This is a genomic window from Kocuria cellulosilytica, from assembly GCF_040981245.1.
GTDB classification, from domain to species: domain Bacteria; phylum Actinomycetota; class Actinomycetes; order Actinomycetales; family Micrococcaceae; genus Kocuria; species Kocuria cellulosilytica.
This window is the reverse complement of record NZ_JAVFWZ010000006.1, coordinates 1-113,867: the sequence shown is the minus strand read 5'-3', so window position 1 is coordinate 113,867 and position 113,867 is coordinate 1. Positions and strand designations below refer to the sequence as shown.

95 protein-coding genes, 2 tRNA genes and 2 riboswitches (1 of these 99 running past the window's edge) are annotated in these 113,867 nt (G+C 73.5%); of the genes, 39 read left to right on the top strand and 58 right to left on the bottom strand.

The features are described from left to right. The 3 genes from purH to RCG67_RS10775 all read right to left on the bottom strand — a co-directional run. Positions 1-821: the 5' portion of a bifunctional phosphoribosylaminoimidazolecarboxamide formyltransferase/IMP cyclohydrolase gene (gene purH / locus RCG67_RS10785; protein ID WP_368826160.1), read on the bottom strand. Its footprint begins 790 nt before the window's first position; 821 of the gene's 1,611 nt are visible here — the first part of the coding sequence; the start codon lies at positions 819-821; the stop codon falls past the left edge of the window. 77 nt (positions 822-898) lie between these two features. Next, the gene (purN, locus tag RCG67_RS10780) at positions 899-1,480 is read right to left on the bottom strand and encodes a phosphoribosylglycinamide formyltransferase (protein ID WP_368826158.1); all 582 of its coding nucleotides are present in this window, start codon (positions 1,478-1,480) and stop codon (positions 899-901) included. A gap of 455 nt (positions 1,481-1,935) precedes the next feature. Next, a complete protein-coding gene (locus RCG67_RS10775) occupies positions 1,936-3,549 on the bottom strand; it encodes a cell division protein PerM (RefSeq protein WP_368826157.1) in 1,614 nt (537 codons plus the stop codon). A gap of 115 nt (positions 3,550-3,664) precedes the next feature. On the opposite strand from RCG67_RS10775, the gene RCG67_RS10770 reads away from it, so the two are divergent. Continuing rightward, positions 3,665-4,834: a glycosyltransferase family 4 protein gene (locus RCG67_RS10770; protein ID WP_368826156.1), complete on the top strand. Its 1,170-nt coding sequence runs from the start codon at positions 3,665-3,667 to the stop codon at positions 4,832-4,834. 38 nt (positions 4,835-4,872) lie between these two features. Here RCG67_RS10770 and RCG67_RS10765 read toward each other — a convergent pair whose 3' ends face one another. Both RCG67_RS10765 and RCG67_RS10760 read right to left on the bottom strand, forming a co-directional pair. Then, positions 4,873-5,268: a PIN domain-containing protein gene (locus tag RCG67_RS10765; protein ID WP_368826155.1), complete on the bottom strand. Its 396-nt coding sequence runs from the start codon at positions 5,266-5,268 to the stop codon at positions 4,873-4,875. Between the two features lie 11 nt (positions 5,269-5,279). Continuing rightward, positions 5,280-5,513: a hypothetical protein gene (locus tag RCG67_RS10760; protein ID WP_368826153.1), complete on the bottom strand. Its 234-nt coding sequence runs from the start codon at positions 5,511-5,513 to the stop codon at positions 5,280-5,282. A gap of 13 nt (positions 5,514-5,526) precedes the next feature. Then, positions 5,527-5,652, bottom strand: a riboswitch (SAM riboswitch). Between the two features lie 404 nt (positions 5,653-6,056). Between RCG67_RS10760 and RCG67_RS10755 the strand changes: the two genes are divergently transcribed. Further along, on the top strand, positions 6,057-6,353 hold the full coding sequence (locus tag RCG67_RS10755; protein WP_058874336.1) for a hypothetical protein: 297 nt from the start codon (positions 6,057-6,059) through the stop codon (positions 6,351-6,353). Between the two features lie 109 nt (positions 6,354-6,462). Here the strand turns inward: RCG67_RS10755 and RCG67_RS10750 are convergent, their stop codons facing one another. From RCG67_RS10750 to RCG67_RS10730, 5 genes are all read right to left on the bottom strand, one after another. Beyond that, the gene (locus RCG67_RS10750; protein WP_368826152.1) at positions 6,463-6,651 is read right to left on the bottom strand and encodes a hypothetical protein; all 189 of its coding nucleotides are present in this window, start codon (positions 6,649-6,651) and stop codon (positions 6,463-6,465) included. Between the two features lie 306 nt (positions 6,652-6,957). Next, on the bottom strand, positions 6,958-7,164 hold the full coding sequence (gene cspE / locus RCG67_RS10745) for a transcription antiterminator/RNA stability regulator CspE (RefSeq protein WP_017832155.1): 207 nt from the start codon (positions 7,162-7,164) through the stop codon (positions 6,958-6,960). A 226-nt stretch (positions 7,165-7,390) separates the two neighbouring features. Beyond that, a complete protein-coding gene (locus RCG67_RS10740; RefSeq protein ID WP_368826150.1) occupies positions 7,391-7,714 on the bottom strand; it encodes a DMT family transporter in 324 nt (107 codons plus the stop codon). Next, a complete protein-coding gene (locus tag RCG67_RS10735; RefSeq protein ID WP_368826149.1) occupies positions 7,714-8,061 on the bottom strand; it encodes a DMT family transporter in 348 nt (115 codons plus the stop codon). The genes RCG67_RS10740 and RCG67_RS10735 overlap by 1 nt, the downstream gene beginning before the upstream one ends. 3 nt (positions 8,062-8,064) lie before the next feature. Beyond that, positions 8,065-8,595, bottom strand: a complete 531-nt coding sequence (locus tag RCG67_RS10730; protein WP_368826148.1) for a TetR family transcriptional regulator — start codon at positions 8,593-8,595, stop codon at positions 8,065-8,067. Positions 8,596-8,770: 175 nt separating this feature from the next. On the opposite strand from RCG67_RS10730, the gene betT reads away from it, so the two are divergent. From betT to RCG67_RS10715, 3 genes are all read left to right on the top strand, one after another. Further along, positions 8,771-10,915: a choline BCCT transporter BetT gene (gene betT, locus RCG67_RS10725; protein WP_368826147.1), complete on the top strand. Its 2,145-nt coding sequence runs from the start codon at positions 8,771-8,773 to the stop codon at positions 10,913-10,915. Then, a complete protein-coding gene (locus RCG67_RS10720; RefSeq protein ID WP_368826146.1) occupies positions 10,912-12,405 on the top strand; it encodes an aldehyde dehydrogenase family protein in 1,494 nt (497 codons plus the stop codon). Before betT ends, RCG67_RS10720 begins: the two co-directional genes overlap by 4 nt. 101 nt (positions 12,406-12,506) lie before the next feature. Further along, positions 12,507-14,126, top strand: coding sequence for a GMC family oxidoreductase (locus RCG67_RS10715; protein ID WP_368826144.1), 1,620 nt, complete (start codon positions 12,507-12,509; stop codon positions 14,124-14,126). 82 nt (positions 14,127-14,208) lie between these two features. Here the strand turns inward: RCG67_RS10715 and RCG67_RS10710 are convergent, their stop codons facing one another. Beyond that, positions 14,209-17,334, bottom strand: coding sequence for a hypothetical protein (locus RCG67_RS10710; protein ID WP_368826143.1), 3,126 nt, complete (start codon positions 17,332-17,334; stop codon positions 14,209-14,211). 128 nt (positions 17,335-17,462) lie between these two features. Here RCG67_RS10710 and RCG67_RS10705 point away from each other — a divergent pair, with 128 nt between their 5' ends. From RCG67_RS10705 to purU, 5 genes are all read left to right on the top strand, one after another. Next, positions 17,463-20,807 carry a DEAD/DEAH box helicase gene (locus tag RCG67_RS10705; RefSeq protein WP_368826141.1) on the top strand — a complete coding sequence of 1,115 codons (3,345 nt, stop codon included), beginning with the start codon at positions 17,463-17,465 and terminating at the stop codon, positions 20,805-20,807. 185 nt (positions 20,808-20,992) lie between these two features. Further along, a complete protein-coding gene (locus RCG67_RS10700) occupies positions 20,993-22,405 on the top strand; it encodes a TY-Chap domain-containing protein (RefSeq protein ID WP_368826140.1) in 1,413 nt (470 codons plus the stop codon). A 133-nt stretch (positions 22,406-22,538) separates the two neighbouring features. After that, a complete protein-coding gene (locus RCG67_RS10695) occupies positions 22,539-23,777 on the top strand; it encodes a benzoate/H(+) symporter BenE family transporter (RefSeq protein ID WP_368826138.1) in 1,239 nt (412 codons plus the stop codon). A gap of 243 nt (positions 23,778-24,020) precedes the next feature. After that, complete coding sequence (locus RCG67_RS10690; RefSeq protein ID WP_368826137.1) at positions 24,021-25,166, top strand: VIT1/CCC1 transporter family protein; 1,146 nt, start codon at positions 24,021-24,023, stop codon at positions 25,164-25,166. Between the two features lie 609 nt (positions 25,167-25,775). Further along, complete coding sequence (purU, locus tag RCG67_RS10685; protein ID WP_368826135.1) at positions 25,776-26,642, top strand: formyltetrahydrofolate deformylase; 867 nt, start codon at positions 25,776-25,778, stop codon at positions 26,640-26,642. Positions 26,643-26,691: 49 nt separating this feature from the next. Here the strand turns inward: purU and RCG67_RS10680 are convergent, their stop codons facing one another. Continuing rightward, entirely contained in the window at positions 26,692-27,747 is a 1,056-nt protein-coding gene (locus tag RCG67_RS10680) for a Gfo/Idh/MocA family protein (RefSeq protein WP_368826133.1), read from the bottom strand. A 173-nt stretch (positions 27,748-27,920) separates the two neighbouring features. On the opposite strand from RCG67_RS10680, the gene RCG67_RS10675 reads away from it, so the two are divergent. From RCG67_RS10675 to RCG67_RS10665, 3 genes are all read left to right on the top strand, one after another. Continuing rightward, positions 27,921-28,661 (top strand): GntR family transcriptional regulator, encoded by a 741-nt coding sequence (locus RCG67_RS10675; RefSeq protein WP_368826131.1) that lies wholly within the window; start codon positions 27,921-27,923, stop codon positions 28,659-28,661. 60 nt (positions 28,662-28,721) lie between these two features. Further along, a complete protein-coding gene (iolB, locus tag RCG67_RS10670) occupies positions 28,722-29,639 on the top strand; it encodes a 5-deoxy-glucuronate isomerase (RefSeq protein ID WP_368826129.1) in 918 nt (305 codons plus the stop codon). A 164-nt stretch (positions 29,640-29,803) separates the two neighbouring features. Continuing rightward, complete coding sequence (locus tag RCG67_RS10665; protein WP_058874319.1) at positions 29,804-30,196, top strand: tautomerase family protein; 393 nt, start codon at positions 29,804-29,806, stop codon at positions 30,194-30,196. A gap of 130 nt (positions 30,197-30,326) precedes the next feature. On the opposite strand, the gene RCG67_RS10660 is transcribed toward RCG67_RS10665, so the two are convergent. Both RCG67_RS10660 and RCG67_RS10655 read right to left on the bottom strand, forming a co-directional pair. Then, positions 30,327-31,334 (bottom strand): sugar phosphate isomerase/epimerase family protein, encoded by a 1,008-nt coding sequence (locus tag RCG67_RS10660; RefSeq protein WP_368826127.1) that lies wholly within the window; start codon positions 31,332-31,334, stop codon positions 30,327-30,329. Further along, on the bottom strand, positions 31,331-32,509 hold the full coding sequence (locus RCG67_RS10655) for a Gfo/Idh/MocA family protein (RefSeq protein WP_368826125.1): 1,179 nt from the start codon (positions 32,507-32,509) through the stop codon (positions 31,331-31,333). Before RCG67_RS10655 ends, RCG67_RS10660 begins: the two co-directional genes overlap by 4 nt. 176 nt (positions 32,510-32,685) lie before the next feature. Between RCG67_RS10655 and RCG67_RS10650 the strand changes: the two genes are divergently transcribed. After that, positions 32,686-33,717: a LacI family DNA-binding transcriptional regulator gene (locus RCG67_RS10650; protein ID WP_438612659.1), complete on the top strand. Its 1,032-nt coding sequence runs from the start codon at positions 32,686-32,688 to the stop codon at positions 33,715-33,717. A gap of 105 nt (positions 33,718-33,822) precedes the next feature. Here RCG67_RS10650 and RCG67_RS10645 read toward each other — a convergent pair whose 3' ends face one another. The 9 genes from RCG67_RS10645 to sucC form a co-directional block, all read right to left on the bottom strand. Continuing rightward, entirely contained in the window at positions 33,823-34,836 is a 1,014-nt protein-coding gene (locus tag RCG67_RS10645) for a Gfo/Idh/MocA family protein (RefSeq protein WP_368826121.1), read from the bottom strand. Between the two features lie 100 nt (positions 34,837-34,936). Continuing rightward, positions 34,937-36,463: a CoA-acylating methylmalonate-semialdehyde dehydrogenase gene (locus RCG67_RS10640; RefSeq protein ID WP_368826119.1), complete on the bottom strand. Its 1,527-nt coding sequence runs from the start codon at positions 36,461-36,463 to the stop codon at positions 34,937-34,939. Beyond that, on the bottom strand, positions 36,460-38,430 hold the full coding sequence (iolD, locus tag RCG67_RS10635) for a 3D-(3,5/4)-trihydroxycyclohexane-1,2-dione acylhydrolase (decyclizing) (RefSeq protein ID WP_368826117.1): 1,971 nt from the start codon (positions 38,428-38,430) through the stop codon (positions 36,460-36,462). Before iolD ends, RCG67_RS10640 begins: the two co-directional genes overlap by 4 nt. Next, a complete protein-coding gene (locus tag RCG67_RS10630; protein WP_368826116.1) occupies positions 38,427-39,365 on the bottom strand; it encodes a Cgl0159 family (beta/alpha)8-fold protein in 939 nt (312 codons plus the stop codon). The genes iolD and RCG67_RS10630 overlap by 4 nt, the downstream gene beginning before the upstream one ends. After that, positions 39,362-40,348: a 5-dehydro-2-deoxygluconokinase gene (iolC, locus tag RCG67_RS10625; RefSeq protein WP_368826114.1), complete on the bottom strand. Its 987-nt coding sequence runs from the start codon at positions 40,346-40,348 to the stop codon at positions 39,362-39,364. The genes RCG67_RS10630 and iolC overlap by 4 nt, the downstream gene beginning before the upstream one ends. After that, on the bottom strand, positions 40,345-41,256 hold the full coding sequence (locus tag RCG67_RS10620) for a sugar phosphate isomerase/epimerase family protein (RefSeq protein ID WP_368826112.1): 912 nt from the start codon (positions 41,254-41,256) through the stop codon (positions 40,345-40,347). The genes iolC and RCG67_RS10620 overlap by 4 nt, the downstream gene beginning before the upstream one ends. A 34-nt stretch (positions 41,257-41,290) precedes the next feature. Beyond that, positions 41,291-42,250, bottom strand: coding sequence for a sugar phosphate isomerase/epimerase family protein (locus RCG67_RS10615; protein ID WP_368826110.1), 960 nt, complete (start codon positions 42,248-42,250; stop codon positions 41,291-41,293). A gap of 265 nt (positions 42,251-42,515) precedes the next feature. Then, the gene (gene sucD, locus RCG67_RS10610) at positions 42,516-43,433 is read right to left on the bottom strand and encodes a succinate--CoA ligase subunit alpha (protein WP_368826108.1); all 918 of its coding nucleotides are present in this window, start codon (positions 43,431-43,433) and stop codon (positions 42,516-42,518) included. Positions 43,434-43,473: 40 nt separating this feature from the next. Continuing rightward, positions 43,474-44,643, bottom strand: a complete 1,170-nt coding sequence (gene sucC / locus RCG67_RS10605; protein WP_368826106.1) for an ADP-forming succinate--CoA ligase subunit beta — start codon at positions 44,641-44,643, stop codon at positions 43,474-43,476. A gap of 261 nt (positions 44,644-44,904) precedes the next feature. Here sucC and RCG67_RS10600 point away from each other — a divergent pair, with 261 nt between their 5' ends. Further along, positions 44,905-45,654 carry a hypothetical protein gene (locus RCG67_RS10600; RefSeq protein ID WP_368826104.1) on the top strand — a complete coding sequence of 250 codons (750 nt, stop codon included), beginning with the start codon at positions 44,905-44,907 and terminating at the stop codon, positions 45,652-45,654. A 270-nt stretch (positions 45,655-45,924) separates the two neighbouring features. Beyond that, positions 45,925-47,373, top strand: a complete 1,449-nt coding sequence (locus tag RCG67_RS10595) for a sugar porter family MFS transporter (protein ID WP_368826102.1) — start codon at positions 45,925-45,927, stop codon at positions 47,371-47,373. A gap of 168 nt (positions 47,374-47,541) precedes the next feature. Here the strand turns inward: RCG67_RS10595 and pcrA are convergent, their stop codons facing one another. Both pcrA and RCG67_RS10585 read right to left on the bottom strand, forming a co-directional pair. Next, on the bottom strand, positions 47,542-50,013 hold the full coding sequence (pcrA, locus tag RCG67_RS10590) for a DNA helicase PcrA (RefSeq protein WP_368826100.1): 2,472 nt from the start codon (positions 50,011-50,013) through the stop codon (positions 47,542-47,544). A gap of 55 nt (positions 50,014-50,068) precedes the next feature. Beyond that, complete coding sequence (locus RCG67_RS10585; protein ID WP_368826098.1) at positions 50,069-50,797, bottom strand: NHL repeat-containing protein; 729 nt, start codon at positions 50,795-50,797, stop codon at positions 50,069-50,071. A gap of 150 nt (positions 50,798-50,947) precedes the next feature. Between RCG67_RS10585 and RCG67_RS10580 the strand changes: the two genes are divergently transcribed. Further along, a complete protein-coding gene (locus tag RCG67_RS10580; protein ID WP_368826096.1) occupies positions 50,948-51,628 on the top strand; it encodes a hypothetical protein in 681 nt (226 codons plus the stop codon). A gap of 150 nt (positions 51,629-51,778) precedes the next feature. Here RCG67_RS10580 and RCG67_RS10575 read toward each other — a convergent pair. Beyond that, a tRNA-Arg gene (locus RCG67_RS10575) sits at positions 51,779-51,851 on the bottom strand. Between the two features lie 256 nt (positions 51,852-52,107). On the opposite strand from RCG67_RS10575, the gene RCG67_RS10570 reads away from it, so the two are divergent. After that, on the top strand, positions 52,108-53,466 hold the full coding sequence (locus RCG67_RS10570; RefSeq protein WP_368826094.1) for a DUF4031 domain-containing protein: 1,359 nt from the start codon (positions 52,108-52,110) through the stop codon (positions 53,464-53,466). Here RCG67_RS10570 and RCG67_RS10565 read toward each other — a convergent pair. From RCG67_RS10565 to RCG67_RS10550, 4 genes are all read right to left on the bottom strand, one after another. Further along, the gene (locus RCG67_RS10565; protein ID WP_368826092.1) at positions 53,417-53,683 is read right to left on the bottom strand and encodes a hypothetical protein; all 267 of its coding nucleotides are present in this window, start codon (positions 53,681-53,683) and stop codon (positions 53,417-53,419) included. The genes RCG67_RS10570 and RCG67_RS10565 overlap by 50 nt on opposite strands. A 143-nt stretch (positions 53,684-53,826) precedes the next feature. After that, positions 53,827-54,732 carry a C40 family peptidase gene (locus RCG67_RS10560; RefSeq protein WP_368826090.1) on the bottom strand — a complete coding sequence of 302 codons (906 nt, stop codon included), beginning with the start codon at positions 54,730-54,732 and terminating at the stop codon, positions 53,827-53,829. A gap of 265 nt (positions 54,733-54,997) precedes the next feature. Beyond that, positions 54,998-55,681 (bottom strand): C40 family peptidase, encoded by a 684-nt coding sequence (locus RCG67_RS10555; RefSeq protein ID WP_368826088.1) that lies wholly within the window; start codon positions 55,679-55,681, stop codon positions 54,998-55,000. A gap of 5 nt (positions 55,682-55,686) precedes the next feature. Further along, positions 55,687-55,874: riboswitch (cyclic di-AMP (ydaO/yuaA leader) on the bottom strand. Positions 55,875-56,253: 379 nt separating this feature from the next. Then, entirely contained in the window at positions 56,254-56,940 is a 687-nt protein-coding gene (locus tag RCG67_RS10550; RefSeq protein WP_368826087.1) for a metal-dependent transcriptional regulator, read from the bottom strand. Between the two features lie 438 nt (positions 56,941-57,378). Between RCG67_RS10550 and serC the strand changes: the two genes are divergently transcribed. After that, the gene (gene serC / locus RCG67_RS10545) at positions 57,379-58,518 is read left to right on the top strand and encodes a phosphoserine transaminase (protein ID WP_368826085.1); all 1,140 of its coding nucleotides are present in this window, start codon (positions 57,379-57,381) and stop codon (positions 58,516-58,518) included. Here the strand turns inward: serC and RCG67_RS10540 are convergent. From RCG67_RS10540 to RCG67_RS10530, 3 genes are all read right to left on the bottom strand, one after another. Further along, on the bottom strand, positions 58,515-59,726 hold the full coding sequence (locus tag RCG67_RS10540; RefSeq protein WP_368826084.1) for an MFS transporter: 1,212 nt from the start codon (positions 59,724-59,726) through the stop codon (positions 58,515-58,517). The two genes, serC and RCG67_RS10540, sit on opposite strands and share 4 nt — an antisense overlap. Positions 59,727-59,779: 53 nt before the next feature. Then, positions 59,780-60,334: a DUF3027 domain-containing protein gene (locus RCG67_RS10535; RefSeq protein ID WP_368826082.1), complete on the bottom strand. Its 555-nt coding sequence runs from the start codon at positions 60,332-60,334 to the stop codon at positions 59,780-59,782. A gap of 91 nt (positions 60,335-60,425) precedes the next feature. Beyond that, a complete protein-coding gene (locus RCG67_RS10530; protein WP_058874294.1) occupies positions 60,426-60,809 on the bottom strand; it encodes a cold-shock protein in 384 nt (127 codons plus the stop codon). Positions 60,810-60,962: 153 nt separating this feature from the next. Between RCG67_RS10530 and RCG67_RS10525 the strand changes: the two genes are divergently transcribed. From RCG67_RS10525 to RCG67_RS10505, 5 genes are read left to right on the top strand one after another with little or no spacing between them, the layout of a single operon-like run. After that, a complete protein-coding gene (locus RCG67_RS10525) occupies positions 60,963-61,220 on the top strand; it encodes a hypothetical protein (protein ID WP_368826080.1) in 258 nt (85 codons plus the stop codon). 3 nt (positions 61,221-61,223) lie between these two features. Next, positions 61,224-63,341, top strand: coding sequence for a helicase-associated domain-containing protein (locus RCG67_RS10520; protein WP_368826078.1), 2,118 nt, complete (start codon positions 61,224-61,226; stop codon positions 63,339-63,341). Further along, positions 63,329-65,005: a DNA repair helicase XPB gene (locus RCG67_RS10515; RefSeq protein ID WP_058874291.1), complete on the top strand. Its 1,677-nt coding sequence runs from the start codon at positions 63,329-63,331 to the stop codon at positions 65,003-65,005. The genes RCG67_RS10520 and RCG67_RS10515 overlap by 13 nt, the downstream gene beginning before the upstream one ends. A gap of 36 nt (positions 65,006-65,041) precedes the next feature. Further along, on the top strand, positions 65,042-65,764 hold the full coding sequence (locus tag RCG67_RS10510; protein WP_058874290.1) for a response regulator transcription factor: 723 nt from the start codon (positions 65,042-65,044) through the stop codon (positions 65,762-65,764). A gap of 12 nt (positions 65,765-65,776) precedes the next feature. Next, positions 65,777-67,243, top strand: coding sequence for a sensor histidine kinase (locus RCG67_RS10505; RefSeq protein ID WP_368826076.1), 1,467 nt, complete (start codon positions 65,777-65,779; stop codon positions 67,241-67,243). A 9-nt stretch (positions 67,244-67,252) separates the two neighbouring features. On the opposite strand, the gene RCG67_RS10500 is transcribed toward RCG67_RS10505, so the two are convergent. The 7 genes from RCG67_RS10500 to RCG67_RS10470 all read right to left on the bottom strand — a co-directional run bounded on the left by RCG67_RS10500 (position 67,253) and on the right by RCG67_RS10470 (position 73,423). Further along, positions 67,253-68,239, bottom strand: a complete 987-nt coding sequence (locus tag RCG67_RS10500) for an RNase H family protein (RefSeq protein WP_368826074.1) — start codon at positions 68,237-68,239, stop codon at positions 67,253-67,255. 60 nt (positions 68,240-68,299) lie between these two features. Further along, entirely contained in the window at positions 68,300-69,007 is a 708-nt protein-coding gene (locus tag RCG67_RS10495; protein WP_368826072.1) for an MgtC/SapB family protein, read from the bottom strand. Positions 69,008-69,209: 202 nt separating this feature from the next. Then, positions 69,210-70,841 carry a chaperonin GroEL gene (gene groL, locus RCG67_RS10490; protein WP_368826070.1) on the bottom strand — a complete coding sequence of 544 codons (1,632 nt, stop codon included), beginning with the start codon at positions 70,839-70,841 and terminating at the stop codon, positions 69,210-69,212. A 250-nt stretch (positions 70,842-71,091) separates the two neighbouring features. Then, on the bottom strand, positions 71,092-71,691 hold the full coding sequence (locus tag RCG67_RS10485) for a GNAT family N-acetyltransferase (protein ID WP_368826068.1): 600 nt from the start codon (positions 71,689-71,691) through the stop codon (positions 71,092-71,094). Between the two features lie 237 nt (positions 71,692-71,928). Further along, positions 71,929-72,147 (bottom strand): hypothetical protein, encoded by a 219-nt coding sequence (locus RCG67_RS10480; protein ID WP_368826066.1) that lies wholly within the window; start codon positions 72,145-72,147, stop codon positions 71,929-71,931. Then, positions 72,144-72,611, bottom strand: a complete 468-nt coding sequence (locus tag RCG67_RS10475; RefSeq protein ID WP_368826064.1) for a DUF3263 domain-containing protein — start codon at positions 72,609-72,611, stop codon at positions 72,144-72,146. Before RCG67_RS10475 ends, RCG67_RS10480 begins: the two co-directional genes overlap by 4 nt. A gap of 104 nt (positions 72,612-72,715) precedes the next feature. Then, positions 72,716-73,423: an SDR family oxidoreductase gene (locus RCG67_RS10470; protein ID WP_058874283.1), complete on the bottom strand. Its 708-nt coding sequence runs from the start codon at positions 73,421-73,423 to the stop codon at positions 72,716-72,718. Between the two features lie 111 nt (positions 73,424-73,534). Between RCG67_RS10470 and RCG67_RS10465 the strand changes: the two genes are divergently transcribed. From RCG67_RS10465 to RCG67_RS10450, 4 genes are all read left to right on the top strand, one after another. Further along, complete coding sequence (locus RCG67_RS10465; RefSeq protein ID WP_368826062.1) at positions 73,535-74,740, top strand: YihY/virulence factor BrkB family protein; 1,206 nt, start codon at positions 73,535-73,537, stop codon at positions 74,738-74,740. Positions 74,741-74,855: 115 nt separating this feature from the next. Next, on the top strand, positions 74,856-75,533 hold the full coding sequence (locus tag RCG67_RS10460; RefSeq protein WP_368826060.1) for a uracil-DNA glycosylase: 678 nt from the start codon (positions 74,856-74,858) through the stop codon (positions 75,531-75,533). Between the two features lie 37 nt (positions 75,534-75,570). After that, positions 75,571-76,476 carry a siderophore-interacting protein gene (locus RCG67_RS10455; protein ID WP_368826058.1) on the top strand — a complete coding sequence of 302 codons (906 nt, stop codon included), beginning with the start codon at positions 75,571-75,573 and terminating at the stop codon, positions 76,474-76,476. 326 nt (positions 76,477-76,802) lie between these two features. Then, on the top strand, positions 76,803-78,734 hold the full coding sequence (locus RCG67_RS10450; protein WP_368826056.1) for an HNH endonuclease signature motif containing protein: 1,932 nt from the start codon (positions 76,803-76,805) through the stop codon (positions 78,732-78,734). Between the two features lie 102 nt (positions 78,735-78,836). Here RCG67_RS10450 and RCG67_RS10445 read toward each other — a convergent pair whose 3' ends face one another. Next, positions 78,837-80,789 (bottom strand): threonine/serine exporter family protein, encoded by a 1,953-nt coding sequence (locus RCG67_RS10445; RefSeq protein WP_368826054.1) that lies wholly within the window; start codon positions 80,787-80,789, stop codon positions 78,837-78,839. Between the two features lie 59 nt (positions 80,790-80,848). Beyond that, positions 80,849-81,931, bottom strand: a complete 1,083-nt coding sequence (locus RCG67_RS10440) for a lipid II:glycine glycyltransferase FemX (RefSeq protein WP_368826053.1) — start codon at positions 81,929-81,931, stop codon at positions 80,849-80,851. Positions 81,932-82,270: 339 nt separating this feature from the next. Between RCG67_RS10440 and murJ the strand changes: the two genes are divergently transcribed. Next, positions 82,271-83,821 carry a murein biosynthesis integral membrane protein MurJ gene (gene murJ / locus RCG67_RS10435; RefSeq protein WP_368826052.1) on the top strand — a complete coding sequence of 517 codons (1,551 nt, stop codon included), beginning with the start codon at positions 82,271-82,273 and terminating at the stop codon, positions 83,819-83,821. Between the two features lie 214 nt (positions 83,822-84,035). On the opposite strand, the gene RCG67_RS10430 is transcribed toward murJ, so the two are convergent. From RCG67_RS10430 to RCG67_RS10405, 6 genes are all read right to left on the bottom strand, one after another. Then, positions 84,036-85,238, bottom strand: coding sequence for an ATP-grasp domain-containing protein (locus tag RCG67_RS10430; RefSeq protein ID WP_368826051.1), 1,203 nt, complete (start codon positions 85,236-85,238; stop codon positions 84,036-84,038). 240 nt (positions 85,239-85,478) lie between these two features. Then, entirely contained in the window at positions 85,479-85,757 is a 279-nt protein-coding gene (locus RCG67_RS10425; protein ID WP_368826050.1) for an HPr family phosphocarrier protein, read from the bottom strand. A gap of 80 nt (positions 85,758-85,837) precedes the next feature. After that, positions 85,838-87,538, bottom strand: a complete 1,701-nt coding sequence (gene ptsP / locus RCG67_RS10420; protein WP_368826049.1) for a phosphoenolpyruvate--protein phosphotransferase — start codon at positions 87,536-87,538, stop codon at positions 85,838-85,840. A gap of 68 nt (positions 87,539-87,606) precedes the next feature. Next, on the bottom strand, positions 87,607-89,739 hold the full coding sequence (locus tag RCG67_RS10415; RefSeq protein WP_368826048.1) for a PTS fructose transporter subunit IIABC: 2,133 nt from the start codon (positions 89,737-89,739) through the stop codon (positions 87,607-87,609). Between the two features lie 65 nt (positions 89,740-89,804). Beyond that, positions 89,805-90,779 carry a 1-phosphofructokinase family hexose kinase gene (locus tag RCG67_RS10410; RefSeq protein WP_368826047.1) on the bottom strand — a complete coding sequence of 325 codons (975 nt, stop codon included), beginning with the start codon at positions 90,777-90,779 and terminating at the stop codon, positions 89,805-89,807. Further along, positions 90,776-91,567 (bottom strand): DeoR/GlpR family DNA-binding transcription regulator, encoded by a 792-nt coding sequence (locus tag RCG67_RS10405; RefSeq protein WP_368826046.1) that lies wholly within the window; start codon positions 91,565-91,567, stop codon positions 90,776-90,778. The genes RCG67_RS10410 and RCG67_RS10405 overlap by 4 nt, the downstream gene beginning before the upstream one ends. A gap of 387 nt (positions 91,568-91,954) precedes the next feature. Between RCG67_RS10405 and RCG67_RS10400 the strand changes: the two genes are divergently transcribed. Continuing rightward, positions 91,955-92,410, top strand: coding sequence for a DUF3817 domain-containing protein (locus tag RCG67_RS10400; RefSeq protein ID WP_368826045.1), 456 nt, complete (start codon positions 91,955-91,957; stop codon positions 92,408-92,410). 252 nt (positions 92,411-92,662) lie between these two features. Beyond that, entirely contained in the window at positions 92,663-93,265 is a 603-nt protein-coding gene (locus RCG67_RS10395) for a TIGR03085 family metal-binding protein (RefSeq protein ID WP_368826044.1), read from the top strand. Between the two features lie 81 nt (positions 93,266-93,346). On the opposite strand, the gene RCG67_RS10390 is transcribed toward RCG67_RS10395, so the two are convergent. The 3 genes from RCG67_RS10390 to RCG67_RS10380 all read right to left on the bottom strand — a co-directional run bounded on the left by RCG67_RS10390 (position 93,347) and on the right by RCG67_RS10380 (position 97,443). Then, positions 93,347-95,575, bottom strand: a complete 2,229-nt coding sequence (locus RCG67_RS10390; RefSeq protein ID WP_368826043.1) for a L,D-transpeptidase family protein — start codon at positions 95,573-95,575, stop codon at positions 93,347-93,349. Between the two features lie 21 nt (positions 95,576-95,596). Beyond that, entirely contained in the window at positions 95,597-96,238 is a 642-nt protein-coding gene (locus tag RCG67_RS10385; RefSeq protein ID WP_368826042.1) for a hypothetical protein, read from the bottom strand. A 152-nt stretch (positions 96,239-96,390) separates the two neighbouring features. Then, positions 96,391-97,443: a glycoside hydrolase family 26 protein gene (locus RCG67_RS10380; protein ID WP_368826041.1), complete on the bottom strand. Its 1,053-nt coding sequence runs from the start codon at positions 97,441-97,443 to the stop codon at positions 96,391-96,393. A 141-nt stretch (positions 97,444-97,584) separates the two neighbouring features. On the opposite strand from RCG67_RS10380, the gene RCG67_RS10375 reads away from it, so the two are divergent. Then, positions 97,585-98,616, top strand: a complete 1,032-nt coding sequence (locus tag RCG67_RS10375) for an alpha/beta fold hydrolase (RefSeq protein WP_368826040.1) — start codon at positions 97,585-97,587, stop codon at positions 98,614-98,616. A gap of 124 nt (positions 98,617-98,740) precedes the next feature. On the opposite strand, the gene RCG67_RS10370 is transcribed toward RCG67_RS10375, so the two are convergent. The 3 genes from RCG67_RS10370 to RCG67_RS10360 all read right to left on the bottom strand — a co-directional run bounded on the left by RCG67_RS10370 (position 98,741) and on the right by RCG67_RS10360 (position 100,954). Then, on the bottom strand, positions 98,741-99,400 hold the full coding sequence (locus RCG67_RS10370) for a hypothetical protein (RefSeq protein WP_368826039.1): 660 nt from the start codon (positions 99,398-99,400) through the stop codon (positions 98,741-98,743). A 443-nt stretch (positions 99,401-99,843) separates the two neighbouring features. Then, a tRNA-Thr gene (locus RCG67_RS10365) sits at positions 99,844-99,920 on the bottom strand. 170 nt (positions 99,921-100,090) lie between these two features. After that, positions 100,091-100,954: a DsbA family protein gene (locus RCG67_RS10360; protein ID WP_368826038.1), complete on the bottom strand. Its 864-nt coding sequence runs from the start codon at positions 100,952-100,954 to the stop codon at positions 100,091-100,093. Positions 100,955-101,158: 204 nt separating this feature from the next. Here RCG67_RS10360 and RCG67_RS10355 point away from each other — a divergent pair, with 204 nt between their 5' ends. The 3 genes from RCG67_RS10355 to RCG67_RS10345 all read left to right on the top strand — a co-directional run bounded on the left by RCG67_RS10355 (position 101,159) and on the right by RCG67_RS10345 (position 104,718). Continuing rightward, a complete protein-coding gene (locus tag RCG67_RS10355) occupies positions 101,159-102,622 on the top strand; it encodes an alpha,alpha-trehalose-phosphate synthase (UDP-forming) (RefSeq protein WP_438612662.1) in 1,464 nt (487 codons plus the stop codon). Further along, positions 102,622-103,428, top strand: coding sequence for a trehalose-phosphatase (gene otsB / locus RCG67_RS10350; RefSeq protein WP_368826037.1), 807 nt, complete (start codon positions 102,622-102,624; stop codon positions 103,426-103,428). The genes RCG67_RS10355 and otsB overlap by 1 nt, the downstream gene beginning before the upstream one ends. A gap of 150 nt (positions 103,429-103,578) precedes the next feature. Next, positions 103,579-104,718, top strand: a complete 1,140-nt coding sequence (locus tag RCG67_RS10345) for an ABC transporter ATP-binding protein (protein ID WP_368826036.1) — start codon at positions 103,579-103,581, stop codon at positions 104,716-104,718. A 95-nt stretch (positions 104,719-104,813) separates the two neighbouring features. On the opposite strand, the gene RCG67_RS10340 is transcribed toward RCG67_RS10345, so the two are convergent. Next, positions 104,814-105,017, bottom strand: coding sequence for a hypothetical protein (locus RCG67_RS10340; RefSeq protein WP_058874261.1), 204 nt, complete (start codon positions 105,015-105,017; stop codon positions 104,814-104,816). A 144-nt stretch (positions 105,018-105,161) separates the two neighbouring features. Then, positions 105,162-105,983 (bottom strand): MurR/RpiR family transcriptional regulator, encoded by an 822-nt coding sequence (locus RCG67_RS10335; protein WP_368826035.1) that lies wholly within the window; start codon positions 105,981-105,983, stop codon positions 105,162-105,164. An 86-nt stretch (positions 105,984-106,069) separates the two neighbouring features. Between RCG67_RS10335 and RCG67_RS10330 the strand changes: the two genes are divergently transcribed. Further along, positions 106,070-107,347 carry a DUF4032 domain-containing protein gene (locus RCG67_RS10330; protein ID WP_368826034.1) on the top strand — a complete coding sequence of 426 codons (1,278 nt, stop codon included), beginning with the start codon at positions 106,070-106,072 and terminating at the stop codon, positions 107,345-107,347. Between the two features lie 22 nt (positions 107,348-107,369). Here the strand turns inward: RCG67_RS10330 and RCG67_RS10325 are convergent, their stop codons facing one another. Next, on the bottom strand, positions 107,370-107,945 hold the full coding sequence (locus RCG67_RS10325; RefSeq protein WP_368826033.1) for a TetR/AcrR family transcriptional regulator: 576 nt from the start codon (positions 107,943-107,945) through the stop codon (positions 107,370-107,372). 37 nt (positions 107,946-107,982) lie between these two features. After that, complete coding sequence (locus RCG67_RS10320; protein WP_368826032.1) at positions 107,983-110,241, bottom strand: HAD-IB family hydrolase; 2,259 nt, start codon at positions 110,239-110,241, stop codon at positions 107,983-107,985. Between the two features lie 148 nt (positions 110,242-110,389). Between RCG67_RS10320 and RCG67_RS10315 the strand changes: the two genes are divergently transcribed. From RCG67_RS10315 to RCG67_RS10305, 3 genes are read left to right on the top strand one after another with little or no spacing between them, the layout of a single operon-like run. Further along, positions 110,390-111,178, top strand: a complete 789-nt coding sequence (locus RCG67_RS10315; RefSeq protein WP_368826031.1) for an SDR family NAD(P)-dependent oxidoreductase — start codon at positions 110,390-110,392, stop codon at positions 111,176-111,178. After that, positions 111,175-111,966 (top strand): lysophospholipid acyltransferase family protein, encoded by a 792-nt coding sequence (locus tag RCG67_RS10310; protein WP_368826030.1) that lies wholly within the window; start codon positions 111,175-111,177, stop codon positions 111,964-111,966. Before RCG67_RS10315 ends, RCG67_RS10310 begins: the two co-directional genes overlap by 4 nt. Positions 111,967-112,001: 35 nt before the next feature. Then, positions 112,002-113,675 (top strand): FAD-binding oxidoreductase, encoded by a 1,674-nt coding sequence (locus RCG67_RS10305; RefSeq protein ID WP_368826029.1) that lies wholly within the window; start codon positions 112,002-112,004, stop codon positions 113,673-113,675. Positions 113,676-113,867: the final 192 nt, after the last annotated feature.

The following is a 113,867-nucleotide window of genomic DNA, read 5'->3' as shown; positions in this document are numbered from 1 at the left end:
TCGTAGGCGGCGCGCAGCGCGGCGTCGGCGTCCACGTAGTTGTTGTAGGACATCTCCTTGCCGTGCAGCTGGTCGGCCTGGGCGATGCCGGGCGCCGCGGCCTCGTCCACGTAGAGCGCCCCCTTCTGGTGGGGGTTCTCGCCGTAGCGCAGCGAGGTGGAGCGCTGCAGGGCCAGGCCGGCGTAGGGCGGCCAGAAGTTCGCGTCCTCGTCCTGCTCGAACTGCTGGGCCGTCCAGGTCGCCACCGCGGTGTCGTAGGCGGCGGTGTGCGCGAACGCCGCGGCGGCCAGCCGCCGCCGCGCCCGCAGGTCGAAGCCGCCCGAGGCCGCGGCCTCGACGACCGCGTCGTAGGAGGACGGGTCGACCACCACGGACACGGCCGCGTGGTTCTTGGCGGCGGCCCGGACCATGGAGGGGCCGCCGATGTCGATCTGCTCGACGACCTCGTCCTGGCCCGCGCCGGAGCGCACCGTGTCCGCGAACGGGTAGAGGTTCACGACCACGAGGTCGAACGGCTCGATCTCCAGCTCCGCGAGCTGGTCCATGTGGTCCTGCTTGCGGCGGTCCGCGAGGATGCCCGCGTGCACCCGCGGGTGCAGGGTCTTGACCCGGCCCTCCAGGCACTCCTGGAACCCGGTGACGTCCGCGACCTCCGTGACCGGTACGCCCAGTGCGGCGATCCGCCGTGCGGTCGAGCCGGTGGAGACGATCGCGACGCCGGCCCGGTGCAGGCCCGTGGCGAGGCCCTCCAGCCCGGTCTTGTCGTACACGGACACCAGCGCCCTCTTGATGGGCACACGGTCAAGCTGGGTGGGGCTCACAGGTTCTCCAAGCGTTCGAGGTCGTGGTTGCCGGCGGGATCCGCCGGGACCATTTTACGGACCCGTGCCGGACCCGCTCACCGGGCGTCGTGCAGGGCGCCCCGCCGGGCCGTCTCACCGAGCGTGCGCACCAGCAGCTCGCGCTCGGCGGCCTTGATCCGCTCGTGCAGCTGCGCCTCGGTGTCCCCGTCCGCCACGGGCACCGCCGCCTGCGCCAGGATCGGGCCGGCGTCGACGTCGTCGACGACCTCGTGGACGGTGACGCCGGTGACCTTCACGCCGTGCGCGAGGGCGTCCCGCACCGCGTGCGCGCCCGGGAAGGACGGCAGCAGGGACGGGTGGGTGTTGATGATCCGACCCGCGAACGCCTCGACGAACTCGGCGTCCACGATCCGCATGAACCCCGCGAAGAGGACCCGGTCCGGCTCCCGGGCGGCCACCGCCGCCTGCAGGGCACGGTTCCACCGCGTCCGGTCCGGGTGGTCGCCGGGCCGGACCAGGAAGGTCTCCACCCCGGCCTGCCGGGCCCGTTCCAGGCCGGTGCAGGGCCGGTCCGCGCCCACGGCGGCGATCTCGACGTCGATCCGGCCCTCCCGGACGGCGTCGAGGACCGCCTGCAGATTGGTGCCGGAGCCGGAGACCATGACCACGATGCGCATGCCGTCGAGTCTAGTGGCGCGGGCGGGGGCCGGTGCCCGGGGTGCCCTAGAGTGAAAGGCATGACCCCTCCCCGCCCGAGTCCCGAGGCAGCCCCTGCGGACGCACGACGCGCCACCGCGACCCGTACCGCAGGAGGTGCGCTCGTGTGCGCGGCGGTGGCCCTGGTGCTCGTCGGCTCCGGGCTGTGGCCGACCGTGGCGGGGGTCGTGCTCGCGGCCGCCGGGATCGGGCTGGGCATCGCGGCCCTCGTGCGCTCCCGCGGGGCGGACCGGCGCCGGCTGCTGGTGGTGAGCGCGGTCGCCGCGATCGTGCTGGGCTCGCTGAGCCTGCTCACCGGCGGGGCGCGCCTGGCGCTGTGGCCCGTGGCCGAGGCCTACCAGGAGTGCGTCGCCGGCACCCTCACCCTCTCCGGGGAGGCGCAGTGCCAGCAGGAGCTCGAGGACGGGATCTGGAGCTATCTCTCCGGCGACCCGGGCGCGCCGGCGTCGGACGACGCGGCGGGCGCCTCGACCGCGTCCACGTCGACCGCGTCGACGTCGAACGCCTCCGCGGGACCGGACCCCGCCCCGGCCCGCCCCTGAGCCGCCCACGGGCCCGTGCCGGCGCGCTCCGCCCCGTCCCGGTCGGCCCCCGGCGCGGTCCGCGGGCCCCGCCGGCCCGCCGAGCGCATCGCGCGCCGGGCCGCGGCCTCCTCCCGGTGCCGCCGCCGCGCCTCGCGCCGGCCGGCGGGCGTGCGGTCCTCCCCGTCCTCCTCGTCGCGGGGCGGGGCGAACGGCGGCTCGTGCTCGAGCCACGGTCCCAGGACGTAGCCGACCGCGGTCCCGACGGCCACCTCGGCGCCGAACAGCAGCAGGACGGCGGGGCCGTCGGGCCCCACGTCCGTGAGCCGGCCGAGCCCCAGCGAGCCGTGCGCCAGCCAGCTCAGCAGCATCACCAGCACGCCCGCGACCGCGCCCACGAGCACCCCGGTCAGCAGCGTCGAGACCGGGTACGTGATCCAGCGGGCGGGCAGCCGCAGCGCCATCCAGTCGTCCAGGTGGTTCTCGCCCTCGCGCAGGAACCACCAGCCGGCGAGGACGCCGGCCAGGACCGGCAGCACGACCACTCCCAGCGCGCCGGCCGGGAGCTCCTCGGGCGGCAGCGCGGCGAGCGCCGGGAGCAGCGGCACGGGCCCGGGGTCGGTGCCCAGCGGGGAGGCGTGGGTGCCGGAGCCGAGGTCGAAGCCCGCGCCCGTGGCCCAGGACAGGGCGTAGACCGCGAGATTGGGCAGGTAGCCGAGCTGCAGCCCGGTCAGCGCGGTGTCCCCCGGCACGCCGGTGCCGAGCCGCTGGTAGACGCCCACCACGTCGTTCCAGTTCCAGAACAGGGCGGCGGCGAGCAGGGCCGCCCCGGCGCCGACCCCGGCGACGGCCGCGACGAAGCCGGCGCGCAGCACCGCCCAGACGTAGGACCCGGCCCAGCGGGAGTACTGGCTCGTGCGCTCCACCCACGCGGCGGCGTTGACGCCGATCAGCCCCGGCAGGGACCGGGAGGCCCGGTACGCGCCCACGAACCCGCCCAGGGCCACGGGCACGAGCGGGAAGACGGCCGCCGCGGCCGGGCTCGCCGAGACCTGCGCCCCGGTGAACAGCAGCGCCGCCGCGGCGCCGAGCGCGGAGTAGGCGGCGAGGCCGCTGAGGTACGGCTGCCAGAACTGGCCCTCCCAGCAGGCCCGCGCCAGCCGCCGCCCGGCGTGCCAGGCGAGCGCGAACGGGACGACGGTCAGCCCCAGGGGGACGAGGTTGAGCGTCCCGGTGGTCGCGGGCAGTCCCGCTCCCGGGTCGAGGGCCACCTGGAGGGGCGTGAGGTGGGCGAGCAGCCACACGTGGCCGGAGAGCACGATCCCCCCGGTCAGCCCGAGGGTGTCGAAGCCGTCGGCGAGCCACACCATGAGGACGGTCAGCAGGACCAGCAGGTAGGACACCACGGCCACGGAGCCGAGTTCCAGCACGCCCTGCAGCCACAGCGGCATGGGCACGCCCTTGCGGTCGGGGCGTGCGGCGGGGGAAGAGGAGCCATGGGAGTTCATCACCGACCATCTTCCCACGCCCGCGCGGCGCCCCGGCAGAGGCTTCACGGCGCCTTCACCGGCGGGCCACGCGCCGCTTCCCGTCCGGTCGCCCGGCCCGGGCAGGCTCGGGCCCATGAGAGTCGCCGTGGTCGCCGAACAGTTCCTCCCCCATCTGAACGGAGTCACCCACTCGGTGCTGCGGGTCGTCGAGCAGCTGGTCGCCGGAGGCCACGACGTCGCCGTCGTGGCGCCCTCCTACGGTCCTCCTCCGCTCGGGCTCCCCGCCGAGGACGCCGTCGAGGACCTCGACGGGGTGCCGGTGCACCGGCTGCCCGCCGTGCCGCTCACCGGCTATCCGGCGGTGCGCGTGGCCGGGGGGACCGTGGCGCGGGTGCGCCGGCAGCTCGAGCGCTTCCGGCCGGACGTGGTCCACGTGGCCTCCCCGTTCGTGCTGGGCCGCCGGGCGATCGTGGCGGCCCAGCAGCTCGGGGTGCCGTGCGTGGCGGTCTACCAGACGGACGTGCCCGGCTACGCGGCCAAGTACGGGGCACCGTTCCTCGAGCAGCTCCTGTGGGGGCACGTGCGCTCCATGCACAACCTCGCGACGCTCACGCTCGCGCCGTCCACCTCGGCCGTCCGGCAGCTCACCGAGCACGGCGTCCGGGACGTGCACGTGTGGCGGCGCGGGGTGGACACCACCCGCTTCAGCCCCCGGCACCGGGACGAGCAGTGGCGGGAGGAGGTCGGCGGCGGCCGGCGGATCGTCGGCTACGTGGGCCGGATCGCCCCGGAGAAGCAGGTCGAGGACCTCGCCGCGGTCGCCGACCTGCCCGGCACGCGCCTCGTGGTCGTGGGCTCGGGCCCGGAGGAGGACGCCCTGCGCCGCCGGCTCCCGCAGGCCCACTTCACCGGGCGGCGCAGCGGCGCGGAGCTCGCCCGCATCATGGCGTCCTTCGACGTGTTCGTCCATCCCGGCGAGTTCGAGACGTTCTGCCAGACGATCCAGGAGGCCATGGCCTCCGGGGTGCCGGTCGTCGCGACCGGTAAGGGCGGGCCCCTCGACCTCGTGGACCGGTCCCGCACCGGCTGGCTCTATCCCCCGGGGGACCTCGGAGCGCTGCGGGGGCACGTGGCCGACCTCCTGGGCGACGAGGCGAAGCGGGCCGCGTTCGGCGCCGCCGCGCACGCGGCGGTCCAGGGCCGGACGTGGGACGTGCTGGTCGGGCAGCTGCTCGAGCACTACGAGCACGCCGTGGAGCTCTCGGTGCCCGAGCGCGGTCCGCGCCGCCGCCGGGCCGCCTGAGGGCCACCGCGAGGGCTGCCGCGCGGACTGGCGCGGGGCTACCGCGAGGACTGGCGCGGGGCCGGGGACGCGTCCAGGACGGACGTCCCCGTGCCGGCGTACCGCCCGGGCTCCGCGGTCAGCACGGTCAGCCCGTGCACCAGGGCCGTGGCCGCGGTGAGGCCGGCGAGCGGGTCGGCCGCCGCCCGCGCCGCCAGTGCGCCCCACGCCCGGGCCACGGCGGCGTCCACCGGCAGCACCCGGCCCGGGAAGCGCAGCTCGAGCTGCTCCGCCCACAGCGTCTCGTCGGGCCGCTCGGCGAGCAGCTCGCCGAGCACCGTGGCGGGCACGAACAGCCGCCGGTGACCCTGCCGGCGCAGGACCCCGGCCAGCTCGGGGCAGCGCTCCGGGGTGCGCACCCCGAGCAGCACGGAACGGTCCAGGAGCAGGTCCACGGCGCCGGTCCTCAGGCGGCGGCGGCGAGCTCGCCGCGGGCCGGGGCCAGCAGGAAGTCCACGAACTCGGTGCGGGCCTGCACCGCACGGGCGTAGTCATCGACGCTCATGGCGGAGGCGCTGATGGCCGGGACGCCGGCGGCGGGCTCGACCGGGGACGGGTCCCGTCCGGCCGGGACGCCCGGGGAGGAGCCGGGCGGCGCGCCCGTGCGGACGGCGGGGACGGGGGTGCGGGGGTCGGGCATGGCCGGGATCCTTCGTGCGCTCTTGCTCGCACCGGGTACCGCCGTGGCGGCGACGCGAGCCGCTTCGTCATCCGAACCACCCGTGAACATGGGGTTGGTGCCCGGTCAAGTCGGAGCTTGCCGACCGGGTCTCTTGAAGCTGACTCCATTGAACCACATCGCCCGGCGGCGCCCGGGCCGCGCCCCGGGCCGGCCCGCTGTGCGCGGTTCTTCCCCGGGGCGTCACCGTTCCGACATCTCGGGGACACATCGCTGCGCTGGAATGGGCGCGGAACACCGGCGACGGCGCCGACGACGAGCCCGAGCATTACGTTTCAGTGACACAACTCACGACGCGCTTGTCGAGGTGTCGGAGCTCCGGGGTAGCCTGGATCTGCTTCTCGAGATGCGGCGTCCGCGTGCTCGGCCGGAGATCGTGCGATCCCCGGCGAACCCGCGGAGGGGCTCCGACCCGCTGCGCGCCAACCCGATGTTCCCGGGTGGATCGGATGACGAAGCGGCGGGCAACGCCATCGGATGCCTGCAAGAACGTCAGGAGAAAACATGACCATGTCCGAAGAAAGATCAGCCATCACCACCGACCAGCGCGAGGAGTGGATCGACGTGACCGTCACCGCCCTCCCCGATCTGCACCTCGTCCGGCTCACGTCGACCGACGGGGACGTGCAGGAGTACCTGAGCCCTGAGGCCGACGACCTCGCCGCCGCGGCGGAGCACACGGAGGGAACCGCGCAATGGTGCGCCAAGTACCGCCAGCTCCTCGTTCCCGGAGCCCTCGCGACGACCGGACGGCACCCGTTCTTCAAGCTCCACCCCTCGACCCTCCCGCTGTCGGCGTAGCCGGCGGGCAGGACACGACGGAGGCCGCAGCCCATCGGGCTGCGGCCTCCGTCGTGCGCGCCGCCCGCAGCCCGCTCCGGGCCGGCCCGGGTCGCGGGCCGGGGAGCGCTCACTCGAGGCCGTAGTCCCCCGCGGAGCCCCAGCCGCCTCCGGCCTCGTCGGCGGAGCCGTCGAACTCCCACTCGGAGGCCTCGACCTCGAAGGGCACGGAGACCTCCAGCTCCGCGTCGGTGATCCGGTTCAGCACGAAGGGGTCCTCCGGCTCCTCCGCCGCGGGGAACGGATCGGGTGCGGTCATGGCAGGACCTCCGGGTGCTCTCGTCCCCCGTCCCCTGCCCGTGGGCACGAGGGGGACGTCGTGGGACGGCGGACGATGGCGTTCAGCACTGGGGACGCGGGACGGCGGCGTTCAGCGCTGGTGGCACGGGACGGTGGCGTTCAGCACTGGGGACGCGGGACGGCGGCGTTCAGCCCTGGGGACGCGGGACGTCGGCGGTCGGCACCGTGGGATTCGATGCACGTCGGCCACGACGACAGAACCGCCACCGGGCGGAGCCCGACGGCGGTTCTGGAGGATCGACGGGCCGGGGCCCGTGGAGGATCCTTAGGAGATGACGTTGATGTTCGCGGCCTGGGGGCCCTTGGGGCCGTCCTGGGTCTCGAACTCGACGCGGTCGTTCTCGTTCAGCGAGCGGAAGCCGTTCGAGTTGATCGCGGAGAAGTGGGCGAAGACGTCCTTGGAGCCGTCCTCGGGGGTGATGAAGCCGAAGCCCTTGTCAGCGTTGAACCACTTGACGATACCGGTAGTCATGGGAGACCTGATCCTTCATGAGATGAACGTTTCCCGACGTTCGAGAAACACGACAGTTGTGATGCATGGAAAACGTCTTCTCAGAAAAACTGCTGCACCCGAGTGGGCCGAACTGCTTGAAAGACAAAAACGAACCTCAACAACTGCGGACCACTCTACACGAGTTCCGGCACCGCACCAGCGGGGCGGCGCCGGGCCCGCCCCGGGACCGGCCGCCGCGAGCCGCTCAGCCCGGCGGGGCGCCCAGCTCGATGAGGAGCACCCCGCCGACGATGAGGGCCACGCCGGCCGCCGTCACCCAGGTGAACGGCTCCCGGAACAGCAGCCGGCCGGCCAGCGCGGTCAGCGCCACCCCGGCGGCCGACCAGATGCCGTAGGCGACCCCCAGTGCCATGCCCTCGGCCAGGGCGAGACTCAGGCAGGTGAAGGCCACCGCGTAGCCGGCGACCACGGCGGCGTACCAGCGGGGGCGGCCCCGGGCGGCCGTCCGCAGGGACAGCGTCCCGGCGACCTCGGTGAGGATCGCGGCGGCGAGGAAGGCCCAGGCCATCAGCCGCGCCCCTCCTGCTCCGGGGCGGGGCGGCGGGAACCGAGCTCCACGCAGAGCACGCCGGCCACCACCAGCACGAGTCCGGCCAGCACGGCCGGGCTCAGCCGCTCGCCGAAGACCACGGCCGCGGCGAGGGCGGTGAGCAGCACCCCCAGGGCGGCCCACACGCCGTAGGCGACCCCCACGGGGGTGCCGCGGCGCAGCACGGCGGCCAGGAGCGCGAACGCGGCGACGTAGCCGGTGCCGACGAGCACGTACCAGCCGGGCTCGTCCAGGGCCGCCTTCAGCGCCAGCGTGGCCGCCACCTCGCTGAGCACGGCGGCGACGAGCAGCAGCCATCGGGTCACGGCTCAGCCCGCCAGCAGCTCGTCGGCGACCGCCCGCACCCGGGCCCGCTCCTGCGGACCGGGGGCGAAGACACCCGCGGCGTCGGCGAACCACACGCCGTCGGCGAGCAGCCGCACGGCCAGCAGCCGGCTCCGCCGCTCGGCGGGCAGATCCTCGGGCAGGTCGACCCACGGGGTCATCCGGGCCACCCAGCGCTTCTTGAGCGTGGCGCGCAGCCGCTGGTCGGTGAGCATCACCAGGTCGGTCTCGTCGACCTCCCCGGACAGGCACCAGTCGAGATAGGCGCGCAGGCGCTCCTCCGCCGGCACCCGCTCCGGCGGCGCGGAGAGGCGGCGGGCCATCTGCGCGTCCCAGCCGTCCATCACCCGGTCCACCAGGGCTAGCATCAGCGCCTCCTTGGTGCGGAAGTGGTACATCACCCCGGGCTTGCTCAGCCCGACGCGGCGGGCGGTCGACTCCAGGGAGACGGTGCCGCCGGCCCGCAGCAGCTCGAGGGCGCCGTCCAGGATGCGGTCGCGGGAGGAGGAACTCATGCTGAGAACTTTACCAACCGGAAGGTTGGTGCCACTATGTGACACGGGCCGCCGCTCCTCCCCGTGACGGCGCCGGCCCCGCGGGGACGACGACGTCCCGCACCCGCCCGATCCGCCCGGACCGGCGTGCGAGCGACCCCACGAGACCGGACCACCCTTCCCAGGAGGACCCGACATGACCGCTGCCCTGTCCACTTCCGCCCCCGAGAGCGAGGGTCCGCCCGGCGCCGCGACGCGACCGAAGGTCAACCGTGCCGTCTTCGCCGGCTCCGGTGTGAGCATCGTCCTGTTCTCCCTGTGGGCGATCCTGGCCCCCGAGCAGGCCGCCACGGTGATCGGCGCCGTGGTCGGCTGGATCGCCACCAACATGGGCTGGTTCTACGTGCTCACGGCCGCCGTGGTGACCGCGTTCGTGGTGATCGTCGCGGTCTCCCGCGAGGGCACCATCAAGATGGGCCCGGACCACTCGAAGCCGCAGTACAACCTGTTCACCTGGACCGCGATGCTCTTCGCGGCCGGGATCGGCATCGACCTGCTGTTCTTCTCCGTGGCCGAGCCGGTCACCCAGTACTACGGCCCGCCCACCGGGGAGGGCGGAAGCCTCGAGGCGACCCGCATGGCCGTGGTGTGGACGCTGTTCCACTACGGCGTGATCGGCTGGGCGATGTACGCCCTGATGGGCATGGCCTTCGGCTACTTCGCCTACCGCTGGAACATGCCCCTGAGCATCCGCTCGGCCCTCTATCCCCTGATCGGCAAGCGGGTGCACGGCCGGGCCGGGGACGCCGTGGACATCGCCGCGCTGCTGGGCACGATCTTCGGCGTGGCCACCTCCCTGGGCATCGGCGTGGTCCAGCTCAACTACGGCCTGTTCCTGCTGTTCGGCATCGAGGAGGGCGTCGCCGCGCAGACCGCGCTGATCGCGGTGGCCGTGGTCATGGCCACCGCCTCGTGCGTCTCGGGCGTGGACAAGGGCATCCGGCGGCTCTCCGAGCTCAACGTCCTGATGGCCGTGGCCCTCGTGGCGTGGGTGCTGATCGCCGGGCGCACCTCCTTCCTGCTCGACGCCACCGTGCAGAACCTGGGCGACTACGTGGCGGAGCTGCCCGGGATGGCCCTCGACACCTTCGCCTACACCGGCGCGGCCGAGTGGATGGCCGGCTGGACCCTGTTCTTCTGGGCCTGGTGGATCGCCTGGGCGCCGTTCGTGGGCCTGTTCCTGGCGCGCATCTCCCGCGGCCGCACCCTGCGCGAGTTCGTGGTCGCGACCCTCACCGTGCCGTTCGTGTTCATCCTCATCCTCGTCTCGGTCTTCGGCAACAGCGCCCTGGAGATCGTCACCGGCGGCGACGACGCCTTCGGGCAGGCCGCCATGAACACCCCCGAGCGGGCCTTCTACTCCCTGCTCGAGCAGTACCCGGGCGCCCCGCTGCTCATCGGGCTGGCGACCCTGTCCGGGCTGCTGTTCTACGTCACCAGCGCGGACTCCGGGGCGCTCGTGATGTCCACGTTCACCTCGACCATCCAGGACCCCACCCAGGACGGACCCAAGTGGCTGCGCGTGTTCTGGGCCGCCGCGACCGGCCTGCTGACCCTGGCGATGCTGCTCGTCGGCGGCGTGGCCACTCTGCAGGCGGCCACGCTGATCATCGGCCTGCCGTTCTCGGTCGTGATGTACCTCGTGATGATCGGGTTCTGGAAGGCCCTGCGCGCCGAACGCTCCCAGCGCGAGGGCCGCTCCGCCACCCGCCGCTCCGTGACCGCCTCCCGGACCCCTGGCCCGGACAGCCAGTGGCGGCGCCGGCTGACCCGCATCGGCTCCTTCCCGGGCCCGCGGGCGGTCCGCCGCTACGAGGAGCACGTGCTGGCCCCGGCCCTGGCCGAGGTCGTCGAGGAGTTCTGCGCCCAGGGCCACGCCGCCGAACTGTCCAGCTCGGAGGTCGGCTACCAGGGGCTGTCCGAGTACACGCTGACCGTGCCCATGGGCGACGACCGGAGCTTCTGCTACCAGATCTACCCGGTGGCGACCCCGGTGCCCGCCTTCGGCGGGTTCCGCACCAACCCCGACTCGGACCTCTACTACCGCCTGGAGGTCTTCAACGAGACCGGCTCCCAGGGCACCGACGTCATGGACTGGAACCGGGAGCAGCTCATCAACGACGTCCTCGACAACTGGGAGGCCCACCTGGCCTTCCTGAGCATCCACGACGGCCCGTCCATGATCCAGGACGGCGCCGAGGGCCACCCCGACTGGTCCACCGACATCCACGACGTGCCGACGGGGCAGACCCCCGCGGTGACGAAGGAGGCACACCCGTGACCGACACCCTGTTCATCGACGGACGCTGGCAGCCCGCCGCCGCCGGCGGCACCCGCACCATCGTCTGCCCCGCCGACGGCACCGAGGTCGGCGTGGTCTCCGAGGCCCGCGCCGAGGACACCGAGCGCGCGATCGCCGCGGCCCGCCGGGCCTTCGACGACGGCCGCTGGTCCTCCGTGCCCGCCCCGCGGCGCGGCGACCTGCTGCTGGCGGTGGCCGACCGGCTGCGCGAGCGCAAGGACGAGTTCGCCCGCGCCGAGTCCCTGGACACCGGCAAGCGCCTGGTCGAGTCCGGGATCGACATGGACGACATCGCCGCGTGCTTCGACTGGTTCGGCAAGAACGCCGCCGAGCAGGCCGGGCGCGTGGTCGACGCCGGGGACCCGGCCGTGGTCTCCAAGGTCGTCACCGAGCCCGTGGGCGTGTGCGGGATGATCACCCCCTGGAACTACCCGCTGCTGCAGGCCGCCTGGAAGATCGCCCCGGCCATCGCGGCCGGCTGCACGTTCGTGCTCAAGCCCGCCGAGCTGACCCCGCACACGGCGGTCCTCATGATGGACGTCCTCCAGGAGGTGGGGCTGCCCGACGGGGTGGCCAACCTCGTGACCGGCGCCGGCGCCGAGGCCGGGGCGCCGCTGGCGAGCCACCCCGACGTGGACCTCGTCTCCTTCACCGGCGGAGTGGTCACCGGCCGGTCGATCGCCGCCGCGGCCGCGCCGACCGTGAAGAAGGTCGCCCTCGAGCTGGGCGGGAAGAACCCCAACGTGGTCTTCGCCGACGCCGACTTCGACGCCGCCGTGGACAACGCCCTCAACGGCGCGTTCGTGCACTCCGGGCAGGTCTGCTCCGCCGGGGCGCGGCTGGTGGTCGAGGAGTCGATCGCCGAGCGCTTCGTCGACGAGCTCGTCCGCCGGGCCGAGCAGATCCGCCTCGGCGGCCCGTTCGACGAGCAGGCCGAGACCGGGGCGATCATCTCGGCCGCGCAGCGCGAGAAGGTGCACGCCTACGTGCAGCGCGCCCGCGAGCAGGGCGCCCGGATCCGCACCGGTGGCACCTACTCGACCGGGGCCTCCGCCGACGGGACGCTGGACCTGGCGCAGGGCTTCTTCTACCCGCCCACCGTGATCGACCGCTGCACCCGCGAGATGGACTGCGTGCACGACGAGGCCTTCGGCCCCACCGTCACGGTCGAGGCCTTCCGCACCGAGGACGAGGCCGTGGAGATCGGCAACGACACGATCTACGGCCTCGCCGGCGCGGTGTGGACCCAGGACGCCGGGCGGGCCCAGCGCGTGGCCGGGCGGCTGCGCCACGGCACGATCTGGATCAACGACTTCCACCCCTACCTGCCGCAGGCGGAGTGGGGCGGGATGAAGCAGTCGGGCACCGGCCGCGAGCTCGGCCCCACCGGCCTGGGCGAGTACCAGGAGCTCAAGCACGTCTACCAGAACACCGCCCCGGCCGTGACCGGCTGGTTCGCCCAGCACTGAGCCGGGCCCACCGGCGCCGTCGTCGTCCCCCGGATCCGCGGGGACGACGACGGCGTGGGCCCACGGACCCTCGTTCCCCGAATTCCCCGCCAGGAGAGACCATGACCGTTCCCAGCACCACCCCCGCCCCCGAGACCCCGCAGGAGTTCGACTACGTGGTGGTCGGCGGCGGCTCCGCCGGAGCCGTCGTCGCCGCCCGGCTGTCCGAGGACCCGGCCGTGACGGTCGGGCTCATCGAGGCCGGCCCGCACGACGCGGGCATCGACGAGGTGCTCACCCTCAGCCGCTGGATGGAGCTGCTCGAGTCCGGCTACGACTGGGACTACGCGCTCGAGGAGCAGGAGAACGGCAACTCCTTCATGCGCATGGCCCGCGCCAAGGTCCTCGGCGGCTGCTCCTCGCACAACTCGTGCATCGCGTTCTGGGCCCCGGCCGAGGACCTCGACGAGTGGGAGCAGGTCCACGGCGCCGAGGGCTGGAACGCCGAGACCGCCTTCCGCCTCTACCGGAAGCTCGAGACCAACGACGCCGACGGCGCCCACCACGGCCACGACGGACCCGTGCACCTCATGCAGGTCCCGGACGACGACCCCTGCGGCGTCGCCCTGCTCGAGGCCTGCGAGCAGGCGGGGATCCCGCGCACCCCGTTCAACACCGGCGAGACCGTGGTCAACGGCGCGAACTTCTTCCAGCTCAACCGCAGGCCCGACGGCACCCGGGCCTCCGCGTCCGTGTCCTACCTGCACCCGGCCGCCGACCGGGGGAACCTCACGGTCCTGCACTCGACCCAGGCCAGGCGCGTGGTCGTCGAGGGCGGCCGGGCCGTGGGCGTGGAGGTCGTCGACAACGCCTTCGGCACGGCCCGCACCGTGCGCGCCCGCCGCGAGGTCGTCGTCTCCGCGGGGGCGATCGACACCCCCAAGCTGCTGATGCTCTCCGGGATCGGCCCCGCCGGGCACCTGCGCGAGGTCGGCGTGGACGTGCTCGTGGACTCCCCCGGCGTCGGCGAGCACCTGCAGGACCACCCCGAGGGCGTGATCCAGTGGGAGGCGAAGAAGCCCATGGTCACCGAGTCCACCCAGTGGTGGGAGGCCGGGATCTTCACGCGGGTGGACCCGGGCACCGACCGGCCGGACCTGATGATGCACTACGGCTCGGTCAACTTCGACATGCACACCTACCGGCAGGGCTACCCCACCGCCGACAACGTCTTCTGCCTCACCCCCAACGTCACCCACGCCCGCTCCCGCGGCACCGTGCGGCTGCGCTCGCGCGACTTCCGGGACAAGCCGAAGGTCGACCCCCGGTACTTCACCGACCCCGAGGGCTACGACATGCGGATCATGACCGCCGGCATCCGCAGGGCCCGCGAGATCGTCGCGCAGTCGGCGCTGTCCGAGTGGGCGGGCACGGAGCTGTTCCCGGGGAAGGACGTGCAGACCGACGAGGAGATCGCCGACTACGTCCGGCGCACCCACAACACCGTCTACCACCCGGCCGGGTCCTGCCGGATGGGCCCGGCCGAGGACGCGATGTCCCCGCTCGATCCGCAGCTGCGGGTCAAGGGCGTGACGGGACTGCGCGTGGCCGACGCCTCGGTGATGCCGGAGCTGACCACGGTCAACCCCAACATCACCGTCTACATGATCGGGGAGCGCGCGGCGGAGCTCATCGCCGCGGACGCCGGCGCGGAGCTGATCGCCGCGGAGGCCGGCGCCTGAGCGTCCGTCCCGCGGAGCAGGACGGCGACGGGCCCCGGGTCGGACGACCCGGGGCCCGTCGCCGTTCCCGGCCGGGAGCCGCTCAGCTCATCAGCTTGTCCACCAGGACCTGGGCGAACTCTGGCGTGACGTCCCCGTAGTTGAGCGAGAAGTCCTCGTCCACCTTGGCCGGCAGCAACCCCGAGCACAGGACGGCGGCGCGGGCGTAGAGCCCGGCCAGCTCCGCGCCGATGGGCACGGACAGCAGCTCCAGCTCGGGGTCGTAGGAGACGATCGGCACCCCGGCCTGCCGGGCCGCGAAGTGCTTGCCGATGCCCGAGGCCACGAACCGGGCGTGGCCGGACTCGACGTCCGCCGGGGTGCGGAACGCGTACCGGGTCCGGTGGTGGTGGTTGATCCGGTACAGCCCCGGCCGGTTCCGGTCCTCGGTGTGCTCCCACGTGGCGTCCTCGGGGGCGAAGCGCTCGGCCACCCCGTTGTACTGCATCTCCGCGCGCCGCAGCCGCTCCTCGACCTCCGACAGCGGGGGCAGGGTCTCCAGCATCGCGGGCCCGGCGTCGAAGACGACGTCGCACAGCCCCACCGGCAGCGCCTCCTGCAGCGTGCCGAGGTCCACGTCCTGCAGCAGGGTGGTCCCGTGGTCCTCGGGGGAGAGCACCACCACGGACGCCTCCTGCGCCGCCGCCGCCTCCGCGACCACGGCCTCCTTCTCCGGGGTCCAGCCGCCGGTGAGCAGCACGGAGCCGTCCACCAGCTGGGTGAGGGAGGGACCGCAGACCTGCCAGCGCCGCACGATCCAGTGCTCGTCGCGGACCACCTCGAGGAAGCCGAGGGCCTGCAGGTGGCCCACGAACCACTCCTCGAAGCGCTCGGAGTCCTCGAGCTGGCGGGCCACGATCGACAGGCTCGAGCGCTTGCCGCCGCCCAGGAACGTCAGGGCGTCCCGGAACGGCGCCCAGGACGTCGGGTACTCCCCCTCGTCCGGGCCGATGAAGCGCAGCGCCTCCACGGAGCCGGTGGAGGTGAGCGCGGAGGGCTTCGTGAGCCGGCCCGGATAGCGCTTCTGCAGCCCGCACTGGGCGCACTGCCCGAAGATCCACGGCGCCTTCGCCTTGGGCTCCATCGCGGGCAGCACGATGCGGTGCCGGCCGGTGGCCAGGCAGGAGCGCCCCTCCGGCTCGGGCAGCGCGTTGCTGCGCTCGAGCAGCAGCTGCCCCTCGGAGGAGTGCCAGCCGGGGGCACCGGGGACCTCGTGGTCCCCGGCCGCCTCCCGCGCCGGCAGGTTGTCGAAGGCGCCCTGCACGTACCGCTCGGGCAGCTCCGCCACGACGCCCGCCGTGACGGGCCACAGGGGCTCCTCCTCGACGTGCACCACCTCGCCCTCGTAGCCGAGGGAGCGCTGGGTCAGGTGGAAGGAGGAGTCCCGGAGCTTGAACTCGCGGCGCTGCCGGACCGTGCGGCCCGCCTTGAGGACCAGGGTGTAGTCGTTGGGCTTGAGGGTCCGGTCCGCCCGCGCCATCGGCGTGCCGTGCAGCGAGATCTGGAACGGCGGCACGCGCCCCTCCACGAGCTTCGCCTTCTCCAGCTTGAACGAGTGCGGGTTGCGCCACTCGCACTCCACGGTCAGGGGCGCGTCCGTGTCCGAGGTGATGGTCACCTGCGGGGGGCGCAGCGCGGACCAGCGCACCACGCTCCCGGGGATCCGCAGGCCCCCCGAGAGGGTGATCGCGGGGACCAGCCGGGGCACCAGGCCGGAGAAGTTGTCGTTGGCGGTGAGCTCCGGGTTGCCCGCGCGCAGCACCTGCACGTCGTCGAACATCACCCAGCCCTCGGCCAGGCCGTGCGTGCCGGCCTCGACGAAGCGGTAGTCCGGGGAGGCGGAGTCGTCGAGGATGCGCTTGATCTGGGCGATCCACTCGGGCTCGTCCCGGACCATGATCCGGCACGGCCAGGCCGCGGGGATGTGGTCCACGGAGATGAAGGTGTCCGAGAAGCCGTCCTTGGCGAAGATGACCACCGGGCGCGGGTTGCGCTCGAAGCGCACGTCCCCGGCGCTCAGCTGCAGGGTCCCGCCCAGCAGCGACCCCGGGTCCATCCGCGCGGTGTAGGCGGAGACCCCGAGGAAGGCGTCCCCGATGAAGGACAGGAACACGGTGCGCGGCCCCGCCGTGGTCTCGAGCTCCACCTCCCGGCCGGAGAGGAAGCGCTTGGGCACCACGAAGCCGAGCTCGAACACGGGGTTGCCCACGTAGTCGGTGCTGTCCGTGAGGGACAGGGAGCACGACTTGACCGCGCTGCGGCCCGGGCCCCGGCCGCCGGCGCGGACCTCGGCGCGGGCCTGCTCCCGGGACTGCTCCCAGACCGCGAGCTCCGCGAGGGCGATCTCGAGGCCGGGCTCACGGGTCAGCGGGTTCGCCCAGACCTGCTTCATGGCCTTGGACGCCTTGGTCTCGGCCATGTCCAGCCAGAAGTCGAGGTAGACGCCCAGCTCCGCGGCGGACAGGCCCTGGGCGGTGGTCATCCCCAGGTCCTCGAACATGCGGTGCAGCTGGCGCCGCTCGGCCTCGCCGAACATCGTCTGGGACAGCGCGAGCCCGACCGGCCGCTGGTTCACCGCGTACGCCGTGGGCAGGCCGATCTCCCCGTTGCGCAGCTCGAGCCAGTAGCGCAGCGCGTCCCAGTACGCCTCGGTGTCCTTCTTGAAGGACGACTCGAGGGCCTTGGCGTTCTCCGGCCCGGCCTGCAGCAGCACGGTCAGGGGCAGGAAGAAGGTGGAGACGGACTTGTTGCCCGTCCGCGCCGCCAGGGTCGACATGTGCCGCCCGGCGAGGGCGAACAGCGCCAGCAGGGCGACGACGGGCGGCGGCGGGATCTCCGCGATGGAGTCCAGGCTGCGGCGGGTGGCGCGGTACCACTGGCCGTTGAGCCGGTTGAACACGTCGAACACCGAGCGCCGCCCGTCCTCGGTCACCAGCAGCGGCGTCACCGAGTCCGCGAGCGCCCGCAGGGTCGAGGGCCCGTCGAGGCCGCGCTCCTCGCCGATCGCGGCGAGCGTCTTGTCGTCGAGGTCGAGGTAGATCAGCTCCCCCGCCCGCTCCGGGCCGAAGAAGGCCGCGCAGACGGCGTCGTTCCAGCGGAGGTAGGCGAGCTCCTCGGCACTGTCGGCAATGGCATGGTCTCCGAGGCGGAGCCCAGCAGTGTCGGGCACGAGTCCTCCGTCCGCGGCCGCACGTGGGGCCGCTGTCGATAGTTCGAGGGGTCGCCTCGATTATAGATAGCCCGCGGGAGGGCTCCGCACACGCGGCAGCCGGTGCCCCGGCCCGATACGGTGGGACGATGCACTCCCCTCCCGGCCCCCTCGTGGACTCCCGGCGGCTCGTCGCCGCCTCCGGGCCCGCCGTCTTCCGCCGCGGCCAGGAGTACTTCCGCACCGGGCGCGTGCGCACCGTCCGGTGGTCCCCGGGCGCCGAGGGGGCCGGTGTCCTCGCCGCCGAGGTGGAGGGCTCCGGGGCGGTGTACTCGGTGACCGTGCACGTGGGGGCCGGGGGCGCACCCGGGCCCGCGTGGTGCACCTGCCCGGCCGGGGGCTTCTGCAAGCACGCCGTCGCCGCGGTGCTGCGCCACAACTTCGAGACCGCGGTCCGCGCCCACCAGCAGGGCGGCACCGCCGCGCCGTCGTCCCCGGCGGGCGCCGCGCCCCGGGAGGGGCGCGCGTCCGCGCGGCGGGGGAACACCCCCGACTGGAAGGACGCCCTGACCGAGATCCTGGGCGGGACGGACCCCGTGGAGCCGCCCCCCGAGGAGCCGGAGGGGGTGGCCCTGGAGTTCGACCTGCGCCGGGAGCCGTACCGGTACGTGCACGGCACGGGACGCGCGGGCTCGCCGTGGCACCTGTACGTCCGCCCGGTGCGCCGGGGCCGGCGCGGCGGGTGGATCAAGGGCGGGCTGGACTGGGAGACCGTGACCGCGGACGCCGGCCGGTGGTCGCTGAGCCCCGAGCAGGTCGACTGGTTCGACGAGCTCCGGGCGCTCAGCGCCACCCGCTCCCCCTGGGCGGTGCACGACCGGCACTGGATCCGGCTCGACTCCTACGCCTCCCCGCTGCTGTGGGGCATCCTCGCCCGGGCGGAGGCCGCCGGGATCTCCCTGGTCGGCCGGGAGCACGGGCTGCCCGTGGCGCTCGAGGAGCCGGGACGCTTCCACGTGGACGTGCTGCGCGGCCCCGGCGAGGACCTCGAGCTGCGGCCCACGGTGGACAGCGGCGGCCGCCGGATCGCCCTGGACACCGCCCGGATCATCGGCGATCCCGGGCACGGGCTGTTCTCCCCGGACGGCGACCCGCAGGCCGTCGCCGACACCGAGGACCTCAACGTCCTGCCCCTGCGCCTCGTGCCCCTCGCCACCCGGCTCACCCGCGAGCAGCGGCGGTTCCTGGACACGGCGGGCGGGCTGCGGATCCCCGAGGACGAGGTCGAGGAGTTCTTCGACCGCTACTTCCCGCGGCTGCACCGCAGCATGGACGTGGCCACCGGGGACGGGTCCATCGAGCTGCCGCAGGTCGCGGACCCCGAGCTGGTGCTCACCCTGGAGCACCAGGAGCTCACGATCCGCGCCCGCTGGGAGTGGGAGTACCAGAAGGGCCGGGAGCGGATCCTGCTGCCGTTCCGCCCCGAGGACCCGCTCGCCGACGAGCCCGTGCACCGGGAGTCCTCCTGGGAGACGGCGGTCACCGCCGCGGTCCGGCACCGGGCGCCCGGCGTGGACTTCCGCCGCTCGAGCTACGTGGCGCAGGACGCCCTGGTGCTCGTGCGCGAGTGGCTGCCCGCCCTCGAGAAGGTCCCGGACCTGCGGATCGAGCACACCGGCGGGCGCCGGGCCTACCAGCAGATCGCCGAGCCGCCCACCATCACCGTCAGCACCGCCGCCACGGAGCGCCGCGACTGGTTCGACCTCGGGGTCACCGTCAAGGTGGGCGAGTTCTACATCTCCTTCGCCGACGTCTTCCGCGCCCTCGACCTCGGCCAGGACGTGATGCTGGCTCCGGACGGGTCCTGGTTCTCCCTGGAGCGCCCCGAGTTCGACCGGCTGCGCGAGCTCATCGCCGAGGCACGCTCGCTGCAGGAGAGCCCCGAGGGGCCCCTGCGGATCCACCGGCACCAGGCCGGGCTGTGGCAGGACCTCGAGGACGTCGCCACGGACACGGAGCAGGCCGAGGCCTGGCGGAAGGGCGTGCGCTCCCTGCTCGAGCTCGGGGCCGTCGGGGCGCCCCCCGTGCCCGCGACGCTGCACGCCGAGCTGCGCCCGTACCAGCGCGAGGGCTACTCGTGGCTGAGCGTGCTGTGGGACCACGGCCTGGGCGGGATCCTCGCCGACGACATGGGCCTCGGCAAGACCGTGCAGGCGATCGCCCTGATCTGCCGCGCCGTCGAGCAGGACCCGGACCTGCCGCCGTTCCTCGTGGTCGCCCCGACCTCCGTGGTGCCCAACTGGACGGCGGAGATCCGGCGCTTCGCCCCGTCCCTGCCGGTCGTGGGCGTGACCGACACGCAGGCGAAGGCCGGCACCGCGCTCGCGGACTCCGCCGGCGGCGCCCGCGTGGTGGTGACCTCCTACACCCTGCTGCGCCTGGACGAGGCCGCCTACCGGGGGATCTCCTGGGCGGGGGTGCTGCTCGACGAGGCGCAGTTCGTGAAGAACCCCCGGACCAAGGCGCACCGGGCCGTGAAGGACCTCGACGCCCCGTTCAAGCTGGCGATCACGGGCACCCCCCTCGAGAACAGCCTCGTGGAGCTGTGGGCGCTGCTGTCCCTCACCGCGCCCGGCCTGTTCCCGTCCCGGCGGAGGTTCACGGAGACCTACCAGCGCCCCATCGAGCGCGGGCAGGACGCCGCGGCGCTCGCCCGGCTGCGCCGCCGCGTCAAGCCGCTCATGCTCCGCCGCACCAAGGAGTCCGTGGACCTCGAGCTGCCGCCCAAGCTCGAGCAGACCATCGAGGTGGAGCTCTCCCCCGCGCACCGCAGGATCTACGACACGCGCCTGCAGCGGGAGCGGCAGAAGGTCCTGGGCCTGCTGCGCGACCTCGACCGCAACCGGTTCACCATCTTCCAGTCCCTGACCACCCTGCGGCTGCTCAGCCTCGACGCGTCCCTCGTGGACCCCGCGGCCGACGTCTCCTCGAGCAAGCTCGACCTGCTCTTCGAGCACCTGCCCGAGATCGTGGCGGAGGGCCACCGGCCCCTGGTGTTCAGCCAGTTCACCAGCTTCCTCAAGAAGGCCGCGGCCCGCCTGGACGAGCTGCGCATCCCCTACGCCTATCTCGACGGCTCGACGACGGACCGGGCGCGGGTGCTCGAGCGGTTCACGTCCGGCGAGGTCCCCGTGTTCCTGGTGAGCCTCAAGGCGGGCGGCTTCGGGCTCAACCTCACCCAGGCCGACTACTGCTTCCTCCTGGACCCGTGGTGGAACCCGGCCACCGAGGAGCAGGCCGTGGACCGGACCCACCGCATCGGCCAGCAGAAGAAGGTGATGGTCTACCGGCTCGTGGCCCGGGACACGATCGAGGAGAAGGTCATGGCGCTCAAGGAGCGCAAGGCCAGGCTGTTCACGGCCGTGCTGGACGACGACAGGATGTTCTCCAGCGCCCTCACGGCCGAGGACATCCGGGGCCTGCTCACCCCCTGACCTGCGGCTGCGTCGGCGGAGGGGGTGCGGGCCCGTCACATTCCCCCGCACGAGCGGGAAGCGGCGGGCAGGCACTAGCATCGGAGGTGCGCGGTATCGTGCGGCCGCGGCCGCACGACGGCGCAGCCCCCTCGGCCCGGGCGCCTTCCCCGGGCCGGTCCGACCACTCGACCGGAGGACCCTCCATGCCTCACGCCGTGGCGGGACTCGCAGCCTTCGTGCAGCGCTACGGCTCGCTGATCCACGCGATGGCCGACCGCGGGATGACCCGCGGCCAGGTGCGCATGCGCTTCCAGCTGCTGTTCCCGGAGGAGCCGACCGCCCTGCTGGACGCGGCGATCGCGCACCTCGGGCAGCGCTTCCCGCAGGACGCCGCCGCCCCCGAGATCAACGACGGCGCCGTCGGCGCCGGCGTCTGGCTGGTCATGGCCCAGCACCTCGGACTGCCCCCGGCCCCCGACTACGCGGCGCTGAACCTGAGCACGGACCTGGTCCGCGACGTCACCGGGCTCCTCGCGGTCTCCGACGCCGACGGCTCCCTCACCCGGCGGACCCTCGGCCTGATCGGTGCCGCCCAGCAGCACTGCGCCCGGGAGACCGCCTGCCGTCCGCTCAGCGCGCACAGCTACGAGATCGCGCGGCTGGGGCTGTGCACGGACTCCGAGTTCCTGTGCACGCTCGCCCACCACTGGCCCGTGCCCGACCGCACCGTGGCCCAGCGCCTGGGCGGCGGCCGCTGGGACGTGGCGCTCGAGCGGATCGGGCTGCGGGCCGGCGCCGAGCCCGCGCTCGAGCGCGCCTTCACGGAGGAGGAGTACGCGACCGCCGTCACGGCGTTCCTCTCCCACTGCCGCAGCACCGGCCACCACCCGACCACGGCCCGCTACGGCCGGTGGGTGGTCGAGCAGGAGGCGCACAGCACCCGCAGGCCCTACTTCGACGGCGTCCGCCGGTTCTTCGGCTCGTGGGAGGAGGCCATGCGCTTCGCCTCCGCCCGCCAGCCCGCCGGGGAGCCCGCAGGGGACGGCTTCGCCGACACGAGGACCTGGTCCGACCTGGCCACCCCGGAGGCCCAGGAGATGCTCGGCCGCGCCGGCATCGGCGTGGTCCTCCCGGACGAGACCACCCCGGTGGCCGGCGAGGACGTCTGGGAGGACCTGCGCCGGCTCATCGCCACCGTGCTCGCCCGGCTGCCCTGGAACGACTTCCTCGTCGTGGAGTACGAGCGCTGCGACGACCGGTCGGAGGCGCCCGTCGCGTGGGCCGGGGTCGGCCCGCACGGCGTGGAGTGCGCCGTGCTCTCGGGCGGACAGCTCACGAACGCGGCCTGGCCCGTGGACGCCACCTTCTTCCACGAGGACGAGTGGAACGAGCCCGCGGGCTGGGACCAGCCGTGGACCACCGCCCCGCTGGGCTTCCCGGAGGCGGCGCAGAAGCTCGTCGAGGGCCTGCGCTTCGGCTGGGGCTGCGCCGATCCGTACCGCTTCCACTGGGGCGTGGGGTCCTTCCCCGCGGAGACCCGCGACGAGGCCGACGTCATCGCCCCCGACCGCCGGCAGTGGCGCACGCCGGCGGCGCCGGACACCGTCGACTCCTGACGCCCGCCGGAGCACTCATATGCTGTGCTCGGGGAATCATGCAGGACTGATATTTATCTGCCGCGGAACGAGGTCCTAGGCTGGCACGGTCCGCCGTTCCACCACTGCGCGTTCTGTCACCCGGGAGCACTCCATGAGCCGCCACGTGTCGAGCACCACCCCGGTCGCCGTGCACTCCGGCCGCGGACTCCGGCGGGACTGGTCCGCGTCGGCGGTCCTCGCGGGCCTCGTGGCCGTGGTCGTCTCCTACTCGGGGCCCGTGCTCGTGGTCCTCGAGGCCGCGCGGGCGGGCGGGCTCAGCCCGGAGCTCACCTCCTCCTGGTTGTGGGCCATCTCGGTCGGCTCGGGCCTCACGTGCGCGCTCATGAGCGTGTGGACCCGCCAGCCCGTGATGGTGGCGTGGTCCATCCCGGGGGCGGCGCTGCTGATCACCTCGCTCGGCAACTACTCCTTCTCCGACGCCGTGGGCGCCTACGTCGTCACCGGCGTCCTGGGCCTGCTCCTGGGCGTGACCGGGCTGATCGGCCGGATCCTGGCCGCGGTGCCCAAGCCCATCACCGCCGCCGTCCTGGCGGGCGTCCTGTTCCCCTTCTCCATCAAGGTGGCCGCGGCCGTCGTCGAGAACCCGTGGGTGGCGGGCGCCCTGGTCCTCGGCTACCTCCTGGGCCGCCGGTTCTTCCCCCGCTACGCGGTGTTCGCCGCGCTGGCGCTGGGCGTGCTCGCGGCGCTCGTCCGGGGACGGATCGAACCCGTGGTCCTGGACCTCTCCCTCACCGAGCCGGTGCTGACGCTGCCCACGTTCTCGTGGGACGCGATCGCCGGGATCAGCATCCCGCTGCTGATCGTGACCGCGGCCGGGCAGAACGCCCCGGGCCTGGCCATGATGCACACGGCCGGCTACGCCGCCCGGGACCGCCTGCTGCTCGGCGCCTCGGGCGTCGCGTCGGTCGCCTTCGCGCCCTTCGGCAGCCACGCCCTGAACCTCGCGGCCGTGACCGCGGGCATCGCCACCAGTCCCGAGTCCCACCCGGACATCGCCCGGCGCTACGTGGCCGGCGTCTCGTGCGGGTTCTTCTACGTCCTCTTCGGCCTGTTCGCGGACACCATCGTGGCCGCGTTCTCGGCGATCCCCCCGGGGATGATCACCGCCCTCGCCGGCGTGGCCCTGCTGGGCGCGCTGCAGGGCTCCTTCTTCGACAGCATGCACCCCGGCCGGCACCAGCCGGCGGTCATCGAGGCGGCGCTCATCACCCTGGTGGTCACGGTCTCCGGGATCGCGCCCTACGGCATCGTCTCCCCGTTCTGGGGCATGCTCGCGGGCATCGCGGCGTACGCGATCCTGCGCCGCCCCGCGGCGGCCGGCTCCCGCTGAGCGGTCCGCACGGCGCCGGTCCCGAGTTCCGGAGGCGCCCCCGCGGGTCTACACTCGTCGGGTAGCGAAGGGGAGCCGCTCCCGGGTGCCCGCCGCCCGTCGGCCCGCCGCCGTCCCGGGCCCGACGACCGGTGCCGGCGGTCCGCCCGTGCCCGCGGACGGACGGGCCCCTCCGCAGCACTCCGTACGCTCCCCGGTCGGACCCCGCGCGCCCCGTGCCGCCGCGGGCCCGAGGAAGGCCCCATGACACCCGCACCCGACGCCGACTCCCCCGCCTCCCGGGAGGACACCTCCCGCCCGAGCCGATCCGAGCGGGGGCAGATCCGCCGCTGGCGCAAGTACCTCGCGGAGGAGCGCGCCGAGGCACGGATCTACGCCCTCCTCGCCGCCCGCAGCAGCGGCCGGGAGCGGGAGATCCTGCACCAGGTCTCCGAGGCCGAGCGGCGCCACGCCGAGCACTGGGTCCGGCTGCTCGGCCCGCACGCCGGGGCCGAGGCCCGGCCGTCCCTGTACTCCCGGCTGCTGATCTTCCTCGCCGCGCACTTCGGCTCCGTCTTCGTCCTGGCCCTGCTCCAGCGGGCCGAGAGCCGCTCCCCCTACGAGCGCGAGCAGGACGCGTCCGACGCCATGGCGGCGGACGAGGCCGTGCACGAGGAGATCATCCGCGCCCTCGCCACCGAGGGGCGGCACAAGCTCTCCGGCAACTTCCGGGCGGCGGTCTTCGGCGCCAACGACGGCCTGGTGTCGAACCTCGCACTGGTGATGGGCGTGGGCGCCACCGGGACCTCCCCCGGGATGGTGCTCTTCGCGGGGGTCGCCGGCCTGCTCGCGGGCGCGCTGTCCATGGGGGCCGGGGAGTTCGTGTCCGTGCGCTCGCAGCGCGAGCTGCTCGACGCCTCCCAGCCGACCCAGGTGACGCTGCACGTGGCGCCGAACCTGGACCTGGACGCCAACGAGCTCGTGCTGATCTACCGGGCCCGGGGCATGAGCGAGGAGGCCGCCGAGCACCGCGCCGCGGAGCGGCTGGGCTACTACGAGTGCGACTGCGACCCCTCCCGGTCGTTCCAGGACACCGTCGCGGACGAGCCGGCCCAGCACTCCACCGTGGCCCTGGGCACGGACCTGGGGGCGGCGGCGTCCAGCTTCTGCTTCTTCGCCTCCGGGGCGATCATCCCGATCCTGCCGTACCTCGCGGGCCTCACGGGGATCCCCGCGATGGCCGTGGCCCTCGTCCTGGTCGGGATCGCCCTGCTGGTCACCGGGGGGCTCGTCGGCCTGCTCTCCGGGGCCTCGCCCTGGAAGCGCGGGCTGCGCCAGCTCGCCATCGGCTACGGCGCCGCGCTGGCCACCTATCTCCTCGGCCTGCTGTTCAACACGAGCGTCTCCTGACCCTCTCGCCGCGGGGCGGTGAGGGCGACCGGCCCCTGTCCGTACTTCGGGGGACAGCAGCGGGCACCGCCCGCAGCGGACGCCGGCCGCCGCCGGCGCGAAAGGGCTGGTGGGAGCCGGTTTCCCGGCGGATCCGCCGCCCCGGGAGGCTGCCGGGCCGGCCCACCGGGCGGCGCTCCCCCGCCCTCCGCGCCCCGTCCCGGGAATCTTCTGGGGAAAGCGGGTGCGGACGCGGTGCCTCGTCGGATAAAGTTGCAAACGTGGTGAGAACCACAGCAATGGGGGAAATTGCACGGATCGGACCGATTCGGACGCACTGGGGGGTGCACCGTCTGCGGCATCCGTGTTCTGAAAGCCGCTCAGCCCACGGCTCTCCTCTGTTGAGGCGTGCAACGCCTGCCGATGGCCGCGGGTCCTCCATGGGAGGCGCATCTCTCCCCGCGCCGGGCGGACTCCTACCGCCCGTTCCCGCGGCCATCGGTCTACACCGCGCCCGCCCCGCCCGGCACACCGTCGCGGCCCGCTGGGGCTAGGATCGGAGGGCCGCGCACGCCCCCGCCGGGGCCGCACCGCGCGGCGCACCCGTCACCAGCGCCGAGGAGCCCGCCCATGCCCGCCCAGGGGACCGTCGAACACGTCCTGACCGTCCACTGCCCCGAGGCCCACGGGCTCGTCAGCGCCATCACGTCCAACCTGACGCAGCAGGGCTGCGACATCTTCGACGTGAAGCACTTCTCCGACCGCTTCACCGACGAGTTCTTCATCCGCTGCCACACCGTCAGCGAGGCCGGCACGGCCACCGTCGAATCCTTGGCCGACGGCTTCGCCCCCGTCGCGGAGCAGCACGGCATGCGGTTCCGGCTGGTCTCCGCGCAGCGCCGGACGCGGGTGCTCGTGATGGTCTCCCGCTTCTCCCACTGCCTGACGGACCTGCTGCACCGCACCCGGATCGGCGAGCTGCCCATCGAGATCGTGGCGGTGGTCTCCAACCACCTGGACCACAGGAGCCTCGTGGAGTGGCACGGGATCCCCTTCCACCACATCCCCGTCACGGCCGGGACCAAGCCGCAGGCCGAGGGCCGGCTGCTGGACCTCGTGGACCGCTACGACGTCGAGCTGGTCGTGCTGGCCCGCTACATGCAGGTGCTCTCCGACGAGCTGACCCGCGAACTGTCGGGGCGGTGCATCAACATCCACCACTCGTTCCTGCCCTCGTTCAAGGGCGCCAAGCCCTATCACCAGGCCTACGCCCGGGGCGTGAAGATGGTGGGGGCCACGGCCCACTACGTGACGGCGGACCTCGACGAGGGCCCGATCATCGCCCAGCGGGTCATGCCCGTGGACCACGCCCACACTCCCGCGGACCTCGTGGCGGTGGGCCGCGACGCCGAGATGCAGGCACTGTCCCGCGCGGTGAAGTGGCACGCCGAGGGCCGCGTGGTGCTCTCCGGCAACCGCACCATCGTCCTGGTCTGAACGACCTGATCCGCCCGGCCGGCCTCGCCGGGGCCGCCGGCGGGCGGGGTCACCGGCGGCCGGCCGCCCGTCCCGCCCCGGGGGCCGCCTCGAGGGGCTCCACCCGGACGGCGGCGCCCGTCTCGAGGGAGCGCTGGGCGGCGTCGGCAACCCGGGAGGCGGCCACGGCGTCCCGGGCCGTGCAGGGGCTCGGGATCTCCCCGCGCAACACCTGCACGAAGGCGGCCATCTCCCGGCGGTAGGCCTCGGCGAAGCGGTCGTGGAACGTCGTGTGCGGCGGCCCCGCGGGGAACCCGACGCCCGGCTCGGCCGAGCGCACGGCCATGTGCTCGTCCATCCCCACGGCCACCGAGCCCTGGGAGCCCTGCAGCTCGAGCCGCACGTCGTGGCCCGCCCCGTTGTAGCGGGTCGCGGCCACGGTCGCCACCGTGCCGTCGTCGAGGGTGAGCACGGCGAGCGCGGTGTCGACGTCGCCCACCTCGCCGATCCGGGGGTCCCCGCGGTTGGACCCGCGGGCGTACACCTCGGTGACCTCCCGGCCCGTGATCCACCGGAGGACGTCGACGTCGTGCACGGAGCAGTCCCGGAACAGCCCGCCCGACGTCGCGAGGAACTCCACGGGCGGCGGGGTCATGTCACCGGTCACGGCGCGCACGGTGTGCAACCACCCCAGCGCCCCCGAGGCGTGGAGCTCCCGGGCGCGGACGTAGCCGGGGTCGAAGCGGCGCTGGTGGCCGATCTGCACCACGCCCTGCACGCGCTCGATCTCGTCGAGCAGGGGCATCGCCTCCTCGACCGACAGCGCCACGGGCTTCTCGCAGAAGACCGGCAGCCCGGCCTGCAGCCCGGCCCGGATCAGCTCCGGGTGGGAGGCCGTGCCGGTCGCGACGACGAGGCCGTCCACGCCGTCGTCGAGCAGCGCCCGGACCGTGGGCCGCGGGGCCGCCCCCGTCCGGGCGGCCACGGCGGCCGCCTGCTCGGGCACGGCGTCCGTGATGCTCAGCCGCACCGCCGGAGCGCCCTCCGGAGTGCGCAGGGCGGCGAGGTTGGCGGCGTGCATGGCGCCGATGCGGCCGGCGCCGACGAGTCCGATCCGGACGGTCATGGCAGGGTTCCTCTCACGGGACGGAGGGGGGTGGGCCGGGACCGGCCCGCGGTTCATCCTGGGTGACCCAGCTCACCAATGTCAACACATTGTATGGACATACACACATTCCATCGGCCACAATGGAGGGCGTCCGCAGTCGTGCACGCACGGTCCAGCCCCTGGAGGTCCCCATGTCCGGCCCGCTCCACCTCACGGTCGACAAGACCTCCCCCGTGCCCCTCTACCACCAGGTGGCGCAGGGGCTCGAGGACGCCATTCGCAGCGGTGAGCTGCCCCCGGGCACCAAGCTGGACAACGAGATCGATCTGGCGAACCGGCTCAACCTGTCCCGCCCCACCATGCGCAAGGCCATGGACCAGCTCGTCCGCGCCGGGCTGCTGGTGCGCAAGCGCGGGGTGGGCACCCAGGTGGTGGGCAGCCAGGTCCGGCGCTCGCTCGAGCTGACCAGCCTGCACGAGGACCTCCAGCGCAGCGGGGGCAAGCCCAGCACCACGGTGCTGGACTTCGCCCGGGTCCCCGCCGACGACGAGGTGGCGCTGCTGCTCGGGCTCGCACCGGGCGACGAGGTCTACCACCTCGTGCGCCGGCGGAGCACGGACGGCGAGCCGCTGGCCCTCATGGAGAACTGGATCCCGTGCGGGCTCTGCGAGCTCACGCGCGAGCAGCTCGAGGACGAGGGGCTGTACTCGCTGATGCGCGGCCAGGGCGTCAACTTCCAGCTGGCCCACCAGCGGGTGGGCGCCGTCTCGGCCGACGCGTTCCAGGCGGAGCAGCTGGGGGTGGAGCCCGGGGCCGCGCTGGTCAGCATGCACCGCACGGCCATGGACGACCTCGGCCGCCAGGTCGAGACCGGCCGGCACGTGTACCGGGCCGACAAGTACACGTTCGAGCTCACCCTCGTCCAGCGCTGAGCACCGGCGCACCGGCCCGGAACCACCGCACGACGACGACACCGGAAGGCACACCCACCCATGCACACCGACAGCTCCCGCCCCGACTGGGTCCACCCCAAGGACTCCGCCGCCCAGGACGGCTGGTTCGTCTCCCTGGGCGGCCACGACTCCACCGCCGAGGTCCCCGGCTGGACCCACACCGGCCTGCGCGTGGCCGACCTCGGCCCGGGCGAGCGGATCAGCCTGGACGCCGCGGAGGAGGAGCGCATCGTGGTGCCCCTCGCGGGAACCTTCACGGCGGAGACCGGCGGGGAGAGCTACGACCTCGCCGGCCGCCCGTCCGTCTTCGCCGGCCCCACCGACGTGCTCTACACCGGGATCCGCCGGGACCTGACCGTGTCCACCCCGACCGGCGGCCGGGTGGCCGTGGCCTCGGCGCCCGCCCGGGCGGAGCACCCGACCCGGCTCGTGAGCCGCGACGAGATCCCGGTGGAGCTGCGCGGGGCGGGGAACTGCTCGCGCCAGGTGCACAACTTCGGCACGCCCGCGGCCCTGGAGGCCGACCGGTTCATCGTCTGCGAGGTGCTCACCCCCTCGGGCAACTGGTCCTCCTACCCGCCGCACAAGCACGACGAGGAGAAGGACGGGGAGACCGCCCTGGAGGAGATCTACTACTTCGAGACGCAGCTCGCCGAGGGCATGCCCGTGCCGGCGGGCGTCGGCACCGATCCGATGGGCTACCAGCGCGTCTACGCCTCGGACGACCGGCCCATCGACGTCAGCGCCGAGGTGCGCTCCGGCGACGTCGTCCTGGTGCCCTACGGCTGGCACGGGCCCGCCATGGCGACCCCCGGCTACGACCTGTACTACCTCAACGTCATGGCCGGCCCCGGCCGGGTGCGGGAGTGGCTGATCAGCGACGACCCCCACCACGGCTGGATCCGCCGGACCTGGGACGAGTCGGCGGTCGATTCCCGGCTGCCCTTCGGCCGCTGAGCGGCTCCGCGGCGCCGTCGGGCACGCCCCACCCCTGTTCCCACATGTCCCGACATGCGGTCGAATTCTCGCAGCAGGGGTTCCGCACGCTCCGGACCGCTCCTGCAGGACCACCCCGCACCGCACCAGCCCCTCCCGCCCGCACCGAACGAAAGGCTCCGACCATGCCCCTCGTGCGCATCGACGTCGTCCAGGACCGCCGCTCCCCCGCCCAGCTCCGCGAGCTCGCCGACACCGTCCAGGACGTCATGCTCGACACCTTCGCCGCCCCGCCCCGCGACCGCTACCAGATCATCACCGAGCACCGGCCCGGGCAGATCATCGCCGAGGACACCGGGCTGGGCTACACCCGCACCGACGACCTCGTGGTCGTCCAGGTCACCCAGCAGGGCCGCAGCGAGGCCCAGAAGCAGGCCATGTACCGCGCCCTGGCCGACCGCCTCGAGGAGCGCACCGGCCTGGACCCGCAGGACCTCATCGTCTCCGTCACCGAGAACACCCGCGAGGACTGGTCCTTCGGCCTGGGCACCGCCCAGTTCCTCACCGGAGAGCTCTAGCCCGGTGGCCTTCGGTCCCGCAGCCGGCTCCGGGACGGAAGGCCGGGACGGCAGCTCCGGAGCGCGGACGAGCCCCCTCCGGGGCCGGAGGGGACTCGCCGGAGGCGACCCGTCAGAGGGGCAGCCGTGCTCAGCGCAGGGCGGCGACGGACGCGGCGGCGTCCTTCAGGACGCCCGCGGCGATCTCGAGGCCCTCGATGCGGCCCAGGGAGACGTCCTCGTGCTCGATGTTGACGACCATGTCCGGGTCGACCTCGTGCAGCGCGGTGAGGAACTCGGCCCAGTACGCGGTGTCGTGGCCGCGGCCCAGTGCCACGAAGTCCCAGGGGGAGTTCTTCGGCCACTCGTTGGCCCACTCGTCGCCGCCGAGGTTGGTGCGCTCCTCCTCGGGTGAGAGACGGCGGAAGCTGTTGTCCAGCACACCGTAGAGCGCGGCGTTCTCCTGGTTGATCCGCACGTCCTTGGCCGCCGCGTGGAGGACGAGCGGGCCGAGCTCGCGCACCACGGCCACCGGATCCATCTGCTGCCAGAACAGGTGCGAGGCGTCGAGCTCCACCCCCACGTGCGTAGCACCGGTCAGGTCGATGAGCTTGCGGACGTCGGCGGTGTTGAAGACGACGTTCTGCGGGTGCAGCTCCAGGGCCACCTTCACGCCGTGGTCGGCGGCGAGGCGGTCGGTCTCCCGCCAGAAGTCGGCCACGATTCCCCACTGGTGGTCCAGCACGTCCAGGGAGGCCGAGTTCCAGGCGTTGACGATCCAGTTGGGCACCGTGGCCCCGGGCTCTCCGCCGGGCAGCCCGGACATGGTCACCACGCGGGTCTGGCCCAGCCGCGCGGCCAGCCGGATCGAGCGGCGGATGTCCTCGGCGTGCTTCTCGCCGATCTCCCGCTTGGGGTGCAGCGGGTTGCCGTTGCAGTTGAGGCCGGCGATCGAGACGCCGGTCCCCTCGAAGACGCCCAGGTAGTCGTCGCGGGCGGCGTCGCTCTCCAGGATCGCGTCCATGTCGGGGACGTGGACGGCCGGGAGGAACCCGCCGGTGTTGATCTCGATGCCGGTCAGGCCGAGGTCGGCGATGACCTTCAGGGCCTCCGGGAGCGGGCGGTCGTGCAGGATCGCGTTGTAGACGCCGAGCTTCACAGGACGACCTTCTTTCCGTGGTTGGTGGCGGACTCCACGGCCGCCGCCAGGATCTCCATGTTGTGCACGCCGTCCGCGAAGGACGCGTTGCGCGGCAGCGAGACGGACTCGTCCAGACCGGCGACCTCCTCGAGGAAGGCCCGGGCCTGGTAGCCGAAGGCGTCGTTCTGGCCGAACCCGACGCCGGGGGCATCCATGGCCAGTCCGCCGCCGAGATAGGCGTGGGACGGGCCGAGGTTGACCGTGCGGTAGCCGTTGGTGGCCTCGGGCCCGTCGGTGAGGAACAGCTCGATCTCGGCCGGGCGCAGCTGGCTGAACCGCGCCGCGCCCTTCTCGCAGAACACCTCGAAGGTCAGGGTGTTGGGGTGCCCCGCGGCCACCCGGGAGACCTCCAGGCTGCCGGCACCGGTGGCGAACTCGGCCGACCAGGCCGCGTAGTCGTCGTTCTCGACCGGCTCGTACGTGTCACTGACCTCGACGATGTCATGCCCCACCACCGCGCCGAGGGGCAGGGGGCGTTCGGGAATGGTGGTGGCCAGGCGGCCGCCGGACACGGAGGCGATGTCGCCGCAGAGGAACTCCGCCACGTAGGCGAGGTGGCTGCCGACGTCGGCCAGCGCCCCGGAGCCGGGACCGCCCTGGTAGCGCCAGCTCATGGGCGCCTTGGGGTTCACGCCGTAGTCGGTCCAGTACCGGCCGCTGAAGTGCAGCACCTTCCCCAGCGTTCCGCCCTGGATCAGGTCGCGGATCGCGGCGATGCCGGGGGTGCGCCGGAAGGTGAAGCCGATCCGTGCGGTGCTGTCCGCCTGCTCGGCGGCCCGGGCCATGGCGCGGGCGTCCTCGAGCGTGTCGCTGAGCGGCTTCTCGCACAGCACGTGCTTGCCGGCCTCCAGCAGGCCCTCGACGACCTGGCGGTGGAAGCGGTTGGCGATCACGACGCTGACCACGTCGATCCCCGGGTCCTCCGCGATCTCCTCCCAGGACCCCACGGCCTTCTCGTAGCCGTAGCGGCGGGCGACGTGGCCGCCGAGGCTCTCGTTGACGTCGCCGACGGCCGCGTAGCGCAGCGGAGGCAGGACGGGGTCGTAGAGGGTGGGCGCCACGCGGTAGGCCGCGGCGTGGGCCTGCCCGGCCATGCCGGCGCCGATGACGGCGATGCCGATGCTGTCGGTCATGTTTCTCTCCTGGAGCGGGGACGGGACGAACGGGGAGTGCGGGGAGAACGCGCAGGGGTGGGACGGAAAGGGGCGGCGGCGGGGCGCCGGACGCTGTGTGCCGAATCACCTCTTTGGAGCGCTCCAACGAGCGTAGGATCTCCTCGGGACCCGGTCAAGAGGTTTGTCAGGACAACATGGGGGAGAATGCTGTGGTGAACTCGCGTCCGCCCCGCCCGCCCACCATCTACGACGTCGCCCGGACCGCGGGCGTCTCCAAGTCGCTCGTCTCCCTCGTCCTGCGCGGCTCCCCCAGCGTGTCCGAGGCCCGGCGGACCGCCGTCCTGGAGGCGGTGGAGCAGCTGGGCTACCGCCCCAGCCAGGCGGCCGCGGCGCTGGCCGGAGCCGCCACCCGCACCATCGGCGTGGTCCTCGACGACTTCCGGAACCTCTGGTTCGTCTCCCTCCTGCAGGGGCTGCAGGACGGGCTGGCCCCGCACGGCTTCCGCATCGCGGTCTCCGACCACACGCTGAACGCGCACGTGGAGACCGGCCCGCTGGACGGTTTCCTGGCCATGCGCGTCGACGGCCTGGTCATCGCCACGGAACCGACGCCCGCCATGCGCGTTCCGGAGGGACTGCCCGTGGTGGTCGCGGGCAGCCGGCGTGGCGTGATCCCCGGCGCGGACGTCGTGGCGGACGACGACCGTCTCGGCGGCCGGCTCGCCACGGAGCACCTCCTGGAGCTCGGCCACCGGCGGCTCGGCCACCTCACCGGTGACGGCGGAGCGGCGGAGCTGCGGGCCCAGGGCTTCCGGGACGCACTCCGGGAGCGGGGCCTGCGCGCGCCGACGGTGCGCGGCGCGGGCGGCACCACGGAGGAGGACGGCTATCGGGCCGCGCTGCGGCTGCTGGCCGGGGCGCCGGCCACGACCGCGGTCTTCGCGGCCAACGACACCATGGCGATGGGGGCGCTGGCGGCGGCCCGCGAGAGCGGGCTGCGGGTGCCGGAGGACCTGTCCGTGATCGGCTACGACGACTCCCCCGTCGCGGCCACCCACCTGCTGCGGCTCACGACGGTCGACGGGCGCAACGCCGAGGTCGGGGCCGCCGCCGCCGAGCGCCTCGTGCAGCGGGCGACGACGACGGCGGCGGCTCCGGTGCGGACCGCGCTGCTGACGCCCCGCCTGGTGCTGCGCAGCTCGTGCGCGGCGCCCCGGAGCGGCTGAGGGTCCGCGCAGGAGAGCGGGAAGCCGGTCCCGGAGCCGCCGCGGCGGCTCCGGGACCGGCCCGGGGCGGGGACTCAGCGGTGGGAGCTCACCGCTGGAGCGGGCTCACCGGTAGAGCTCCGGCTTCTCCTCGAGCTGCACGGGGACGATCTCCCCGCTGGCCTGGGCCCGGACGCCGGCCTCGCAGCACGCCGCGGTGGCGTAGCCGTCCCAGGCGGAGGGCCCGCCCAGCTCGCCGCGCGCGGCCGCGTCGGCCCAGTCCTGGAGCTCGATGTCGTAGGCGTCCCGGAAGCGCTCCTCGAAGCCGGGGGTGATGCTGCCGCCCCACGTGCCGGCCGTGCGGACGTAGGGCTCGGTGTCCCCGCCGATGCCCACGACACCGGTCTCGAAGGAGGCCTGGGTGGCCACCTGGTAGCCGAACTGGGCGTTGACGTACGCCTCCACCTGGGCGAGCACCCCGGACTCCGTCTCCATCAGCACGAGCTGCGGGTCGCGCTGACCGTTGGGGGCGTTGCGGGTGGAGCGTCCGATCCGGACCTGGACGGAGGTGATCTCCTCCCCGGTGAAGTAGCGCACCGCGTCGAACTCGTGCACCACGGAGTCGTTGATGATCATCTCGTTGGTGAAGCCCGCAGGGGTGGTCGGGTTGCGGTGCTGGTGGTGCAGGGTCAGCAGCTCACCGTAGGTCTGCTCCTCGATGAGCCGGCGCAGGGACCGGTAGCCGGCGTCGAAGCGGCGCATGAAGCCCACCTGGATGAGCTTCCGGCCCGCGGCGGCCTCGGCCTGCACCACGCGCCACGCGGAGGCGGCGTCCGGGGTCAGCGGCTTCTCGCACAGGGTGGGCAGTCCGTGCTCGATCACGGCGAGCAGGACGTCCTCGTGCAGGAACCCCGGGGTGGCGATCAGGGCGGCGTCGATGTCACCCCGGTCCAGGACCTCCTGGAAGCTCGTGCAGGCGACGGCGCCGTCGATGTGGGCGACGGCGGCCTCCGCCCGGGGCCGGTCGATGTCGACGACGGCCGCCACCTCGGCGCCCGTGGTGCGGTGGTGGATCCGGTCGATGTGGTCGGCGCCCATGCGGCCCGCTCCGACGACGGCTACGCGCAACGGAGTGTTCATGGTCTGTGTCCTCTCTGTGCCCCTCGCAGGGCGGGGTGGTCTCGGGGGCCCCGTCCCCGCCGGTCGCGGGACCGGCGGGGACGGGCTCGGTGCGGTCGGCTCAGTGGTCGCCCGAGGACGGGAACGCGAAGGACGCCCCGGACGCGTGGTGCGGCTCGGGCCACCGCTCGGTGACGGCCTTGCCGCGGGTGTAGAAGCGCACGCCGTCGGGCCCGTAGATGTGGTGGTCGCCGAACAGGGAGGCCTTCCAGCCGCCGAAGGAGTGCCAGGCCACGGGCACGGGGATCGGGACGTTGACGCCGATCATGCCCACGGTCACGCGCCGCTTGAACTGCCGGGCATAGGCGCCGGAGGAGGTGAAGATCGCGGTGCCGTTGCCGTACGGGTTGGCGTTGATGACCTCGATGCCCTCGTCGAGGCTGTCCACGCGCAGCACGACCAGCACGGGCCCGAAGATCTCCTCCTCGTAGGCCTCCATGTCCTGGCGGACCTTGTCGAGGACGGTCGGGCCCACGAAGAAGCCGTTCTCGTGGTCGGCCACGACCAGGTCGCGCCCGTCCACCACGACGGCCGCGCCGGCCTGCTCGGCGGCGGTGACGATCCGGCGCACGCGGTCCCGGGAGGCGGGGGTGATGACCGGGCCCATGTCGGAGGAGGCGTCCATGCCGTTGCCCACGGTGATGTCCTTCGCCCGCTCCGCGAGCTTGTCCACGAGCAGGTCCGCGGCCTCGCCCACGGCCACGGCCACGGACACGGCCATGCAGCGCTCCCCGGCGGAGCCGAAGGCGGCCGCCGTGAGGTTGTCCGCCGCGGAGTCCATGTCCGCGTCCGGCAGCACGATCGCGTGGTTCTTGGCCCCGCCGAGGGCCTGGACGCGCTTGCCGTGCTTCGTGGCGGTCTCGTGCACGTACTGCGCGATCGGGGTGGAGCCCACGAACGAGATGCCGTCGACGTCCGGGTGGGTCAGCAGCCCGTCCACGGCCTGCTTGTCGCCGTGCAGGACCTGGAAGACGCCGTCCGGCAGGCCGGCCCGCTGCCACAGCTCGGCGATCAGCAGGGACGGGGAGGGGTCCCGCTCGGAGGGCTTGAGGATGAACGCGTTGCCGGTGGCGATCGCCACCGGCGCCATCCACAAGGGCACCATGACGGGGAAGTTGAACGGGGTGATGCCCGCGACCACCCCCAGGGGCTGGCGGAAGGAGTAGACGTCGATGCCGGTGGAGAACTGGTCGGAGAACTCCCCCTTGAGCTGCTCGGCGATGCCGCAGGCGAACTCCACGACCTCGAGGCCGCGGCCGACCTCGCCCTTGGCGTCGGAGAGCACCTTGCCGTGCTCGGCGGTGATCAGGGCGGCGAGGTCGTCGGTGTGGGCGGCCACGAGCTCGCGGAACTTGAAGAGCACGGCGGTGCGCTTGGCCAGGGAGACGTCCCCCCACGAGTCCGCGGCCTTCCGGGCCGCGGCGACCGTGGTCTGCAGGTCCTCGTCCGTGGCCAGGTGCAGGATGCCGGACACCTCGCCGGTGGCGGGGTTGTAGATCTCCTGGGTGCGGTCCCCGGTGCCGGGGGTGCGCTTGCCGTCGATGAAGTGCTCGACGTGCTGGGTCTGCTGCTGGGTCTGCTGGCTCATGCGTTCCTCCTGGACTCCCCGAGCAGCGGACGCTGCCGGGACTTGTGCTGCTGGTAGACCTCGTAGGCCTCGTGGGTGGATGCGAGGGTGGCGGTGCCCGTGACGGGCACGTCCCACCAGGACTCGGAGCTGGGGGCGTCGATCAGCGGGTCCGACTCCACGTGCACGAGCACGGGGCCGGAGCCCTCCGGCACGGCCTTGGCCTCCGCGACGGCCGCCTGCAGCCGGTCGATCACGCCCTCGCCGGGCTCGACCCGCAGCACCCGCACCCCGAGGGACTCGGCGTTGGTGGCGAGGTCGATCGGCAGGGTCGACCCGTCGTCGAAGCTGTGCCGCTCGCCGTCGAGGTAGCGGTACTTGGTGCCGAAGCGCTGGGAGCCCAGCTGCTCCGAGAGGGCGCCGATCGAGGCGTAGCCGTGGTTCTGGATCAGCACCACCACGAGCTTGAGCCCCTCGGCCACGGCCGTGACGAGCTCGGTGTGCATCATCAGGTAGGAGCCGTCCCCGACCATGACGACGACGTCGCGGGCGTCCTGGGGCGCACCGGCCCGTTCCGCCTCGGCGACGGCGGCCCGCTTGACCCCGAGCCCGCCGGCGATCTCGTAGCCCATGCACGAGAACGCGTACTCGACGTGGTAGCCGTACGGGTCCTTGACCCGCCACATCTTGTGCAGGTCGCCGGGCAGCGAGCCCGCGGCGCACACGACGACGTCGCGCTCGTCCATGGCCTCGTTGACGGCCCCGATGATCTCGTTCTGGCTGGGCAGCGGCAGGTGCCGCTCGCCGAAGGCGGCGTCCACGGTGGCGTCCCAGCGCCGTTTCTCGGCCTCGACGGTCGCCGCGAGGTCCGCGCCCACCCGGTACCCGCCGAGCGCCTTCGTCAGCTCGACGAGGGTCTTGCGGGCATCGGCGACGACCGGCACGGCGGTGCCCTGCTTGTAGGCGTCGAAGGCGGCCACGTTGACGTTGACGAAGCGCACGTCCGGGTGCTGGAACGCGGTGCGGGAGGCGGTGGTGAAGTCCTCGTACCGGGTGCCGATGCCGATCACGAGATCGGCGTCGGCGACCACGGCGTTGGAGGCCGTGGACCCGGTGGACCCGACGGCCCCGAGGCACTGCGGGTGGTCCCAGTCCAGGACGCCCACGCCCGCCTGGGTGTAGGCCACGGGGATCCCGGTGGCCTCGGCGAACTCGCGCAGCGCCTCGGTCGCGAAGGCGTAGTGGACCCCGCCGCCGGCGATGACCACCGGCCGCTCGGCCGCGCGGATCGCCGCGACGGCCGCGCGGACGTCCTCCTCCTCCGGGGCGGGCCGGCGGATCCGCCACTCCCGGGGCGCGAGGAACTCCTCGGGCACCTCGAGGGCCTCGGCCTGCACGTCCTGCGGCAGGGCGATGGTCACGGCACCGGTCTCGGCCGGGTCCGTGAGCACCCGCATCCCGTTGAGCAGCGCGGAGAACAGCTGCTCGGGCCGCCACACGCGGTCGAAGTAGCGGCTGACCGGCCGGAAGACGTCGTTGACGGTGATGTCGTTGGCGTCGGGGCGCTCGAGCTGCTGGAGCACCGGGTCCGGCCGCCGGGAGGCGAACTGGTCCGAGGGGAACAGCAGCGCGGGCAGCCGGTTCGTGGTGGCCAGGGCGGCGCCGGTGACCATGTTCGTGGCCCCGGGCCCGATCGAGGTGGACACCGCGAAGGTCGCCCGGCGCCGGGTGTGCCGGGCGTAGCCGACGGCCTGGTGCACCTGGGCCTGCTCGTTGCGGCCCTGGTAGTAGGGCATGACCGTGGGGTCCTCGGCCTGGTACTGCTTCAGGGCCTGGCCCACCCCGGCCACGTTGCCGTGGCCGAAGATGCCGAACATCCCGGGGACCGTGCGCTGCCGGTACTCCTCGGCGCCGATCCGGTCGACGGTCCACTGGTTGGCCAGGAACTCCACGAGCGCCTGGGAGACGGAGAGGGTGCGGGTGCTCATCGGGCGGCTCCTTCCTCGACGGGGTGCCCCTTGAGCAGGGACGCGGCGGTGGCCACGGCGCCGGCGACGTCGCCGTCCTCCGGGTACAGCAGGGTGCGGCCCACGGTCAGGCCCTGCACACCGGGCAGGGCCAGGGCGGCCGCCCAGGTCGCGAAGACCTCGTCGGGCCGGCCGCTGGGGTCCCCGCCGAGCAGGACCGTGGGCAGGGTGGTGGCCGCCATCACCCGCTCCATGTCCTCGACGACGGGCAGCTTCATCCACGTGTGGGCGGAGGTCCCGCCCAGGCCCTGGGCGATGGCCACGGACTGGATCACCGCGTCGGCGGAGAGGTCGTTGACGATGCCCCGGTCGGTGATCCGGGAGATGAAGGGCTCGACCATCGCGATCAGCCCGAGCGCCGCCAGGGAGTCCACCGCGCGCGCCGTGCTCTCCAGCACGGAGGTGGTGTCCGGGGACTCGAAGCAGATGCGGGTCAGCATCTTGCCGCCGTCGGCGCCGACCCGGTCCAGCGCCGCCGCCGTGTGGCCGGTGAAGCGGTCGTCGATCTCGTTGACCAGGCCCGGCAGCCCCCCGCGGTTCATGGACCCGAAGACGAGCTTGCCGTCGAGGGCGCCCAGCAGCAGCAGGTCGTCGAGCACGTCCGGGGACGCCAGCACGCCGTCGACCCTGGGGTTCGCCAGGGCGATCTGCAGCCGGTCGAGCAGGCTGCGGCGGTCGGCCATGGCGTCGTGCTCGTCGCGCACCTTCAGGGCGCCGCGGGCCGCGTGGTCCGCGGCGACCACGAAGTTCTGCTTGCCGTGGACGAGGCCCGGGTGGCGCCGGCGGGTGTCGGCGGCGCGCTGGACGGCGCGCGGGTCCTCGAGCCGGATCCGGCTCAGGTGCTCGTAGCGGCGCGGATCGGCCGTGTCGAGCTCGAGGGTGGACGTGGTGGTCATCGGGTGGCTCCTTCGGGAACGGCGCGGCCGCGCTCGCGCAGCAGCCGGAAGACCTCGTCGGGGGTGGGCATGGCGTCGGAGCAGGAGATCCTCGACGCCACGATCGCGCCGGAGGCGTTGGCGTAGTCCAGGACCTGCTCGAGGCTCCAGCCCTGGTTGATGCCGTGGCAGAAGGCCCCGCCGAAGGAGTCCCCGGCGCCGAGGCCGTTGACGGTCTCCACGGGGACGGGGGCCGAGACCACGCGCTCGTCGCGGGTCCTGGCCATGACCCCCTCGGGGCCGAGCTTGACCACGGCGATCCGCACGCCGGCCTCCAGCAGCCGGTCGGCCTGCTCGTCCGGGGTGCCCTCCCCCACGGCCACCGCGCACTCCTTGTCGTTGCCGATGGCGATGGTGACGTGCTGGAGCAGCTCGTGGACCTGGGCGCGGGCGTCCTCCTCGGACGCCCAGAACATGGGCCGGTAGTCGAGGTCGAGGACGGTGTGCTGGTCCTCGCGCAGCTGCTCGCGGGGCCGGGCCTCGTGGGCGGCGAAGTGGGCGGAGCGGGAGGGCTCCTGGCACAGGCCGGTCACGGTGGACCACAGGATGCGCGTGTCCCGCACGACCTCGGCGTCGATCTCCTCGGGCCGGATCTGCAGGTCCGGGGCCGTGGGGAACCGGCCGTAGAAGTACAGCGGGAAGTCCTCCGGCGGGCGGATCGCGCAGAACGTGGCGGGGGTCTGCAGCCCCGGCACGGAGCTCACGAACCGGTCGTCCACGCCGTAGCGGGTGAGCTCCCGGTGCAGGTAGGTGCCGAACGGGTCGTCGCCGGTGCGGGTGATCACCGCGGCGGACTCGCCGTGGCGGGCCGCGGCGACCGCCACGTTCGACGGCGAACCGCCCAGGTACTTGCGGAACGTGGTCACGTCCTCCAGGCCGACGCCGATGTCGTCGGGGTAGATGTCGACGCTGATGCGCCCCAGGGTCACGACGTCGTAGCTCATGCGTGGGCCTCCGCCTTCTGCGCGTTCTGCTGCTGGGAGCGGGCCGCGGCGGCCCGCTCGGTCATCTGCTCGAGCTGGTAGCGGGAGACCTCCGTCGCGTTCTCGTTCTCGGCGAAGACCGAGGAGACCATCACGGAGTCCTCGCGGTCGAGGAAGCCGTTGGCCGCGAGCCCGCCGAAGAACTCGTCCCAGTCGACGTCGCCGTCACCGATCTTCAGGTGCTGGTGCACCCGGGCGGTGCTGCCCGGCGGGTTGGTGATGTAGCGCAGCCCGTGCGAGCGGTGGTGGTCCATGGAGTCGGCGACGTGGACCACGCGCAGCCGGTCCCCCACGGCGGCCATGATCTCCAGCGGGGCGTCCTCCATGTGGAAGGTGTGCGGGGCCACGTAGGCGAAGCCGAGGTTCGGGGAGTTCACGCCCCGGATCACGCGCCAGGCGGCCAGGCCCTGCTCCACGAAGTCGTCGGGGTGCGGGTCGATCGCGATGTGCACGCCCTCGGCCTCGACGAGGGGCAGCAGCTCCTCCATGGACCGGTAGAAGGCCCGCTCGGACTCCTCGGCCCGCTCGGGCCGGCCCTGGAACTCGGTGTTCATCTGCTGCACCCCGAGGTCCACGGTCATCCTGACGGCCCGCTTCCAGTACCGCACGGCCGCCTCCCGGGCGTCCGGGTCCGGCGCGGACCAGCGCAGCACCGGGAGCACGGAGGCGATCTGCACCCCGGCGTCGCGGCAGGCCGCCCGCAGGTCCGCGACGAGCCGGTCGTCGGCCTTGGGGTGGTTGAAGAAGGGCAGGAAGTCCGCGTGCGGCGTCAGCTGCAGGTACTCGTAGCCCAGGTCCGCGGCGAGCCGCGGGAACTCGAGCAGGGAGTGGGTGGAGTGGAACGGTGTGGGATCGAGGGCGATCTTCATGGACGGTTCTCCAGGTCTGTGGTGCGCGGACGGATCAGCGGACGCGGGTGCGGGAGCCGCAGCCCAGCAGGTAGGAGCGCGTGCGGGTCGCGATGGGCAGCGGGACGTCGAAGGAGGTGACGGGATACATGTCCTGCTCGACGATGCCGAAGATCGGCCGCTCCAGCTTCTCCACCTCCGCGATGACCTCAGCGAGGTCGGGCAGACCGGCGGGCGGCTCGACCATGACACCGGCCAGGTTGGCCGCGGCCCAGGTCAGGTTCTCCCGGCGCACGCGCTCGAGGACCACGGGGTCGATCTGCTTGAGGTGCAGGTAGCCGATCCGCTCGGGGTACTTGCGGATCAGGTCCACGGAGGACGCTCCCCCGTACTCGGCGTGGCCGGTGTCCAGGCACAGGGTGACCAGCTCGGGGTCGGTGCGCTGGAGGAAGGTCTCGATGTCGGGCTGGCCGCACACGTGGGAGTCGGCGTGGGAGTGGAACTGCTGCTGCAGGCCGTACTCCTCCCGCAGCACCTTGCCGAGCCGGTCGTGGCCCGTGCACAGGGCGTTCCACTGCTCGGTGCTCAGGTGCTCGTTCTCGAGGGCCTCCCCCGAGACGTCGTCGCGCCACATGGCCGGGATCACCACGATGTGCTCGCCGCCCATGGCGGCGGTCAGCTCGGCGACCCTGCGGGCGGGCTCCCAGGCCTCGTCCCACTGGGCGGCGCCCCGGTGGAAGGCGGTGAAGACGGTGCCGGCGGAGACCTTGAGGTCGCGCTGGGCCAGCTCGTCGGCGAGCCGGGCGGGGTCGGTGGGCAGGTAGCCGTAGGGGCCCAGCTCGATCCAGGAGTAGCCGGCCTCGGCCACCTCGTCGAGGAAGCGCTCCCAGGGCGTCTGCCGGGGGTCGTCGGGGAACCACACGCCCCACGAGTCCGGGGCGGTGCCGATCAGCACGGGGTTCTTCTGCTGGGCCGCCGTGTCGACGGTCCGGGGGGTCGCGTTCTGCTGCGCCAAGGTGACCTGCTTTCTGGTGCCGGGCCGATGTTCCGTGCGGGTGCCGGAGGCCGGATCGATCAGTGTTCCGGATCACAACCAGGATACGACATCAGGTCAGATTGTAAAGACATACCGTCTTACTTCCGCGGTGGCGTGGCCGGCGTCGGCCGGCGCCCGGTCCCGCGGTGCGCCGACGTGGCCCCGGACAGGCAGAGGCCCCGTCCACGAGCGTTCGTGGACGGGGCCTGGTGCGCGGCGGATCAGCGGGCCGGGGCCCGGGGCGTCACTTGCCCTCGAAGATCTCCCGCATGAGCTGGGCGGTCTCGGACGGCGTCTTGCCGACCTTCACGCCCGCGGCCTCGAGAGCCTCCTTCTTGGCCTGCGCGGTGCCCGAGGAGCCGGAGACGATGGCGCCGGCGTGGCCCATGGTCTTGCCCTCGGGAGCGGTGAAGCCGGCGACGTAACCGACGACGGGCTTGGACACGTTGGCCTTGATGAAGTCCGCCGCGCGCTCCTCGGCGTCGCCGCCGATCTCGCCGATCATCACGATGGCCTCGGTCTCGGGGTCCGCCTCGAACGCCTCGAGGGCGTCGATGTGGGTGGTCCCGATGACCGGGTCGCCGCCGATGCCGATGGCCGTGGTGAACCCGATGTCCCGCAGCTCGTACATCATCTGGTAGGTCAGGGTCCCGGACTTGGAGACCAGCCCGATCCTGCCCTTGCCGGTGATGTTGGCCGGGGTGATGCCGACCAGCGACTCGCCGGGGGTGATGATGCCGGGGCAGTTCGGGCCGATGATGCGGGTGGTCTGCTTGCCGTCCGCACCGGTCCTGGACTTGGCGTAGGCCCAGAACTCGGCGGAGTCCTGCACCGGGATGCCCTCGGTGATCACGACCACCAGCGGGACCTCGGCGTCGATGGCCTCGATCACGGCGTCCTTCGTGAAGGCCGGCGGGACGAAGACGATCGACACGTCCGCGCCGGTCTTCTCGACGGCCTCGGCGACCGTGCCGAAGACCGGCAGGTCCACGCTGTTGCCGTCCTTGTCCTGGTGGGACACGGTGGTGCCGGCCTTGCGGGCGTTCACGCCGCCCATGACCTGGGTCCCCGCCGCGAGCATGCGCCCGGTGTGCTTGGTGCCCTCGCCGCCGGTGATGCCCTGAACGATGACCTTGGAGTCCTTGTTCAAAAAGATAGCCATTGCTGTTCGTTCCTTAGAAGTGTTCGTCCGTGTCGGCGGATCAGTTGGCGGCGTGGGCGAGCTCGGCAGCCTTGTCCGCACCCTCGTCCATGGTCTCGGCGAGGGTGACCAGCGGGTGGTTGGCGCCGGCGAGGATGCGCCGGCCCTCCTCGACGTTGTTGCCGTCCAGGCGGACCACCAGCGGCTTGTCCTCCTCGTCGCCGAGGATCTCGAGCGCCTTCACGATGCCGTTGGCCACGGCGTCGCACGCGGTGATGCCGCCGAAGACGTTGACGAACACGGACTTCACCTGCGGGTCGTTGAGGATCACGTCCAGGCCGGCGGCCATGATCTCGGCCGAGGCCCCACCGCCGATGTCCAGGAAGTTGGCCGGCTTGACGTTGCCGTGCTTCTCCCCGGCGTAGGCGACGACGTCCAGGGTGGACATGACCAGACCCGCGCCGTTGCCGATGATGCCGACCTCGCCGTCGAGCTTGACGTAGTTGAGGTCGTGCTCCTTGGCCTTCTCCTCGAGGGGGTCGGCGCTGGACTTGTCCGCGAGCGAGGCGTGCTCGGGCTGGCGGAACTCGGCGTTCTCGTCCAGGGTGACCTTGCCGTCGAGGGCGATGACCTGCCCGTCGCCGGTCTTCACGAGCGGGTTGACCTCGACGAGCGTGGCGTCCTCCTTCTTGAAGACGTCCCACAGCTTCACGAGGACGGGGGCCACCTTCGCGGCGGTCTCCTCGTCGAACCTGGCCTCGCGGACGATCTCCTGGGCCTTGGCCTCGGTGATGCCCTCGGTCGGGACGACCTCGACCCGGGCCAGGGCCTCGGGACGCTCGACGGCGAGCTGCTCGATCTCCACGCCGCCCTCGACGGAGCACATGGCGAGGTACGAGCGGTTGGCGCGGTCCAGCAGGATCGAGAAGTAGTACTCCTCGGCGATGTCCGCGCCCTGGGCGATCATGACCCGGTGGACGGTGTGGCCCTTGATGTCCATCCCGAGGATCTGCTGGGCGTACTCGTAGGCCTCGTCGGCGTTCTTGGCGACCTTGACGCCACCGGCCTTGCCGCGGCCTCCGACCTTGACCTGGGCCTTCACGACGGTGACTCCGCCGATCTTCTCGGCGGCGGCCCTTGCTTCTTCGGGGGTGGTCGCGACGATGCCCTGGAGCACGGGGACGCCGTGCTTCTCGAACAGGTCGCGTGCCTGGTATTCGAACAGGTCCACGGGTAAATGCCCTTCTTCGTCGAAGTCGTGGGCGGCGGCGACCCGGGCAGTACGCGGGTCGTCCTCCGACCGGATGGTGAACGGAGCGCCCGCATCCTCCCGGCCGAGGCCCGGCGGATGCGTCCGGGTCGTTCCGCGGAGCCGTTCCGGGCGCGGGACTTTCCGGTGCACTCCCTGTACGAGACTGTAGTGCATGCCGAATCGGCGGCCACAACCGGGGACGCGCGCGTGCGGCCCGGCGTTTCTTGATTGACTGGCCCCATGAGTTCTGTCGACCCCCCCGAGAACCGGGCGTTCGCCCCCGCCGACCCCGGCTTCCTCGTCTCGATCGCGACCTTCGCGTTCGTGGCCCTCGGGCTCGAGACCGTGGTCGACGGCACGGTGCTCACCCTCACCGGCGAGATCCCCGACGTCTACCCGCTGGGCTGGCAGGTCTTCGCCTGGCTCTGCCTGGGCGCGGCGTGGGTCGGGATCCAGCGAGGTCTCGTGGCGTGGCTGCGCCACCGGGCCCTGGACCCCGGCGTCCCTCCGCCCTCGGCCCCCTCCCCCTCCCCCGCGGTCGACCACCGGCGGACCACCACCGCCCTGTTCCTGTTCGTGCTGGCGGTCCTGCTCGGGGTGATCCTGCCCGTCTTCCTCGTGGGCGAGTGGCGCGTCCAGCCGATCCAGCTCTACCTGGACCTCTACGCCGACTACGGCGGAGGCGCGTGGCTGGGCATGGTGGGCTTCGCGGCCTACCACGTGGGCCGGTCCCTGCTCCTGGCGCTGGTCCTGACGTGCGTGCAGCGGGCCGTGGAGCTGCGCCGGCCGCTGCGCTGGGCACAGGCCGCGCCGGTGGGCGGGCTCGTCCTCGGGCTCCTGCTCGCCCTGCCCGGGCTGCTCCTCGGCGGCTGGGCCTCCGTCGCCACGGCCGTGGTCTGCTGCACGCTGCTGGGCGCGGTGCACAACCTCACCGGCAGGTCGTTGCGCTGGACGGCCCCCGCGGCCGTGGCGGTGCTGCTGTTCGTCTGAAGGCACCCGCCTGCCGGCCCGCGCCCTCCCTGCACCCGGTCGGGTCGGCCTCCGTCGTCCCCGGCTCCGGGACCGGTTCGGGGCCTGACGACGACGGATGTTGCGGCCGTCACAAAAATCCGTCCGGCAGGGTTCCCTGCCCCACGCATATGTCCTAACATAGTGACATCAGCATCAGTGAGACCTGCGTCACGCTCCCCGTGGCCCTTCGCACTGACGAACCCTCATCATGAAGAGCGCAACGGCTGCGCACGAACAAAGGAACCTCCGATGGCCACATCGTCACCGCACGAGGCAGCCGCCACGCTGCCTCCTCTGACCTCCGGGCCGCACCGCAAGCGCCTGGGCCTGATCTCCATCGTCGCCTGCTTCGGCGGCCTGCTGTTCGGCTACGACACCGGCGTGATCAACGGCGCGCTGCGCCCGATGTCGGCCGAGCTCGGCCTCACCCCGCTCACGGAGGGCGTGGTCACCAGCTCGCTCGTCTTCGCCGCCGCCGTCGGCGCCCTCTCCGGAGGCCGGATCTCGGACGCCTGGGGACGGCGCAGGACCATCCTCCTGCTGGCCGTGCTGTTCTTCGTCGGCACGATGATCGTCGTCTTCACCCCGTCCTACGAGATCCTGGTGGCCGGGCGCATCTGCCTGGGCCTGGCCGTGGGCGGGGCCTCGGCGGTCGTGCCCGTCTTCCTCGCCGAACTGGCCCCGTACGAGATCCGCGGCTCGATCGCGGGCCGCAACGAGGTCGCCATCGTGATCGGCCAGCTCTCGGCGTTCGTGATCAACGCGATCATCGGCAACGTCTTCAGCGATGTCACCGGGGTCTGGCGGATCATGTTCGCGATCTCCGCGCTGCCGGCCGTGGCGCTGTTCGTCGGGATGCTCCGGATGCCCGAGTCCCCGCGCTGGCTCGTCGAGAAGGGCCGCCACGAAGAGGCCCTCGCGGTGCTCAAGTCGGTGCGCTCCGAGGACCGCGCGATCGCCGAGCTCGGCGAGGTCGAGCACATCACCGAGGAGGAGCGGGCCGAGAACCGGATCGGGCTGGGCACGATTCTGACCAACAAGCACCTGATCCGGATCATGCTCGTCGGCATCGGCCTGGGCATCGCCCAGCAGCTCACCGGCATCAACTCGATCATGTACTACGGGCAGATCGTGCTCATCGAGTCGGGCTTCGAGGCGGGCGCGGCGCTGATCGCCAACATCGCCCCCGGGGTGATCGCCGTGGTCGGCGGGTTCATCGCGCTGTACCTGATGGACCGGCTCGACCGGCGCAAGACCTTCATGATCGGGCTGACCCTCACCACCACCTGCCACCTGCTCATCGGGATCTCCGCGCTGACCCTGGAGGAGGGCAACCCGCTGCGCCCCTGGGTGATCCTGGCCCTGGTCGTCGCCTTCGTCGGCTCCATGCAGACCTTCCTCAACGTCGCGGTGTGGGTGTACCTCTCGGAGGTCTTCCCGCTGCACATGCGCGGCTTCGGGATCGGCGTGTCCGTGTTCATGCTGTGGGTCGCCAACGGCGTCCTCTCGCTCTACTTCCCCTCCCTGGTCGACGCGGTCGGGATCACCGGGACGTTCTTCCTCTTCGCCGGGGTCGGCGTGCTGGCGCTGATCTTCGTCTACACGCAGGTCCCGGAGACCCGCGGCCGGACCCTCGAGGCGCTCGAGGAGGACGTCTCGACCGGCGCGATCTACCAGGTCAAGGCGCCCACCTCCTAGGCACCGGACCGCGGCGGTGCGCCGCGCGCAGAGCCCCCGTGGTGGGGACGGCCCGTCGACGGGGCCGTCCCCACCACGGGGGCTCCTCCGTTCCTGCACGGCCGCCGGCCGCACGCGTCCGCGGCGGGCGGCTGCTCGCCGGACGGGACCGCGGCGGGCCCGCCGGGCTCAGCCCACCTTCGTCAGCGGTGCGTAGCGCAGCAGGAGACGCTTCTCGTCGGCCCCGAACCGCACCTTCGCCACGGTCTTGTCGCCGGCACCCTCGAGGGACACCACCGTGCCCTTCCCGAACGCCTTGTGGTCGACGGTGTCGCCGACGGACAGGCTCGGGATCTCCTTGTTGGGCTGGACCCGGCCCGCCGTGGTGGCCCGGGACGGGGCCATCCGCTCGAAGGCCGCGTTCGACGCCGCCGCCGCGCCCCAGTAGGAGCCCCGCATCGGGTCCCGCTGCCCGGAGCCGCCGCCGTGCAGCGCGGAGCCCCACGACGCCGGGGCGGAGGAGCCCTCGCGCTTCCAGTCGAGCAGCTCGGCCGGGATCTCGTCCAGGAACGGGCTGGCCGGGTTGTACTGGGACTGCCCCCACATGGAGCGGAACTCCGACCGGGTGAGGTAGAGGCGCTCGCGGGCCCGGGTGAGACCCACGTAGGCGAGGCGCCGCTCCTCCTCCATCTCCTTCTCGTCCGTGAGGGAGCGCTGGTGCGGGAACAGCCCGTGCTCCATCCCGGTCAGGAAGACCACCGGGAACTCGAGGCCCTTCGCGGTGTGCAGGGTCATGAGGGTGACCACGCCCTGGGCACGGGCCTCGGCGACCTCCTGCGCGATCTGCTCGGCGGTCGGCCCGCCCTCGGTCCCGGCGGCGGGCCGGTTGGGGATCTGGTCGGCGTCGGCCACGAGGGAGACGTGCTCGAGGAACTCGGGCAGCCCCGCCTCGGGGCGGTCCCGCTCGAACTCGCGGACCACGGCCACGAGCTCCGCGAGGTTCTCGACCCGGGACTCGTCCTGGGGGTCCTGCGACTGGCGCAGGGCCGCGAGGTAGCCGGACTGCTCCAGGACGGCCTCGAGGACGGAGGCGGCCCCCGAGCCCTCGGCGACCGAGGCGAGGTCGTCCATGAGCTGGACGAACCCCTTGACCGCGTTGAGCGAACGGGTGGCCATCCCGGGTGCCTCGTCGGCGCGGCGCAGGGCGGCCATGAAGGAGATCCGCTCGCGCTCGGCGAGCGCCGCGGCGGCGCCCTCCGCGCGGTCGCCGATGCCCCGCTTGGGCTCGTTCACGATCCGGCGGACGTTGATGTCGTCGTCCGGGTTCACGATCGCGCGCAGGTAGGACAGGGCGTCCTTGATCTCCTTGCGCTCGTAGAAGCGGGTGCCGCCCACCACCTTGTACGGCAGTCCGACGCGCATGAGGATCTCCTCGAGGGAGCGGGACTGCGCGTTGGTGCGGTAGAACACGGCCACGTCGCCGGGGCGGTAGCCGTCCTCGTCCTGGAGGCGGTCGATCTCCTCGGCGATGAAGCGGGCCTCCTCGTGCTCGTTCTCGGCGGCGTAGCCGGTGATCTTCTCGCCGCTGCCCGAGGCCGTCCACAGCCGCTTGTCCCGGCGGCCCTTGTTCTTGGCGATCACCGCGTTGGCCGCGGTGAGGATGTTCTGGGTGGACCGGTAGTTCTGCTCCAGCAGGATCGTGCGGGCCTGGGGGTAGTCCTGCTCGAAGTCGACGATGTTGCGGATGTCGGCCCCGCGGAACGCGTAGATCGACTGGTCCGAGTCGCCCACGACGGTCAGCTCGGCGGGCGGCACGGGGCTCGCCCCGGGACCGGTCCCGGTGTCCGCGCCGGTCCCGACGAGCTCCCGGACGAGCGCGTACTGCGCGTGGTTGGTGTCCTGGTACTCGTCGATGAGCACGTGCCGGTAGCGCCGCCGGTAGTACTCGGCCACCTGCGGGAACGCCCGGAGCATGTGCACGGTCTGGCTGATGAGGTCGTCGAAGTCCATGGCGTTGGCCGCGCGCAGCCGCTCGGTGTAGCCGCGGTAGACCTGGGCCACGGCGCTCTCGAAGGGGTCGCTCTCGGAGGCCCGGGACAGGTACGTCTCGTCGTCGACGAGCTCGTTCTTCAGCGCGGAGATCCGGTGCTGGATGCTCTTCGGCGCGAAGCGCTTGGGGTCGAGGTCGTGCTGCTTGGCCACGAGCGTGATGAGCCGGAGGGAGTCCGCGGAGTCGTAGATGGAGAAGGTCGACTTCAGGCCCACGCTCGCGGCCTCCCGCCGCAGCACGCGCACGCAGAAGGAGTGGAAGGTGGAGATCGTCATCGACCTCGCCGAGTCTCCCACGAGCTCGACCACGCGCTCGCGCATCTCGGCCGCGGCCTTGTTCGTGAACGTGATCGCCAGGATCTCGCCCTGGTGGGCCCGGCCGGTGGCCAGCAGGTGCGCGATCCGGTGGGTCAGCACGCGGGTCTTGCCGGAGCCGGCGCCGGCGACGATCAGCAGCGGTGAGCCGGAGTGCTCGACGGCGGCCCGCTGCGGTTCGTTGAGCCCCTCCACGAGGGCGTCGGCGGAGGCGGTGCCGCGCCGCGGCGGGGCGGCGGCGCCGGGGCGGGCCACGGACGCGGAGGGCAGGAGCGGGTTGTCGAAGAGGTAGTCCATCGTGGGCCCAGTCTACCGAGGCCCGGGGACAGCCGGGCCGGCCGGGGGACGGCCCTCAGACGAAGTGCAGTTCGAGCCGGTGGCGGCCGTTGTCGTCCTCGACCCACAGCTCCGAGTCGGCGACCGTGACCCGGACCGGCCGGTGCAGCCGGATGTCGTCGTCGAACTCGACGGAGTTCTCGGCCCCTCCGCCGTAGACGGTGTCGAGCTCCCGGCTGGCCGGATCGAGGTGCCGGATGGCGTCGTTGCCGGTGTCGGCGATCACGACGGAGCCGTCGTAGAGGATCTGCAGGTCCTCGGGGTGGTCCAGCTGCGCCACGTCCGTGGGGCCGTCGGTGAAGCCGGCGCCCGCCCGGCCCACGACGGTGCAGACCTGCGGGCCGCCGTCGGGCTTGTCGGTGTCGATCTCGATGCAGCGCAGGGACGAGGAGTCCCGGTCGATGAGCCAGAGGGTGCCGCCGCCGTCCTCGGTGATGGACACGGTGGCGGCGAACTTCGCCTGCGCCGCCTTGCCGTCCCGCCGTCCGGACTCGCCCGTGCCCGCGAACTCGTACAGCACGTCGGTGTACGGGTCCCAGCGGAAGAGCCGGTGCAGGGTGGGCACCGCCACGATCACGGCCGAGAGCTTGTGCGACCACACCATGTCCGCGATGGGGGCGCCGCCGAGGACGGAGCAGTCCACCGTGCGGCGCACCGTCTCGTGGTCCTTCTCGAACAGCGTCAGCACGTTGCCCTCGGTCAGCCGCATGAGCAGGCCGTCCGGGAGTCCGATGGACAGTTCCATGACCGGCACCTCCGTGTCGTCCTCGTCGAGCGCCCGGTCGTCCTCGGCCGGGCCGCCCCCCGTGCGGTCCGTCAGGACCGGTGCGGGTGGCCCCAGCCTACCCCTCGGTCCCCGCGTTGGGCGGTGGGCGCACGACAGGATAATGGGGGCATGGGACTGACACGCGCACAGAAGGCACGCAAGCACGGCGGCGCCGCCTCACCCGCGGGGCCGCCCCGGGGAGCGCGCCTGCACCAGGCGGCACCCGGTGAGCTCCGGCCGGAGCCCACGCGGTCGAGCTCGGGTCTCGTGGTGGGCGTGGCCATGTCCGTGGCGACGCTCCTGTGGCTGTACGTGCACGCCTGGATCCTCCCCCGGTACGGCGCCGCGGCGGCCGACGGGCTCGCCCTGCCCGAGTGGATGCCGGGCGGGTTCGGCCAGGAGCACGCCGAGCGCCTCGCCGCTGCGCTCGGCGCGGAGGGGCGCGCCCAGTACGAGGCGGTGCACCGCTCGTCCGGGCTGCTGGCCCCGTTGTTCGTGGGACTGGCGTGGCTGCTGTTCGTGGCGGTCAACACGGCCTCCCGTACCCGGCGATGGCTTCGCTCGGCCGTGGTGCTCGGCTTCGCGGCCGTCTCGCTGGCGGGCAACGCGGCGATCGACGCCGCTCTCGCGGACCCCGGGGACGGCTCCGCCGTGACCACGGCCTCCGTGCTGGTGGTCGCCCGCTGGGTCCTGCTGGTGCTGCTGCTCGCCGTGACCGCGGCCGTGGCCGTGGAGGCCGTCCGGCGCCGGTCGGGCACCGCCTCCGGCGATGCCCCGCCCCGGGACCGCGCGCCCACCCCGCGGCGCTGACCGGCGGGTCCGGGTGCCGAAGGGGCCCGGGGCGCGCAGACCCGCGCCGGAACTGCGTCCGGCCCCGCGCCGGAACTGCGTCCGGCCCCGCGCCGGAACCGCTCCGGACGGTCGGACGCCCCGGACCGTGCGGTCCGGGGCGTCCGTGCGTGCCCTCGATTGGATTCGAACCAACGACACCGGCTTTAGGAGAGCCGTGCTCTATCCCCTGAGCTACGAGGGCGACGCGAACAGTCTAGGGGCTCCCCCGGACCCCCGCTAACCGGCCGCCTCCGGACCCCGGCCTGTCCGGACCCGGCGAAGCCCACCGGCCGACGGCCTGTCCGGGTCCGGCGAAGCCCACCGCCCGGCGGCCCGAACACCCGTCCGAGCCGCCGCCCGACGGCCCGTCCGGGCCCGCCGGGCCCACCGCCCGACGGCCCGGACACCCGTCCGACCCGCCGGGAGCCGGCCGGTGCAGCCCCACTAGGATCGATCGCATGCCCGTCTACATCGATCCGCCGCTGTGGCCGGCCCACGGCACGCACTTCTCGCACCTGGTCTCCGACACCTCCTACGAGGAGCTGCACGCCTTCGCGGACCGGCTGGGGGTCTCCCGGCGCGCCTTCGACCGGGACCACTACGACGTGCCGGAGAGCCGGTACGAGCAGGCGGTGGCCGCGGGTGCCCGGCCGGTCGACGGCCGGCAGCTCACGCGCGTGCTCGTGCGCAGCGGGCTGCGCGTTCCCGCGCGGGCGCGCCCGGACCGGATCGCCCGTGTCCTCCTGCGGCGGTGGGCCGCCCGTTTCCCGGCGCACCCGGCGCTGGGCGAGGAGCTCGTGCACCGGTGGAGCGAGCCGCACCGGCACTACCACGGCCCGGCGCACCTGCTCGCGGTGCTCGAGGCCCTCGACCTGCTGCTGGCCGGGACCCGGCTCGACCCCGCCCGGTCCGAGGCCCTGGTCCTGGCCGCGTGGTTCCACGACGCGGTCTACCGGGGCCGCCCCGGGGCCGACGAGCAGGAGTCCGCGGAGCTGGCCCGTGCGCGGCTGACCGCCGCCGGCTTCCCCGAGACGCTCGCGGCGGAGGTCGAACGGCTGGTGCTGCTCACCCTCGGGCACCGGGTCACCGACGAGGACCCCGCCGGAGGGCTGCTCCTCGACGCCGATCTCTCGGTGCTCGGGGCCGACCCGGCGGGCTACGCCGCCTATGTCGCGGGGGTCCGGAAGGAGTACGCGCACGTGCCGGAGGCGGTGTTCGCGCAGGCCCGGCTGCGCGTGCTCGAGGACCTCCGGCACCGGCGCCCGCTGTTCCGGACCCCGGCCGCCCGGCGGCGGTGGGGCGCCGCGGCGGTCCGCAACCTCGAGGACGAGATCGCCCGGCTGCGCGCGGCCGTCGGGGCGGGTCCCGCCGGTCCCCCCGCGGAGGCCGCGGTGCTGACCATCACCGCCGTGTGCCTGCGGGACGACGACGGGGCGCTGCTGACGGTGCGCAAGCGCGGCACGGAGCGTTTCATGCTGGTGGGCGGCAAGCTCGATCCCGGTGAGTCCCCGGCGGCGGCGGCCGTGCGCGAGACGGCGGAGGAGGTGGGCCTGCGGCTGGACCCCGCTCAGCTGAGCCTGCTCGGGGAGTTCGAGGCGCCGGCCGCGAACGAGGCCGGCACGTGGGTGCGCTGCACCGTGTTCACGGCGCCGCTGACGGGCCGGCCCGTGCCGCTCGCGGAGATCGAGGAGCTGCGCTGGCAGCACGTCGACGAGCACGTCCTCGACGCGCTCCCCGCGGACCTGGCCCCGCTGCTGCGGGAGCACGTCATTCCGGCGCTGCGCCGCCCTCCCGGCGGTCCGTGCGCCCGGGCGTGACGTGCCGCCGCCGGTGGAGCAGGATCCCGGTGACCAGTCCGAGCACGATCCCGATGCCGCCGAGGACGGAGAGCCACATCGCGGCGTGGCCCACGAAGGCCGCGACCACGAACCCGGCCACGATGCCGGGCACGGCGCCGGCGATCATGCCGTAGGCCATGTAGGCGTACTCACGATCGAGGCTCGTGCGGGCGTTGCGGCTGAAGTCGGTGGACATGGTCCCAGTCTATCGGCCGCCGGGCGGGCACCGGAGCGGGCGCCGCAGCGGCCGGCGAGGAGACTCCGGGAACGACAGCGGGTGCGCGGTTCCCGTCTGGCCGACCAGGAACCGCGCACCCGAACCGGTGCTCTCGCGGGCGCTCAGCGCACGCGGACGTAGACGGGGCCGGAGCCCACGTTGACGCTGTCGATGACGGTCGTGCCGCCGTTCCAGCCGCCGTGGACGGCCTTGCCGCCGCCGATGTAGACGCCGATGTGGGCCGCGCCCATGCCGCCGTCGGCGTAGTAGACGAGGTCGCCGGGCTGCGCCTGGCCGGCGGAGACCTGCGTGCCGAGGCTCAGGTAGGAGGCCGGCCAGCCGTGGTGGTTGATCCCGGCGGCGCGCAGGGCGTTCGTGACGAGCGCGGTGCAGTCCTGGCCCACGCCGAGCTGACCCATGGCGGCGGAGGAGATGGTCGCGCCCTTGCCGGAGGCGGAGCTCTGGGTGCTGACGGTGCGCTCGGCGGCCGGGGCGGCCTGCACGACCGGCTTCGGGGCGGCGACGGGCTTCGGGGCCGGGGCGGCCTGCACGACCGGCTCGGGAGCGGCGGGCTTCGGCGCCGCCACGACCGGGGCCGGCGCGGCGGCCGGCTTCGGGGCCGGGGCGGGCGCGGCGGCCGGCCTCGGGGCGGGGGCGGCCGGCACGGCCGGCTTCGGGGCCGGGGCGGCCACGGCGGGGGCCGCGACGACCGGCGTCTGCACCTTCCGCTCGGCCTTCTTCTCGGCCTTCTTCTCCGCCTTCTTCGCAGCAGGCTTCTCCGACGCCGGCTTCTCGGCCTTCGTCACGTGGGCGACGGGCTCGAGGGACACGGCAGGGGCCGCGGCGGGGGTCGCGGCGGCCACGGCGGACAGCGGGGCGTCGGCGGAGGCGTCCTGGGCCGGAGCGGCCTGCACGGACACGGTGGTGGCGAGGGCCAGTCCGGAGAACGCAGCGACGGCGGCCACGGTGCGGGCCTTGCCGGTCAGGAGCGAGCCGATGCCGTTCGAGGAGTTCAGGTCACGGGTCATGAGGAGTTCAGACGACTTTCTGGCGGGGCCGAGCCGGCCTGCCGGAGGGCACGGGGACAGCACGGATCGCCCCGGGCGGTGCTGGGGTGGTCCGGTGTCCGGCAGGACGGTGTTCCGGGATCGGGAACGACGGCCGGGCGAGCGGAGGGGAGAGGCGCTGTCCGGGCGGACAGCAGGAAGCACGGAGAACCGGGAGAGCGGCTCTCCGTGCCCTGGGGGGGATCGGGTGCCGCCCGCACCCGGAGGTGCGGGCGGCGGGGACCGATCAGAAGGTGTAGTAGCCGTCCAGCTGCATGGCGTTGACGGAGTGGACCTGGGTGCCCTGGGTCGGGTTCAGGGCGGAGATCATCTTGCCGCCACCGATGTAGACGCCCACGTGCGCGCCGCCGTTCTGGGAGACGAGGTCGCCGGGCTGCGGGTTGGCGGTGGGGGTGCCCGCCGCGAACTGGGACCAGGTGGTGCGGGGCAGGTCGATGCCGTTCTGGGCGAAGACCCACTGGGTGAAACCGGAGCAGTCCCAGGCGCCGTAGGCGGTTCCGCCGTAGACGTAGCCGGCACCCTGCGCGGACATCGCGGTGCCGACGATGCCGCCGGCGGCCGGGGCGATGGCCGTGGTGGCGGTGGACTGGGGGGTCACGCTCGCGGAGGCGGCGGCCGGCTGGGGTGCCGGGGCCGGGGCCTCGTAGGCGGGGGCGGCGGGCTGGGCGGCGGGCTGCGCGGCGACCGGGGCCTCGTAGGTGTACGAGGTGTAGCCGGCCAGCGAGGCGGATGCCGGGGCCGGGGCCGAGTAGGCCGCGCCGGACTCGACGGGGGCCTGGGCGTAGGCCTGGGCCGGGGCGATGGAGCCGATCACCGCGGCGCCGGCGGCGGCGGCGATGGTGGTGTTGCGCACGGCGTGCGAGGTGCTCTCGGCGCGGTGGCGGGCAGAGTTCTGCTTGAAAAGCGACATGGTTGAGTTCCTCCCTTTGCCTACGAGGTGAGCTGTCGGATTCGGGTGGGAGACACCCGGCCGCAGAACGCACGCGCTCTGACGACTTAACCCCAAGGACCCGGATCACCGGGACCGAAAGTGGTTCCCCCGCTTCTGCCAAGCAGTTTCTGTGTAGAGGCCACGGGCACCGGCAGAATTCGGCGATGTGCTTCGTGGGCGCCGATCCGACCAGTGATCGGCACGCGTTGAACAGTACATGACAGATTACGGAAGTGTCACGTTTTGATCACGGCCGATCACGAAGAGGCAACGAACGTGATATCAATTCGGCCCTATTGATTGGTTGAGCAGATGAATTTGCCCGCGTGACGGCCTGTGCAGTGTGCTTCTGAGCCCGGGAAATCCGCGTCCCACCAGGGCCGGCACCTCTCGGGCGCCCGCCGGGGACCGGACTGGCCGAAAGTGTCTTGTGAACGTCCACACATCCGGGACGGGACCGCCCGCCGGGGCGGTTTCGGGCCCCGGCGGGCGACGCCGCGCCGCTTCGGAGGGCACGGCGGGAGATGTCCCCCGTCGCCCCCGGCGGGGCGTCAGGAGGCGAGGACGCGGATGGCCGCGGCGGTCCGCAGGTCGACCTCCGCGGACCGTCCCGTGGCCGGCACCTCGATGCGCACGAGCTGACCGTCCACCCGCGCCCTGACCTGGGCCCCGGTGAGCACGCCCACGTCGCTCAGCACGCCCAGCAGGTCGGCGTCCGCCTGGACCACCTCCGGCAGCAGCGCGATGGTGTGCGGGCCGTCCGGGACGTGGCGGGCGGCGTCGAGCAGGGAGGGGTGCGCCGCGGCGGGGCTGTCCTCCACCCCGAGGGCGGCGAGACCGGGGATCGGCGTGCCGTACGGCGAGTGCCGGGGGCTGTGCAGCAGGTCCACGAGCCGCCGCTCGACCTGCTCGCTCATGACGTGCTCCCACCGGCACGCCTCGTCGTGGACCTGGGCCAGGTCCAGGCCGATGACGTCGGCGAGCAGCCGCTCCGCGAGCCGGTGCTTGCGCATGACCTGCACGGCTCGCTCCCGGCCGGCCTCGGTGAGCAGCAGCGACCGGTCCGGGCCCACGGTCAGCAGCCCGTCCCGCTCCATCCTGGACACCGTCTGCGAGACCGTGGGCCCGGAGTGGTCGAGACGCTCCACGATGCGGGCCCGCATCGGTGTGATCCCCTCCTCCTCGAGCTCGAGCACGGTCCGCAGGTACATCTCCGTGGTGTCGATCAGGTCGCTCATGCCTCAGTCATCCTTCGTCCGGCCGTCCGGCCCCGGGGATCCTGCCCGGTCCGGTCTTCCTGCACGAGCTTAGTGCGAGAGCCCCGTTCTGGCCCGGACGGAGAGCGGCACCCGCGGAGCCCACGGCCCGATGAGCCCGGCCCCCACCGCCCCCGGCACCCCGCAGCCCGGCGCCCACCGCCCCCGGCACCCCGCAGCCCGGCGCCCACCGCCCCCGGCACCCCGCAGCCCGGCGCCCACCGCCCCCGGCACCCCGCAGCCCGGCGCCCACCGCCCCCGGCACCCCGCAGCCCGGCGCCCCCCGCACCCGGCACGCGCGGAGCCCGGCGTCCGCGGGTGGGGCAGAATGGGCCGAGGCGCGCACGGCGCGAGCGTCCCGTCCCGGCGGCCGCGCCCACCGCCCGTCACCCGCCGCACGTCATCCCGAGGGAGCGCCCGTTGCCCGCACACGTCACCATCCCCCAGCACCTGCTGCCCGCCGACGGCCGGTTCGGCGCCGGCCCCTCGAAGATCCGCCCGGCCCAGGTCGAGGCCGTGGCCCGCGCCGGAACCGCCCTGCTCGGGACGTCCCACCGCCAGGCGCCGGTGCAGCAGCTCGTGGGCTCGGTGCGCGAGGGCCTCGCGCAGTTCCTCGGCCTCCCCGAGGGCTACGAGGTGCTGCTGGGCCTGGGCGGGGCGACCGCCTTCTGGGACGCCGCCGCCTTCGGGCTCGTGCAGCGCAAGGCACAGCACCTGGTGTTCGGCGAGTTCGGGGCGAAGTTCGCCCAGGCCACCGACGGCGCCCCGTTCCTGGAGGCCTCCTCGATCGTGGAGTCGGCCCCCGGAGCGCGCCCGGAGGCCCGTGCGGAGGAGGGCGTGGACGTCTACGCCTGGCCCCAGAACGAGACCTCCACCGGGGTCGCCGCGCCCGTGGCGCGGCCCGCCGGCACCGCGGACGAGGCGCTCGTGCTGGTCGACGCCACCTCGGCGGCCGGCGGAATGGCCGCCGATCTGGCCGCGACGGACGTCTACTACTTCTCCCCGCAGAAGAACTTCGGCTCCGACGGCGGGCTGTGGCTCGGCGCGTTCTCCCCCGCGGCCGTCGAGCGGATCGAGCGGATCGGCGCCTCGGGGCGGTGGGTCCCCGACTTCCTGCAGCTCACCACGGCGCTCGAGAACTCCCGGAAGAACCAGACCTACAACACTCCCGCCCTGGCCACCCTGGTCATGCTCGACGAGCAGGTCCGGTGGCTCAACGAGCAGGGCGGCATGGCGTGGGCCGCGGCCCGCACGAAGGAGTCCTCCGACCTCGTCTACGCGTGGGCGGAGGCGGCCCCCTTCGCGAGCCCGTTCGTGGCCCGCCCGGAGGACCGCTCCACCGTGATCACCACCGTGGACTTCGACGACGCCGTGGACGCGGCCGGTGTCGCGGCGGTCCTGCGCGCCCACGGAGTGGTGGACGTCGAGCCCTACCGCAAGCTGGGGCGCAACCAGCTGCGGATCGCCACGTTCGTCTCGATCGAGCCCGACGACGTGGCCCGGCTGCTGCGCTGCGTCGACCACGTCGTCGAGCAGCTCCAGGGACGGTCGGGGCGCTAACCGGCGGGCACGCGCCCCGCGCGCAGCCGCCACCACACGACGAAGCCCACCAGGGCCCCGCCGAGACCCGCAGCCACGGCGACCCCCATGCCCCAGCGCGCCCCGAGGGCGTCGGTGATCCAGCCGACGACCGGCGCCCCGATCGGGGTGCCGCCCATGAAGATGGCCATGTACAGGCTCATGACCCGTCCGCGCATCACCGGTGAGGTGGTCGACTGCACGTACGCGTTGGCGGTGGTCATGATGGTGAGGGAGGACAGTCCGCAGGGCACCAGCCACAGCGCGAACAGCGGCAGGCTGGGCGCCGTCGCCGCGCCCAGGCAGCTGACGGCGAAGACCGCGCTGCCCCCGTAGACGTAGCGCAGCCGGGCGCTGCGGCGCCGGGCCGAGAGCAGGGCCCCCGCCACCGTGCCGACCGCCAGGACCGAGTTGAGCAGTCCGAAGGTCTCCGGGCCGCGGCCGAACTCGGGGCCGGCCATGGCCGCCAGGAACACCGCGAAGTTCAGCCCGAAGGTGCCGATGAGGAAGATGGTGATCAGCACGGCCACGATGTCGGGGCGGCTGCCGACGTAGGCCAGGCCCTCCCGGATCTGCCCCCGCCCCCGGCCGGACCGCGGCATCCCGCGCAGCTCGTCCGTGCGGATCGCCAGAACGGCGGCGAGCATGGCGCCGAAGGTCAGCGTGTTGAGGAGGAACACCCAGCCCGACCCGATCGAGGCGACGAGCACGCCGGCCACGGCGGGCCCGATCATCCGGGCCGTGTTGAACGAGGTCGCGTTCAGGGCCACGGCGTTGGAGAGGTAGGCGTCGTCGACCATCTCGGAGACGAAGGTCTGGCGCACGGGGGCGTCCAGCGTGGAGACGACGCCCAGGGCGAGGGCGAAGCCGTAGACGTGCCACAGGGTGGCCGCGCCGGCCAGGACCAGCACCCCCAGACCGGCCGCCAGCACCGCCATGGCCGTCTGCGTCCACAGCAGCAGGCGCCGCCGGTCGAGCCGGTCCGCGAGCACACCGGCCCAGGGCGCGAGGAAGAGCTGGGGCAGGAACTGCAGGGCCGTCACCACGCCCATGGCGGTGGCGTCGTGGTCCGAGAGCTCGTCGAAGACCAGCCACGACTGGGCCGTGCGCTGCATCCACGTCCCGATGTTGGACACGAGCGCGCCGAGGAACCACAGCCGGTAGTTGCGGAACCGGAAGGACCGGAACATCCCGCGCGCGGGCTCCGGGGCCTCGTCCGTCCCGGCGGTCCCCGGTGGAGCGGTCAGGGCCGCTCGCTCTCCTGCGGCGGGACGGACCCGTCCTCGGCCGCGGCACGGTCCTCGGGGGCCCGGTCGCCGCCGGCCGCGTCCCCGGGGCCGCCGGGCGCACCGGCCGCGGCGTCCTCCCCGGCCTCCTCCTCGGCCCGGTCCTGCTCCTCCTGCGCCTTCTCCTCGGGGCTCACCCGGGCGGACCACGGGACCCACTCGGGTGCCAGGAGGGCGTCCTCCCCCGGCAGCAGGCCCACCTCGCAGACCGTCACGGCCTTGCTGCGGGGGGCTCGGGCCAGGCTCGCGAACCAGTTCCACCCTCGGTACCCGGGCAGCGCGCACTCGAAGAGGTGGACGACCAGCCGGTCCCCCTCCGCCGTCACCCGGTGCCCGGGACCGATCTGCGCGGGCTCCGCGATCTGCTCGACCGCGGCGCGGGCCGTGGCGACGTCGGCCGCGAGCAGGGCGTCGTGCTTCGGGGTCCGGCGGCGGCGGGGCGCCGGTGCCGCCGGCTCGGGCGCCGCGGGCGCGGCCTCGGCGGTCGCGTCCTGGGCGGTCTCCTCGGTCACTGCTGGTCTCCCTCGTGCTGGGTGTCGGCGATGGGTGGCGGTTGCCGGCGGGGGGTGCGCCGGGGCGGAGCGGGGCGGCGGTGCGGTGGGCTCAGACGTCCAGGTTGTCGGCCACGGTGCGCAGGATCGCGGCGATCTTCTTCCCGTGCGCGGAGTCGGGGTAGCGGCCCCGGTGCAGCCCGTTGGACATGTCGTCCAGGAGCTTGATGAGGTCCTCCGTGATGACCGCCATCTCGTCGGCTGGCTTGCGGACGTTCTTCGCGACCGACGGGGTGCGGTCCAGGATCCGGGCGGAGAGCGCCTGCGCGCCGCGCCGTCCCTGCGCCACCCCGAACTCCATCCGCGTCCCCGGCTTCACCGTGGTGGCCCCGGAGGGCAGTGCCGAGGAGGGCAGGAAGACTTCCTGGCCGTCGTCGGCCGCCAGGAACCCGAAGCCCTTCTTCGCATCGAACCACTTGACCTTGCCGGTGGGCACGCTGTCTCCCTCGTCCTCGTGTTTCGTGGCGGGGGCCCGCCGGTCGCTGCCGGCGGGCCACCCTGTGGAACATCCCATTCTAGCCCTGCTCCACGGACGGGAGCCGCCGGGGCGCGGTCACCAGCACACCGCTGCGCTCGGTATTCTGGAGCCATGCCTGCTACCGACGACCGCGCGGCCGCGCCCGCGGACCGCACCGCCCGACGCCCCGGGGTCGACGTCCTGGGCGCCTCCGCGGTCGTGCTCGGCCTGGTGTCCGCCGCGTGCCTCGCCCTGCTGCTCGTGCTCGAGGCCGTCGGCGCCGACCCCTGGGACGGGCTCACCGTCGTCCCGTGGTTCGCGTTCCCCGTGGCCTTCCTGCTGTTCTGCGCGGTCCTGGTGCGCTCCCTGCTGCGCCGCCGCCGGGCCTGAGCCGTGCTCCCGGACGGCCTGCTCCGGGATCTCGCGTCCCGCTCCCCCGCCGAGCTGGGCGAGCTGCTGGCCGCCCGGCCGGAGGCCGTGCGCCCGGGCACGGAGTCGGTCGAGGACCTCGCCGAGGCGCTGCTGTCCCGCGCGGGCCTGCGCCGGGCCCTCGACGAGCTCTCCCGGCCCGAGCTGGACGCCGTCGAACGCGCCGTGGTGCTGGGCGGGCCCGCCGCGCCGCTGCCGGCCCGCCCGCCCTGGGACCGGCTGCACCGCCTGGGCCTCGTGCACCGGGACGGCGACGTGCTGCGGCTCGTGCCCGGGCTGGCGGAGGCCCTCGGCCGCTACCCGGCGGGGCTCGGCCGGCCGAGGCCGGTGCTCGCGGCCCTCGCCGCACGCCTGCGCGGCGAGGCACCGGGCGCACCGGTCGCCGGGTCCGTGCCCCGCACCGCCGAGGAGCTCGCGCAGTGGCCCGCCCCGGCGCAGGAGGTGCTCGACCGGTTCCGCGCCCACCCCGTGGGCGCCCTGCCCGGCGCCCTGCGCCGTGCCGACCCCGCGGCCGACGCCGCCGCCCGGCCGGTCGACTGGCTCCTGGCGCACGGGGTCCTGTTCCCCGTGGACGCCCGCCACGTGGAGCTCCCGCGGGAGATCGGCCTGCTCCTGCGCGGTCCCGATCCCTGGGCCACCACGCCCACGGAGCCGCCCGTCCGGCCGGGCGCGCCCGTGCCCGGCCGCGTGCGGGACAACGCCGCCGCCGCGGCGGTCGAGCAGCTGCTGCGGCGCACCGCGGCGCTGCGCGCCGAGCTGCGGGCCCGGCCGCTGACCACCCTGCGGGCGGGCGGGATCGGCGTGCGCGAGCTGCGCCGCCTGCGCTCGGCCCTCGGCGTCGAGCACGCCGAGCTCGTCCGCCTCCTCGGCCTGGGAGAGCTGACCGGGCTCGTCCGGCTGGACCCGGACACCTCGTCCTGGCGCCCGGCGCCGGCTCCCTTCGAGGACGCCGAGCGCCCCGACCAGTGGTGGCACGTGGTGCGGTCGTGGCTGGCCTCCGACGTCGTCCCCTCCGCGGTGGGGCTGCCCCTGGCCGACGGCTCGGTCGTCGGGGTCCTCACGCGGGGCACGCACGCCCCGGAGGCCCCGGCCGTGCGCCGGGCGCTGCTGGCGGCCCACGCCGAGGCCGCCGAGCGGGCCCCGGGGGGCCACGGCGCCGAGGACGTCCTGGCACTGGCCCGCTGGCGGCGCCCACGCCTGGCCAGGGCCCTGGACCGGTGGGGCCCGGGAATGCTGACGGAGGCCGCCGAGCTCGGCCTGCTGGGCGCCGACGCCCTCACCGTCCCCGGCCTGGCCCTCGCGGAGAACCGCCCCGAGGACGCGGTCCGCGCCGTGGCGGGGTGGCTGCCCGCGCCCTCGCGGACGGTGCTGCTGCAGAGCGACCTCACGGCCACGGCCACCGGCTACCTCGCGCCCGACGTGGCCCGCGCCCTCGGCGGGCTGGCGGATCCTGAGGGCCACGGGCCGGTCCCGCGGCACCGGTTCAGCGAGCGCTCCCTGCACCGCGCGCTCGACGCGGGCTGGACCCTGCCCTCGATCCTCGCGTGGCTCGAGGAGCACAGCCGGGGCCCGGTGCCCCAGGCCCTGGCCTACCTGGTCGAGGAGGCCGGCCGCGGGCACGGGCGGATCCGGATCACCCGGGCGGACTGGGTGCTCACGGGCGATGAGGAGCTGCTGGAGGCGCTCGCCGGCTCCCCGGAGCTCGCGGGGCGCCGGTTGCGGCGGCCGGCGCCCGGCGTGCTCGTGGTCGGCGCCGGCGCGGAGGCCCCCGGACGGCGCCGCGGCCCCACCGCCCGGGACGGCGAGCTCCGGGAGCTCGCCGCCGCCGTCCGGGCCACGGGCACGGAACCGGCGCTCGACGTCGCGACCGCCGAGCCCGCCCCGCCGGTCCCCGCCGCCGACCCGGCCCTGCTGCTCGAGGTGCCCGCCCCGCGCCTGCCCGTCCCGTCCGCGGAGGAGGTCCAGGACCTGGTGGACCGGCTCACCGGCCGGGACCGGGCGCGGCGCCCGGCCGACGACCCGACCGACGACCCGACCGACGACCCGACCGACAGCGGAGGAGCCGCCCCGTGGGACCCCTGATCGTCCAGAGCGACCGGACCGTGCTGCTCGAGCTCGACCACGAGGACGCCGACGACGCGCGGCGGGAGCTCGCCGCCTTCGCCGAGCTCGAGCGTGCCCCGGAGCACGTGCACACCTACCGCATCACCCCGCTGGGCCTGTGGAACGCCCGGGCCGCCGGGCTGGACGCCGAGCAGGTGCTCGACGTCCTCCTCACCCGGTCCCGCTTCCCGGTCCCCCACGCCCTGCTGCTGGACATCGACGAGACGATGTCCCGCTACGGCCGGCTCGTGCTCGAGCAGGACCCCGTGCACGGGCTCGTGCTGCGCAGCTCCGACGCCCCGGTGCTGGAGGAGATCGCGCGGCACCGGAAGATCGCCCCGCTGCTCGGGCCCCGCATCGACGGCTCCACCACGGTGGTGCACGCGAGCGCGCGCGGTCAGCTCAAGCAGCTGCTGCTCACCGTGGGCTGGCCGGCGGAGGACCGGGCCGGCTACGTGGACGGCACGCCCCACCCCCTCGCCCTCACGGGGACGGACCCGCTCACGGGCGAGGCCTGGTCCCTGCGCCCGTACCAGCGCCACGCGGTGGAGAACTTCTGGGCGGGCGGCAGCGGCGTCGTCGTCCTGCCCTGCGGAGCCGGCAAGACGCTGGTGGGCGCCGGAGTGATGGCGGCGAGCTCCACGACGACGCTCGTCCTGGTCACGAACACGGTCTCGGCGCGGCAGTGGAAGGCCGAGCTGCTGCGCCGGACCACCCTCACGGCGGACGAGATCGGCGAGTACTCCGGTGCCGTCAAGGAGGTCCGCCCCGTGACGATCGCCACGTACCAGGTGCTGACCAGCCGCCGCGGCGGGATCCACCCCCACCTGGAGCTGCTCGACGGCCACGACTGGGGGCTGATCGTCTACGACGAGGTGCACCTGCTGCCCGCCCCCGTGTTCCGGATGACCGCCGAGCTGCAGGCGCGGCGCCGGCTGGGCCTCACTGCCACCCTGGTGCGCGAGGACCACCGCGAGGGGGAGGTGTTCTCCCTCATCGGGCCCAAGCGCTACGACGCCCCGTGGCGGGAGATCGAGGCCCAGGGCCACATCGCCCCCGCCGACTGCGTCGAGGTCCGGGTGGAGCTGCCGCTCGCGGACCGGATGGCCTACGCCTCCGCCGAGGACGCCGACCGGCACCGCCTCGCCTCGTCCTCCCCGCACAAGCTCGACGTCGTGGCCCGGCTCGCGGCACGCCACCGCGGGGAGCCGGTGCTCGTGATCGGGCAGTTCCTGGACCAGCTCGACGAGCTGGGCGCACTGCTCGGCGCCCCGGTGCTCAAGGGGAGCACGAGCACGGCCCGGCGGGAGCGGCTCTTCGCCGCGTTCCGCGCCGGGGAGCTGCCGGTGCTGGTGGTCTCGAAGGTCGCGAACTTCTCGGTCGACCTGCCGGAGGCCTCGGTCGCGGTGCAGGTCTCGGGGGCCTTCGGCTCCCGGCAGGAGGAGGCCCAGCGGCTGGGGCGGCTGCTGCGGCCCAAGCGGGACGGCCGTCCGGCGACGTTCTACACCGTGGTGGCCCGCGACACCGTGGACGCCGGCTACGCGGCCAAGCGCCGCCGCTTCCTCGCGGAGCAGGGCTACGCCTACCGGATCCTCGACGCCGCGGCCGTCGAGGCGCCCGGGGAACTCCCCGAGGACCGGTGACGGCCGTTCAGGCGGCGTTCAGGCTGTTCCGAGAAAATGGGTGGTGTGAAGAACGACAACCCCGAAGCGAAACTGCTCGTCGTCGACGACGAGCCCAACATCCTCGAGCTGCTGGCCACGTCCCTGCGCTTCGCCGGCTTCGAGGTGGTCACCGCCGCCAACGGCCGTGACGCCCTCGCCAAGGCGGAGTCCGAGAACCCGGACCTCGCGGTGCTCGACGTCATGCTCCCCGACATGGACGGGTTCTCCGTGACCCGCAGGCTGCGCGCGTCCGGGCGGCACTTCCCCATCCTCTTCCTCACGGCCAAGGACGAGACCGAGGACAAGGTCACGGGGCTGACCGTGGGCGGCGACGACTACGTCACCAAGCCCTTCAGCCTCGACGAGGTCGTCGCCCGCATCCGCGCGGTGCTGCGCCGCACCCAGCCCGCCGAGGAGGACGACTCCCGGCTTCGCGTGGACGACCTGGTCCTCGACGACGACGCGCACGAGGTGTTCCGGGGCGAGCGCGAGATCGACCTGTCCCCCACCGAGTTCAAGCTGCTGCGCTACCTCATGCTCAACCCGAACCGGGTGCTGTCCAAGGCGCAGATCCTCGACCACGTGTGGGAGTACGACTTCAACGGGGACGCCTCGATCGTGGAGTCCTACATCTCCTACCTCCGCCGGAAGATCGACAACGACCCGGAGCTGCCCCCGCTGATCCACACCAAGCGCGGCGTCGGCTACCTCCTGCGGTCCTCGCACAAGAACCACTGACCCGGTCCCGGGATGCACACCCTGTCCTCCCGGTGGCGCTCGACCTCCCTGCGCTCGCAGCTCATGGCGCTCACGGGCCTGCTCCTGGCGCTGTCCATCCTCGTGACGAGCTTCGTGGCGATCTCGGTGCTGCGGACCTCGCTCCTGAACGACATCGACCGCGGGCTGCGGGACTCCGTTCAGGCGGTCTCCACGGTGCTGGTGGCCGACATGGGCGGCGCGCAGGGGGCCCAGGTGCCGCACGCCGGGTTCCTCCTGGACGCCGAGGGCGAGATGCTCGCCGAGGCGGTGCACACGCCCGACGGAGTGCTCGAGCGCCGGCCCGACCTGTCCCAGATCGACCTCGAGCACGTGCGGGAGAACCCCTTCGAGCCGACGACCGTGAGCTCCGTGGACGCCCCGGACCACCGGTGGCGGGTGGTCGCGGCCGAGACGGAACGGCTGAACCTCGTCGTGGCGGTCGCCGAGCCGCTCGACCGCATGAACGCCATGCTCAGCGCGGTGACGCTCCTGACGCTGAGCTTCGGCGTGGCGACCCTGTTCGCGGCCATGGCCGTCGGCTGGGTCCTGGTCACCCGCGCGTTCGCGCCCCTGCACCGGGTCGAGCAGACCGCCGCCCGCATCGCCGAGGGCGACCTCTCCCAGCGCATGGAGGGCTACAACCGGCAGACGGAGATCGGCCAGCTCTCGGCGTCCCTCAACGCGATGCTGGGCCACATCGAGGACGCCTTCGACGCCCGCACCCGCTCCGAGGCCAAGCTGCGCCGGTTCGTGGCCGACGCCTCCCACGAGCTGCGCACGCCCCTGGTGACCATCCGGGGCTACTCGGAGCTCTACCGGCACGGCGCCCTCCAGGACCCCGAGGACGTGGCCGGCGCGATGTCCCGGATCGAGTCCGAGGCCAAGCGGATGACGCAGCTCGTGGAGGACCTGCTGATGCTGGCGCGCCTCGACGAGCGGCGGCCGGCCGAGAACGTCGACGTGGACCTGCTCCACCTCGCGTTCGACGCCGCCGGGGACGCCCGGGTCTCCGCCCCCGACCGGCGGATCGCGGTCGAGGGCCTGCGGGGCGGGACACCGGTCTCGGCGTGGGTGCACGGCGACGAGTTCCGGCTGCGCCAGGTCGTGGCGAACCTCGTGACCAACGCCCTGCGCTACACCCCGGAGGGCACCCCGATCGAGATCGCGGTGGGCGTGGAGCGCTCGGTCGACGACTCCTTCAACGCCGTGCTGCAGGTGCGCGACCACGGCCCGGGCATCCACGGCGAGGACGCGGAGCGCGTGTTCGAGCGCTTCTACCGGGCCGACTCCTCCCGCACGCGCGAGACCGGCGGCACGGGGCTGGGGCTCTCCATCGTGGCCGCGATCGTGCAGCAGCACGACGGCACCGTGCGGCTCACCGAGACCCCCGGCGGGGGCGCGACGATGACCGTGCGCGTGCCGGGCATCGAGCCCGCCGACGACGCCCCGGAGGTGTGACCGGGCCCGTCAGGACTCGTAGGTGCCCTGGTGGAAGCGCAGCTGCCAGGGCCCCAGCTCGTTGCGGGAGTCCTCCCGGACCCACAGCGAGCTGCGCAGGCTCGTGCGGTCCCCCGCCGTGAGCCGGTAGACGAGGTGCACGGCCGCGGGACCGAGCTCGGTGGCCGTGAGCACGTGGACGTCCACCGCGCCGAGGGCCGGTTCGCGGGGCAGCCGGTCGAGGACGTCCTCCCGGGACCACCACGAGCCCGAGGCCCCCACCTCGGCGAAGCCCTCGTGGAGCAGCTCGCCCAGCCGGCCCGGGTCCGCCCTGACCTCCGGGCGCAGCAGGTCCCGCTCGAGGGCCTGGACGGTCTCCCCCGCCGTCCGCCCGCGGGCCAGCTCCTCCTCGTGGGCGAACAGCTCGCTCAGCAGGTCCGGGTCGTGGCGGTCCTCCAGCGCCTCGGGCTCGGGATCCTCCGCCCGGCGCCGGCCCTCCACCGGCCGGGAGGCCGGGGACGGGTGGACCGGCCCGTCCGGGCGCGGGGCGGCGCCGTCGAAGCCGGGTCCCTCGGGCGCGGGCCGCCCGGTCTGGAACGCGGTGGCCACGGCCCGGGCGCGGAGGTCCGCGGCCTCGTTGAGCTCGTGCCCGGCATGGCCCTTGACCCACTCGAAGTGCACGTCCCGGCCCGCCATCGCGGCGTCCAGGGCCTTCATGAGCTCCACGTTGAGGACGGGCTTGCCGTCCCTCTTCTTCCAGCCCTTCTTCTTCCAGCCGGGCATCCACTTCGTGATCGAGTTGATGACGTACTGGCTGTCGCACAGCACCCGCAGGGGCTCGTCGCGGCGGTGGGCCGTGGCCTCGAGCAGGTCCAGGACGGCCTTCAGCTCGCCCATGTTGTTCGTGCCGTGGGGCCATCCGCCGGCCCGCCAGGTGTTGTCGTCGATGTACCAGGCCCATCCCGCGGGCCCGGGATTGCCCAGCGCGGAGCCGTCGGCGGCAGCAGTGATCGTCATGGATCCCATCTTTTCACGGCGCCGGGACACCGTGCGCCACGGCCCCGGTGCGCCACGGGCTCAGTCGCCGGCCTCCTGCTCGAGCCGCTGCTGGGCGACGTCGCGCACCCCGGCGACCTTCGACAGCTGCACGGCCGCCGTGCGCAGGTCCGTCTTGCCGTCCAGCCGCAGGAGCAGCTCCACCTCGGCGCCCTCCGCTCCCTCGACCGTCCGGCTCGAGACCACGGAGGCGCTCAGCTGCAGCTCGTCGACGACCGTGAGGACCTCCCGCAGCACGCCGTGGCCGTCCTCGTAGCGCAGCCGGAGGCCCTGCGGGGCCACCATCCCGGGCAGGCGGCGGGAGAGCGGGGTCAGCACGAGCGCGGAGACGAAGTGCAGCCCCGTGGCCACGACGGCGAGCGGCACGAGCCCGGCCCCGCAGGCCATCCCGATGGCCGCAGAGAGCCAGATGCTCGCGGCCGTGGTCAGCCCGTGCACCACGTCCCGGTTCGTGAAGATCACGCCCGCGCCCAGGAAGCCGATGCCCGTGATGATCTGGGCCGCCACGCGGGACGGGTCCGGCCCCGCGTCGATGCCGGGCAGGGCGCCGAAGCCGTAGGCGGACACGAGGGTGAAGACCGCCGAGCCGGTGCCGACCAGGGCGTGCGTGCGCAGGCCCGCGCTCTTGCGCCGGAGCCGCCGTTCGAGGCCCACCAGCGAGGTGAGCGCGAAGGCGATCAGCACGAGCGCGAGCTGGACGGGGACCGCGTCCCACACGACGACGCCCACGGCTCCTCCTCCGGCAGCTGGTGCTGATGATTGAACACCATTTCCGGGTCCGCGGCACCGTGTGCAGGGACGGCGGGCACTGGGACGACGACGGGCGCTGGCACGACGACGGGCACGGGGACGACGACGGGCCGGGCACCTCTGCGAGGCGCCCGGCCCGTGCCGGATGCGTGCTGGGCACGCTCGACGGGTCAGCCGTCGATCACATCATGCCGCCCATGCCGCCCATGCCGTCGTCGGCGCCGGCGCCGGCGCCCGCGGGCTCCGGCTTGTCGGCCACGACGGCCTCGGTGGTGAGGAACAGCCCGGCGATGGACGCCGCGTTCTGCAGCGCGGACCGGGTGACCTTGACCGGGTCGTTGATGCCCGCGGCCATCAGGTCCTCGTACTCGCCGGTGGCGGCGTTGAGGCCGTGGCCCAGGGCCAGACCGCGGACCTTGTCCACGACGACGCCGGCCTCGAGGCCGGAGTTGATGGCGATCTGCTTGAGCGGGGCGTCGATGGCGACCTTGACGATGTTCGCGCCGGTGGCCTCGTCACCCGTCAGCTGCAGCTTCTCGAACGCCTTCTGGCCGGCCTGGATCAGGGCCACGCCGCCGCCGGCGACGATGCCCTCCTCCACGGCCGCCTTCGCGTTGCGCACGGCGTCCTCGATGCGGTGCTTGCGCTCCTTGAGCTCGACCTCCGTGGCGGCACCGGCCTTGAGGACGGCCACGCCGCCGGCCAGCTTGGCCAGGCGCTCCTGCAGCTTCTCGCGGTCGTAGTCCGAGTCCGAGTTGTTGATCTCGGCGCGGATCTGGGCCACGCGGCCCTCGATCTCCTCGGCGGTGCCGGCGCCGTCGACGATGGTGGTCTCGTCCTTCGTCACGACGACCTTGCGGGCCTGGCCCAGCAGGTCCACGGTCGCGGTCTCGAGGGAGAGCCCGACCTCCTCGGTGATGACCTGGCCACCGGTGAGGATGGCGATGTCGGCCAGCTGCGCCTTGCGACGGTCGCCGAAGCCGGGGGCCTTGACGGCCACGGACTTGATGGAGCCGCGCATCTTGTTGAGCACCAGCAGGGCCAGGGCCTCGCCCTCGACGTCCTCGGCGATGATCAGCAGCGGCTTGCCGGCCTGCATGACCTTCTCGAGCACGGGAACCAGGTCCTTGACCGCGGAGATCTTGGAGTTGACCACGAGGATGTAGGGATCCTCGAGGACGGCCTCCTGGCGGTCCGCGTCGGTGACGAAGTACCCGGACAGGTAGCCCTTGTCGAAGCGCATGCCCTCGGTCAGCTCGAGGTCCAGCCCGAAGGTGTTGGACTCCTCGACCGTGATCACGCCCTCCTTGCCGACCTTCTCCATCGCCTGGGCGATGAGGCGGCCGATCTCGGGGTCGCCGGCGGAGATCGACGCCGTGGCGGCGATCTGCTCCTCGGTCTCGACCTCCTTGGCGGAGGCCAGCAGCTCCTCGGTGACCGCGGCGACGGCCTTCTCGATGCCGCGCTTGAGGCTCAGCGGGTCGGCGCCGGCGGCCACGTTGCGCAGGCCCTCCTTGACGAGCGCCTGGGCGAGCACGGTGGCGGTGGTGGTGCCGTCGCCGGCGATGTCGTCGGTCTTCTTGGCGACCTCCTTGACGAGCTCGGCGCCGATCTTCTCGTACGGCTCGTCGAGCTCGATCTCCTTGGCGATGGACACGCCGTCGTTGGTGATCGTCGGGGCGCCCCAGGCCTTCTCGAGGACCACGTTGCGGCCGCGCGGGCCGAGGGTGACCTTGACGGCGTCGGCCAGGGTGTTCAGACCCCGCTCGAGACCGCGGCGTGCCTCTTCGTCGAAAGCAATCATCTTTGCCATGTGACTTCGTCCCTCCTGGACGGTAGACAAACGGTCGACCTCCACGGTGCCCGCGACGGACGGCGCGCCCGACGGCGGAGTCTTCCCGACGTCGTGCGGCACCTCACCGTGGTGGTTGAGGTGTCACTCCTGTGCCGGTGGCTGCCCGGGTCGGGCCGGGGACCGAGCCATTAGCAGTCCACACGACTGAGTGCTAATCGCAATCTTGGCACTCGTCCCCGGAGAGTGCAAACCCCTGAGCCGATTCCGCTCAGCCCTGCCACTCCTCGCGGAGCACGCCGTAGACCATGCGGTCGTAGTACTCGCCCCTGACCCTGCGGGCCCGGCGGATCCTGGCCTCCTCCGTGAAGCCCAGCTTCTCCGCGACCCGGCACATGCCCACGTTGCCGCTCCACGTCTCGAGGTCGAGGCGGTGGGAGTCGGAGCGGGCGAAGAGGTAGTCGGTCCACAGGCGCAGGGCCTCGGTGCCGTAGCCGCCGCTCCAGTGCTCCGGGGAGTACACGGTGATCCCCAGGGAGCGCAGCGGCAGCAGGTGCGTGCCGTCCCCCGCGTCCTCCGTGGGCTTCTCCGACCAGTACCAGGACACCTGCCCGATGAACCGGTCGTCCGCGGCGTCGGCGATGACCATCGTCTCGCGCGGGTCCGGCCAGTCCCCCGCCGCCACGCGCGCCCGGAGGGTGTCCAGCCAGCGCTGGGCGCCCTCCGCGGTGAAGTTGGGGTAGAACGGGCCGTCCGTGCGCTGCCACTCGTGCTCGCCGCCGCCGGCGGGCGGCATGATCCACGTCTCGTAGGCGGCGAGGTCCTCCTCGGTCCAGTCGCGGAGGCGGACTCTGCGTCCTTCGATCTGCACTGCGGTTCCTTCCGGTGGCGTCAGGGGTCGGGGTCGTCAGGGGTCGGGGTCGTCAGGGGTCGGGGTCGTCAGGGGTCGGGGTCGTCAGGGGTCGGGGTCGTCAGGGGTCGGGGTCGTCAGGGGTCGGGGTCGTCAGGGGTCGGGGTCGTCAGGGGTCGGGGTCGTGCGATGCGAGTGACGGCGGGGGCCGGCGTCGTCGGGGTGGGCAGGGCCGGGCCCGCCGCGGTCCGGGACGGATCAGGGGCCCGCGGACGTGCCGGCGGGCGCGGGGGCGGGGTCGGCGGGGGCGTTGAGGAACGAGAACACCCCGACGCCGAGGGTCAGCACCCCGGCCAGGACGATGGCGGCGAGCTCCCGGGCACCCACGCGGACGGTCGGCCGGAGACCGCGGTGGGCGCCCTGGCGGGGACCGTCCTCGGGGACGTCGTCGAACTCGTCGTGCGGGTACTGGGTCACTCCTGGTCTCCTCGCTGCCGGCGCAGCCGCGCCACGAGCATCGGATCGTGCTCGAGGGCGGCGCGGGTGTCGATCAGGACGTTGAGCCGCTGGTAGTAGTGCGTGGGCGAGAGCTTCAGGCGGCGGCGGATCTCCATCTCCTTCGCCCCCTGGTACTTCCACTGCAGCTTCTCGAGGGCGAGGATCTCGCGGTCGACGTCGCCCAGTCCGGTGCCGGAGGGCCCCTCGTCCGGCACCGCTCCGGCCGCGGCGTCCTCGTCCGGCACCGGTCCGGGTGCGTCGTCCAGGTCCGGCAGCGCTCCGGCCGCGGCGTCCTCGTCGGGCAGCGGTCCGGGTGCGGTGTCCCGGTCCGGCTTGAGCTCGACGCCGGGCGCGTCGTCGTCGTGCCCCCCGGCCTCCGGGTCGGTGTCGGGGGCCGAGGCGCCGTCGGACACGATGTCCTCGGGCACAGCGTTCCCGGGCACGTCCCTCCTGGACACGTTCCTCTCGGGCACGCTCCTCCCGGGCACAGCGTTCCTCGGCACGTTCCTCTCGGGCACAGCGTCCCCGGGTGCGCCGTCCTCGCCGGTCACCGCGACTCGGCCCGGGGCCGCACGGAGACGGTCGTCAGCTGCGCGTCCTCGCCCGCGTCCACGACGGCGCGCACCGCCGCGGCCACGGACTCCGGGCGGATGTAGCGCTCCGGGACGTAGTCGTTGCCCAGGCTCGCCTGGATGTCGCGCTGCATCTGCGTGTCGACGGGACCGGGGTGCACCGAGCTGACCACGATCCCGTCGGCCTCGACCTCCTGGCGGAGCGAGTCGGCGAGCGCGCGCAGCGCGAACTTCGAGGCCGCGTAGACGGCGTCCCCGCCGCGGGCGGTGAGGCCCGAGCCGGAGTTCAGGAACACGACCTTGCCCCGGGCGGCCCGCAGTGCGGGCAGCAGGAGCCTGGTCAGCTCGGCGGGGACCACCACGTTGAGCTCGAGCTGCGCCCGCCAGTCCGCCACGGAGGCGGCCTCCACCGTGGTGCGCCCCGCGAGTGCCGCGGAGTGCACGAGGACGTCGACCCGGTCCAGGTCGGCCACGACGTCCGGCAGGGCTGCGACGTCGGTCAGGTCCGCGGCGCGGACGGTGACGTGCGGGAGATCCGCGAGCTCGGCCAGCCGGCCGGCGTCGCGGCCCAGCGCCAGGACGTCGTGGTCGCGGGAGAGGTCCACCACGCACGCGCGGCCGATGCCTCCGGTGGCCCCGGTGACGACGGCGCGGGGTCGGGTCTCGGTCGGGGAAGCACTCATGCGCCCACTCTAGCCAGTCCCCCGCCGCTCCCGCCCTCCCCCGGGCGGAACGGGACGACGCGGTGACGGCCCCGGTATCCTGGCCCGCAGCCGACGACGCGGAGGAGCCCCATGGCAGCCGACCCCCACCCCACGGGAGATCCCGGGGCGGACCCGGACAGCGCGGAGAAGCCCTCGTCGCCGGCGCAGATCACCAGACCCTCGTGGGGCTACATCCTGCGCCGGTCGGTCCACGAGTTCCGCCGCGACGCGTGCACGGACTCGGCGGCGGTGATGACGTTCTTCGCCGTGCTGTCCGTCTTCCCGGGGCTGCTCACGGTGGTGTCCACGCTCGGCGTCGTCGGCCAGGCCGAGGCGACCACCAGGACCCTGCTGCGCCTGCTGGACGAGTTCGGGGCTCCCGAGGGGGCCGTGGCCGTGCTGGAGGGGCCGATCGGCGAGCTCACCGCCTTCCCGTCCGCGGGCCTGGCCCTGGTCACGGGCCTGGTCGGCGCCCTCTGGACGGCCTCGGGTTATGTGCGGGCCTTCGGGCGGTCCATGAACCGGATCTACGAGGTCGAGGAGGGACGGCCCGTCTGGAAGCTCTACCCCCTGATGATCGGGGTGACCCTGTCCCTGGTGGTCCTGGTGGTGGGCATGATGCTGCTCCTGCTGCTCTCCGGACCGGTCGCCGAGGCCCTGGGCGGCCTGATCGGCCTCGGCGAGGCGACCCTGCAGCTGTGGCAGGCCGCCCGGGTCCCGGTCCTGCTGGTGCTGCTCGTCTTCATGATCGCCCTGCTGTACTACGCGACCCCGAACATCCGGCAGCCGAGGTTCCGGTGGCTCAGCATCGGCTCGGTGGTCGCCATCCTGGTCATGGTCGCGGCGACCACCGGGTTCAGCTTCTACGTGTCCAACTTCAACAACTACAACGCCACCTACGGGGCCATCGGCGGGGTGATCGTCCTGCTGCTGTGGCTATGGATCATGAACATCGTGCTGCTCGCCGGGGCGGAGCTCAACGCGGAGATCGAGCGCGGCCGCCAGCTCCAGGCGGGAATGGAGGCGGAGGAGAACCTGCGGCTGCCGCCGCGGGACCTCCGGGGCGTCCGGAAGCTGCAGGCGAAGGAGGAGGAGCTGGTCGCCGAGGGCCGGTCGCTGCGCCGCCGCCACTCCGACATCGGCACCGGCGCCGAGGGCGACACCGGGGGCGGCCGGCGCCGGAGCACCGGCTCCGGAAGCACCCGGCACCAGGGCACCGGTTCCGGGAGCACCCGGTACCGGGGCGCCGCTCCGGGGACGGACGCCCCGGCCGGGGACCGGGCGGGCCCGGCCTAGAGTGGTGTCCTGCACAGCCGCACCGTCGCCGCACCCGCACCGTGACCCGCGCTGAAGACCCGGACCGACCACCCGCGCCGAAGACCCGCACCGACCACCTGCACCGAGGAGCACCGTGAGCGAGCCCCAGCCCCTGGACGAGATCATGGCCCCCGACTGGGCGGAGGCCCTGGCCCCGGTGGAGCCGCAGATCCGGCAGATGGGCCGGTTCCTGCGCCAGGAGCACGCCGACGGGCACCGCACGCTCCCGGAGGGGGCGGCGGTCTTCCGGGCGTTCCAGGACCCGCTGGAGCAGGTCAAGGTGCTGGTCGTAGGCCAGGACCCATACCCCACGCCTGGCCACGCCATGGGTCTCTCCTTCTCCGTGCAGCCCCACGTCCGTCCCGTGCCCCGCTCCCTGCAGAACATCTACAAGGAGCTGCGGGAAGACCTCGGCGTCGAGCCGCCCGAGCACGGGGACCTCTCGGCGTGGTCGCGGCAGGGCGTGATGCTCCTGAACCGGGTCCTCACCGTGCGCGAGGGGGCGCCCGCCTCCCACCGCGGCAAGGGCTGGGAGGCGGTCACGGAGCGCGCCATCCGCGTCCTCGCCGCCCGCGGGACCCCGCTCGTGGCGATCCTGTGGGGTCGTGACGCCCGCAGCACGGCCTCATGGCTGGACGGGTTCCCCACCGTCGAGTCCGCGCACCCGTCCCCGCTGTCCGCGTCCCGGGGCTTCTTCGGCTCCCGTCCGTTCTCCCGCACCAACCAGCTCCTCGAGCAGCAGGGAGCGGAGCCCGTCGACTGGCGGCTGTGAGCTGGGCGGCCGGCGGGGCTCCGTTAGGGTGGGCGGCATGACGACGACCCCCCGTGCCCGGCCCGCGAAACCCCGCAAGCCGCAGCTGAACCTGACAGTGCGCTCCCGCGAGCAGCTGTCCCCGTCGATGGTCCGGGTGGTCCTGGGCCTCGACGAGCCCGAGCGCTACACGGACATCGACCCGCCCGAGAAGTACGTCAAGCTCGTCTTCCTCCGCCCCGGTACGGAGCACCCCGATGCGGAGCACCCCGGCACGGCGCAGCCGGCCCCGGCGGACCCCGGCGCGGAGCCCGGACGGAACCCGGACTACTGGGAGCTCAAGGAGACCCTGCCGGGCGACCGCCAGCCCGTCACCCGCCACCTCACCATCCGCCGGTACGTGCCCGAGCGGCACGAGCTGTGGATGGACTTCGTGCTCCACGGCGACGACGGCTTCGCCGGCCCGTGGGCCGCCCGCGCCGAGCCCGGGGACCGCATCATCGCCCTGGGCCCGGGCGGCCGGTGGACGCCCTCCCCGGACGCCGCGTGGACCCTGATCGCCGCCGACGACGCCGCGGTCCCCGCCGCGCTCGCCGTCCTGGAGGCCCTCCCGGCCTCGGCGCAGGGCGAGGTGCTCCTCGAGGTGGACTCGCCCCGCGACGTCCAGCCGGTCTCCGGTCCTGCGGGGATGGCGGTGCGCTGGGTCTTCCGCGCGGACGACGAGCCCGGGGAGGAGCCCGCCCTGGTGCGGGCCGTGCGCGAGGCCGGGTGGCCCGCGGACCCCGGAGGGGTGCAGGTCTTCTCCCACGGCGAGCGGGAGCTCATGAAGGCCCTGCGCACGGAGCTGTTCACCCGCCGCCGGCTGGAGCGGGACCAGGTCTCGCTGTCCGGCTACTGGGCGCGGGGCCGCACCGAGGACGTATTCCAGGCGGAGAAGAAGCTGCCGGTCGGCCAGATCGTCTGACTCGGCTCCGCGGGTGCCTGCCGCACCCGCTGCGGGCGTCCGGCACCGGCCGGATCGCCGGTTACCGGACGTGCAGGCGGCCCGGACCGCCTCCCCCCTCCCCCAGGCCGGAGCAGGCCCGGGCCTCGAGTCCTGCCCCGCGCCTGTCCCGTGCCTGCCCCGGGGCCCACGCTGCCGAGGGCATCCGGTGCGGGCCCGGCCGGACCCGGGACGTCGTCGTGCCCCGGGACGTCGACGTCCCGGGTGCTGACGGGTGCCGCAGGATGCGCGAGCGAAACCGCCCGGAGCCGCTCTTGTGGTGTCGGACCTGGCGGAGACCATGGATCATGACCATCACCGCCGGACGGCCGTGGAACCCGGAGGGCACCCTCCGGGAGGGCGGGACCGCGGCCGGGATCGACCGGGAGTACGCGGGCGCCGTGGCCGAGCTGGTCGGTGACGCCCGGGCGGAAGCCCGGGCCGCAGGCCGGCAGCTCCGGACGATCCACCGGATGTGGCAGCTGCAGGAGCAGGCCCACGAGCAGCAGCAGGCGGACCGGGCGCGCCGGTGTCACGAGCGCACCCGTGGTCCCCGTCAGGACCTCCCGGAACCGGAGAAGCGCACGGTGCTGGACGTGGCCGACGAGATCGGCCCCGCCCTGCGGCTGCCGGCGGGCACGGCGGTGCGACGGGTGGAGAACGCGATCCTGCTGGCGGAGTCCCTGCCGCGGGTCCTGCAGGCCCTCGAGGCCGGGACCATCGCCCTGCGGCAGGCCGAGGTGATCGTGGACCTGTGGCGGGATGTCGTGGACGGGGCCGGCCCGGCGCCCGAGCAGCGGGCCGCCGGCGAGGCCGTGGCCCGCGTCGCGGACGAGCTGCTGGAGAAGGCGCCGGCGGTCACCGCGGCGCAGCTGCGGGCACTGGCCCGGCGGCGGCGGGCTCGGCTGCTCGCCGGCTCCGAGGAGGCCCGCCACCGTGCGGCCCACCGAGGACGCCGGGTGTGGGTGGAGCCCGAGGAGGACGGCATGGCGCGGCTGTGCGCACTCCTGGACGCGGCCACCGCCCATGCCGTCCACCACCGTCTCGTCTCCATCGCCGCCCGGGTGGACCCGCACAGCCCGCCACCGGACGGGCCGGGGACTGCCGGTGACGGTCCGTGCACCGGGAAGGACCTCGGCCCGGGCCACTGGGAGGGCGGTCCGCGCACGGCGGGGCAGCTGCGCGCGGACGTGCTCGCCTCGCTGCTGCTGGACGGGGAGCCCACCTGGATGCCCGACCACCTGCGCGGGATCCGCGGACAGGTCGCGGTCACCGTGCCGGTGCTCGCCCTCCTGCAGCGCAGCGCGCAGACGCACGACGACGGGCATCCCAGCGGGTCGCCGGGCACCGGCCGGGGCCCCCGCGACGGGCACCCCGGCGGATCACCGATCACTGGTGGACACGCCCGCGACGGCCGTTCCGGCGGGTCAGCGGACACCGACGGAGACCCCCGCAACGAGCACCCCGGCTGGTCACCGAGCACCGACGGACGTTCCCGCGACGGGCACCCGAGCGGGTCGTTCGACACCGGCGGAGGCTCCTGCGCCGGGGACCCGCCGGGGGCCACCGACTGCGCAGAGCTGGCCGGCTACGGGCCGATCCCGGTGAGTGTGGCCGAGCGGATCGCCGCCGGCGCGGGGTCCTGGTCGCGAGTGCTGACCCATCCGGTCACCGGCGCGGTCCTGGACCACGACCGCACCACCTACGCCGTGCCGGCCGACCTCAAGCGCCGGCTGCGAGCGCGGGACGGCACCTGCCGGTTCCCCGGGTGCCGTCGCCGGGCAGAGCGCTGCGACCTCGACCACACCGTGGCCTGGGTCGACGGCGGGCGGACCGCCGCGGACAATCTCGCTCACCTGTGCCGCCACCACCACGTCCTCAAGCACCGGCACGGCCCGCTCGGGCGCTGGCAGGTCCGGCACCGCCACCCGCGGACCCCGGAGGGCGTCCTGGAATGGACCTCACCGGCAGGACGTGTCCACGTGACCTATCCCCAGGAGCATCACCACCCCGTGCTCTCACCGCTGCGGATCCTCGACGACCTGCGCATCGATCCACCGCCGCCGTCCGGGTCACCGCGGTCCGAGCCACCGCCGCTGTCCGCACCGCCATCGGCCGGACCACCGCACCTGTCCGCACCACCGACGGCCCGGCCGCCGTCGGCCGAGACCCCGTGGACGTTCCGCGGCCCGGTGTCCTCCTGCGGCACCCGGCCCCACGACGACCCGCCGCCGTTCTGAACCGTCCCCGGTTCTCTGCCGCTCCGGTGCGGGTGCCAGACCGTCCCCGGTTCTCTGCCGCTCCTGTGCGGGTGCCGGCACCGTGTGACCCGGATCGGCGGATCAGCGGCGCCGGTTGCGCCGGGAACTGGTGCCGTTGAGGTGCCCCACGAAGGGGCGCATGAGGTACTTGCCGAGCACCACCCCAGAGGCCAGGGCCACGATCGAGGCCATGGCGTTGACCAGGCCCACGATCCCGGGGCCGTAGGTGTCCGTCTCCACCGTGATGGTGTACATGCCGCGGAAGATGGACAGCCCGGGCAGCAGGAACGTCATCGCGGGGATGGCCAGGACCAGCTGAGGAATCCGGTGCCGGGCCGCGAGCACGGTCGCCACGCACCCGCTCGTGATCGCCGCGAGCGCCGTGTCCAGGCGGGCCCCCACACCGGCGGCCATGCCCGCGTGGTACACCACGAGGCCGCCGAGGGCGGCCACCACGGTGGAGAGCACGTGCCGGGGCTTGGCCTGCATCGTGACCGCGATGAGCCCGGTGGCGATCAGCATGAACACGGCGTTGGTCAGCGGGCTCACCGGGTCGAAGGCGCTCTGCGAGACGTCGACCCGGGGCATGCCGGCGTACCCGGCGATGGAGATGCCCCCCGCGATGCCGGCGACGATGCCGAGGAACGCCATCGACGTGGACAGCAGGCGCCCGGCCGCCGTGACGGGGAAGCCGTTGATCGCGTCCTGCATGGTGGAGACCATGCGCGTGGTGGGCAGCAGCAGGATGATCCCGCCCGCGATGACGCGTGACGGGGACAGGTCGAGGCCACCCCAGGACAGCAGCAGGGCCATCGTGGTGAGGATCCCGGACTGGGCGGCCATGGTGAAGAACTCGGGGATCCGCCAGGCGCCCAGCCGGTGCGCCACGAGCTGGTTGAGGATCGAGGACAGACCGGCGACGAGCGCGCCCAGGACACCGCCGCCGATGCCGACGGTGATGGTCATCGCGGCGGCGGTCGTGGCCGCCCGCACCATCCACCGCGGATAGGGCTTGGGCTTGGCGTTGATCGCCTCGAGCCGCCGCTCCGCCTCACCGCGGGGCATCTCCCCGCCCGTGATGTCCGCGACGAGCTGGTGCGTCTCGGCCAGTCCCGCGTAGTTGTCCGTCCAGGAGCGCACGACCCGCATGACCGTGTGGCTGTTGGTGTCCGGGTCGTTGAAGACGTCCTCGCGGGTGCGGGTGTCCCCGCCGTCCGGCTGGTCGTCGGCGATGTAGTTGATCGTCACGGCCTGGTTGGTGATGTCCACCTCGACGTTCTCGACCCCGTAGGTGGCGCAGACCGCGATGATGGCGTTCTCGACGTCGAGGGCGTCGGCGCCGTAGTGGAACATCGTCTCCGCGAGCCGCAGGGCGAAGTTCAGGGTGCGCCGGGCCTGCCGGCTGGTGGACTCCCCGAACCGGCGCAGGTTGGCGAAGGGCGAGGCGTTGAGCCGCTCCACCACGCGCATGGGGGCTGTGGGGGCCGCCTCCCCCTGGAGCATGGACCGCAGCCGCGAGCGCCCGCCGGGCCGGGCCCCCTGCGCCCGGGTGGAGGGGTAGGCGCCCCGCTGCATCCGGTCGGAGCTCTTGCCGGGCGCCGGGAGGGGACCCATCGTCGTCGTCTCCGGGCGGGAGACGGGAACGGTGTCGGTGCGGCGGCGCCGGCGGGCCGCCGTCGCGAGGGGCACGGTCTCGGCGGCCGTGAGCGGCTCCTGGCGCTGCTCCGGCTCGGGGGCGCCACCGTGCCGGCGGATCAGGTCCACGCTCAGCACGGGCAGCGCCTGCGGGGCGTCGGGCACCACGTCGCCCGCTGCGGTCCCCGCGCGGCGCCGGGCGTGGAGGGCCTGGGCCTCGGTCGGGCGCACCGCCGGCAGCCCTGCACCGTGCCGGGCGACCGGGCGGGCGGCGCCCGTGAGCGTCGTGTCCCCGCCGGGTCCGAACGGCTCGACGACGTGGGCGTCGGGCTCCTCACCCCCGTCCGACGAGGGGTAGGCGGCGAACGGGCGCAGGGGGGCGCGCTGGTCGGTCACCACGCGGTGTTCCTCCTTCCGTGGCGCGGGGGCGGGGGGGCCGGCGGACGGTCGGGGCCGGGTCAGTAGAAGGGCTGGCCCGTGCGGCGGACCCACAGCTGGCGCTGGACCTTCTCGGCCACGTTGGTCCAGACCGCGTACTTGGCCGGGCTCAGCACCTGGTCGTGGACGCCCACGAAGTCGACGACGGTCTTGGTGAAGCTCGTCTTGAACAGGCCCAGCCCGTAGTAGGGGTGCTCCTTGTTCTTGAGCTGGTCGCTCGGCGGGGTGCCGCAGAAGTCGTACTCGACGATCCCGTGCTCCCGCATGAGGTCCGTGATCGCGGTCCACTGCAGCAGGTGGGAGTCGCCGTACTGGCGGCGCCGGGGCTTCGACCCGCCGTCCTTGTAGGTGCCCTTGTTCCCGTAGGCGATGACGTAGGCGCCCACGGACGGCTCGCCGTCCTCGTAGGTGAAGTACAGCCGGCCCTGGCCGGCCTGCTCGAACGTCGTCCAGAACTTCGCGTAGTACTCGTAGGAGCGCAGGTTCACGTTCGCGTCGCCCTGTCCCACCGTGTCCATGAGCGCGTACATCCGGCGCATGTTCTGCTCGGTGAGCTCGACGCGTTCGACCGTGCAGCCCTCGCGCAGCGCCCGACGGACGGCGTTGCGCCCACGGGAGTGCAAGGACTTCAGCACGGCCTCCTCGTCGCGGTCGGTGTCGAGGATCGCGGTGGAGTCGTTGGGCTGGATGTTGAAGGACTTCTTCAGCCCGGCCCGCGCGAGCACGCCCCGCGCGTAGTCGGAGTCCAGCACGTCCGGCTCGATCTTGATCGCGAACACGTTCAGCCGCTGCTCGGCCACGAACCGGGCACTGGCCGCCGCGATCCCGGGGATGTCGTCGACGGAGGCGACGTCGGGGCCCTTGATCATGTACCACAGCCTGCCCAGGGCAGGCACCGGCTTCTCGAGGACCAGGTTGTAGGAGGCCTGCCCGCCGTCGGCGGGCTCGTGCACGAGGTGCCGGGGTCGCCAGCCGTGGTCCGCCTTGACGTCCGCGAAGGACGCGGACTGCAGCATGTTGCCGCCGTGCGGGTTCGCCGTGACGTGGGCGTCCCAGTCGGCGATCTCCTGGGCGGTGGCGAAGCGTGCGGTGAACTCTCGCAAGGCTCTCTCAATCGTCGGGGTCGTCGGGGCCGGCCGGCCGGGGACGGCCGGCGGACCGGTGCACCGGCGGGGGCCGGCCCCGGTCAGTCTAACCGTGCAGGCCTGAGCGGCTTCTGAGCCGTGCCGGACGTCCGTCCGCGCCCCCGCGGACCGCTCCCCCGCGCCGGAGCCCCGGACGGCACCAGACGGCCCCGAACGGATCGGGACGGAGCCGGGCGGCTCCGGGGACCGTGCTGTGTATTCTGTTCAGGCGGTTCGCACCGGCAGGTCCGCGGTTCGCACCAGACGCAGACCGCACCGGTCCCCGGGGCGGTCCGGACCAGGGAGGTGGCGGAAGCCGTGGGTGGACCGGGCGGGCGCTGGAGCATCGCGCGCGCCGCGGTGCTCGTGACCGCACTGACCGCCGTCTCCACCGTTCTGGGCTTCCTCCGGGACGTCGTCGTCGGCGCCGTCTTCGGCGCGGGCGCCGAGCTCGACGCGTGGCTCGTGGCCCAGGGCGTGCTGAACGTCGTCCTCGGCCTGCTCGCCTGGGCGATGGCCCGCTCCGTGACCCCGGTGACGTCCCGGGAGGCCGCCCGGGAGCGCGCGAACGGCACAGGCTGCCGCGGCCACCGCGGCTTCGAGGTCTCCCTCACCGTCACCGTGGTCGTCCTGGGGCTGGCCGCCGTGGTGACGGGCCTGCTCGCGGAACCGGTGACATCCCTGCTCGCTCCCGGGTTCGACGACGCCCAGACCGCCACGGCCGCCTCGCTCACCCGCATCGTCCTCGTCGCCACGGTGCTCGTGGCCGGCACCGACCTGCTGGCCTCGCTCGTGCAGGCGCACGGCCGCTTCGCGTGGTCCTCCCTGCAGGGCGTCCCGTTCAACCTGGTCATGATCGCCGCGGCGGGCCTGCTCGGGCCCCGGTACGGGATCTCGGCGCTCGCCGTGGGCTACGTGGTGGGCTCCGCGGCGCGGCTGCTGATGCAGGTGCCCCCGGTGCGGTCGCTCGGCACCCGGCTCCGGCCCCGGTGGGAGCTGCGGGACCCGGGCTTCCGGGAGATCGCCCGGCTGGTGCCGCCCATGCTGGTGGGCAACGCCGTGGTGAACATCAACACCCTCGTCGACCGGGCGGTGGGCTCCACGCTCGGCGACGGAACGATCACGGCCCTGACCTACGGCTGGCGCCTGGTCGACCTTCCGGAGACCGTCGTCATCGCGGCCCTGCTCGTCCCCCTGTACCCGGCGCTGGGTGCCGCCGCGGACGACCGCCCCGAGCTGCGCCGGCTCGTGAACCGTGGGCTGTCCGTGGTCGTCACGGTGCTCACCCCGGTGTGCGCGGTGTTCGTGGTCGCGGCCGGACCCCTGGTCGCCACGGCCTTCGGGCACGGCGCGTTCGACGCCGGGGACGTCGCGGCGACGGCCACCGCGGTCGCCTGGTACGCGCCGGCCCTGCTCGCCCTCGGCGTCCGTCAGGTGGTGGTCCGGGCGTCCTACGCCCTCGGCGACTCCCGCGGGCCGGTGGTCGTGGCGGTGCTGGCCATGGTCGTCAACGTGGTGGGCGACCTCGTCCTGGCCCCCGTGCTGGGCCTCGCCGGCATCGCGGCGGCCACGTCCGCGTCCCTGGTCGTCGCGGCGCTGCTCAACGCGTGGCTGCTGCACCGCCGCCACGCCGGGCTGGACACCCGGGGGGCGACCGCCCTCGTGCTCCGGGCCCTGGTGCTGGCGGCCGTCGCGGTCGCCGCGGGCCTGGGCGTGCGGGAGGCGCTGCCCGCGCTGCCGTCGCCGGTGCTCGCGGCGCTCTGCGCCGCCGTCGTGGGCGGGACCTACCTGCTCGGGCTCGTCGTGCTGCGGGCCCCCGAGCGCCGCCTCGTCGGCGAGACGCTGCGGACGGTGCGCCGGCGTCGCTGACGAGCCGACCGGCTGCCCGACCGGGAGCCTACGACGCGCCCCGGCCACTGCCTGGGTGGCACGCTCCCCGCCCACGGCGCCGGCGAGCCGACCAGCTGCCCGGCCGGCAGCCTACGGCGCGCCCCGGCCACTGCCTGGGTGGCACGCTCCGCGCTCTCGGCACCAGCGGTCCGACCGGGAGCGTGCGGCGCGCCCTCGGCGCCGGCGGGCCGCCCTACCGGGAGCGGATGCCGCTCCCGAGCCGCCAGGTGGCCAGGTGCCACGTGGGGCCGGGGTCACGCAGGTCCCACACGCTGTGCTGGGCGCCACGGCCCCAGCGGAGGGTGTCGGCGACGTCCGCGGCCAGACCGCCGCGGCGTTCCACGGAGGCCCGGCGCAGGTCCCCGGCGAGCCAGGCGTAGCGGACGCCGGTCCGGGCGTCCGGCAGCTCCGGCACGGGCCCGCCGAGGACCAGCCTGCCCCATGCGTCGGCCAGCCCGGGACGGGCGGACTCGGCCAGTGCCATCGAGCCGAAGAAGCGGCCGTTGAGGTCGATGAGCTGCGGGACGCCGTCGTCCCCGGTGAGGAACTGCAGCTCCACGAGGCCCCACCAGCCCAGCTCGCGCAGCAGTGCCTCGGCGCGGGCGGCGAGCTCCTCGTCGACGGGCACCGTCCGGGCGCGGGCCGAGACGCCGTTGGGGGTGGGCCACAGCCGGGAGGTGACCTGCTGCACCCGGCCGTGCAGGCGTCCGTCGTGGTGGACCCCGATCAGGGCCCCGAGGGTGCCGCGCACCGGTGCCTGGAGCACCGGCTCGGCCCCTGCCTCCCGGATGCGCCGGACCTGTCCCGCCGCCGCGGGAGCGTCCGGGAAGAGCTTGGCCTCGATGCGGTGGGGCCGGGTCTGCCCCGGCTCCCAGTGCGCCCGGCACTTGACGACGACCGGGCCGTCCCAGGCGGCGAGCGCCTCGTCCGTGGCCGTCAGCGTCCGGGGAGCGCCCAGCCCCGCCCGGGCCGCCCGGTCCGCCAGGCCGACCTTGTCGAGGGCCGCCGCGACCACGTCGGGGCCCGGGTGCGCCACGGCCGCCGGGATGTGCTGACGGTACGCGGAGACCGCGGCCATCCAGTCGTCGCCGGCGCCGAAGACGACGTCGTACGCTCCCTCCGCCACGGCCCGGCGGACGCCGTCGATGAAGCCGGCCCCGTCCCCGCGCGGGCGCGGCACCTCGTGGCGCACCGCGGCCGCCCGCGTGGCACCGAGCATGCCGGGCCCGTCCGGGGTGCCGACGCCCACGTGCCAGCCCGCCCGCTCGAGCGCGCGGGTTGCCGCGAGGGCTCCCCGGTCCCTGCCCGTGCCCACGATGAGCGCCCGGCGCTGCGCCGGCGCGGCGCGCTCCGGCTCCTGGCGGCGGTGGTCGAGCGGTGGTCGAGCGGCGGTCATCGGTCCTCCATCGAGGTGGGCGGGCATCCCCTCCACGGTAGTCGGCGCACGTGGGAGGCCGTGAAACGCGTGCGCGGCCACGGACCGGTCCGGGCTCGGCACAGCACGGCACAGGAGAGCCCGGCACGGGAAGCCACGGCGCAGCAGGGCACGGCGCATGGCAGGACGGGACAGCAAGCACAGCACGGCGCCCGCCCACCGTGCGGTGGGCGGGCGCTGTGGGGGCGGTGCGGGGAGGTCCTACTCGGCGTCGTGGTCCGTCTCGAGGATCCGCACGAGGTTGTCGAGCGCGTCGTCGGCGCCCTCGCCCTCGGCGCGGAGGACGACCTTGTCCCCCTGGCCGGCGCCGAGGGACATCAGCGACAGGACGCTCGAGGCGTCCATGGCCTCGTCCTCGGGCTCGCCCTCGGCGGCGATGGTGATCTCGAGGTCGTACTCCCCTGCCGCCTCGGCGAAGATCGCGGCGGGGCGGGCGTGCAGGCCCACGGACGAGGCGATGGTGGCGGTGCGTTCTGCCATGGTGGTTCTCCTTCGGGTTGCGGGGTCCGGGGTGTCGGACCCCGGGGGTTGGGGTGGTGCGTTGCGGCGCGGGCCGCGGGTCAGAGACCGAGCTCGGCGAGCACGTCGAGCTCGGCGCGCACGGCCGCGGCGGCGTCCTCCGCACTGGGCTGCTCGATCGCGAGCTCGGCCAGGGCCCGGGCGGTGGCGAGGTCCACGCTGCGCAGCACGGCCGCCACCGGGGCCAGTCCCCGGGGGCTCATGGACAGGGTGTGCACCCCGAGGCCCACGAGCACGACGGCGAGCGCGGGATCCGCCGCGGCCTCGCCGCAGACCCCCACGTTGCGCGTTCCGGCGCCCTCGGACTCGGCCCGGCGGGCGCCCTCCACGGTGTAGCGGATCATGCGCAGCACGGCGGGCTGCCACGGGTTGTTGAGCTCGGCGAGCGAGCCCATCATCCGGTCCGCGGCCATCGTGTACTGGGTCAGGTCGTTCGTGCCCAGCGAGACGAAGTCGACGTGGCGCAGGATCTGGTCGGCGGTGACGGCCGCGGACGGCGTCTCCACCATGACCCCGGGAACGCGCAGCCCGGCGTCGGCCGTCATGGCGGCGAAGTCCCGGGCCTCGGAGGTCGTGGCGATCATCGGCGCCATGACCCACACGTCGGCCTCCGTGGCCTGCTCGGCCAGGGCGATCGCCTCGAGCTGGCGGGCCAGCACGCCCGGCACCGTCCGGTCGGTGCGGAAGCCGCGCACCCCGAGCGCCGGATTGGGCTCGGCGGTGTCGGTGAGGAAGGGCAGGGGCTTGTCCGCCCCGGCGTCGAGGGTGCGGACCACGACCTTCTTCCCGGAGAAGGACTCGAGGATCGCGGTGTACTGCTCCACCTGCTCCTCGACGGACGGCTCCTTGTCCCGGCCCAGGAAGCAGAACTCGGTGCGCAGCAGTCCCACGCCCTGGGCGCCGGCCGCGGCCGCCGTGCGGGCGTCCTCGGGGGTGCCCACGTTGGCGAGCAGCGGCACCTCGGTGCCGTCCGAGAGCACGCCCCGGCCGTCGAAGGCGGTGCGCGCCGCGGCGCTGCGCACCCAGGCCTCCACGAGCTCCTGCTCCTCCTCGCCCGGCTCCGTGCGGAGCTCGCCGGTGGCCCCGTCCACGAACACGCGCGTGCCGTCCGCGAGCGCCTCGACACCCCGTGCCGCCACGATCGCGGGCAGGCCCAGGTTGCGGGCCAGGATGGCCGTGTGGGACTGCGGCCCGCCGCCGGAGGTGACCAGCGCCAGGACCATCTCGGGGTCCAGGGTCGCCGTGTCCGCGGGCGCCAGGTCCTCGGCGGTCAGCACGAACGGGACGTCCCGCTGCGGCACGCCCGGCATGGGCAGGCCCTGCAGCTGGGACACGAGCCGCGCCCGGACGTCCTCGATGTCGGCGGCGCGCTCGGCCATGTAGCCGCCCAGGGCGCGCATCTGCTCCGCGTAGTCGCTCGCGGCCTCCCACAGGGCGCGCTCGGGGGCGAGCCCCTTCCCGGTGATGAGCTTCGCGGCGTTCTTCAGGAGCGCCTTGTCCCCCGCCATGAGGGCCGTGGACTTGAGCACGTCCGCGGCGTCCTTCTCGACGGCGACCTCGGCGCGTCCCTTGAGATCCGCCTTGACGGCGGCCGCGGCCGCCTGCAGCCGGGCCACCGCCGCCTCGGGCTCCTCGTCCCGCAGGGCCAGTCCCGCGGCCGGCTCGGAGACGGGCTCCGGCATGCTCACGAGCTCGCCGATGACGCGGCCCGCGCACACTCCCACGCCTGTCAGTGTCTGCATGGTGTTCCTCTTCCTCGAGAAAGAGAGCTGACCGTGCACGGGCCCCCGCTGGGGCCCGTGCACGTCGCTCAGGCGGTGGTCGGCACAGCGGCGGCGTCCTCGCGCGAACGGGTGGCGTCGGCCACCCGCCCGTGCGCTCCACCCACGTGCTTGAGGGCGACGACGACGGCTGCTGTGACCAAGGTACCGACAACCACCGCGAGCAGGAACATCAGCGGGTTGCCGATCAGCGGCAGGATCCACACGCCGCCGTGGGGGGCCGGGGAGAGCGCCCCCGCGCTGAGGGAGATCGCGCCGGCCACGGCGCCGCCCACCATGGTGGAGGGCAGCACGCGCAGCGGATCCGCGGCCGCGAACGGGATCGCGCCCTCCGAGATGAAGGAGGCGCCCAGCAGCCACGCCGCCTTGCCGTTCTCCTGCTCGGCCACGGTGAAGTAGCGCTTGCCCACGAGCGAGGCGAGGGCCAGGCCCAGCGGCGGGACCATGCCGGCGGCGATGACGGCGGCCATGATCTCCTGCGGGGCGGTGTTCACGGCCGTGGCGGCGCCCAGGCCGGCGGCGGCGAACGTGTAGGCGACCTTGTTGATCGGCCCGCCGAGGTCCGCGCCCATCATCAGGCCGAGGATCGCGCCGAGCGCCAGCGCGCTGGCGCCGGTCATGCCGTTGAGCCACTCGGTGAGCCACGCCATGAAGGTGGCGATCGGCCCGCCCAGGACGAGCAGCAGCAGGCCCGAGGAGAACAGCGTGGCCAGCAGCGGGATGATGACCACCGGCATCAGGGAGCCGAGCCAGCGCGGGAGCCGCGGCTGGGCCAGCCAGTAGGCGGCGAGACCGGCCAGCAGGCCGCCCACGATGCCGCCGAGGAAGCCGGCGCCCATGAAGTTGGCGACCAGACCGGCGGCGAAGCCGGGCGCGATGCCGGGCCGGTCGGCCAGGCCGTAGGCGATGTAGCCGGCGAGCGCCGGAACGAGCAGCCCGATGGCCAGGGCGCCCATCTTGAACAGCACGGCCCCGATGTACTGGGCGGCGGTGGCGTCCCCGAGGGCCCACAGGGTGGAGGTCCCCAGGATGTCGTCGGCGACGTTGGCGATGTCCGCGCCGGCGATCATGAAGCCCAGGGCGATGAGCAGACCGCCCGCGGCCACGAAGGGGATCATGTAGCTGACGCCCGTCATCACGGCCTTGCGGATCCGGGTCCCCCACCCCTCGCGCCCGCCGGAGGAGGCTGACTCGTCAGCGGCGCCGGCGGCTCCCTGCACGCGCTTGGCGTTCGGGTTCCCGGCGTTCGCCAGGGCCTCCTCGATCATGACCTTCGGCTCGTCGATGCCGCGCTTGACCGGCGAGGCGACGTAGGGCTTGCCGGCGAACCGGGAGCGGTCCCGGACGTCGACGTCGGTCGCGAAGATCACCGCGTCCGCCGCGGCGATCGTGGCGGGGTCGAGCTTGGTGAAGCCGGCGGAGCCCTGGGTCTCGACCTGCAGGTCGACCCCCATCTCCTCGGCGGCGTAGGTCAGCCCGTCCGCGGCCATGTAGGTGTGGGCGATGCCGGTGGGGCAGGCGGTGACGGCCACGATCTTCTTGCCGGCGTGCGGGCCGGCGCCCTCGACGTCGCTCCCGGTCTGCGCCGCGGCGGGCGCCGGTGCGGCACCGCCGTCCTCGGACCGGGCGTCCACGGACGCGGGCACCGCGGTGGCGGACGTGGCGCCGGCGGCGGAGGCACCCTCGGCGGGTGCGGTGTCGGCGGTCCCGCCGAGGCCCAGGGCGTCGTCGACGATCCGGACGATCTCCTGCTCGGAGCGCGCGGAGCGCAGGGCCGCCACGAAGTCCTTCTTCATGAGCGAGCGGGCGAGCTTGGCCAGCAGCTTCAGGTGCGTCTGGTCGGCCCCCTCGGGCGCCGCGATGAAGAAGACGATGTCGGCGGGGCCGTCCTTGGCGCCCCAGGGGACGCCCTGTGCCAGCCGGGCCATGACCAGGGTCGGCTCGAGCACGGCCGTGGAGCGGCAGTGCGGGATCGCGATGCCGCCGGGGATGCCGGTGGCGGTCTTGTTCTCGCGGGCGATGGCGTCCGCCAGCAGCCCGTCCAGCTGCTCGGCGCGACCGGTGCGCTGCACCAGGTCGGCGAGCCGGCCGATGACGGTTTCCTTGTCTGCTCCCAGGTCCTGGTCGAGCGAGACCAGGTCGGGAGTGATGAGCTCGGACACGGTGTCCTCCTTGAGCGGCCGGGCCGGTGGCCCGGGTGGTTCGGATGAGGTGGAGTGGGGCTGGTTCAGCCGGAGACGGCGCGCGCGGGGAGCTCCCGCACGGTGACCGCCTCCGGGGTGGTCTCGGAGAGGGCCGGGACCCGGGTGCCCGGCAGGGCTGCCGCCGCGGACCCGGAGGCCACGGCCTGCCGCAGGCACACGGACGGCGCGTCGCCGCGCTCCTGGGCGATGAGGTAGCCCGAGAGCGAGCTGTCGCCGGCGCCCACGGTGGAGCGCACGGCCACGGGCTCGTGGACGGCGTGCCAGGAGCCCTCCGGCACGGTGAGCACCGCACCGCCGGCCCCGAGCGTGGTGAGGACCGCGCCCAGGCCGCGCTCCACGAGCGCCGCGGCGGTCGCGGCCGCGAGGTCGGGATCGGCCTCGAGCCGTTCGCCGTCGACCGTCCCCACCAGCTCGGCGAGCTCCTCGCCGTTGGGCTTGATGAGGTCGGGCAGGGCGTCGTCCCCGGACACGGCGCCGCGCAGCGCCGCCCCGGACGTGTCCACGGCGAACAGGGGCGAACGCTCCCCCAGCACCGACCGGACGCGGCGGACGATCCGTGCGTAGACGTCCTCGGGGGCCCCGGGCGGCAGGGAGCCGGCCAGGACCACCCAGGAGGCGTCCGCGCCGCGGTGCACGAGGAGGTCGACGACGGCGTCGACGTGCCCGGGGCTCAGCGGCGCGCCCGGGGCGTTGATCTTGGTGGTGGTGCCGTCCGGCTCGGTGATCGTGACGTTGGAGCGGATCGGAGCACCGACGGGGACCGTCTCGTAGGGCACCTGGGCCGCGGCGAGCTCCGCCAGCAGCGGGTCCCCGGGGTCGCCCGGCAGCACGGCCAGGGTCGGGACGCCGCTGGCGCGCAGCGCCCGGGAGATGTTCACGCCCTTGCCCCCGGCGTCCTGCCGGGCTCCGTCGGCGCGCTGGACGGCGCCGCGGCGCAGCGGGGCCGGGAGCTCGACCGTGCGGTCGAGAGAGGGGTTGAGGGTGAGGGTGAGGATCACGCGATCACCACCTCGACGTCGGCCTCCTCGAGGGCGGCGGCCAGTTCCGGACCGGGGGCCCGGTCGGTGATGAGGGTGTCGACTTCGTCGAGCGACGCGAAGCGCATGAGGGTCTCCTGATCGTGCTTGGCGGAGTCGCAGAGGACCACGACGCGCCGCGAGGTCTGGATGATGGCGGTCTTGACGACCGCTTCGATGGGGTCCGGCGTGCTCAGCCCGAACGCCGCGTGGATCCCGTTGCAGCCCACGAACGCGAGGTCGGGGCGCAGCCGGGTGTAGTGCTCCGCGGCCCGGCCCCCGGCGGCGGCCCAGGTGAGCTTGCGGACCCGCCCGCCGACGAGCTCGAGGCCGATGCCCGTGGCGTCGGCGAGCTTGGCGGCGATGTGCAGGGCGTGGGTGATGATCAGCTGCTCCTGCCCGTCCGGCAGTGTGGAGTCGGTGCGGACGATGAGGTCGGCGAGGGCCTCGACGGTGCTTCCGGCGTCGAGCACGACGGCCCCCGCCCCGCTGGTGCGCAGCAGGTCGAACGCCGCCTGCGCGATCCGCCGCTTCTCCGGGGTGTTCACGTGCTTGCGGGAGGAGATGGCCTTCTCGTCGGACGTCGACTGGTCCGCCGTGACGGCGCCCCCGTGCACCCTGCGGAGCTTGCCCGCGGACTCGAGGGCCGCGAGGTCGCGACGGACCGTCTCCATGGTGACGTCGAAGCGGCGCGCCAGGTCCGCGCCGTTGACCCGGCGGGTCGCGACCACCAGCTCGGCGATCTCGGCCTGGCGTTCTTCTGCGAACATGGCGTTCACCTCACGGTCGGGAAGGATGGTGGATCTTTGCGTTCCCTTGAGTTTATGTGAGTTCGTGTGGTTTTACCAGAGGTCCCGGTGATCCACTTCACGAAAAGCCACATCCGGTGGCGGAGCCGGTTCCGGTGCCCGCCACCGGTTCCGGGCACTGCCCGCCTCTGTCCCGCCACGATCCGCTGCGCAGATATCCTGGGGAAACGACCGGACCGTGGAGCAGGGCGCCACGGCGGCGCGCGGGCCGGCAGGACGTCGAGTCGGCGGCCACGACGCCCCCGGCCACTCCCCCGGACGACGCCGCGGACAATGCCCCGGACATCCTCCCGGCCACGCGCCCGGCGACGCCCGACGACATCCCCGAGACCCAGGAGAGCACTGCCCATGACACCCCGTGAGCTCTACGGACGCTTCGCCCTCGCGGAGGCGGTGACCTGGACGCTGCTCATCCTCGGCATGGTCCTGAAGTACACAGGGGTCTCGGAGGCCTTCGTGCCCGTCTTCGGCATGCTGCACGGGCTGGTGTTCCTGGGGTACTGCGTGGTGACCTGCTTCGTCTGGGTGGACCAGCGGTGGTCCGCGGGATTCGGAGTGCTGGGGCTGGCGAGCGCCTTCGTCCCGTACGCCACGATCCCCTTCGAGCGCCGCGCACAGCGCTCGGGCCGGCTCGAGGGCGGCTGGCGCCTGGCCCCCGGCGGCGACCGTCCCACCACCGTGCTGGAGAGGCTGGAGGCCTGGTCCCTCCGCAGCCCGTGGCTGGCGGTGGCGGCGGGCGCGGTCGTGGTCGCAGGCCTCGCCTCGGTGCTCCTGTACCTGGGCCCGCCGGTCCCCCGCGGCTGAGGCCTGGACCCACCGGCCCCCCGCGGCTGGAGCCTGGGCCCACCGGCTCCCCGCGGCTGGAGCCTGGCACCGCCCGTCCCATGTGACTGGAGCCTGGCACCGCCGTCCCGTGTCGCCGGAGCCTGGGCCCACCGGTCCCCCGTGGCTGGTCCCGGCGCGCGCCGCGCCGGTTCCTGGCGGCGGGGCGCCCGGTATAGCGTGGTCGTCGGGACGGCCCCGCCGACCGACGGCGGCGCCACGAGGAGGATCCACGTGACCAATTTCGCCAATGTCGAGCGCCGGCACCTCGCCGCGCTCCTGCGCCGCCTGGGCCCGGACGCCCCCACCCTGTGCGAAGGGTGGAGGACCCGTGACCTCGCCGTGCACCTCGTGCTGCGCGCGGGGCGCCCCGATCTGCTCGCCGGAAAGGTGCTGCCGCGGGTGCCCGTGCTCGGCGAGCGCGCTCGCCGAGCCGAGCAGGCCATCGCGAGCCAGCCGTGGGACGAGCTCGTGCGGAAGGTGGAGCACCCTCCGCTGTACTCGCCCGCGCGGCTGGGCCCGGTGGACAAGCGGATGAACACCGTGGAGTACTTCGTCCACCACGAGGACGTCCGCCGGGCCCAGCCCCAGTGGCACGAGCGTCCGCTGCTGCACGACGAGGAGCAGGCGCTGTGGCGGTCCCTGAGCCTGCTGGCCAAGGTCTCGCTCAAGGACGAGGAGGACACCGTGGTGCTCATCGCCCCGTCCTACGGCGCCGTCCGCGGCGGCCGCGGCCGGACCGGGACCGTGCGCGTGCTGCGCGCCGCGCCGAGCGAGCTGCTGCTGTGGGCCTTCGGCCGCCGTGGTCAGGCCAAGGTGGAGGAGACGGTCGAGTAGCCCGGACCCGCGTCGACATCAGGAGACGACGTCAGGAGGGGGACCGCGCTGTGCGGTCCCCCTCCTGACGTTCCCGGGGCGTCAGCGGAACAGGTCCGCCCGGACGCCCATGATGATCCGGTCACCGGGCCGCGCGGTGCGCATGTACCGCGCCACCTCGTGCTCGTGCAGCGCGATGCAGCCCGCGGTGGGCTTCTTGTTGGCGTGCAGGAAGATCGCGAAGCCGTTGCCCTGGACGATGGGCGAGTCCGGCGGGCGGTTGTAGTTGATCACCACGCCCAGCCGGTAGTCGCCGGACAGCGAGAAGTACCACATGTTCTCGTCCGGCCAGGTGTAGCCGGTCGACTCGAAGTACTTGTTGTAGAGCGTGCCCAGGCGCCCACCCCACCGGGAGTTCGGGTTGAGCTGCCGGTAGGGCAGCGCGGTGCCCGGGTTGTAGACCCCGAAGGACTCCGTGACCGAGTACGAGCCCTGCGGCGAGTACAGGTACTGCGTGTGCCCCGAGGGCACACCGGGGCGCTTGAAGCCGCTCGCGCCCACGTAGGCCGACGTGCGCCACTCCTCCACATAGCTGCCGCCGATGCGCACGCAGTTGACGAAGGTGGCCTGGGAGCGCCCGTAGCCCTCCGCGATGGTCAGGGACACGCGCGCCGCGTTGCGGGTCGGCTGCACGGAGCGCCCCGTGTTGAGGTGGTGGCACTCCCCGCGGAACAGGTGCGTCCGCGCCCCGGTGGCGCGGCTCCAGGTGACGAGTCCCCGCTGGAAGGTCTGGTGCACGCTCCCGGTGCCGATCTCGTCCGTGACGGGGTAGCCGAGGGAACCCCGCTCGCGTCCCGTGGCGATCCACCGCTGCCCGATGGCGCCGTTCGTCTTCACGGCCCGCGCTCCGGTCGCGGAGCTCCAGTAGATCGTGTGGGCCCTGGTGAAGGACTGCCGGCACCCGCCCCCGGCCAGACCGCAGATCTCGTCGGTGGTGGGATATCCGTAGGTCCCGGCCTCGCGCCCGCCGCGGATCCACTTGTGGCCGATCGCGCCCCGGGTGTTCACGGTCCTCGCCCCGGTGGCGGAGGTCCAGTAGACCGTGCGGTTCTTCGAGAAGGACTGCCGGCACCCGCCGGACGACCCGCAGATCTCGTCCGTGGTGGGATATCCGTAGGCCCCGGCCTCACGCCCGCCGCGGATCCACTTGTGGCCGATCGCGCCCCGCATGTTCACGGTCCTGGCCCCGGTGGCGGAGGTCCAGAAGATCGTGCGGTTGTTCGAGAAGGACTGCCGGCACCCGCCGCCCGCGAGGTGGCAGGACTCGTCGTCGACGGGCCAGCCCAGGGTGTCGACCCCGCCCCCGAGGGTCCAGCGGTGGCCGATCGCGCCCCGGAGCTGCACGAAGTGCGCGCCGTGCGCCTCCGACCACAGGACCACGCCCCGCTCGTGCGGCCACTCCCAGCCGCCCTTCCAGGGGCGCATCCCCGCGGTGGGCGCCCCGGTCCGGGCCGCCGCCCGGACCGCGGCGGCCTCGAGCGCCTGCCGGATCTCGACGGGCACGTCCACGTCCTCCGCGGCGGCCGCGGCCGCCGTCTCCTGCGACCCGGCCTCCGGTGCGGCTGCTCGCTCCTCGGCGGGCTCCGCTCCGGCGGAGGGCTCCGCGGTCGGTTCGGCGGTGACCGCCCGCTCGGCCGGGGCGGTCGGTCCGGCCGAGCCCGTCGGATCTGCCGGGAGCTTCTCCTCCGCCGGGCCGGTGGGCCCGGCGGAGGGACCCGGTGGCGCCTGGTTCTCGATGTCGGGGGCGACCGTGAGCACGGCCCGTGCCTCGGCGCCCGAGGCGTCCACCACCGCGTAGGCCACCTCCACCGGCGGGGCGTCGGCCGGCCGGTCCGGAGAGGGTTCCAGGGCGAGGACCGGGTGCCCGGGGAGCTCCCAGCCCTCGGGAAGGGACTCGGGCTCCGCGTCCGGGGGCACCACGCGCAGGGACCCGAGGTCCGTGCGCAGTGCGTCGACGAGCTCGTCGTCGGGGTCGTCGGCCGAGGGGTCCACGAGCCGGAGCCGCACCGCTGAGGGCTCGTCGAGACCGTCGTTGGAGAGGACGTCGAGGAGTGCGGTGCGCCCGGCGGGCACGGTGGACGCGTCGTCCACCGGCTCGAGCCGGACGGCTGCCGCGACGGTGCCCGCGGCGGGAGCGGGCGTCGTCGTCGGACCGGCCGAGACGCCGGGAGCCGGAGCGGACGGGGCCGCGGACGCCCCCGGGGCACCGGCGAGCACGACCGCGAAGCAGGCCGCGACCGCGGCGGGGATGCGCAGAGCTGAGATCTTCATGGGGGGTCCCTTGCTGGGCGATCAGTCGGTGAACTCGACGTAGTGGTCGGGGGTGGTGGTGGCGAAGACGCGGACGGCCAGCTCGGCGTCGTGCGCCGCGGCGAAGGCGAGCTCGAGGGAGGCGCTCTCCCCGGGGGCGATGGTCGGGAAGGTCTCCATCGGCACGCCCAGGGACTCGTCGAAGACGGGGACCGCCGGCTCCTCACCGGCGACGGCGACCGGGAAGGACCACGGCACGGCGTCGACCGGGGTGCTGCCGGTGTTGATGAGGGTCAGCGTGAACACCTGGACCGGGGTGCCCGGGGCGGCCCGGACCGGACGCTCCCCCGTGGTCGCGGGGCGGGGGCCTTCCACCACGGCCTCCAGGGAGCCGTCGAGCTGCTGAGCCGTGCCGAAGGACCCGGCGGCGTCCCGCGTGGAGGTCTCGTCGTAGGGGGCCACGTCGTTGCCCGACGGCTCGGGGCCGGCGCTCGGCGTCGCCGGCGCGGCAGTGCCGGTCGCCGTGGGCGCGGGCCCGTCCGAGGCCGCGGGCGGGCTCGTGCTGGGGGCCGCGGTGGGGCTCGGCCCCTCGTTCGCGGCGCATCCCGCCAGCGCGACGACGAGCAGGGCGGCGCAGACGGGTCCGAGCCGGCGGCCGGGTGATGGGGGGAAGGGGACTGCCATGGGGACTCCTCGACACGGTCCTGGGGGGACCGACCGGCGCCGTGCCACCGCCGGAGGGGCGGAGGCACGGCGCCGGTCGTGGGGGTCACGCTACACGGATGGTTTGCTTTTGTGATTCGCGTGACACCGTGTGGCGCGCCGTGCCACCGCCGTCACGGACAGGGGCGCTTCGCGAGCTCGGCCGCCAGGGACTGGGCCGATGCGGTGGAGGAGTCGATCCGCCAGTCCACCTCCTTGTCCAGGTGGAACCACACGAGGCCCGTGACGTCGGGCTGCTGCGCCAGGTAGTGCACCAGGTGGGCGTTCCACTCGGCCTTGGAGCCCCCGGCCTCGGCGCCGGCGGTCTCGGCGACGATGATCTCCTTGCCCGGGGCCAGGCGCCGCATCTCGGACAGCCCGTGGGCGAACAGGTCCCACGGCTGCTGCCAGCTGGACCACGTCTGGGAGGTGCCCCAGTTGTAGCCGTCCAGGGCGACGACGTCCACGTACCCGGCGCCGGGGTAGAGCCCGTCCAGGGGCGTGGACCCGTAGTACGGGACGTTCGGGTTCCACACCCACCGGACGTTGTCCGCCCCGGCAGCGGTGAAGATGTCGTGGACGTGCCGCCAGGCGGCCACGTAGTCCCCGGCTCCGTTGCCGTTGACCCCCTCGGACCACGGGTACCAGTTCCCGTTCATCTCGTGGCCGAAGCGCAGCATCACCGGGGAGCCCCAGTCGGCCAGGCGGGTGGCCCAGTCGGTGATGTGGGCGTCGTGGGCTCCCGAGGCGATCGCGTCCAGGGAGTGGGCGGGCTGGTCGGTCCCGCCGCCCCAGACCCACGGTTCCCAGGTCAGGAGGGTGGTCGCCCCGGACGCGCGGGTCTGTTCGAGCTCCCAGTAGGGCGCGGGCTGGTGGAAGTCCTTGTAGGAGAGCACGATCGAGGGCTTCTCCCCGGTCAGCGCGGCCACCTCGGAGAGCTCGGCGGAAGCTCCGGGACCACCGGCCGTGCCGACGCCGAAGCGCAGCGGGCACGTGCGGACCTGGGGTTCGGCCGGCGCGACCGCGACGGACCGGACCGGCTTCTTCGCCGCGGTGAGCGCCGCCGGTCCGGTCGGGGTGTGGGCCGAGGGGCCCGCGTGGGCCGCGGGGACGGCGGCCGGTCCCAGGACGACTGCGGCGGCGGCCGTGAGGGAGAACAGGGCACGGGGAGGAACGGGAGCAGGCATGGGGGGCCTTCCGGGGGGGCGGGCTCTCTGCCGACGGCGAGCACGCTGGGGGTGGCGCCTCGCCGGGAACGACGAGAATGAGCAGGCGCAAACTAGCATCCGGAGGCCACCGCCGCCCCGCGTCCGGGCCGACGGTGTCATATGTGCTGGCCGCAGGCGGTGCCCGGCCGTCATGCGCGGCGATCCGTCCGCGCTGAGCACGGTGCAGCCGGCCACGGCATCCGCCGGCCGCCCCGCCAGGACGGCGGCCCGCGCCTCGTCCGCTCGGCCGAGCGAGACCCCGGGGCCGATCCGCGAGCAGGGCGCGCGTCGTCGGGTGATGGGTACCGGGATGCCCTCCAGGGTCGGTGCGGGTGCGGTGTCGTGCGCCCGGAGGGGGCCGTCGCCCGGGGGCGCCGGGACAGGTGCGGGGGCCCGGCTCGGACGACGGACGCCGCGAGGAGCAGCTCGTCCCGCGTGGTGCGCTACGACCACCGCGACACCGGCCGATCCACCCGCGCCTTCGCCGAGCACCCGTACCCGCTGCGCGACCTCGCCGAGGACGCGGTCGCCGTCCTGGACGCCCTCGGCCTCGACCGGGCGCACGTGGTGGGCATGTCGATGGGCGGCACGCTCGTGCAGCTCCTCCTGCTCGACCACCCCGGCCGGCTGCTCAGCGCCACGGTCCTCGCGACGTCCGCGCTCGGCGCCGGTCCGGGCGGGCCCGGGGACACCGGCCTGCCGGGACCCGATCCGCGCCTGCTGGAGCTGTGGCAGCACCTGGCCGACCCGCGCGACCCGGACGAGGAGATCGAGTGGCGGGTCGAGCACTGGCGGGTCCTCAACGGCGACGTGCTGCCGTTCGACCCGGAGGAGTTCCGGCGGCTGGAGGAGCGCGTCGTCGCCCACTCGGGGACCGCGGAGAACCCGGCGGCGCACGCGCTGGCCGATCAGTCAGGCCTGGACCGCGCCGGGGAACTCTCCGGCGTCACGGTGCCCGTGCTGGTCGTCGAGGCGCCCGATGACCCGGTGAACCCGCCGCCCCATGCCCGGCACCTCGCGGCGTCGGTCGGCTCCGCCCGCCTCGTGACGGTCCCCGGCCTGGGCCACGCCCTGCCGCACAGCGTGCTCGGCCCCCTGGCCGACGCCGTCCTCGAGCGCACGGCGGCGGTCGACGGCGGCAGGACCGGCTGACGCCCGGCGCACGGGAGCGCCCCGTCCACCACGGGACGGGGCGCTCGTTCCCTCGCACGGATCCCGGTCCTGCTGCCGGTGGCCTCCGGTTCCGGACCGTGCGTCGAAGACGGTGCCGACCGGATCAGTGCTTGTGGTCGTACTCGTGGTCGTCGTCGTGGTCGTGGCCCTTCTTGTGCTCGTGCTTGCCGTCGTCCTCCATCTCCTCGTGGTGGTCCCGGCTCCGCTTGTTGTCGTCGTCGTAGAAGTGCCACTTCTCGTGCTCTTCGCAGTACCACCAGTGATCCCGGTGGTCGTGGCCGTCGTACTTCTTGCCGTCGCCGTCCTTGTCGTGGCGGTGGTCGCGGTCCCTGTCGTACCGGTCGTGGTCGTGGCGGTCGCGGTCGTGGCGGTCGTGCCGGTCCCTGCCGTCGCGGTCGCGCCGGTCCTTGCCGTCGCGGTCCTTGCCGTCGCGGTCCCTGTCGTACCGGTCCTTGCCGTCGCGGTCCCAGTCCCTGTCGTGGCGGTCCCGGTCACCGTCCCGGTCACGGTCACGGTCGTGCTTCTTCTCGCGGTCCCGGTCGCCGTCGTCGTGGCGATGACGGTCGTACTTCCGGTCCTTGTCACCGTCGCGGTCCCCGCGCCGGTCACGTTCCTTGTTTCCGTCACGCCCCTCGTTGTATTTACTTTCGGCATCTCCACGCTTAGTATCATCTGACCCCGCGACCGCCGGGGTGGCAACCGTTCCTCCTACGAGGGCGGCGGCCATGGCCGCGCCGACGAGGGTCTTCCGCAGACTGCTCATTGCTGCTCCTGTGGAAAGGGCATGACATGGGGATCGTCATGCGATCGAGATGTTCCGAGACCTGGGCAAGAGGTCTCACCTATGAGATAGGTATGAACACCGTAGGAGTGTCCTGAGTCACGGTTCAAGACTCCGGCCAGGGCAATCGCCATCACGGTTCCGTCTCGTGGCATCCCCGGCGCGGCACGTCCTGCCCGGACCCTCGCCGGCGCGGTCCCCGCGCGGCCCGATTCGCGATGGCCACCGCACTGCGCGCTCCGGAGCCCAGTGTTGGCGCGGATCTCGCGAGCGCCCTTCCCGAGCGCACACGCCTCGGGCGGATCGTGCCGGGTCGCGTCCTCGCCGGACGGCGGCGGGGAAGTCAGCAGGCTTATAGCTCAGATCGAGATGTCCGCGCGACATGTGACGTCATGAGTGGTCGCGACAGCAAAGTCGCGGACCGGTGGAGCCCCCTACCGGATTCGAACCGGTGACCCCCTGTTTACAAGACAGGTGCTCTGGCCAGCTGAGCTAAGGAGGCGGAGCGGCTCTCGGGCCTCCGCACGGGTGCGGCCCGGGCAACCGGTTCCTCAGGATATCGGACGCGCCGGGGGACGCCGAAATCCCCGGCGCCGGCGCGGCTCGTACAGCGCGACGGCGCCGCGCCCCGGGCGGGGACGCGGCGCCGTCGTGCTGCTGCAGGGGCGGCTCCTACTCCTTGGCCTCCACGGCGGCGTCGAGGGCGTCCTGGAACGGCTCGTTGCCGAGCCGCTCGCCGTCGATGAAGACGGTCGGGGTGCCGGACACGCCGTTGGCGAGGGACTCCTGCGAGACCACGTTGACCATCGGCCGCCAGGTGTTCTCCTCGAGTGCGCTCGCGATGTCGGCGCCGTGCGCGGAGGCGATCTCCACGAGCTCCTCGTCGTCCAGCCCACCGGTGTTCTGGTGGGAGAACACCTCCTCGACGAAGGCCAGGTACTGCTCGGTGGAGACCTGGTTGCCCACCTCGTAGGCGGCCGCCGCGGCCCGGGACGAGTACTGCGTCGGCGTCGAGCGGTCGAGGAAGTTCAGGTTGCGGTACTCGAGGGTGATGTCGCCGGAGGTCACGGCCTCCTCGATCGCCTCCCCGTTCTCGGTCTCGAAGTCGGCGCAGTGCACGCACTCGAAGTCCTGGAAGATCACGACCTGCACGGGCTCGTCGTCACCGGAGGCCTCGACGCCCGGCGGGACGGCGGACTCGTCCGGGGCCTCCGGGGGCTCGGGGACCTCACCGAGGTCGCGCTCCTGGACCTCCGACTCGCCGGTGCGGATGCCGTCCGCCGTGAGCACCGTGCCGCCCCACTGGTTGGCGCTGGCCGGGACGGGCCCGGCCTCGGGGATCTGCTGGGCCCGGTTCTGCGCCACCACGATGCCGATCACGGCGACGATGACGAGGACCAGGGCGAGGATGCCCAGCTGCAGGATCCGGCGGGAGCGCTTGTCCTGCCGTGCGTGCTGGTCCGCGACCTGCCGCGCCCGCTCCCGGGCGGCGTCGCGGTTCCGGGGGTCGGGGGTCGTGCTGCTGCTGGATGCCATGGGTCCTCTTCGAAAGATCCTCGGGGGCGGATGGGGGCGTGTCGTCGCCCAGATTATCGGACCCTCTCCCGGCCCGCCGACTCAGCGGATCCCCAGGCGGAACCATGAGCACACTGACGAATAGACTGGGACGAGGACGACGACGACCTACCGGAAGGACACCCCGTGAGTGCAGAGCAGACTCCCACCGCCTCCTCGGACGATCTGGAGCAGGTGCCGGAACCTCGGACCGACGTTCCGCAGGAGGCGGGCTACGACTTCGTCGTGGTCTCCAACCGGTTGCCGGTGGAGCGCGTCGTGGAGCACGGTGAGTCCTCCTGGCGCCGCTCCCCCGGCGGGCTCGTGGCCGCACTGTCCCCCGTCATGGCCCGCAACGCCGGCGCCTGGGTGGGCTGGCACGGGGCCGCCGACGAGACGCTGGAGCGCTTCGACCACGACGTCTTCCACCTCGCGCCGGTGCCGCTGTCCGCCGACGAGGTGGAGGCCTACTACGAGGGATTCTCCAACGCGACCCTCTGGCCCCTGTACCACGACGTCATCGCCCCGCCCGAGTTCCACCGCACGTGGTGGAACACCTACCGCCGGGTCAACCGCCGCTTCGCGGAACGGACCGCGGAGATCGCCGCCGAGCACGCCACCGTGTGGGTGCAGGACTACCAGCTGCAGCTGGTGCCCAAGATGCTGCGGGAGCTGCGGCCGGACCTCACGATCGGGTTCTTCAACCACATCCCGTTCCCGCCCCTGGAGATCTTCGCGCAGCTGCCCTGGCGGCGCGCCGTCCTCGACGGCCTCTCCGGCGCGGACCTCATCGGCTTCCAGCGCCCGGGCGACGCCCAGAACTTCCAGCGCTGCGTGCGGCGGTTCCTGGACGTGCCGTTCAAGAACGGGGCGGCGCGCTTCGGCACGGACGACGCCGGGTGGACCGTGCACGCCCGGTCCTACCCCATCTCCATCGACGCGGAGGCGATCCAGGAGCTGGCCTCGCAGCCGGAGGTCAAGGAGCGGGCCCGGGAGATCCGCCACGAGCTCGGCGACCCCGAGACCGTGTTCCTGGGCGTCGACCGGCTGGACTACACCAAGGGCATCCTGCACCGCATCAAGGCCTACGGGGAGCTGCTGGAGGACGGCAAGCTGACCGTGGGGCCGTCGGTGCTGGTCCAGGTGGCCAATCCCTCCCGGGAGCGCGTGGAGTCCTACGTCCAGCTGCGGGAGGACGTGGAGGGTCTCGTGGGCCACCTCAACGGCCAGCACGACACCATCTCGCACACCGCGATCCGCTACCTGCACCACGGCTACCCCTTCGAGGAGATGGTGGCGCTGTACCTGGCGACCGACGTCATGCTGGTCACCTCCCTCCGGGACGGCATGAACCTGGTGGCCAAGGAGTACGTCGCGGCCAAGACGGACGGGTCCGGGACGCTGGTCCTCTCCGAGTTCACGGGCGCCGCGGAACAGCTCAAACAGGCCCTGCTCGTCAATCCCCACGACATCGACGGGCTCAAGGACGCGATGCTGCGGGCCAAGGAGATGTCCGCCACCGAGGCGAAGAAGCGGATGCGCTCGATGCGCCGGCAGGTCCTGGGCAACGACGTCAACGACTGGTCCGAGGCCTTCCTGCGGGACCTCGCCCGCACCCGCCCGGACACGACCGGTGAGGAGGAGCAGTGATGAACGCGCACGACGACACCCGCACGGCCCTCGAGGAGTCCCTCCACCGCGCGGCGGAGGCCGAGACCCTCCTGGTCGCCCTGGACTTCGACGGCACCCTGGCCCCGTTCACGGACGACCCGGACGACAGCCGGGCGCTGCCGGAGGCCCAGTCCGCGTTCGAGGAGCTGCTGGGGCTGGACCGCACGTACGTGGCGGTCATCTCCGGGCGGCCCATGCGGTTCCTGCGCTCCGTGGTGGACCCGGCGGGCCGGATGCTCCTGTCCGGCTCGCACGGGGCGGAGCTGCTCCTCGACGCGCTGGGGGCGGCGGCCGCGGACACCGCGCTGCAGCTCTCCCCCGCCCAGGAGGAGCTGCTGGCGCAGGCCACCGCGCTCGTGGAGGCGCAGGTGGCCCGGTACCCCGGGTCCAAGCTGGAGCTCAAGCCCACGGGAGCCGCCTTCCACACCCGCACGATGGCGGACCAGACCCTGTGCGCCCGGGCGGAGCAGGAGATGATCGAGCAGTTCGAACAGCTCGAGGGACTGAAGATCACCCCGGGCCAGCACGTGGTCGAGTCCTCGGTGCACTCCGCGACGAAGGGCGAGGGCATCACGGCCTTCATGCAGGCCACCGGCGCGGACGTCACCCTGTTCGCCGGCGACGACGTGACGGACGAGAACGCCATGCGCGAGCTCGGCCCGGACGACCTCGGGATCAAGGTGGGCACGGGCGAGACCGTGGCCCCGCACCGTGTCGCCTCGCCGGAGGAGCTGGCCTCGGCCCTGACCCGTCTGGCCGGGCTGCGCCGGGACGCGCAGCAGTGATCCCGGACGACATGACCGCCGATGACGGCGAGCCGGGGACATCTGCACGGCAGAAGTGATTAGGATCACTGTGGTCCCCATCACCTGTGGGGGCAGCTCTTCTCCTTCGGATCGTCCGGCACGTGCCTGCCGGGAAAGAGGCTGTGAACCATGTCTTCCGTGCGCTACGCCAACGTCACCTGTCAGTACCCCGGGGCCGAACGCCCCTCGGTGACCGACCTGAACCTGGACATCGCCGACGGGGAGTTCCTCGTCCTGGTCGGCCCCTCCGGGTGCGGGAAGTCCACCACCCTGCGGATGCTCGCCGGCCTCGAGGAGGTCACCGGCGGCAACATCTACATCGGCGACCGCGACGTCACCGACGTCCCCTCCCGGGACCGCGACATCGCCATGGTCTTCCAGAACTACGCCCTCTACCCGCACATGACCGTGGCCGAGAACATGGGCTTCGCCCTGAAGATCGCCAAGATCTCCCCCGAGGAGCGCCGCCGGCGGGTGGAGGAGGCGGCGAAGATCCTGGACCTGACCGACTACCTGGACCGCAAGCCCAAGGCGCTGTCCGGCGGGCAGCGCCAGCGCGTGGCCATGGGGCGGGCGATCGTGCGCTCCCCGCAGGTGTTCCTGATGGACGAGCCGCTGTCGAACCTGGACGCGAAGCTGCGGGTGCAGACCCGCACCCAGATCGCCTCCCTGACCCGCCGGCTGGGGGTCACCACCGTGTACGTCACCCACGACCAGGTCGAGGCGATGACCATGGGCGACCGGGTCGCGGTGCTCAAGGACGGGCTGCTGATGCAGGTCGACACCCCGCGGAACCTCTACGACCGGCCGGCCACGGAGTTCGTCGCCGGGTTCATCGGCTCCCCGGCGATGAACCTCTTCCGCGTGCCGGTCGAGGGCGGGACGGCAACCTTCGGCACGCTGCGCCTGCAGCTCACCGCCGAGCAGCAGTCCGCGCTGACCGGGGACCGGGTCACGGTCGGGATCCGGCCCGAGGACCTGCACCCCGCCCCGGCCGGCGAGGGGCTGCCGATCGAGGCCGACGTGGTCGAGGAGCTCGGCGCGGACGCCTTCGTCTACGGCCACCTCGCCCCGGTCACCGCGGCGAACACGATCGTGCCCGTGGACCCGACCGGGGGAGTCGACGAGGACGCCGAGGGCGCCCACGAGATCATCGTGCGCGCCGAGGGCCGCACCCCGCCGCGGGCCGGGACCACCATCTGGGTCGCCCCGGACCTGGAGCACGTGCACCTGTTCGACACCACCACCGGCAACCGCCTCCCCGACTGACGTCCGCGCGGGCGGACCGGCAGCAGCTGCACCGCACCGGCACCGCGGCGCCCTCCCCTCTCCGGGGAGGGCGCCGCGGCGCGTCCGGAGCCGGTTCAGTCCCGGGCCGGGTGGTCGGCGAGCACCTCCTCGACGAGCTGGGGGTCGGCGTTCCGGACGTCCCAGTCTCCGGTGCGCTCGTGGTAGGCCCGCGCGGCGGCCGTCACGTTGTAGCGGCTGGCGTCGCGCGGCGGATCGGAGTGCTCGAGCACGTGGATGAGATGCGTCTCGGCCTGGGCGAGCGCCTGGGAGTCCTGCATGGCGAGTTCCTTTCGGTGCCGACCGGACCCGTTCCGGTCAGGATTGATCAGCCAACTGACGAAGTCTAGCCAACGGATCCCTTCGACGCACCGGGCCTCCAGCACCGGGCCTCCAGCACCGGGCGTCCAGCGGCACGACCCGGCTCAGCCCAGGTCCAGCTCCTCGAGCTCCTCGTAGAGCTCGGCCGTGCGGCTCACCCGTCGTCGCCCCTCCGGTCCCGCCGCGGCGAGCACACCGTCGGCGAGCACCGACACGAGGCTCATGGCCGCCGCGTAGGAGTCGAACGGCCCCAGGCCGTCGAGCGGGCACTCGATCCACAGGTCCACGGCTGACGCATGGCGCCGGGCCGTGCTGTCCGCGACGAGGACGGTCCGCGCCCCGGTGGCCGCGCAGACCTCCACCAGTTGCTCGAACCCGCGGGGGCGCCGCCGGAAGCCCAGCAGCACGACGACGTCGCCCTCGCCCACGTCCACGAGCTCCTCGCCGAGGGTCTGACCGGGCAGGGGTGCGAGCCGCACCCGGCCCCGGACCTGCTGCAGCTGCTGCTTCAGGTGCAACGCGACCGGGTAGCTGTTGCGCAGCCCCACGAGCAGGACGGTCCCCGCGTCCGCCAGCGCGCGCACGGCCTGGGCCGGGCGGTCCTCCCCCGACTGCTCCAGGACCTTGCGCAGGTTCTTGAGCTCCTGCTCCAGGTGCCGGCTCAGCTCCGGATCGGCGTCGGGCCCGAGGGGCACGCCCTGCTGGCGCAGGCTGCGTGCGGTCTCCCGGAGGTCGGTGAAGGACTCGAAGCCCAGGTGCCGGTAGAGCCGGGAGAGGGTGGCCCGGGAGACGCCGCTCATCTGCGCCAGCTCCGCCGAGCTGTACAGGGCGAGGTCGTCCAGGTGGTCCAGGATCAGGTCGGCCGCCCGCTGCTCCTGCGGCGAGAGCCCGGCGTAGTGCGCGTGGATGCGCTGTTCGATCGACACCCTCACCACCCTAGCCACCGCGGGGGCCGGGTGCGGGAGGGCCCGCGGCGGCACCGGGGTCGTCCTGGTTGCTAGCATGGCCCGTTATGAAGGGTTCTCCCGGCCCCCACCTCCCCCTCGCGCCCCAGCACCGCTCCGCCCGCGGCGGACGGCCCGGGAGCGTGTCGATCCAGACGGCCTTCCCGGACCCGGTGCTCCTCGAGCTGCCGTGGGACACGCCGCTCGAGCAGTGGCCGGAGCACGTCCTCGCCGCCCTGCCCCGGGGGATCTCCCGGCACGTCGTGCGCTTCGCCCGGGCCGGCGAGAAGGTCGTCGCCGTCAAGGAGACCGTTCCGCACTACGCCCGGCACGAGTACGCGACCCTGCGCCGGCTGCAGCGGATGGGGATCCCGTCCGTGGTGCCGGACTCCGTGGTCACGGACCGGTACACCCCCGAGGGGGAGCTCCTGCCGGCAGCCCTGGTGACGGACCACCTGAGCTTCTCCCTGCCCTACCGGGCCATCTTCTCCGCCGGTCCCAGCGCCGCCACGGTCGAGCGGCTCGTGGACGCGCTCGCCTCGCTGATCGTGCAGCTGCACCTCTCCGGCTTCTACTGGGGCGACGTCTCGCTCTCCAACACGCTGTTCCGCCGGGACGCCGGGGCGTTCGCCGCCTATCTGGTGGACGCGGAGACCGGCGAGATCCATCCGAAGCTCACGGACGGCCAGCGGGGGTACGACATCGAGCTGGCCCGCACCAACGTGGCCGGGGAGATCATGGACCTGCTCGCCGGGGCCGTCGAGGAGGGGCACGACATCGCGGACGTGGTGGATCCCTTCGAGGTCTCCGACCGGCTGGTCGCCACCTACGAGTTCCTGTGGCGCGAGCTGACGGTCGAGGAGTCCTTCAGCATGGACGAGCGCTGGCGCGTGGTGGAGCGGGTGCGCCGGCTCAACGAGCTCGGCTTCGACGTCGAGGAAGCTTCCATGGACACGGTCGACGGGCGGATCCGGCTGCGACCGCAGGTCGTGGAGCCCGGCCACCACACCCGGCGCCTGCAGCGGCTCACGGGTCTCGGCGCCCACGAGAACCAGGCGCGCAGGCTCCTGACCGACATCGCCCAGCTCGGTCAGGACCTCTATCCGGGTCTGCCCGAGGAGCTCGTGGCCCAGCTGTGGATGCGGGAGGTCTTCTCCCCGATCATGGAGGCGGTCACCCCGCCGATGCGCCGCAAGCTCGAGCCGGCCGAGATCGTGCACGAGGTGCTCGAGCACCGGTGGTTCCTCTCCGAGCGGGCCGGCAAGGACGTGGCGACGCACACGGCGGTCGAGGACTACGTGGCCTCGCAGCTGGCCCGGCGCCCGGACGAGCGCGAGGTCTTCTGAGCCGGGCGGCGGCCCGGACCGGTCAGGGCCGGTGCGCCCGGAGCACACCGGTCAGCGTCCGGTGCACCCGCAGCGGCCAGTCCTCGCCCAGGCTCCCGTAGCGGGCCACGTGGGAGTAGGCGGAGCCCAGCACGAAGTCGAGGACCACGTCGACGTCCAGGTCCGGGCTCAGCCGCCCCGCCGCCGTCTCCGCGGCGAGGAGCTCCTTGAGCCGCTGCACGCGCGGCCGGACCAGGTGCGCCCGCAGGATCCGGGACGTCTCCGAGTCCGGGTCGCTCAGCAGCGAGACGGCCACGCCGATGCCCATGTCGTGGAGCAGGAAGTCCAGCGCCTCGGCGAGGCCCTCCTCCCAGCTCGCCGGGGCACTCGGCCGCTGCGGTGAGTACGTGGCCACGGCGTCCTCGAGGGCCCCCTCGAGCATCTCCAGGCTGTTCGCGTACCGGCGGTAGATCGACGTCTTGGCCACGCCGGAGGCCGCCGAGACCGCCTCGATGCTCACCCGGTGCGGCCCGCCCTCCCGGAGGAGGGCGAGTGCCGCCGCGGTGATCTTCTTGTCGGTGGAGACGGTCCGCGGATCGGTCCGGTCGTCGTCGCCCATCGGTGCCCCTCCTGCTCGCCGTCCGCCGCCCCTGCGGTCAGGCGGTCTTCCAGTCCTCGATGGGCCAGTGGTTCTTCCGGGCCAGCCGGTACAGGGGCAGGTCCGGGTTGACCGTGTAGGGGTGGCCCATGAGCAGGAGCCAGCTGGCGTCCGCGTGGGAGTCCCCGTAGCCGTAGGAGCGGGACAGGTCGTAGCCGCCCTGCTCGGCGTACTTCTTGAGCCACTGGGCCCGCGCCTCGTCGACCAGGGGCGGCGTGGCGAGGTAGCCGGTCATCACGCCGTCGCGCTCGTCCATCCGGCCCGCCACGACCTCGTCGAAGAGGTGGGCGATCGGCTCCACCAGGAGGTCGATGGACCCGGTGACCAGCACCGTCCGGTGCCCCGCGGCGCGGTGCTCCTCGATCCGGGCCAGGGCCCCGGGGCGCAGGAGGCGCCGCATGTCCTGGCCGAGCGGGCCGGCCACCTGCTCCCGCACGGTCCCGGCGGGCACGCCCTGGTAGCGGCGCATGAACGCCCGGATGAACTCCCCGCGGTCCCGCTTCTCGGCCTTGAGGTAGGTCGGGGCGCTCGAGACGAGATCGGCGACCTCCGCGGGCCACTTCGCGAGGTGGAGGGTCCGGCGGCGCAGCTGCAGGTACTGCCGGATGACCGTGGAGTCCAGGACGGTGCCCTCGAGGTCGAAGACCGCGAGCACGTCCGTGCCCTCGCTGAGCCCCCGCCGGACCGCGTTGCGCCGCTTGGACGCGGCCTGGAGCCGGCCGTAGGCCTTGGTCATCGTGGTCAGGGCCGGCAGGTGCACGTTCTGCCAGTAGTCGGCCCAGTCGATCGACCGGACGTCGAAGGTCCGGTCCTCGGGCGTGCCGGCGGGCAGCGAGTCGTTGAGCTGCCGGGTGCTGGCGTCGTCGAAGATCATCTCGGTGCGCGTGTAGGACTGGTACAGGTCCACGTAGGTGCGCAGGGAGCCGAGGCCGGACTGCATGCGGTGCAGGGAGCTCGCCCACTCACGGGTGCGGGACGTCGCGGGCAGCGCCGAGGTGAGCCGGCCGCCCACCGCGGAGAGCCGCTCCTTGACCGCGAGCGAGCGCTCCACGGCGTTGTTGGCGGGGAACTTCCACTCGGGCACGCGGATGGGCTTGCCCTCGGCGTCCTCGAGCGGGTGGGCGAGGAAGAAGGACCGGACGTTCTCGTACATCTGGTGGAACGGGAGCGGGTTCGAGGCGCCCGAGCAGACCTGGTAGTACGCGGGGGCGGGTTCCGCCTGCCCGTCCGAGGTGACCTCGCCCGACGGGCCGCGGTGCCCGTCCGTGGCCAGCGCCACGATCGCGTTGACCACGAAGTCGACGGGGATGACGTCGAGCACCGAGTCCGGCAGCCCGGGGAACTCCGGCAGGGCGCCCTTGGCGTAGGCCATGATCAGGGGGTCGGCCACCTTGTAGCCGTCGATCCAGCCGGGATACGGGTGGCGCAGCGCGGACTCGATGATCGAGGGCCGGACCACGGAGAGGCGGTGTCCGCCGCCCGCCCACTTCTGCTCGGCGACGCGCTCGCCCAGGGCCTTCGTGAAGGTGTAGATGTCGGTCCAGCCGAGGGACTGCGCCCGGGTGCGCCCGTACTCGACGAGGCGGGTGCGCACCCACTCCTCGCGCGCGGCCTCCGCGGCGCGGGCCACCGACTTGGGGCCCTCCTTGCCGTGGTGCGCCGTGGCGTCGTCGATGATCGCCTGCAGCCGCTCCGGGGTGCGGGAGGCCATCTCGGCCTCGTCGCGCGCCCGCTGGGCGGCCGCGTACTCGGCGGCCCAGTCGACGTCGTGGTCCACGGGCGCCTCGGGGCGCAGGCCCTTGGCGATCCCGCCGACGTAGCAGGTGGAGACGTGGATGACGTGCGGGTCCTGCCCGGAGGCCAGGAGCGCGTCGTAGAGACCCGTGGCGCCGCCGACGTTCGTGCTGAAGGCCTCGTGGATGGGCGGGTCGAAGGACACCGTGGAGGCGGAGTGGATCACCACGTCGAACGGTTCCGTGATCTCCGCGAGGGCGGAGAGGTCCCCCTCGAGCACCGCGGTGCGCTCCGCGAAGACCCGCTGGGCCTCGTCATCGCCCACGGCCTCACGCCAGGTCCGGAAGGCCGGCTTGCGCAGCAGCTGCCGCAGCCGCTGCGCGCCGCTGATGCTGCCCCTGGGCCTGACGACGGCCGTGACGTGGACCCCCTCGTGGGCGGACAGCAGCCGTTCGAGCACCGCCTGCCCGAGGAAGCCGGTGGCTCCCGTCAGCAGGACGCGCGTGGTGGGGGTCTCGGTCAACGGTGTTCCTCCGGTGGTGTGCTGGTCCGCGGCCGGTGCGGAGCGGGCGGGGGGCTGCGGGCGGATCCCGCCCGGCGGACGACGACGGCGCCCCTCGAGCGGACCGCACCCGACTGCGCTACGGCTACCGTAGTGTAGCCTAGATCTCATGCTTACCGCTCTCGTGACCGGGGGGACGTCCGGCATCGGCGCCGCGTTCGCCGAGGCCCTGGCCCGCCGGGGAAATGCACTTGTCCTGGTGGCCCGCGACGCGGAACGCCTGGAGCAGACGGCGGCCGGGCTCCGCTCGGCGCACGGCGTGCCGGTGGAGGTCCTGGCCGCCGACCTCTCCGACCGCGCCGACGTGGACCGGGTCGCCGCCCGGGTCGAGGACCCCGAGCACCCCGTGGACGTGCTCGTGAACAACGCCGGGTTCTCCGTGAAGACCCGCTTCGCCGACCCGGACACCGGCGCCCACGACCGCGCGTTCGAGGTCATGTGCCGGGCGGTGCTGGTCCTGTCCTCGGCGGCCGCCCGGGCGATGACCGCGCGCGGCTCCGGCTGGATCATCAACGTCTCCTCTACCGCAGGACTCGTCACGATGGGCTCGTACTCGGCGATCAAGGCCTACACGACCGCGTTCACCGAGGCCCTGGCCGTCGAGCTCGACGGGACGGGCGTCCACGTCACCGCCCTGCTGCCCGGATGGGTGCGCACGGAGTTCCACGAGCGCGCCGGCATCAGCGGGTCCTCGATCCCCTCCTTCATGTGGCTCAGCCCCGAGCGCGTGGTCGAGGAGGCGCTCGACGACGTGGCGCGCGGCAAGGTCCTCTCGATGCCCACCAAGCGCTACCGGCTGCTCGGCTTCGTGCTGCGGCACCTGCCCCGCTCCGCGGTGCGCCGGATCTCGGGGCTCGTCGCCTCGGCCCGCCAGAAGGAACGGGCGGCCGGGTCATGACGCGCCGCGACCCCCAGGAGCCCGTGCCGGTCCAGCGCTCCATCGACGGCGGCGGCGCAGGGTCCTCCTCCGCGGCCGAGGCCGCACCGGAGGCGCCGCCCGCGTCCTCCGTGCACCTGAGCCCCGAGCGCTTCCGCGACCCGCGGCGCCGCCTCGCCCGGCGGATCGCCCAGCGGATCTTCCTGCAGGGCCTCGCGTACCGCACCGTCCGCCGGACCGTGGTGACCCACCCGGCGGCGGACGCCCTGGACGGGGCCTGCATCGTGGTCGCCAACCACTCGAGCCACCTCGACGCGCCCCTCGTCCTGGGCTCGGTGCCCCGGCGCATCCGCCGGGACCTCGCGACCGGGGTGGCCGCGGACTACTTCTTCACGGCGCCGCACAAGCGGCTGTTCACCGAACTGATCTTCAACGCCTTCCCGGTGGACCGGACGGGGACCGGGGCGAACCGCGGGCTGTCCAAGCAGCTGCTGAAGGCGGGGGTCCCGCTGCTCATCTTCCCGGAGGGCACACGCTCCCGCACGGGCAAGATGGGGTCCTTCAAGATCGGCGCGGCGGGCCTGGCCAAGGCCGTGGGCGTCCCGGTGGTCCCCGTGGCCCTGATCGGGGCGTACGAGGCGATGCCGCGCGGGGCGCGCTGGCCCCGCCGCGGCCGGCCCCGCGTGGTGGTGGCCGTCGGCGAGCCGCTGGTCGCGCGCGAGAAGGAGCCCACCTCCTCGTTCAACGACCGGATCGAGGCCTCGGTGCGGGCTCTCTACGCCGAGCACCGACCGCGCATCGACGCCTGAAACCACCCCCCGAGAACCAGGAGAGTACTGCGCAGATGGCACCCGTGAAGCACATGAAGTGGTGGGGGTGGGGCGAGGAAGGCGTGCACTTCGAGTACGCCAACAAGCCCGCCTTCGCACCGTTCGTCAAGAAGGCGCTGGACGTGGACCTGCGGCCCCGGCAGCGCGACACCATCGACTTCTCCACGGTGCGCGTCCCCGCCTCCCGCGCGGACGACGCCCTCCTGGACGCGCTGGCCGCCGTCACCGGCCCCGAGCACGTGACGCTCGACGACGAGCTGCGGGTCGTGCACTGGGCCGGCAAGTCCGTCACCGAGCTCCTGCTCACCCGGGCGGGCGACTTCGCGCGCGTGCCCGACGTCGTCGTCTACCCGGCCGGTGAGGACGAGGTGGCCCAGGTGCTGCGCCTGTCGGTGGAGCGCGACCTCGTGGTCATCCCCTTCGGCGGCGGCACGAGCATCTCCCGCAGCCTGCAGCCGGACGCCGATGAAGAACGAACGATCGTTTCCCTCGATCTGGGGCGGATGAACCAGGTGCTGTCCCTCGACGAGACCTCCGGCCTCGCCACCATCCAGGCCGGTGTGCTGGGCCCGGACATGGAGGAGCAGCTCAACGCCCGCGGGTGGACGCTGGGCCACTTCCCCGACTCCTTCACCCACTCGACCCTCGGCGGCTGGGCCGCCACACGCTCCTCGGGGATGCAGTCCGACAAGTACGGCGACATCGCCGACATCGTGCGCGGCCTGCGGGTGGTGCGCCCCGGCGGCACCGTGGTGCTGCGGCCCCTCCCCTCGACCTCCACCGGTCCGAGCCTGCGGGAGATGATCATCGGCTCCGAGGGCCGGCTGGGCGTGATCACCCAGCTCGACGTGCACGTGCACCGGCTCGCCGAGCACCGCGAGGTCATCGCGTACATGTTCCCCACGTGGCAGCAAGCGCTCATCGCGATGCGCGAGATCGCGCGGTCCGGCGTCAGCACCACCTTCGCCCGGGTCTCCGACGCCCACGAGACCGCGTTCTCCCTCTCCACCCAGAAGGCGCCGGCCACCCTGAAGAAGAAGGTCACGGCCAAGGGCCAGGACCTGCTGTGGGAGCTCATGCGCCGCCGCGGCTGGGACACCGATGCCATGTGCATCGCCTACGTGTGCTTCGAGGGCAGCAAGGCGGAGATCGAGCGCAGGAAGAAGGCCGTGGCCGGTCTCGTGAAGATGCAGGGCGCCCTGGTCCTGGGCGCGGGCCCCGGCGCGCTCTACGACCAGAAGAAGTTCGACACCCCGTACCTGCGCGACTTCCTGCTCGAGCAGAACACCATCGGCGACGTCTCCGAGACGGCCGCGCCGTGGTCCAGGCTCACCACCGTGCACCAGGCCGTCTACGAGGCCGCACACCGCGCCTTCGCGTCACAGGGCAAGACGGGGTGGATCATGTCCCACATGTCCCACTCGTACCACGCCGGGGCCTGCCTGTACTTCACCTTCGGCTACGAGATCGGCGAGGACCCGCACGCCGAGTACGCCGTGATCAAGGGCGCGATCCAGCAGGCCTTCATCGACGCCGGGGGGACGCTGTCCCACCACCACGGGGTGGGGCTGGAGCACAGCCCGTGGATGGAGCAGGACGTCTCCCCCGAGGGCGTGCGCCTCATGCGCAGCCTGTTCGCCGCCGCGGATCCCGGCAGCAACTTCAATCCGGGCAAGATCGTCGGCTGATTGCCGCCGTCCGCACGACGCAGGCCCCCACCGCCACGGTGGGGGCCTGCGTCGTGCGGAGGCAGTGGCAGGGGCCGCCGGGCCGGCGTGGTCAGCGACTGCGCTGGTGTGGGTCGTTAAATGCGGGGAGCCCCCGCACGGTGTGCGGGGGCTCGACCCTGGTGGTGTGGTCCGGCGGTGTCCTACTCTCCC

What these genes read in the sequence shown, in the direction of transcription:
- purN (WP_368826158.1), bottom strand. Translation starts at nt 1,480, where the DNA reads ATGCGCATCGTGGTCATGGTCTCCGGCTCCGGCACCAATCTGCAGGCG.
- RCG67_RS10775 (WP_368826157.1), bottom strand. Translation starts at nt 3,549, where the DNA reads ATGAACTCCCATGGCTCCTCTTCCCCCGCCGCACGCCCCGACCGCAAG.
- RCG67_RS10770 (WP_368826156.1), top strand. Translation starts at nt 3,665, where the DNA reads ATGAGAGTCGCCGTGGTCGCCGAACAGTTCCTCCCCCATCTGAACGGA.
- RCG67_RS10760 (WP_368826153.1), bottom strand. Translation starts at nt 5,513, where the DNA reads ATGCCCGACCCCCGCACCCCCGTCCCCGCCGTCCGCACGGGCGCGCCG.
- RCG67_RS10755 (WP_058874336.1), top strand. Translation starts at nt 6,057, where the DNA reads ATGACCATGTCCGAAGAAAGATCAGCCATCACCACCGACCAGCGCGAG.
- RCG67_RS10750 (WP_368826152.1), bottom strand. Translation starts at nt 6,651, where the DNA reads ATGACCGCACCCGATCCGTTCCCCGCGGCGGAGGAGCCGGAGGACCCC.
- cspE (WP_017832155.1), bottom strand. Translation starts at nt 7,164, where the DNA reads ATGACTACCGGTATCGTCAAGTGGTTCAACGCTGACAAGGGCTTCGGC.
- RCG67_RS10740 (WP_368826150.1), bottom strand. Translation starts at nt 7,714, where the DNA reads ATGGCCTGGGCCTTCCTCGCCGCCGCGATCCTCACCGAGGTCGCCGGG.
- RCG67_RS10730 (WP_368826148.1), bottom strand. Translation starts at nt 8,595, where the DNA reads ATGAGTTCCTCCTCCCGCGACCGCATCCTGGACGGCGCCCTCGAGCTG.
- betT (WP_368826147.1), top strand. Translation starts at nt 8,771, where the DNA reads ATGACCGCTGCCCTGTCCACTTCCGCCCCCGAGAGCGAGGGTCCGCCC.
- RCG67_RS10715 (WP_368826144.1), top strand. Translation starts at nt 12,507, where the DNA reads ATGACCGTTCCCAGCACCACCCCCGCCCCCGAGACCCCGCAGGAGTTC.
- RCG67_RS10705 (WP_368826141.1), top strand. Translation starts at nt 17,463, where the DNA reads ATGCACTCCCCTCCCGGCCCCCTCGTGGACTCCCGGCGGCTCGTCGCC.
- RCG67_RS10700 (WP_368826140.1), top strand. Translation starts at nt 20,993, where the DNA reads ATGCCTCACGCCGTGGCGGGACTCGCAGCCTTCGTGCAGCGCTACGGC.
- RCG67_RS10695 (WP_368826138.1), top strand. Translation starts at nt 22,539, where the DNA reads ATGAGCCGCCACGTGTCGAGCACCACCCCGGTCGCCGTGCACTCCGGC.
- RCG67_RS10690 (WP_368826137.1), top strand. Translation starts at nt 24,021, where the DNA reads ATGACACCCGCACCCGACGCCGACTCCCCCGCCTCCCGGGAGGACACC.
- purU (WP_368826135.1), top strand. Translation starts at nt 25,776, where the DNA reads ATGCCCGCCCAGGGGACCGTCGAACACGTCCTGACCGTCCACTGCCCC.
- RCG67_RS10680 (WP_368826133.1), bottom strand. Translation starts at nt 27,747, where the DNA reads ATGACCGTCCGGATCGGACTCGTCGGCGCCGGCCGCATCGGCGCCATG.
- RCG67_RS10675 (WP_368826131.1), top strand. Translation starts at nt 27,921, where the DNA reads ATGTCCGGCCCGCTCCACCTCACGGTCGACAAGACCTCCCCCGTGCCC.
- iolB (WP_368826129.1), top strand. Translation starts at nt 28,722, where the DNA reads ATGCACACCGACAGCTCCCGCCCCGACTGGGTCCACCCCAAGGACTCC.
- RCG67_RS10665 (WP_058874319.1), top strand. Translation starts at nt 29,804, where the DNA reads ATGCCCCTCGTGCGCATCGACGTCGTCCAGGACCGCCGCTCCCCCGCC.
- RCG67_RS10655 (WP_368826125.1), bottom strand. Translation starts at nt 32,509, where the DNA reads ATGACCGACAGCATCGGCATCGCCGTCATCGGCGCCGGCATGGCCGGG.
- RCG67_RS10650 (WP_438612659.1), top strand. Translation starts at nt 32,686, where the DNA reads ATGGGGGAGAATGCTGTGGTGAACTCGCGTCCGCCCCGCCCGCCCACC.
- RCG67_RS10645 (WP_368826121.1), bottom strand. Translation starts at nt 34,836, where the DNA reads ATGAACACTCCGTTGCGCGTAGCCGTCGTCGGAGCGGGCCGCATGGGC.
- RCG67_RS10640 (WP_368826119.1), bottom strand. Translation starts at nt 36,463, where the DNA reads ATGAGCCAGCAGACCCAGCAGCAGACCCAGCACGTCGAGCACTTCATC.
- iolD (WP_368826117.1), bottom strand. Translation starts at nt 38,430, where the DNA reads ATGAGCACCCGCACCCTCTCCGTCTCCCAGGCGCTCGTGGAGTTCCTG.
- RCG67_RS10630 (WP_368826116.1), bottom strand. Translation starts at nt 39,365, where the DNA reads ATGACCACCACGTCCACCCTCGAGCTCGACACGGCCGATCCGCGCCGC.
- iolC (WP_368826114.1), bottom strand. Translation starts at nt 40,348, where the DNA reads ATGAGCTACGACGTCGTGACCCTGGGGCGCATCAGCGTCGACATCTAC.
- RCG67_RS10620 (WP_368826112.1), bottom strand. Translation starts at nt 41,256, where the DNA reads ATGAAGATCGCCCTCGATCCCACACCGTTCCACTCCACCCACTCCCTG.
- sucD (WP_368826108.1), bottom strand. Translation starts at nt 43,433, where the DNA reads ATGGCTATCTTTTTGAACAAGGACTCCAAGGTCATCGTTCAGGGCATC.
- RCG67_RS10600 (WP_368826104.1), top strand. Translation starts at nt 44,905, where the DNA reads ATGAGTTCTGTCGACCCCCCCGAGAACCGGGCGTTCGCCCCCGCCGAC.
- RCG67_RS10595 (WP_368826102.1), top strand. Translation starts at nt 45,925, where the DNA reads ATGGCCACATCGTCACCGCACGAGGCAGCCGCCACGCTGCCTCCTCTG.
- pcrA (WP_368826100.1), bottom strand. Translation starts at nt 50,013, where the DNA reads ATGGACTACCTCTTCGACAACCCGCTCCTGCCCTCCGCGTCCGTGGCC.
- RCG67_RS10585 (WP_368826098.1), bottom strand. Translation starts at nt 50,797, where the DNA reads ATGGAACTGTCCATCGGACTCCCGGACGGCCTGCTCATGCGGCTGACC.
- RCG67_RS10580 (WP_368826096.1), top strand. Translation starts at nt 50,948, where the DNA reads ATGGGACTGACACGCGCACAGAAGGCACGCAAGCACGGCGGCGCCGCC.
- RCG67_RS10570 (WP_368826094.1), top strand. Translation starts at nt 52,108, where the DNA reads ATGCCCGTCTACATCGATCCGCCGCTGTGGCCGGCCCACGGCACGCAC.
- RCG67_RS10565 (WP_368826092.1), bottom strand. Translation starts at nt 53,683, where the DNA reads ATGTCCACCGACTTCAGCCGCAACGCCCGCACGAGCCTCGATCGTGAG.
- RCG67_RS10560 (WP_368826090.1), bottom strand. Translation starts at nt 54,732, where the DNA reads ATGACCCGTGACCTGAACTCCTCGAACGGCATCGGCTCGCTCCTGACC.
- RCG67_RS10555 (WP_368826088.1), bottom strand. Translation starts at nt 55,681, where the DNA reads ATGTCGCTTTTCAAGCAGAACTCTGCCCGCCACCGCGCCGAGAGCACC.
- RCG67_RS10550 (WP_368826087.1), bottom strand. Translation starts at nt 56,940, where the DNA reads ATGAGCGACCTGATCGACACCACGGAGATGTACCTGCGGACCGTGCTC.
- RCG67_RS10540 (WP_368826084.1), bottom strand. Translation starts at nt 59,726, where the DNA reads ATGTTCCGGTCCTTCCGGTTCCGCAACTACCGGCTGTGGTTCCTCGGC.
- RCG67_RS10525 (WP_368826080.1), top strand. Translation starts at nt 60,963, where the DNA reads ATGCCTGCTACCGACGACCGCGCGGCCGCGCCCGCGGACCGCACCGCC.
- RCG67_RS10510 (WP_058874290.1), top strand. Translation starts at nt 65,042, where the DNA reads ATGGGTGGTGTGAAGAACGACAACCCCGAAGCGAAACTGCTCGTCGTC.
- RCG67_RS10505 (WP_368826076.1), top strand. Translation starts at nt 65,777, where the DNA reads ATGCACACCCTGTCCTCCCGGTGGCGCTCGACCTCCCTGCGCTCGCAG.
- RCG67_RS10500 (WP_368826074.1), bottom strand. Translation starts at nt 68,239, where the DNA reads ATGACGATCACTGCTGCCGCCGACGGCTCCGCGCTGGGCAATCCCGGG.
- groL (WP_368826070.1), bottom strand. Translation starts at nt 70,841, where the DNA reads ATGGCAAAGATGATTGCTTTCGACGAAGAGGCACGCCGCGGTCTCGAG.
- RCG67_RS10470 (WP_058874283.1), bottom strand. Translation starts at nt 73,423, where the DNA reads ATGAGTGCTTCCCCGACCGAGACCCGACCCCGCGCCGTCGTCACCGGG.
- RCG67_RS10465 (WP_368826062.1), top strand. Translation starts at nt 73,535, where the DNA reads ATGGCAGCCGACCCCCACCCCACGGGAGATCCCGGGGCGGACCCGGAC.
- RCG67_RS10455 (WP_368826058.1), top strand. Translation starts at nt 75,571, where the DNA reads ATGACGACGACCCCCCGTGCCCGGCCCGCGAAACCCCGCAAGCCGCAG.
- RCG67_RS10450 (WP_368826056.1), top strand. Translation starts at nt 76,803, where the DNA reads ATGACCATCACCGCCGGACGGCCGTGGAACCCGGAGGGCACCCTCCGG.
- RCG67_RS10430 (WP_368826051.1), bottom strand. Translation starts at nt 85,238, where the DNA reads ATGACCGCCGCTCGACCACCGCTCGACCACCGCCGCCAGGAGCCGGAG.
- RCG67_RS10425 (WP_368826050.1), bottom strand. Translation starts at nt 85,757, where the DNA reads ATGGCAGAACGCACCGCCACCATCGCCTCGTCCGTGGGCCTGCACGCC.
- ptsP (WP_368826049.1), bottom strand. Translation starts at nt 87,538, where the DNA reads ATGCAGACACTGACAGGCGTGGGAGTGTGCGCGGGCCGCGTCATCGGC.
- RCG67_RS10405 (WP_368826046.1), bottom strand. Translation starts at nt 91,567, where the DNA reads ATGTTCGCAGAAGAACGCCAGGCCGAGATCGCCGAGCTGGTGGTCGCG.
- RCG67_RS10400 (WP_368826045.1), top strand. Translation starts at nt 91,955, where the DNA reads ATGACACCCCGTGAGCTCTACGGACGCTTCGCCCTCGCGGAGGCGGTG.
- RCG67_RS10390 (WP_368826043.1), bottom strand. Translation starts at nt 95,575, where the DNA reads ATGAAGATCTCAGCTCTGCGCATCCCCGCCGCGGTCGCGGCCTGCTTC.
- RCG67_RS10385 (WP_368826042.1), bottom strand. Translation starts at nt 96,238, where the DNA reads ATGGCAGTCCCCTTCCCCCCATCACCCGGCCGCCGGCTCGGACCCGTC.
- RCG67_RS10380 (WP_368826041.1), bottom strand. Translation starts at nt 97,443, where the DNA reads ATGCCTGCTCCCGTTCCTCCCCGTGCCCTGTTCTCCCTCACGGCCGCC.
- RCG67_RS10375 (WP_368826040.1), top strand. Translation starts at nt 97,585, where the DNA reads ATGTGCTGGCCGCAGGCGGTGCCCGGCCGTCATGCGCGGCGATCCGTC.
- RCG67_RS10370 (WP_368826039.1), bottom strand. Translation starts at nt 99,400, where the DNA reads ATGAGCAGTCTGCGGAAGACCCTCGTCGGCGCGGCCATGGCCGCCGCC.
- RCG67_RS10360 (WP_368826038.1), bottom strand. Translation starts at nt 100,954, where the DNA reads ATGGCATCCAGCAGCAGCACGACCCCCGACCCCCGGAACCGCGACGCC.
- otsB (WP_368826037.1), top strand. Translation starts at nt 102,622, where the DNA reads ATGAACGCGCACGACGACACCCGCACGGCCCTCGAGGAGTCCCTCCAC.
- RCG67_RS10345 (WP_368826036.1), top strand. Translation starts at nt 103,579, where the DNA reads ATGTCTTCCGTGCGCTACGCCAACGTCACCTGTCAGTACCCCGGGGCC.
- RCG67_RS10340 (WP_058874261.1), bottom strand. Translation starts at nt 105,017, where the DNA reads ATGCAGGACTCCCAGGCGCTCGCCCAGGCCGAGACGCATCTCATCCAC.
- RCG67_RS10330 (WP_368826034.1), top strand. Translation starts at nt 106,070, where the DNA reads ATGAAGGGTTCTCCCGGCCCCCACCTCCCCCTCGCGCCCCAGCACCGC.
- RCG67_RS10325 (WP_368826033.1), bottom strand. Translation starts at nt 107,945, where the DNA reads ATGGGCGACGACGACCGGACCGATCCGCGGACCGTCTCCACCGACAAG.
- RCG67_RS10315 (WP_368826031.1), top strand. Translation starts at nt 110,390, where the DNA reads ATGCTTACCGCTCTCGTGACCGGGGGGACGTCCGGCATCGGCGCCGCG.
- RCG67_RS10310 (WP_368826030.1), top strand. Translation starts at nt 111,175, where the DNA reads ATGACGCGCCGCGACCCCCAGGAGCCCGTGCCGGTCCAGCGCTCCATC.
- RCG67_RS10305 (WP_368826029.1), top strand. Translation starts at nt 112,002, where the DNA reads ATGGCACCCGTGAAGCACATGAAGTGGTGGGGGTGGGGCGAGGAAGGC.